The 115,343-nt window shown below is 29.9% G+C and carries 103 protein-coding genes and 4 tRNA genes (1 of these 107 running past the window's edge); 24 read left to right on the top strand and 83 right to left on the bottom strand.

The window, feature by feature from the left end:
* The 9 genes from trxB to QPK10_RS04105 all read right to left on the bottom strand — a co-directional run.
* Window positions 1-320, bottom strand: the 5' end (the start) of a protein-coding gene (gene trxB / locus QPK10_RS04145) for a thioredoxin-disulfide reductase (protein WP_368486760.1). 628 nt of this gene lie to the left of the window's left edge; only the first 320 of its 948 coding nucleotides appear in the window; the start codon lies at window positions 318-320; the stop codon falls past the left edge of the window.
* A complete protein-coding gene (locus tag QPK10_RS04140; protein WP_368486759.1) occupies window positions 304-1,515 on the bottom strand; it encodes a prolipoprotein diacylglyceryl transferase in 1,212 nt (403 codons plus the stop codon). Before QPK10_RS04140 ends, trxB begins: the two co-directional genes overlap by 17 nt.
* Window positions 1,516-1,535: 20 nt before the next feature.
* Entirely contained in the window at window positions 1,536-2,462 is a 927-nt protein-coding gene (hprK, locus tag QPK10_RS04135; protein WP_368486758.1) for an HPr(Ser) kinase/phosphatase, read from the bottom strand.
* Between the two features lie 106 nt (window positions 2,463-2,568).
* On the bottom strand, window positions 2,569-4,533 hold the full coding sequence (gene uvrB / locus QPK10_RS04130; protein ID WP_368486757.1) for an excinuclease ABC subunit UvrB: 1,965 nt from the start codon (window positions 4,531-4,533) through the stop codon (window positions 2,569-2,571).
* A gap of 98 nt (window positions 4,534-4,631) precedes the next feature.
* Window positions 4,632-5,309 carry a hypothetical protein gene (locus QPK10_RS04125; RefSeq protein WP_368486756.1) on the bottom strand — a complete coding sequence of 226 codons (678 nt, stop codon included), beginning with the start codon at window positions 5,307-5,309 and terminating at the stop codon, window positions 4,632-4,634.
* Window positions 5,310-5,322: 13 nt separating this feature from the next.
* Window positions 5,323-7,521 (bottom strand): ABC transporter permease, encoded by a 2,199-nt coding sequence (locus tag QPK10_RS04120; RefSeq protein WP_368486755.1) that lies wholly within the window; start codon window positions 7,519-7,521, stop codon window positions 5,323-5,325.
* A 20-nt stretch (window positions 7,522-7,541) separates the two neighbouring features.
* A complete protein-coding gene (locus QPK10_RS04115; RefSeq protein WP_368486754.1) occupies window positions 7,542-10,613 on the bottom strand; it encodes an ABC transporter in 3,072 nt (1,023 codons plus the stop codon).
* A 272-nt stretch (window positions 10,614-10,885) separates the two neighbouring features.
* Window positions 10,886-12,121, bottom strand: coding sequence for a BMP family ABC transporter substrate-binding protein (locus tag QPK10_RS04110; protein ID WP_368486753.1), 1,236 nt, complete (start codon window positions 12,119-12,121; stop codon window positions 10,886-10,888).
* 102 nt (window positions 12,122-12,223) lie between these two features.
* Entirely contained in the window at window positions 12,224-13,036 is an 813-nt protein-coding gene (locus QPK10_RS04105; protein WP_368486752.1) for an SPE_1075/MLC_0560 family membrane protein, read from the bottom strand.
* Window positions 13,037-13,373: 337 nt separating this feature from the next.
* On the opposite strand from QPK10_RS04105, the gene QPK10_RS04100 reads away from it, so the two are divergent.
* A complete protein-coding gene (locus QPK10_RS04100; protein WP_368486751.1) occupies window positions 13,374-14,117 on the top strand; it encodes a hypothetical protein in 744 nt (247 codons plus the stop codon).
* A 35-nt stretch (window positions 14,118-14,152) separates the two neighbouring features.
* On the opposite strand, the gene QPK10_RS04095 is transcribed toward QPK10_RS04100, so the two are convergent.
* The gene (locus tag QPK10_RS04095; RefSeq protein ID WP_368486750.1) at window positions 14,153-15,175 is read right to left on the bottom strand and encodes a ribose-phosphate diphosphokinase; all 1,023 of its coding nucleotides are present in this window, start codon (window positions 15,173-15,175) and stop codon (window positions 14,153-14,155) included.
* A gap of 142 nt (window positions 15,176-15,317) precedes the next feature.
* Between QPK10_RS04095 and QPK10_RS04090 the strand changes: the two genes are divergently transcribed.
* Complete coding sequence (locus QPK10_RS04090) at window positions 15,318-15,545, top strand: NifU family protein (RefSeq protein WP_368486826.1); 228 nt, start codon at window positions 15,318-15,320, stop codon at window positions 15,543-15,545.
* Window positions 15,546-15,560: 15 nt separating this feature from the next.
* On the opposite strand, the gene QPK10_RS04085 is transcribed toward QPK10_RS04090, so the two are convergent.
* From QPK10_RS04085 to QPK10_RS04055, 7 genes are all read right to left on the bottom strand, one after another.
* Complete coding sequence (locus tag QPK10_RS04085) at window positions 15,561-17,051, bottom strand: hypothetical protein (protein ID WP_368486749.1); 1,491 nt, start codon at window positions 17,049-17,051, stop codon at window positions 15,561-15,563.
* 63 nt (window positions 17,052-17,114) lie between these two features.
* A complete protein-coding gene (rpiB, locus tag QPK10_RS04080) occupies window positions 17,115-17,546 on the bottom strand; it encodes a ribose 5-phosphate isomerase B (protein ID WP_368486748.1) in 432 nt (143 codons plus the stop codon).
* A gap of 68 nt (window positions 17,547-17,614) precedes the next feature.
* Window positions 17,615-18,466, bottom strand: coding sequence for a hypothetical protein (locus QPK10_RS04075; RefSeq protein ID WP_368486747.1), 852 nt, complete (start codon window positions 18,464-18,466; stop codon window positions 17,615-17,617).
* 75 nt (window positions 18,467-18,541) lie between these two features.
* Window positions 18,542-18,829, bottom strand: coding sequence for a hypothetical protein (locus QPK10_RS04070; RefSeq protein WP_368486746.1), 288 nt, complete (start codon window positions 18,827-18,829; stop codon window positions 18,542-18,544).
* Window positions 18,830-18,927: 98 nt separating this feature from the next.
* Window positions 18,928-20,250, bottom strand: coding sequence for a hypothetical protein (locus QPK10_RS04065; RefSeq protein ID WP_368486745.1), 1,323 nt, complete (start codon window positions 20,248-20,250; stop codon window positions 18,928-18,930).
* Between the two features lie 155 nt (window positions 20,251-20,405).
* Complete coding sequence (locus QPK10_RS04060) at window positions 20,406-22,169, bottom strand: PTS transporter subunit EIIC (RefSeq protein WP_368486744.1); 1,764 nt, start codon at window positions 22,167-22,169, stop codon at window positions 20,406-20,408.
* Between the two features lie 2 nt (window positions 22,170-22,171).
* A complete protein-coding gene (locus QPK10_RS04055; RefSeq protein WP_368486825.1) occupies window positions 22,172-22,873 on the bottom strand; it encodes an N-acetylmannosamine-6-phosphate 2-epimerase in 702 nt (233 codons plus the stop codon).
* 117 nt (window positions 22,874-22,990) lie between these two features.
* On the opposite strand from QPK10_RS04055, the gene QPK10_RS04050 reads away from it, so the two are divergent.
* Window positions 22,991-23,827 (top strand): MurR/RpiR family transcriptional regulator, encoded by an 837-nt coding sequence (locus tag QPK10_RS04050; RefSeq protein ID WP_368486743.1) that lies wholly within the window; start codon window positions 22,991-22,993, stop codon window positions 23,825-23,827.
* A gap of 48 nt (window positions 23,828-23,875) precedes the next feature.
* Here QPK10_RS04050 and mgtA (QPK10_RS04045) read toward each other — a convergent pair whose 3' ends face one another.
* The 4 genes from mgtA (QPK10_RS04045) to QPK10_RS04030 form a co-directional block, all read right to left on the bottom strand.
* Window positions 23,876-26,575, bottom strand: a complete 2,700-nt coding sequence (mgtA, locus tag QPK10_RS04045; RefSeq protein ID WP_368486742.1) for a magnesium-translocating P-type ATPase — start codon at window positions 26,573-26,575, stop codon at window positions 23,876-23,878.
* A gap of 246 nt (window positions 26,576-26,821) precedes the next feature.
* Complete coding sequence (locus QPK10_RS04040) at window positions 26,822-28,000, bottom strand: hypothetical protein (protein ID WP_368486741.1); 1,179 nt, start codon at window positions 27,998-28,000, stop codon at window positions 26,822-26,824.
* The gene (locus tag QPK10_RS04035; RefSeq protein WP_368486740.1) at window positions 27,984-29,072 is read right to left on the bottom strand and encodes an alkaline phosphatase; all 1,089 of its coding nucleotides are present in this window, start codon (window positions 29,070-29,072) and stop codon (window positions 27,984-27,986) included. The genes QPK10_RS04040 and QPK10_RS04035 overlap by 17 nt, the downstream gene beginning before the upstream one ends.
* A gap of 143 nt (window positions 29,073-29,215) precedes the next feature.
* Window positions 29,216-29,512: a PTS sugar transporter subunit IIB gene (locus QPK10_RS04030; RefSeq protein WP_368486739.1), complete on the bottom strand. Its 297-nt coding sequence runs from the start codon at window positions 29,510-29,512 to the stop codon at window positions 29,216-29,218.
* Window positions 29,513-29,703: 191 nt separating this feature from the next.
* On the opposite strand from QPK10_RS04030, the gene QPK10_RS04025 reads away from it, so the two are divergent.
* Window positions 29,704-30,045, top strand: coding sequence for a hypothetical protein (locus QPK10_RS04025; protein WP_025317780.1), 342 nt, complete (start codon window positions 29,704-29,706; stop codon window positions 30,043-30,045).
* Between the two features lie 61 nt (window positions 30,046-30,106).
* Here QPK10_RS04025 and tyrS read toward each other — a convergent pair whose 3' ends face one another.
* The 8 genes from tyrS to QPK10_RS03985 form a co-directional block, all read right to left on the bottom strand.
* A complete protein-coding gene (gene tyrS / locus QPK10_RS04020; RefSeq protein ID WP_368486738.1) occupies window positions 30,107-31,345 on the bottom strand; it encodes a tyrosine--tRNA ligase in 1,239 nt (412 codons plus the stop codon).
* Window positions 31,346-31,399: 54 nt separating this feature from the next.
* Window positions 31,400-31,906: a YtxH domain-containing protein gene (locus QPK10_RS04015; protein WP_368486737.1), complete on the bottom strand. Its 507-nt coding sequence runs from the start codon at window positions 31,904-31,906 to the stop codon at window positions 31,400-31,402.
* 2 nt (window positions 31,907-31,908) lie between these two features.
* Window positions 31,909-32,262, bottom strand: a complete 354-nt coding sequence (locus QPK10_RS04010; protein ID WP_047791830.1) for a hypothetical protein — start codon at window positions 32,260-32,262, stop codon at window positions 31,909-31,911.
* Between the two features lie 75 nt (window positions 32,263-32,337).
* The gene (locus tag QPK10_RS04005; RefSeq protein WP_368486736.1) at window positions 32,338-32,916 is read right to left on the bottom strand and encodes a hypothetical protein; all 579 of its coding nucleotides are present in this window, start codon (window positions 32,914-32,916) and stop codon (window positions 32,338-32,340) included.
* A complete protein-coding gene (locus tag QPK10_RS04000; protein WP_368486735.1) occupies window positions 32,903-33,919 on the bottom strand; it encodes a hypothetical protein in 1,017 nt (338 codons plus the stop codon). The genes QPK10_RS04005 and QPK10_RS04000 overlap by 14 nt, the downstream gene beginning before the upstream one ends.
* A 54-nt stretch (window positions 33,920-33,973) precedes the next feature.
* Entirely contained in the window at window positions 33,974-34,996 is a 1,023-nt protein-coding gene (locus tag QPK10_RS03995) for a nicotinate phosphoribosyltransferase (protein WP_368486734.1), read from the bottom strand.
* The gene (gene ytpR, locus QPK10_RS03990; RefSeq protein ID WP_368486733.1) at window positions 34,989-35,615 is read right to left on the bottom strand and encodes a YtpR family tRNA-binding protein; all 627 of its coding nucleotides are present in this window, start codon (window positions 35,613-35,615) and stop codon (window positions 34,989-34,991) included. Before ytpR ends, QPK10_RS03995 begins: the two co-directional genes overlap by 8 nt.
* Window positions 35,605-36,711, bottom strand: a complete 1,107-nt coding sequence (locus QPK10_RS03985) for a M42 family metallopeptidase (RefSeq protein WP_368486732.1) — start codon at window positions 36,709-36,711, stop codon at window positions 35,605-35,607. Before QPK10_RS03985 ends, ytpR begins: the two co-directional genes overlap by 11 nt.
* Window positions 36,712-36,818: 107 nt before the next feature.
* On the opposite strand from QPK10_RS03985, the gene QPK10_RS03980 reads away from it, so the two are divergent.
* A complete protein-coding gene (locus QPK10_RS03980; protein WP_368486731.1) occupies window positions 36,819-37,661 on the top strand; it encodes a DegV family protein in 843 nt (280 codons plus the stop codon).
* 12 nt (window positions 37,662-37,673) lie between these two features.
* Window positions 37,674-38,534 carry a DegV family protein gene (locus QPK10_RS03975; protein WP_368486730.1) on the top strand — a complete coding sequence of 287 codons (861 nt, stop codon included), beginning with the start codon at window positions 37,674-37,676 and terminating at the stop codon, window positions 38,532-38,534.
* A 59-nt stretch (window positions 38,535-38,593) separates the two neighbouring features.
* Here QPK10_RS03975 and QPK10_RS03970 read toward each other — a convergent pair.
* From QPK10_RS03970 to QPK10_RS03900, 15 genes are all read right to left on the bottom strand, one after another.
* A tRNA-Ser gene (locus tag QPK10_RS03970) sits at window positions 38,594-38,686 on the bottom strand.
* Between the two features lie 18 nt (window positions 38,687-38,704).
* Window positions 38,705-38,779 (bottom strand) — tRNA-Trp (locus QPK10_RS03965).
* 83 nt (window positions 38,780-38,862) lie between these two features.
* Window positions 38,863-38,938, bottom strand: a tRNA-Trp gene (locus QPK10_RS03960).
* Between the two features lie 106 nt (window positions 38,939-39,044).
* Entirely contained in the window at window positions 39,045-39,521 is a 477-nt protein-coding gene (locus QPK10_RS03955) for a Fur family transcriptional regulator (protein WP_368486729.1), read from the bottom strand.
* A gap of 10 nt (window positions 39,522-39,531) precedes the next feature.
* Window positions 39,532-39,756 (bottom strand): acyl carrier protein, encoded by a 225-nt coding sequence (locus QPK10_RS03950; RefSeq protein WP_368486728.1) that lies wholly within the window; start codon window positions 39,754-39,756, stop codon window positions 39,532-39,534.
* 89 nt (window positions 39,757-39,845) lie between these two features.
* Window positions 39,846-40,319, bottom strand: a complete 474-nt coding sequence (locus QPK10_RS03945; RefSeq protein WP_368486727.1) for a hypothetical protein — start codon at window positions 40,317-40,319, stop codon at window positions 39,846-39,848.
* 31 nt (window positions 40,320-40,350) lie between these two features.
* Entirely contained in the window at window positions 40,351-41,643 is a 1,293-nt protein-coding gene (locus tag QPK10_RS03940) for a hypothetical protein (protein ID WP_368486726.1), read from the bottom strand.
* 55 nt (window positions 41,644-41,698) lie between these two features.
* Window positions 41,699-43,123: a proline--tRNA ligase gene (proS, locus tag QPK10_RS03935; protein WP_368486725.1), complete on the bottom strand. Its 1,425-nt coding sequence runs from the start codon at window positions 43,121-43,123 to the stop codon at window positions 41,699-41,701.
* A gap of 3 nt (window positions 43,124-43,126) precedes the next feature.
* A complete protein-coding gene (locus tag QPK10_RS03930; protein ID WP_368486724.1) occupies window positions 43,127-43,819 on the bottom strand; it encodes an acetyltransferase in 693 nt (230 codons plus the stop codon).
* A 61-nt stretch (window positions 43,820-43,880) separates the two neighbouring features.
* Window positions 43,881-45,419, bottom strand: coding sequence for a cardiolipin synthase (gene cls, locus QPK10_RS03925; RefSeq protein WP_368486723.1), 1,539 nt, complete (start codon window positions 45,417-45,419; stop codon window positions 43,881-43,883).
* Between the two features lie 93 nt (window positions 45,420-45,512).
* A tRNA-Ser gene (locus QPK10_RS03920) sits at window positions 45,513-45,603 on the bottom strand.
* 95 nt (window positions 45,604-45,698) lie between these two features.
* On the bottom strand, window positions 45,699-46,970 hold the full coding sequence (locus tag QPK10_RS03915) for a hypothetical protein (protein ID WP_368486722.1): 1,272 nt from the start codon (window positions 46,968-46,970) through the stop codon (window positions 45,699-45,701).
* 297 nt (window positions 46,971-47,267) lie between these two features.
* Window positions 47,268-47,477, bottom strand: a complete 210-nt coding sequence (locus QPK10_RS03910; RefSeq protein ID WP_368486721.1) for a hypothetical protein — start codon at window positions 47,475-47,477, stop codon at window positions 47,268-47,270.
* Window positions 47,478-47,815: 338 nt separating this feature from the next.
* On the bottom strand, window positions 47,816-48,436 hold the full coding sequence (locus tag QPK10_RS03905) for an aminotransferase class I/II-fold pyridoxal phosphate-dependent enzyme (RefSeq protein WP_368486720.1): 621 nt from the start codon (window positions 48,434-48,436) through the stop codon (window positions 47,816-47,818).
* A gap of 211 nt (window positions 48,437-48,647) precedes the next feature.
* Window positions 48,648-50,252, bottom strand: coding sequence for a TrkH family potassium uptake protein (locus QPK10_RS03900; protein ID WP_047791844.1), 1,605 nt, complete (start codon window positions 50,250-50,252; stop codon window positions 48,648-48,650).
* 118 nt (window positions 50,253-50,370) lie between these two features.
* Here QPK10_RS03900 and QPK10_RS03895 point away from each other — a divergent pair, with 118 nt between their 5' ends.
* Window positions 50,371-51,069 (top strand): TrkA family potassium uptake protein, encoded by a 699-nt coding sequence (locus QPK10_RS03895; RefSeq protein WP_368486719.1) that lies wholly within the window; start codon window positions 50,371-50,373, stop codon window positions 51,067-51,069.
* A 33-nt stretch (window positions 51,070-51,102) separates the two neighbouring features.
* On the opposite strand, the gene QPK10_RS03890 is transcribed toward QPK10_RS03895, so the two are convergent.
* From QPK10_RS03890 to QPK10_RS03855, 8 genes are all read right to left on the bottom strand, one after another.
* Window positions 51,103-52,032 (bottom strand): hypothetical protein, encoded by a 930-nt coding sequence (locus QPK10_RS03890; RefSeq protein WP_368486718.1) that lies wholly within the window; start codon window positions 52,030-52,032, stop codon window positions 51,103-51,105.
* A gap of 196 nt (window positions 52,033-52,228) precedes the next feature.
* Window positions 52,229-53,677, bottom strand: a complete 1,449-nt coding sequence (locus QPK10_RS03885) for a hypothetical protein (protein ID WP_368486717.1) — start codon at window positions 53,675-53,677, stop codon at window positions 52,229-52,231.
* A 304-nt stretch (window positions 53,678-53,981) separates the two neighbouring features.
* Window positions 53,982-55,424, bottom strand: a complete 1,443-nt coding sequence (gene gatB / locus QPK10_RS03880; protein ID WP_368486716.1) for an Asp-tRNA(Asn)/Glu-tRNA(Gln) amidotransferase subunit GatB — start codon at window positions 55,422-55,424, stop codon at window positions 53,982-53,984.
* Window positions 55,424-56,896 (bottom strand): amidase family protein, encoded by a 1,473-nt coding sequence (locus tag QPK10_RS03875; protein WP_368486715.1) that lies wholly within the window; start codon window positions 56,894-56,896, stop codon window positions 55,424-55,426. The genes gatB and QPK10_RS03875 overlap by 1 nt, the downstream gene beginning before the upstream one ends.
* Window positions 56,897-56,899: 3 nt before the next feature.
* Complete coding sequence (gatC, locus tag QPK10_RS03870; RefSeq protein WP_368486714.1) at window positions 56,900-57,193, bottom strand: Asp-tRNA(Asn)/Glu-tRNA(Gln) amidotransferase subunit GatC; 294 nt, start codon at window positions 57,191-57,193, stop codon at window positions 56,900-56,902.
* A 17-nt stretch (window positions 57,194-57,210) separates the two neighbouring features.
* Window positions 57,211-59,208: an NAD-dependent DNA ligase LigA gene (gene ligA, locus QPK10_RS03865; protein WP_368486713.1), complete on the bottom strand. Its 1,998-nt coding sequence runs from the start codon at window positions 59,206-59,208 to the stop codon at window positions 57,211-57,213.
* 9 nt (window positions 59,209-59,217) lie between these two features.
* Window positions 59,218-60,852: a hypothetical protein gene (locus QPK10_RS03860; RefSeq protein WP_368486712.1), complete on the bottom strand. Its 1,635-nt coding sequence runs from the start codon at window positions 60,850-60,852 to the stop codon at window positions 59,218-59,220.
* Window positions 60,853-60,945: 93 nt separating this feature from the next.
* Window positions 60,946-61,425 carry a PTS glucose transporter subunit IIA gene (locus QPK10_RS03855; RefSeq protein ID WP_368486711.1) on the bottom strand — a complete coding sequence of 160 codons (480 nt, stop codon included), beginning with the start codon at window positions 61,423-61,425 and terminating at the stop codon, window positions 60,946-60,948.
* 355 nt (window positions 61,426-61,780) lie between these two features.
* Between QPK10_RS03855 and QPK10_RS03850 the strand changes: the two genes are divergently transcribed.
* The 7 genes from QPK10_RS03850 to QPK10_RS03820 all read left to right on the top strand — a co-directional run bounded on the left by QPK10_RS03850 (window position 61,781) and on the right by QPK10_RS03820 (window position 69,240).
* Entirely contained in the window at window positions 61,781-62,008 is a 228-nt protein-coding gene (locus QPK10_RS03850) for a hypothetical protein (RefSeq protein WP_047791855.1), read from the top strand.
* 60 nt (window positions 62,009-62,068) lie between these two features.
* On the top strand, window positions 62,069-63,343 hold the full coding sequence (locus tag QPK10_RS03845) for a hypothetical protein (protein WP_368486710.1): 1,275 nt from the start codon (window positions 62,069-62,071) through the stop codon (window positions 63,341-63,343).
* Window positions 63,344-63,497: 154 nt separating this feature from the next.
* Window positions 63,498-64,682, top strand: coding sequence for a hypothetical protein (locus QPK10_RS03840; RefSeq protein ID WP_368486709.1), 1,185 nt, complete (start codon window positions 63,498-63,500; stop codon window positions 64,680-64,682).
* Window positions 64,683-64,693: 11 nt separating this feature from the next.
* Window positions 64,694-66,709, top strand: a complete 2,016-nt coding sequence (locus QPK10_RS03835; protein WP_368486708.1) for a hypothetical protein — start codon at window positions 64,694-64,696, stop codon at window positions 66,707-66,709.
* Between the two features lie 39 nt (window positions 66,710-66,748).
* Window positions 66,749-67,021 (top strand): hypothetical protein, encoded by a 273-nt coding sequence (locus QPK10_RS03830; RefSeq protein WP_368486707.1) that lies wholly within the window; start codon window positions 66,749-66,751, stop codon window positions 67,019-67,021.
* A gap of 536 nt (window positions 67,022-67,557) precedes the next feature.
* Window positions 67,558-67,740, top strand: a complete 183-nt coding sequence (locus tag QPK10_RS03825) for a hypothetical protein (protein ID WP_368486706.1) — start codon at window positions 67,558-67,560, stop codon at window positions 67,738-67,740.
* Between the two features lie 216 nt (window positions 67,741-67,956).
* Window positions 67,957-69,240: a hypothetical protein gene (locus tag QPK10_RS03820; RefSeq protein ID WP_368486705.1), complete on the top strand. Its 1,284-nt coding sequence runs from the start codon at window positions 67,957-67,959 to the stop codon at window positions 69,238-69,240.
* 225 nt (window positions 69,241-69,465) lie between these two features.
* Here the strand turns inward: QPK10_RS03820 and QPK10_RS03815 are convergent, their stop codons facing one another.
* The 11 genes from QPK10_RS03815 to QPK10_RS03765 form a co-directional block, all read right to left on the bottom strand.
* The gene (locus QPK10_RS03815; protein ID WP_368486704.1) at window positions 69,466-69,762 is read right to left on the bottom strand and encodes a hypothetical protein; all 297 of its coding nucleotides are present in this window, start codon (window positions 69,760-69,762) and stop codon (window positions 69,466-69,468) included.
* A 78-nt stretch (window positions 69,763-69,840) separates the two neighbouring features.
* On the bottom strand, window positions 69,841-71,571 hold the full coding sequence (gene ptsP, locus QPK10_RS03810; RefSeq protein ID WP_368486703.1) for a phosphoenolpyruvate--protein phosphotransferase: 1,731 nt from the start codon (window positions 71,569-71,571) through the stop codon (window positions 69,841-69,843).
* Between the two features lie 96 nt (window positions 71,572-71,667).
* Window positions 71,668-72,534, bottom strand: a complete 867-nt coding sequence (locus QPK10_RS03805; protein WP_368486702.1) for a hypothetical protein — start codon at window positions 72,532-72,534, stop codon at window positions 71,668-71,670.
* A 203-nt stretch (window positions 72,535-72,737) separates the two neighbouring features.
* Window positions 72,738-73,583, bottom strand: coding sequence for a cation-transporting P-type ATPase (locus QPK10_RS03800; protein WP_368486701.1), 846 nt, complete (start codon window positions 73,581-73,583; stop codon window positions 72,738-72,740).
* Window positions 73,584-73,745: 162 nt separating this feature from the next.
* Complete coding sequence (locus QPK10_RS03795; RefSeq protein WP_368486700.1) at window positions 73,746-74,705, bottom strand: ABC transporter ATP-binding protein; 960 nt, start codon at window positions 74,703-74,705, stop codon at window positions 73,746-73,748.
* Between the two features lie 12 nt (window positions 74,706-74,717).
* Window positions 74,718-76,472 carry an ABC transporter permease gene (locus QPK10_RS03790; protein ID WP_368486699.1) on the bottom strand — a complete coding sequence of 585 codons (1,755 nt, stop codon included), beginning with the start codon at window positions 76,470-76,472 and terminating at the stop codon, window positions 74,718-74,720.
* 92 nt (window positions 76,473-76,564) lie between these two features.
* Window positions 76,565-78,334, bottom strand: a complete 1,770-nt coding sequence (locus QPK10_RS03785; protein WP_368486698.1) for a lipoprotein — start codon at window positions 78,332-78,334, stop codon at window positions 76,565-76,567.
* Between the two features lie 1,185 nt (window positions 78,335-79,519).
* Window positions 79,520-80,527, bottom strand: a complete 1,008-nt coding sequence (locus tag QPK10_RS03780) for an NAD(P)-dependent oxidoreductase (RefSeq protein ID WP_368486697.1) — start codon at window positions 80,525-80,527, stop codon at window positions 79,520-79,522.
* A gap of 17 nt (window positions 80,528-80,544) precedes the next feature.
* A complete protein-coding gene (locus QPK10_RS03775) occupies window positions 80,545-81,747 on the bottom strand; it encodes an AEC family transporter (protein WP_368486696.1) in 1,203 nt (400 codons plus the stop codon).
* Between the two features lie 167 nt (window positions 81,748-81,914).
* The gene (locus QPK10_RS03770) at window positions 81,915-83,888 is read right to left on the bottom strand and encodes a heavy metal translocating P-type ATPase (protein WP_368486695.1); all 1,974 of its coding nucleotides are present in this window, start codon (window positions 83,886-83,888) and stop codon (window positions 81,915-81,917) included.
* Window positions 83,889-83,909: 21 nt separating this feature from the next.
* Window positions 83,910-84,125, bottom strand: a complete 216-nt coding sequence (locus QPK10_RS03765; RefSeq protein ID WP_047791875.1) for a cation transporter — start codon at window positions 84,123-84,125, stop codon at window positions 83,910-83,912.
* A 215-nt stretch (window positions 84,126-84,340) separates the two neighbouring features.
* Between QPK10_RS03765 and QPK10_RS03760 the strand changes: the two genes are divergently transcribed.
* The 4 genes from QPK10_RS03760 to aguA all read left to right on the top strand — a co-directional run bounded on the left by QPK10_RS03760 (window position 84,341) and on the right by aguA (window position 88,685).
* Window positions 84,341-84,820: an Lrp/AsnC family transcriptional regulator gene (locus QPK10_RS03760; protein ID WP_368486694.1), complete on the top strand. Its 480-nt coding sequence runs from the start codon at window positions 84,341-84,343 to the stop codon at window positions 84,818-84,820.
* A gap of 231 nt (window positions 84,821-85,051) precedes the next feature.
* Window positions 85,052-86,143, top strand: a complete 1,092-nt coding sequence (gene ptcA, locus QPK10_RS03755) for a putrescine carbamoyltransferase (RefSeq protein WP_368486693.1) — start codon at window positions 85,052-85,054, stop codon at window positions 86,141-86,143.
* Window positions 86,144-86,161: 18 nt separating this feature from the next.
* Window positions 86,162-87,616, top strand: coding sequence for an APC family permease (locus tag QPK10_RS03750; protein ID WP_368486692.1), 1,455 nt, complete (start codon window positions 86,162-86,164; stop codon window positions 87,614-87,616).
* Complete coding sequence (gene aguA, locus QPK10_RS03745; RefSeq protein WP_368486691.1) at window positions 87,588-88,685, top strand: agmatine deiminase; 1,098 nt, start codon at window positions 87,588-87,590, stop codon at window positions 88,683-88,685. Before QPK10_RS03750 ends, aguA begins: the two co-directional genes overlap by 29 nt.
* 31 nt (window positions 88,686-88,716) lie before the next feature.
* Here aguA and rplA read toward each other — a convergent pair whose 3' ends face one another.
* From rplA to QPK10_RS03725, 4 genes are all read right to left on the bottom strand, one after another.
* A complete protein-coding gene (rplA, locus tag QPK10_RS03740) occupies window positions 88,717-89,403 on the bottom strand; it encodes a 50S ribosomal protein L1 (protein ID WP_368486690.1) in 687 nt (228 codons plus the stop codon).
* Window positions 89,403-89,840 (bottom strand): 50S ribosomal protein L11, encoded by a 438-nt coding sequence (rplK, locus tag QPK10_RS03735; RefSeq protein ID WP_047791881.1) that lies wholly within the window; start codon window positions 89,838-89,840, stop codon window positions 89,403-89,405. Before rplK ends, rplA begins: the two co-directional genes overlap by 1 nt.
* Window positions 89,841-90,063: 223 nt before the next feature.
* A complete protein-coding gene (locus QPK10_RS03730) occupies window positions 90,064-90,942 on the bottom strand; it encodes an ETX/MTX2 family pore-forming toxin (RefSeq protein WP_368486689.1) in 879 nt (292 codons plus the stop codon).
* 18 nt (window positions 90,943-90,960) lie between these two features.
* Complete coding sequence (locus tag QPK10_RS03725) at window positions 90,961-91,818, bottom strand: ETX/MTX2 family pore-forming toxin (protein ID WP_368486688.1); 858 nt, start codon at window positions 91,816-91,818, stop codon at window positions 90,961-90,963.
* Window positions 91,819-92,020: 202 nt separating this feature from the next.
* Between QPK10_RS03725 and QPK10_RS03720 the strand changes: the two genes are divergently transcribed.
* Window positions 92,021-92,308: a hypothetical protein gene (locus QPK10_RS03720; protein ID WP_368486687.1), complete on the top strand. Its 288-nt coding sequence runs from the start codon at window positions 92,021-92,023 to the stop codon at window positions 92,306-92,308.
* A 57-nt stretch (window positions 92,309-92,365) separates the two neighbouring features.
* Here QPK10_RS03720 and QPK10_RS03715 read toward each other — a convergent pair whose 3' ends face one another.
* Together QPK10_RS03715 and mgtA (QPK10_RS03710) are read right to left on the bottom strand one after the other, a co-directional pair.
* Entirely contained in the window at window positions 92,366-93,292 is a 927-nt protein-coding gene (locus QPK10_RS03715; protein ID WP_368486686.1) for an alpha/beta fold hydrolase, read from the bottom strand.
* An 82-nt stretch (window positions 93,293-93,374) separates the two neighbouring features.
* Entirely contained in the window at window positions 93,375-96,089 is a 2,715-nt protein-coding gene (gene mgtA / locus QPK10_RS03710; protein WP_368486685.1) for a magnesium-translocating P-type ATPase, read from the bottom strand.
* A gap of 360 nt (window positions 96,090-96,449) precedes the next feature.
* Here mgtA (QPK10_RS03710) and QPK10_RS03705 point away from each other — a divergent pair, with 360 nt between their 5' ends.
* Window positions 96,450-97,127 (top strand): hypothetical protein, encoded by a 678-nt coding sequence (locus tag QPK10_RS03705; RefSeq protein ID WP_368486684.1) that lies wholly within the window; start codon window positions 96,450-96,452, stop codon window positions 97,125-97,127.
* Window positions 97,128-97,153: 26 nt separating this feature from the next.
* Window positions 97,154-97,591, top strand: coding sequence for a hypothetical protein (locus QPK10_RS03700; protein WP_368486683.1), 438 nt, complete (start codon window positions 97,154-97,156; stop codon window positions 97,589-97,591).
* Window positions 97,592-97,635: 44 nt separating this feature from the next.
* Here QPK10_RS03700 and QPK10_RS03695 read toward each other — a convergent pair whose 3' ends face one another.
* From QPK10_RS03695 to sufC, 7 genes are all read right to left on the bottom strand, one after another.
* Entirely contained in the window at window positions 97,636-97,920 is a 285-nt protein-coding gene (locus QPK10_RS03695; RefSeq protein ID WP_368486682.1) for a hypothetical protein, read from the bottom strand.
* 114 nt (window positions 97,921-98,034) lie between these two features.
* The gene (locus tag QPK10_RS03690) at window positions 98,035-98,580 is read right to left on the bottom strand and encodes a 5-formyltetrahydrofolate cyclo-ligase (protein WP_368486681.1); all 546 of its coding nucleotides are present in this window, start codon (window positions 98,578-98,580) and stop codon (window positions 98,035-98,037) included.
* Between the two features lie 3 nt (window positions 98,581-98,583).
* On the bottom strand, window positions 98,584-99,996 hold the full coding sequence (sufB, locus tag QPK10_RS03685) for a Fe-S cluster assembly protein SufB (protein WP_368486680.1): 1,413 nt from the start codon (window positions 99,994-99,996) through the stop codon (window positions 98,584-98,586).
* Window positions 99,997-100,010: 14 nt separating this feature from the next.
* Window positions 100,011-100,460, bottom strand: coding sequence for a Fe-S cluster assembly sulfur transfer protein SufU (sufU, locus tag QPK10_RS03680; protein ID WP_368486679.1), 450 nt, complete (start codon window positions 100,458-100,460; stop codon window positions 100,011-100,013).
* A complete protein-coding gene (locus QPK10_RS03675) occupies window positions 100,461-101,690 on the bottom strand; it encodes an aminotransferase class V-fold PLP-dependent enzyme (RefSeq protein ID WP_368486678.1) in 1,230 nt (409 codons plus the stop codon).
* 4 nt (window positions 101,691-101,694) lie between these two features.
* The gene (locus tag QPK10_RS03670; RefSeq protein ID WP_368486677.1) at window positions 101,695-102,528 is read right to left on the bottom strand and encodes a SufD family Fe-S cluster assembly protein; all 834 of its coding nucleotides are present in this window, start codon (window positions 102,526-102,528) and stop codon (window positions 101,695-101,697) included.
* Window positions 102,528-103,343, bottom strand: a complete 816-nt coding sequence (gene sufC / locus QPK10_RS03665) for a Fe-S cluster assembly ATPase SufC (RefSeq protein ID WP_368486675.1) — start codon at window positions 103,341-103,343, stop codon at window positions 102,528-102,530. The genes QPK10_RS03670 and sufC overlap by 1 nt, the downstream gene beginning before the upstream one ends.
* A gap of 186 nt (window positions 103,344-103,529) precedes the next feature.
* Between sufC and QPK10_RS03660 the strand changes: the two genes are divergently transcribed.
* The 3 genes from QPK10_RS03660 (at window position 103,530) to QPK10_RS03650 (ending at window position 107,923) form a co-directional block, all read left to right on the top strand.
* A complete protein-coding gene (locus QPK10_RS03660; RefSeq protein ID WP_368486674.1) occupies window positions 103,530-105,695 on the top strand; it encodes a Vmc-like lipoprotein signal peptide domain-containing protein in 2,166 nt (721 codons plus the stop codon).
* Window positions 105,696-105,713: 18 nt separating this feature from the next.
* Entirely contained in the window at window positions 105,714-107,426 is a 1,713-nt protein-coding gene (locus tag QPK10_RS03655) for a lipoprotein (protein ID WP_368486673.1), read from the top strand.
* 83 nt (window positions 107,427-107,509) lie between these two features.
* Complete coding sequence (locus QPK10_RS03650; RefSeq protein ID WP_047791896.1) at window positions 107,510-107,923, top strand: HIT family protein; 414 nt, start codon at window positions 107,510-107,512, stop codon at window positions 107,921-107,923.
* Between the two features lie 31 nt (window positions 107,924-107,954).
* Here QPK10_RS03650 and QPK10_RS03645 read toward each other — a convergent pair whose 3' ends face one another.
* The 7 genes from QPK10_RS03645 to QPK10_RS03615 all read right to left on the bottom strand — a co-directional run bounded on the left by QPK10_RS03645 (window position 107,955) and on the right by QPK10_RS03615 (window position 115,143).
* Entirely contained in the window at window positions 107,955-108,446 is a 492-nt protein-coding gene (locus QPK10_RS03645) for a hypothetical protein (RefSeq protein WP_368486672.1), read from the bottom strand.
* Between the two features lie 410 nt (window positions 108,447-108,856).
* Entirely contained in the window at window positions 108,857-109,357 is a 501-nt protein-coding gene (gene tpx / locus QPK10_RS03640; RefSeq protein ID WP_368486671.1) for a thiol peroxidase, read from the bottom strand.
* A 3-nt stretch (window positions 109,358-109,360) separates the two neighbouring features.
* Window positions 109,361-109,870, bottom strand: a complete 510-nt coding sequence (locus QPK10_RS03635) for a 4Fe-4S single cluster domain-containing protein (protein WP_236682187.1) — start codon at window positions 109,868-109,870, stop codon at window positions 109,361-109,363.
* Window positions 109,871-109,950: 80 nt separating this feature from the next.
* Window positions 109,951-111,777 (bottom strand): AAA family ATPase, encoded by a 1,827-nt coding sequence (locus tag QPK10_RS03630; protein WP_368486670.1) that lies wholly within the window; start codon window positions 111,775-111,777, stop codon window positions 109,951-109,953.
* Window positions 111,778-111,939: 162 nt separating this feature from the next.
* Complete coding sequence (locus QPK10_RS03625) at window positions 111,940-113,061, bottom strand: spiralin repeat-containing protein (protein ID WP_368486669.1); 1,122 nt, start codon at window positions 113,059-113,061, stop codon at window positions 111,940-111,942.
* A gap of 164 nt (window positions 113,062-113,225) precedes the next feature.
* On the bottom strand, window positions 113,226-114,371 hold the full coding sequence (gene nagA / locus QPK10_RS03620; RefSeq protein WP_368486668.1) for an N-acetylglucosamine-6-phosphate deacetylase: 1,146 nt from the start codon (window positions 114,369-114,371) through the stop codon (window positions 113,226-113,228).
* Between the two features lie 19 nt (window positions 114,372-114,390).
* Window positions 114,391-115,143 carry a DeoR/GlpR family DNA-binding transcription regulator gene (locus tag QPK10_RS03615; protein WP_368486667.1) on the bottom strand — a complete coding sequence of 251 codons (753 nt, stop codon included), beginning with the start codon at window positions 115,141-115,143 and terminating at the stop codon, window positions 114,391-114,393.
* Between the last annotated feature and the right edge of the window lie 200 nt (window positions 115,144-115,343).

Here is a 115,343-nt window from a genome sequence, read left to right as displayed (position 1 = left end):
ATTTTGCCTGAAAATAATTTTAATTCAAATAAGTCAGTGTCAGTTTGTTTAGTTATGTTTACAACCCGGTCCCCAAGATAAGGAATATTTAAGTTTTGGGTTTGCATAAACATTTTCATTGATAACTCTGGTCCTTGAATACTATCAAACCCGGGATAATTCTCAATTTCACTTGTTTTGGTCATTTTTCCCCCGGGAGCCCCTTTTTCAATCATGGCAATTTTAGCCATTGCGCGGGCTCCATAAATGGCAGCTGTCATTCCTCCCGGTCCGGCACCTATAATTAGAATATCATAAATATCATTAGTATTGTTTTTCATACAATCATCCTCCTTGTCGTCATTTATAAACAGAAATATATTGAGCAAAAATAATTAATAAAATTCCAAATAGAATAAAAAATCCAATTACAATAAAGTCTAACACTGGCATATTAGTTAGAAAAAGATCATCACCAGTTCGTTGGGTTTCAAGAATAATCCGAATTAAATTATAACCCGCCACATATAAACCAGCTTGAACACCACACCGTAAAATAATTAACCGGTGTGGATTTTCAACTTTTTCTAACTCCCGATGGTCAGCTTTAATAATTTGCTGCAATCGTGCTCACTTATATTTAAAATAATTAATGACAAGTTCTTTTTTTGTCATTCGACTTTTATTTTTAAAATAAATTTTTTTTAAGTTAACTTCGTTACTTAAATTTTTAACAACCATGGGGTCAATCTTAAGGTCATAATATCATTTATCCCAAACACCCTTATATGATAATGTTGCAAATGCTGGTTCTTCATTTTTAAATTTTTGATAATAACTATATTTAAAAATTAATGGCACCACGACTACAATAATTAATCATAAAATAACATTGGCAAATGATTCATACAAGAAAATTGGTTGAAAATATTGCACATGGGCAAAATCGGTTGGGTCTACTCCCATATCAAATCCTGGAATCCCAACAGCCTTCGTTGGATAAAACGGGTCTGGAATTGGGTTTGGAACATACCACTTAAACATATTATCACGAATAAAGGCTGGTAGCCACATTAAACTTTCGCGCGAAGTTGGAGCACCCATTACTTCGTGATTAAAAAAATTTCCTCATCTTCCTAAGGCTTGGGCTAATAAAATATGGGGAATAATTAAGTCAGCATAAACTCAAATTGAGATATTTGTGCGTCGTGACTCATAATAAAACCAACCTCAACCAGCAAAGAGACCAAATAATAGTCCCCCATGAATGCTCATTCCGGGCAATCAAAATTCTAATAACTCATAAAACGGCACTGGATGGTCCGGATCTAATTTCCCAAAAATACTAGCGCCAAATAAGGATAAGGGAACTAAAATAAAAATTCCAATATATAACCCCTGAGTTGGGATTTTCCGTTGGCGAAATTTTCACCAGGTTATTAAAATCACAATTACAAAACCACAGAATATTAAAAATCAGTATGGTCGAAATCAATTAGCATATGTATCGCGAGCAATTCATGTGCCTAAATTCAAAAGTTAACTCCTCCTTAAATTTATTTTGTGAGATTATCGTGTAAACGATTCTGCAAGATTTTAGTCGAAGAAATTCCGGCTTCTTCTAATTTTAACTTGGCAACAGCTGTTTCCACCAGTTCACTAACATTCCGTCCATAAGTAACGGGAATCGTGATGGTTGGCACCAAACTATCAAAAATTTTAACAAATTGATATTCAGAACCTAAGCGATCAATTGATTTATATTCTTCATCATCAAGATGTATTAGTTCAACAATTAGGTCAATTCTGGTTTCTTCTAATAAAACTTGAAGTCCATAAATTTTACTTAAATCAATAATTCCTAATCCTCGTACTTCAATTAAATTTTTTAATATTTCATGGGAACGGCCATAAATCTTATTATTCTTTTGCATTAACAAAATCCGATCATCACCAACAAATAAGTGGTTTTTCTTAACAAGTTCTAAGGTCATCTCTGACTTTCCAATCCCCGACTTTCCTTTTAGTAAGACACCCTTCCCAAAAACATTTACTAAAGAAGCATGTTCTTCAGTAACCGGGGCAAAATACTCATCAAAAAATTCTAATAATAATTGATAAATTCGACTAGTTGGCATGTTTGGAGCTCTTACAACAGGACATTGATGTTCATTGGCAATTTTAATTAATAAATCATCATTAAATTTATCAGTTAAAATAATCATCGGGATATGTTCATTTAAAATAAACTCATAACGTTGGATTCTTGTTGGCTGGTCTAATGTGGAAATATATAAATATTCTTTATGCGATAATAAAATTACGCGACGATTAGTATTGTCCTTTTCAGGGTCAAAACCAGAAAGTTCTAAACCAGCCCGGTTAATTCCATACACTTTAATTTCCCGTTCTAAGCTATTTTCCCCAGCTAAAACTTGATAATTAAAATTCTTGATAATATCTTTAACCACTAATTTACGCATTTTTAATTCCTCCGATGTCCTTTAATTAATAATAACATATTCAATATTAATAATTTTGCTTTTTAAAAATAGTTTTCAAGAAAAAAAATAAGTTATTAAACTTATTTTATTGGGCTTCAATTTCAATAATAATATCCCGTAATTCAGCAGCTTTTTCAAAATCTAATTTTTCACTAGCCTGGTACATTTCTTTTCGTAAATCATTCAGCAAGGCTTCTTTTGCTGTTTTGTATTCTTTGGAATTTTTATTTTTAATTTTATGTAATTTATCATCGCGAATTTTAATATTAGTATAATCACGAATTGGTTTAATAATAGTTTGTGGTTTAATTTCATTCATAATATTGTAGTCATTTTGAATGCTCCGGCGACGAAGAGTTTCTCGCATTGCTTTTTCCATCGCATCCGAAATCCGATCAGCATATAAAATAACATGGCCATTAGCATTCCGCGCCGCCCGTCCAATTGTTTGAATTAAACTTCGTTCATTTCTTAAAAAACCTTGTTTATCAGCATCTAAAATACAAATTAACGAAACTTCCGGAATATCAATTCCTTCCCGAATTAAGTTAACTCCAACAATACAATCATAAACTCCCTTCCGAAGTTCTAGTAAAATTTGACTACGTTCTAATGTCTTTAATTCACTATGTAGATAAGCTACTTTAATATTTTGTTCTTGTAAATAACTGGTTAAATCTTCTGACATCCGAATTGTTAATGTTGTAATAAATACCCGCTCATTTTTCTCTCTGCGTAATTTAATTTGGGCAATAATATCATCAATTTGACCAACAGTTGGTTTAACTTCAACAGTGGGGTCTAATAAACCAGTCGGACGAATAATTTGTTGGGTTACTTGGTTATTTACTAATGCTAATTCATAATCACCGGGAGTCGCTGAAATATAAACAATATTTTTTAACTTTTGGTTAAACTCATCAAAGTTTAACGGACGATTATCCAAAGCACTTGGTAAACGAAAACCATAATTAACTAAGGTTTCTTTCCGACTACGATCAGTATTATACATTGCTCTGATTTGGGGAAGCGTCATGTGGGATTCATCAATAATTGTTAAAAAATCCGGACCAAAATAATCAATTAAAGTATATGGTGGTTCACCTGGTTGGCGTAAATCTAAGTGCCGTGAATAGTTTTCAATTCCTGAACAAATTCCGGTTTCACGTAAAGCATCTAAATCATATTCCGTACGTTGTTCTAGTCTAGTGGCTTCCAATATTTTTCCCTCGCTCCGTAACTCTGCTAATCGTTCGTGAAGTTCTTTTTCAATATTTTCAATAGCAATTTTCATCCGTTCGGGACTAGTAATATAATCTTGCGCGGGAAAAATTGTTAAGTTTGTCAATTTTTGAATAACATCTCCAGTTAACCCATCAACAACTGAAATATCATCAATTTCATCACCAAACAAATCTAATCGAATAAAATTTTTCATATTTCATCCCGGCACAATCTTAATAACATCTCCTTTAGCACTAAACGTTCCGGGAATTAATTCAATATCATTTCGTGTATAGCCAGAACCGACTAAATAAGCTGCTAATTCTTTTTTACTTAAAACTTGGTTCCGTTTTAATTCAAAGAATGATTTACGATACTCACGAGGATCTTGGGCCCCATAAATTGCCGCGACTGAAGCAACCACAATAACATCTTTCGTTGTTGAAAGGGCATTTAAGGCGCTTAAGCGCATCATATCTAATTCCATATTTTGTTTAGCATCTTTATCGATATACAAATCCTTACTAGGAACATAAGCTTCTGGTTGGTAAAAATCAAAGTTACTAACAAAATACTCCACTCGGTTATCAGGAAACAACTCTTTTAGTTCAACATATAGCTGCATCGCTAATGTTTTATTATGGGCCATTACTAATGTTGGTTTATTAACTTGGCTAATAACATTGGCCATTGTAAAAGTTTTCCCCGTTCCGGTAGCTCCTAGTAAAACTTGATCGCGTTTATTGGCAAGCACTCCCGCGGTAATTTCCTTAATTGCAACTGGTTGATCACCAGATGGTTTATAATCTGATACTAATTTAAACATTTTTTCTCACCTGTTTCTTAATATTATTTTATACCAATTATAAAAAATTATCTCTTCTTTAAAAAGATAAAAAGATGTTTGTAAAAACATCTTTAAACTTATAAAATATTTGAATTAATATTACTGATTGGTAAAATTGCGGCTGACCAAAAGAAATTGGCATAGTCATCCGGGTTCGCTTTATCCCCCCCTTTGACTAAAATTGGGGCTTTACTTGTTACTAAGTAATAACCTTGCAAAATCTTTTTCATATCGGCGTTTGCTTTGGCTTTGGCAATCATACTTTCGTTCATAAATTCATTAGTTGGTAAACTTGCTTGTTTTAATTGTAATAGTTCACCCTCTGGGTTAGGCATAATCCGAGCAAAGCACCCTTGTACTCCAGCCTCTTCATGTTTAGTATTACCAATTGTGGTTGCGGCATATACTGCGACAGCAATTGTATTAGCCGCTGTAGTTCCAAAGTCATCGTTGCCTCATGGATTTAATTGTTCCATTGAATCATACTTTGGCCATTGGTTTGGTTTTGGTTGATCCGGAGCGGTTGGATTATCTTGATAACTATATTCAAAGGTAAACTTCCCATCTTTTTCGGTATAGACAAAACTATATTGTAAAAAATTATTTACTTTGGCTATGACAACGGGAGAAGCTGTTTTTGCAAATTGGTTATTACCAGGAAAATCAAATTGTTCTGTTTGTTTACAAGCAACTAAACTAGTGGCACTAGTAGCAACAATACTTAAACTCATTAATGATAATAAAATTCTTTTCATTGACACTCCTCCTTTAATCCTCAATTGCATTTCGTTCCAATTTTCGTAGTTGTCGTTTTGATAATTTTGTGTATGAATATTTTTCATTATGGGTTTTATTTAAAATTTCTTTTACCTTAGCTTTAATTTGCTGTTTTTGTTCTTCTTTTAAAATTAATAGCACACTTCGTTTGCGAGCATATTCTTGTGTTGACTCGACTTGCCCCATTGCATCAAAGATAATTCCGATTCTTCTTGTTCCATAACGAGCATGTAAGAACCGCACATGTAAAACGGTCAGGGCTAAAATAATAAAGAAGACCGCAATTGCTAATAAAATTACACAATTAATAATAATATCAATCTGGTAGTAATGAATTTGGCCAACTCCAGCGGCAATTCCATAAATAATTTCACCCATACTATGCATTCCGTAAGTAAATGGCATAATATTTGATAGACCATTATAGAAGTCATTAGCCATAAAGGCGGGAAATAAGATTCATCCACAAGCAAAGTTAAGCATTAAGAAGACTAAGTTAGCAACCCGGGAACCAACCTCATCGGGAATTGCAAACCAAATTCCGGTGACAATAAAGGTTAGAATAAAGCCCATAAAGAGTACAAATAAATATAATAATCAGTATGCGGAACCCAACGTTGTGAAGCCGACCGCTAATAACATTAACATTAGGATAGTAACTTGGATAAAAGTATTAACTTGAAAAATTAATATTTTTGACAAGTAATATTGATAAAATCTAGTATTTGGTGTACGCGACCGGCGATTATAAATAACAGTCGAGGCGAATATTCCAATATAAGTAGCAATTAAAATAAATGCTTGACCTAATCCAATCCCATATTCGCTATATTGTTTCCCGACTAGTTCAAATGGCATATCAAAGATGCCACCAAGGGTTTTCCCATTATCAATAAAGTTACCCATGGCATTAACAAAATCATTATAATTCATTGTCGCAGTAGTGTAATCAATGCTTGTTATTTTTTGACTTACCACATTAATTTTTCAGACATATGGGGGTGGTATTTTAGCTCCGGGCAAACTATTTGAATGAAATAAATTATTAATAATTGGCGGAATTGAAATCGGAAAAATTCCGGTAAATAAACGATAAATTTCATCAGAAATAGTTGGACTAATTAATCCATCCGATACTGTTAAATCTAAAATTCTTTTTAAAGCTTCCGCACGCGGAAAGACTGTTTGTAATTGAACACTAGTTCCAGAATAAGTTACCGGAGGAATTAGTCTTGAATCTAAAAATTCTAAAAAGAAACGGTTAATATCAGATTCTTCCACAGTTCTGGTTCAACTTCCATCAAAGTTTTGTTCATAATAACTAAATAAAGTAAATAAGGTTGTTGATAAAAGTTGGGGGGCAATCGCCGCTGCTAAGGACGAAGAAATGTTCTGATAAAAATCAGTAATCATTCCACTCGCAAAATTATGACGGAAAGTTCCCCATAAACTAATTTTATTAGTTTTATATCATTTTAATTCTTGAATAATTTTTCCCGATAATAATTTGGGATCTAACGTATGTTCTGGATCTTTATCATTACATACACCATTACTATCAAAACCATCAAAACAAGTAAAGTTTGCTTTATTCATATTAATTAATAATGAAGTTAAGTGTTGGGTAAATCCGCGGGGAATTCGAATTTGTACTCAATATTTGTTATCTAATTCTTCAGGATTCCCTCGATAACGAACATAATCACCTTCCACTTGTCCAACTTTTAAATCATATTTAAAACGATTAGTATTTGGATTATAAAAGTTTAGCTTTGTAATTGCTTCATCGGTAACACTTGTATAATAACCATTTTTTCCAACCATTTGCGCTGATGCGCGGCAATCTTCTTGCGTATAGGCAGTATAATCATAGTCAATACTTTGGGCATTTAACAATGATGTTGTATGTGGTCCTGTGGCAGTAGGATCATTATCATTTTTATAAATCATACAGACATTATCATCCTGGTTAATAATTGCCATCGGAATACGCTGTAAATTTGAATATGGATCAAAGAAGGCTCAAATATAGAAGAACCCATAAATAAAGGTAATGAAACATCCAATAATCGCAATTACCCGGTTAAAAGGTTTTTCCACAAAAAAGGCGCGGAGTTCATCTTTTAAAATTGTTCGAAATTTCGGTTTTCCTTCACTTCGGAGTTTAGTTTTATATTCTTCATTTTTCATAACTAAGTTCTGCTCCCTTTCTATGCAATACCTTCACGGCTATCATCATAAACATAATTACTTTTAATTCGGGTTAAATTCATTAAATACTTATTATATTTGTATTTATTTTTAATGCGATCTTTTTGATGTTCAACAATTGATTTTAGTTCTTCTTCTAAAACTTGAATTTCATTTACAATCTCCCCAATTTTATGGTTTGCTTTTTTAACTTTAATGTTATAGTTATCATCTTTCATTAACGAAGCTAATTTTTGGTTTTTTGCTTTTTCAATATTTATTGTTTCTAATTGTTTATTTAATTTAATGATTTTTTCTTCAATAAAGCGGTTAATAATTAAACTTGAGTCTTTTAATGCTGTTACTTGGTTTTTTATTTTCAATAATTTATTTTCATATTTTTTAGTAAGGTGTTCAGTTGCTTTATTATTTTGTTGTAAATCATTTAATTGTTCTTTTACAATATTGTATTCAATAATTAACTTATTAATTTTTACTTCATTGGGACTATCAAATAAAGTTTTGGTTGTTGCGGCCGTTAAGTCAGTGATTTTCTTTTTCGTATAAATTAATTCTTGTTTTAACTTAATACCTTTGACCTTAACTTTTCAGTCACTTGTATTCCCACTGGCTAAAGTATCATACTCTGTTTTCATCGTATTATATTTAGCAGTTAAACTACGAATTCGTTCTATATTAGGGTTTGCTTTTAACTCCATAATTTCTTGGCGATCTTTTTTAATTTTTTCAACTAACTTATTAATTTTTCGTTTTAATTTTGTTACTTTTTTCTGATCATGACTAGAATTAGTAATCTCTACTTTTTGACTTAAAATATTATAGCGTTGATTAATAATTTCAAAACGATCACGAAGAGTCACTAAGTTTGATTCTAACTTTTTAATCCGCACAACCGCTGGATCTTTATATAAATTGCTAATCTTATCTTCTAATAATTTAATTTTTTTATTGCGGTTAATTTTATCAATATATTCTTTAATTAAGGTTGTGTACTTAATATCTAAGTTATTAATAACACGCCGACTTTGCGCAAAATTTTCCGTTTCATTAATATTGTTCATTGCTAAATAAATTTCTTTTAACTTAAAGGTTCCATAAATATCAATCCGGCGATAAATATATGATGTTGCTAAACCTAATGCTAAGAAAAAGGCAAAGAATAAACAAATAATTCCAAACGATGAAAGAATTTGCTCATTATAATTACTCATAATTCCCTCATTTGAAGCAACTCCATACACAATATTACTCAAACCACGAATTGTATAGGTAAATGGCACAATATAACTAATTCCTTCAAAGAATTTATTTTGTAAAATCGCTGGGAAACTACCCCCCCCGGCCGCTAAATTAAAGACAGTATACATAATACATAAAAATCGGCCACTATTAACATCGGGTAAACAATACCAGAGCGCCTGGGTAATTGTGGTTAGAACGGTGGCGGTAATTACCATCCACATTAGCATGTAAAGAATTGGTGAACCTAAATTACCATAACCTACTGCTAATAAACCAATAAACAGTAGCAAGACCTGGGCATACGAAGTCATAATCATTGTTACTCATTTTGCTAAGTAATATTGGTGCCATTTTGCATTCTTAGTGTAACTTTTTTTACTATAAATAAAAGTTTGCAACATTGCTCCAACCCATAAAGAAATTGAGATAAAATACAAACCTAATCCATACCCATAAGTTCCGAATTCTTTTCCTTGAATATGCGTATTAATTTTTTGTGAGGCTTGGGCATCAGAAATAAAATAATTAGTTACTGATAATAGTTTTGATTTATAATCTGATCAGTATACTTTTTTCCCTCATAAACTTTTTTCAACATCTTTTTTGTCAGGAATTGGTCCTAAATTTGGCAGCATAATTTCAAATGCTTTTGGTAATAATTCAGCAAAAGTCATACTTTTTTTAACTAGCACGGCATCAAATTTAACAAATTCATCGTATTTAATATGATGGAACATTAATACTACTGAGTTATATAATTCTTCATTATCTTTTTTTAATTTTTGCAAGGCCTGGTATAAGTTTGACGAAATTGGATTACCACTCGCATCTTGACAAACTTGCGTATTATTAGTCCCATCACAATCATAGCTATTAATACCATTAACAATATTCATAATAAAATTTTGAATATTATAGGGAATAATATAATACTCCCCAAAGTGTTCGCCTTGATCTTGGCGGGCACTTAATCAAAATAATGCTTCGGGCGAAATTGTGGTTAACACACTCGTGGCAATTCCTCCAAACGTGCTTTTTAACATGTTCATAATATTTCCAATCATAAAACTATGTTCATATGTAGCTCATAAATTTATCTTATTATCTTTAAAGAAATCCATTGCCTTATAAAGATTATCTTCTTCATTGGCAGAAAAATTTGTCGTACCAATTAAACTTAAACCACGCATTAATTTATAAGTATTTAATGTATAGTTTTGTGGAATGTTTAATTGTACTCAGTATTTTGATTGTGGTGAAAAATAAGCCTCATCACCACTTAAATAATTAATATTAGTATTAATATCCCCAACACTTTTATTAATTTGTTTAGTCGCTGGATTATAAGCAGAACCATTGGTCATAATATCATCAATTAAAGAAGCATAACGATAATTTAATTCATAAACAGTTTTATCAAAACCACCTGTTTCAAATCATTGCTTAGCTAAACCACCACATTCCGAAGAATTTTTGGCATTATCAAAATATGATACTTCTTTAGCATCATCAATAAATTCATTACCACCCTTAATCGTACTGATATATGCAAAACAACTAGGGGCATCCCGATTAACAATGGCCACTGGCACCTGATCAATCCGAGAAATTGGATCTCATACTCCCGTAATACAAATAATTCCATAAATAAAAGACATAAAACAAATTAAGAAAAATCTTAACAAGTGTTTTTTACTTTTAGCAATCGAATTAAATAATTCCGTCTTTAAAACAGTCCCGAAGGTTAGCCGGGTATATTTTTGGACTTCAGTGTTAGTTGCCTTATCCTCATTGGGCACACTAAAGTCATCTTTATTTTTGTTGTCCATATTTTAATTAACTCCCATCAAAAATGCTACTTTTAAATTATATCATATATAAAATTTAGATTAAATATTTTACATTAAAAAATATAAAAAGCAATAAAATTAAAATTATTTTTTAAAAAAAGAGACAAATTTTTGAAATAAAATGCAAAAAAAGGAAATAAAAAATCATAGTAAATACTATGATTTTGATGACTTAATTCCTAATAAATTGTTAACAACATCTTCTAACCCAGCATAACTACTAGCAAACTTAGTTGCTGCACCGTCTTGCTTTAATAATTCACGATATTGAGATTGAATTTGAGCTTTTTGCTTTTAAAATCTTCCATTAAACGAGCGGCAAAATTTAAGGGTGTTGCATTAATAATACTAATTCCAGCCCAGTCTTTATGATATGGAGTATCATCCGATGTTCCCCATGTCTTTCCTAACGCGTAGGTTGGATTATTACGAATCATATTTAAAATTTCAAAGGCTGCTTTGCGAATATTTTTTAAAGCACTCGTAATAAAACGATTCTGATATTTTTCATATAATTTTGCTTGGTCAACATCAACTCCCACTACCAAAGATTTAGTATTTTCTAAAACATCCAATGTTTGGGGTCCGGCCACCGGGAAAATAACATCCGCTTTACTGGCTAAACTTTTTGCTAAGGTAACCCCATCCCCCTTACTAAAACTACTTGTAAATCAAGTACTATCATCTTTCCCATTTGTTCCCACCGCAGGGGGTGTTGTTTGTGCCAATTCAATTTTTTCTAATGTTTGATCTTGTCCAGTGATAATTTTCATATAATTCTCAATATTATATAGTGATGGTTTTACTAATTGTAAGTCTTTATTAGCCGGATCTACAATTTTATTAAAAGTCTTTAGCCCCCCTAAAAACCCTCACATATAATTAGTAACTGAACCAGCAAAATCAAAACCACCAAAAGTAGCGGCCGATAATTTTCCATCGCCATTAACATCACCTTGTTTTTTAAAAGCATTTAAATAAATGCCAACTGCTAAGCCAGCATAAAATCCCGAGTTTTGACTATCAAAAGTTGTCCCGGCAATTTTACTATAACCGCCATCTTCATTTTTAACTGCTTCAGCAGCACTGTCTAAGAAAACAATTCCTTTAAAATTAGCATAATTTTGGGCCTGATGGTTTAATCATCCTGCTGTTGCAGCATGTTTAAATCCGGCAATGGCAATATATTCAGCCCCAGAATTTAAAGCTACTTGATATGCTTGTTTAAAATCATCCGCCGAAGGGTCGCTACCACCACTCGTATTTTTTGTTTCAATAAAAGATGCTTTACGATTAAAACCATTTTGGGCAAAATCATCCGCTCCCTCTAGCGCTGATTGGTTGAAGGAATGGTCATTAACTGTTCCTCCATCAGTTACAACCCAGACTTTTGAAGTTTTTTGGTTGCTATTGTCACAAGCAACGGTTGTTGCAACTGGTAAACTTGCTAAATTTAGTACACAAAAAAAACTGATTAATTTCCTCATCTATATGTTCCACCTTGTTCAAATTAATTTTTAATACAGTCCAAAAAATTATATCATATTTTTAAGTTTCTTATTACCAAAAAATAACTCTATTATTATCCTTTATTTTAACCATTTTTGAAATTTTAGTCCTAATTTATCTAACGAAGTGCCTAGTAAATGAACAATCGGACCAAAGGCAAAAATAAATGCCACTGTTCCTAAGTTAATATAGTTCAAGAAAAACTTTTCTTTTAAATCCCAACTAATAGTTGTTGTTGTTAAGGTAATGATAACCCCAGGAATTAAAATACAAAAGTCTAAGAAAATTCGGGCATTTATATATTTTCATTTACTCATTTTTTGAAAATTAAAGCAAATTGAATTATAAGGACCTAAAAAAATATTTGATTTTAATCAAATAGCATCGCCAAGGGCATTTAATAAAAATCCCCCAAAGAAAATTCACATTCGGATTGTATAATCACTATTTTTAATTTTATTAGCAAGCTCAGGAGTAATATATAATTCATGCAGTTGCAACATAAATGGTTCTAACAAGACAATCACCAGATCCATCATTAATACCCACCATAAAATATTAAATTCATATTTATTTTTAGTAACTTGATATTTACGATAAGCACTAACACTAGCAAATCCGATTGAAAATAACATTAGGATAAAAAAATAACATCCTAACACAATTCAATGGACTGTTCCATTAGAAACTGTTGTATCCAAGGTTCCATCCGCGTAAATTCCTTTTCAAACCATTAAAACTGAATAAATGGTAAAATCAAGGTGCATTACCCCAACCGCGGTTGGTAAATATATACTTAACCCAATTGTGAACAGATATAATCCAATTAGGAATAGGAAAATTTTAATACTAATTTTTTTTCAACTTATTTGTGGTTTTAAATTAACTAACATAATATCTCACCTCTCCATTGTTTTTTGAAAATAGTTAACCTTTTGATTCAAAAACAAAAAAGACAAATATTAAATATTTGCTAAAAAAATATCAAAAAGTAGAATTAAAAAATTATTTTAATAATTGTGAAAAATAAGAAATTGCAACAGTCGCAAAAAGAAAAATAAAATGAAAATAATGCATAATATTTTTATGCTCTTTACTAACGATAATGGTCATTTTCTCCCTGCTTTCTAAACCTAATCTTTATATTATATCAACAATTTTAAAAAAATAATAAAAAATATGATAAAACTATATAAAGAATATTAAATATGGAGTAAAAGGATAAACTATATGACAAAAATCGAAGAATGAAGTAATGAAAAACTAGTAAGTTTAGCAAAAAATATCACAGATGAAAAAACCCAAAAAATTCTTAATGAATTGATTACCCTAAAATTAAACTTTGCCACAATTGAACGGTTACTAAGATTTAAAAAGGGCTTATCATGGGAACAAAAAAAATTAATCTTACATATTACTAAAGAATACAGTAATTCCCCAACAAAAGAATTACCGTTAATTCTTACAGAGCAGGAAAGTGTACCACCAAAAAAAGAGGTAATAAAACCAGCACCCAAAAAACCAATACGTAAGGGTAGTTCAAAACCTCCTTTGCAACAAAAAATACCAATAAACAAGCAAAAGTCAGAACCAATCATTAAAGCAAAAAATATTACAAAGCCAACAATCTCTTTAACTAAAAAACCAAAAACTACTAATGTCAATCAGAAAGTAGTTCCTAGTCGGTGAGATAAGCCAGAAGCGACACCAAATAATTCAGAAACAAAAATCCTTAAAATTAAAACACCCACAGTGACTCATAAAACAATTAATATCTATCATTTAGATGAAAATGAACCTAAATTAAAATTGCGAGAAATTAAAAACTATAACCAAGACACAATTGCTGTTGTCGACAAAAGCGAACCTTTAATTAACCCTGCTAGTTTTTTGCCTTCTTTTTCAAAAGAAAATCGTTTTAGTTTTAACTGGTTTGTGAGAACTAATTATAAAACATGAAATAAAATAAAATAAAAGTCAATTTATCATAAATTGACTTTTTCTTAATATTATTTACTAATTTTTTTAATTAAAGTTTTAATTTTTTCATTAAAAGCTTGGTAGACATCCGATAAACTTTTTTTAGCGACCATGGCTCCAATCATTGATGAAATTAATTCGGCAATTGTAATAATTTCTAAGCCCTCAAAACGGTGCTCTTCGGGAATATCAATAGTATTAGTTACAATAACTTTTTTGGCATATCCTTCTTTAATTAATTCTGTTAAGCGATCACGCGCCGGGTTTGAAAAAACCCCATGGCAAGCCAATAAATAAACATCTTTGGCACCATGTTGTTTTAATGCCTTCGCAGCATTACAAATTGTGCCCGCCGTATCAATCATATCATCAACAATAAAACAAACCTTTTCCTTAACATCCCCTAACACAAACTGTACTTCACTAACATTTGGTTTTGGTCTTCGCTTATCAATAACCGCAATATTGGTTGCTAAGTTACCAAGACGATCAGCAATTTCGCGAGCACGGACTAATCCCCCATGGTCAGGTGATACAATTGTAATTTCTTCTTTAATATTATCTTCTTGAATTTTACGAATAATGGTACGCGCCATTTCTTGGGTTGTCCGCAAATCATCAACTGGGACATCAAAGAACCCCATTGATTGGGGAGAATGTAAATCAACCGTCATTACCCGGTTGGCACCAGCTGTTGTAATTAAGTTAGCTACTAATTTACAAGTGATTGGTTGGCGACCACGGGCTTTGCGGTCTTGGCGCGCATAACCAAAATATGGAATAATAACATTGATAGTTTGGGCACTTCCTCTTTTTAACGCATCAATCGCAATTAATAACTCCATTAAGTTTTCATTAACAGGATTAGATGTTGACTGAATAATATAAACATCTTTCCCCCGCACTGAATTAACAGCTCTTGTTAAAATTTCCCCATCCGCAAAGCGGTTAATTTCCATTTCTTCTTTTTTAACACCTAATAACTTACAAATTTCATCGGCTAGTTTATCCCCGGCTGTTAATCCATAAATGCTATAGTTTTTTTCTTCCATTATCATTTCTTCTTTCTATTCCTTATTATATCCATCTAACATAATGTGTTTTATAATTATATTATAAATAATATTCCTAAATAGTAAACAATGTTTTTTAAATACTTAAATAATGTTATAATTAAAAAAATGGGGTGGTATGATGGATCTAAATGAAAAAGCAAAAGAAATAATTCAAAACCTTCGTCCTTATATTAATCAAGATGGTGGGGATATTGAATTTGTTGAAGTAAAAGATAATATTGTCTATGTTCGCCTTGCTGGGGCATGTATTGGTTGTGGTTTAATTGACAGCACTATTAAAGATGGCGTTGAACAAATTGTTAAAGAAGAACTTAAAGAAATTGAAGCCGTAGAAGTTATTATGTAACTTCTTTTTCTTTTCCTAAGTAGCATCTTTTCGTAATCATTCAGTTAAACTAACATCCTGATCATATTCTTGTTCAGTTAAGTTTGCTGCTAAAACTTGGCGAGCAAAATTATAGTTTTGCCGGCTAAAGTATTCCCCGCTAATATGTTTAATGGTAAAGAAGACAAAAACCATTAATAATAAACAAATCCCAGCACAAAAAACAAAAATAATCATCACTAAATTATGGAGATGACTAAGATTATAAGAATTATTTGCTACCACTGGTAAATTTCAATTAAGCATAATATTTTTAAAGGGTCCTACCTGAGCATTACTAATTGCCCGTTGGACAAATTGGGCACCAAAAGTAGTTAACGCATTTAAAGCGGAAAAACAACCGGTGACCGGACGGCGACTAACCCGGTAATTTCAAACCATTGATAAGGAAAATAAAATTACAAAAATAATACCAAATGCCAAACCACTTAATAATTGACAAGTAATCCATAATTCAGGAATTTTCGTAAAAGCCACCACTAGAAAATATATTACTCAAATCGCAAAAGCCCCTAAAATCGTCGGGCGAATTCCCCACTTTTTAACAACTACTGGGTACAAGAGAATTCCCACAATAATTTGGGGAATTCACCAAAATTCCTGGGTTAAATGTAAATATTTATTTACAGAGGCTAGGTTTTGATAAGTTTCTCAAGTTTGCTGAGCTAATAAGAAATTATAAAAATCACCTTGGGCAAATTCACGCATTATCCCCACAAAAAATAAAATTACCAAAATACCACTAACTTTTCACCAGGAAAATTTACTAGCTAATTTTAATTGTTGGCTATCAAACGCGCCAATATATTCTTTCCGTTCTTTTAGTTTAAAACAACAAGCAAAAGAAATTAGAATAAATCCCAAAATTAAACCAAACAAAATATAATAATCTACTTCATAATTTTTGTTAATACTCTTTAAAAAGTTCAAAATATTCAACCCACTCAAATTAGCAATGATTACCACTGGAAATAATAATGAGACTGTTAAAAAGGAATTAGTACGGTATAAATAAACCTCATTAAAACATAAGTATCAAATTGAATTTGAGGCAATAGCAATCCCAAAACATAATGCACAAATAATGAAAATAATTTGGTTATGAGGAATTGCCAACGCTAAAATAATCCCCAGGATAATTGTGGCATAGGATAGCCAAAATCAAAAGCGACGGGTTAATAAACCAGTAATTCATGAAGCAGGAATAAAAAAGATTGTAGCATAGAAACTAGCGCTCACCCCGACTAAAATTCCTAAGTTTTTTCAATTAACATTAGCAGTAAATAAAATGAAATTATAATTTAAATTTAAAATTGCGGATATTGTTAATCAAAAAAAGAAATGTTGAATAATAAAAAACCATTGTTTTTTAGTTTTAAAATGTCTTTTGACTAATAAGAGGACATATAAAACAATCACAACAATAGTTAGTAATGGATATAAAATCAAACTATCTCAATCTTGCATAATTACCCCACTTTATAATTCTTTAATAATTATATGATAATTATTCCAAAATTAACGGGGATTTTAATAATTATCTAATTTAGCAACGCGGTTGGCATGACGACCAGCATCAAATTGAGCATCCAAAAACTCTTGGACAATTCATAATGCTTTATGGTTTGCAAGTAAACGGGCTCCTAAAGCTAGCACATTCGCATTATTGTGTTCACGCACTAGTTTTGCAACGGTTGTTTCATTACATAATGCTGCCCGAATTCCTTTAACTTTATTAGCAGCAATTGAAATACCAACTCCTGTCCCACAAATAACAATTCCTAAATCAGCAGCTTTCTTAACTACTAGTTCCCCAACTTTAAAACCATAATCTGGATAGTCAACTGATTCAGGAGTATCAGTTCCAATGTTAATTACTTCATAACCATTATCTTCTAAATATTCAACAATTGCATTTTTCATTTCGACCCCAGTATGGTCATTTCCAATGGCAATTTTCATGTTCCTTCACCTTCCTTATGTTTTAACTATAACATACTTTCTTTTTAAAATTAAAAACTGGCCCTTAATTAATCACAAAAATTATTTAAAATAAGGGTGGCATATTCAACACGAGTTAACTTTTGATCAGCATACTGTAATAATAAATCCGCACACTGATTATAAATTTGGTGTTCATTCATTTTAAAATGAATATATTGTTCATTTTTAATATATCATAATTTTAAACACTGAATAATAAAATTAAATTTCACGATTAGTTTTAAATTACTTAGCGCCCGGTTTTTTTGGGCATCATACATATATGAAATTAAACGATCATAAACATTCTTTTTATCTTGTGCTTTTAAATTAAATTCCACAATAATCGGATTTCCAATATACTGGTTAAAAATCGTTTTAATAACTTCCTGATCTTGTAAATTAATAAATTCAATCGGAATTTCTGTTTTTTCCACAAATTGTAAATAGGTTTTAATATTATTAATTAACATATCATCATCAATTGATTTTGGTAACACTCACCGGTGGGTATTATGTAAAATAATTGTTAAATAATGTTTTAACTTGTTGATAATTAATTGTCGTAAAACCTTGGCAAAATTTAATAGAGTTTGATCATCACGATAAACTTCATTATTACAACTAATTTGCAACGCAAAATCAAAGTCAAAATATTTCATTTGCTTATTAATGATTCAGGCATCGGAATATAAACTACCCTTGACCTTAGGAACTGTTAATATTCTAAATAATTTCATATATCTTGATAATTCCGGATATTGGTGGATCTCTTCTAAAAACCGGTCAATAATATTTTTGCGAATAAAAGTTTTATAAGTGTGCTTAATTTTGATCACAATTGGCTTTCAATTTTTTGTCATTGCTAAAATTGCATCAATAATTTTTTTCTTTTCCATTTTCTTAACTCCATTAAAATATCTGTCTTATTTTCATAAATTTCTCATTTATATTATTCTTAGAAATAAAAAATATTACTTTTCATTTAATATCTCTAGTAATTTTTGAGGACTCATTGGTGTTACAGTTACAATTAAATTATTATACTTATTAATAACTACATATAGATTATTTTTAAAGTCATCTAATTTAATATAAAAATTTCGTGTGGTTTCAATTCGATCAGTCGAATTATCAATCATTTTAATAATCTTTTCCTTAATAATTCATTCATCCATTGTTTTAAAATCAGCAATGCGTTCTTTAATTCGTTGCAAACCATGATATGAAAAATTAAAGTTATGTTGATAATAATAGCCCATGTTAAAAACCTCACTTACTCTTTATATCCATTGTAATTATATATTAACAAATAAAAAAATAATTTTTATCTTTTTTAGAATTTTTTTGGTTATTATCACTATTTTTTTTGTTTTTTAACTACAACCGACATAAAACTACCAGTAATTCAGTTAATAATTCAGTAAATAAACAAGATAATCGTAATATAACCGGTAATTGTATTGTTTAACTGGGCACTAATCTGATGGTGATTACTTAAACTATTGGTTGTAAACTTCGCAATTGTTACCCCCAGTCACAATGCAAACGGAACTACTAACCCTTCGATAATTAACTCTAAAGATAAGCCATCTGCTTTAAAACTATCCATTAAAGTAGCAATTACATATAATAATAGCGCTGTTGACAAGACTAAATAAGCTAGCGATAGTAAGTATGGTAACGGACCAACTGCTAAAATACTTTCCCCAACATTCGGAACCGGATCAGTAATACTTGGCATGATACTAATTGTCAAACAAATGTTTAAAACAATTAAAGCAATTAATGAGTAGTAAACAAGAGCGGGAATGATCAAGTAATTCTTATTATTAAGATTTTTATTTTGTAAGGTTTTTATTAAATGAACAATTAAGGCAATTGTCACACAACAAATAACAAAAATAATAGCGCCCCATTTTTCTAAATTAACATTACTATAAGTGTTAAGAATAGGAAAAACAACAATTGCCAAAATGGTTGTAATTCCTAACCCATATCCTAATAAATAAAAGTAAAAGCGAAACATACTTAACGAAAAGATCTTTCATCCTAAGGCAACACGGTTTTTTACATTGTTATATAAAGTTTGGTAATAGTCAACATTATATTTTGAACCTTGTGAAGCCATTTCATAACCTCTTTTAAAATCAAAGAACGCTTCTTTTTTATTGGCAGTTAAAATAACCTGACGCTCTTTTTGGTAAATTTCTGTTAAAGCACCAAGAACCTTATCAATAACTTCTTTATAACGGGTAAAATCACCTTCAATCAATGCGGTTTTTCGCAAATCGCGCACCAGAGTGTTAACAAATTCTGGTTTAACCGGAGATTTTTCGTATAATAATAAATCCTTTTTAATTCCGGACATGTTATTTTTTAAAATGTTAATTTTCATATTTTCTAAAATAGTGTGTAACTTATCATAATTATACAATAAAAAATCTGATTTTGTTTTTTTATACTGACGCATTCCAATGATTGTCGACATAAAAATTGATTTAAAAGTCGGAATAATCATTGCAAATAACATCCCTAAGATAATTAACTTAAACGGACTTAAAATTTGTACTAAGTTACTGTTCCCTTGGTTGTCAGTTAATCAATTTACCCAACTTGAATAGGCAAAATAAGCTAACACAATAAAAACTAAGGTAACTAAATTTCTGGTAATTAAACGCATTATCCACCTGCCACTTTCTAACTAATTTTCCACAGCATAGTTTATTCATTTCTTAATTTTATTGTATCCTAAAAAATGAGAAGAAAAAACATGTTTAGGTTATTTTTAGTCACTAAACATGCTCCATTTTAATCTGAATCCCTTAGTTAATATTCTTATAATAATTTATTAATTTGAGCACTTAAAACAACAACTTCCCCACCAAAGACAACTTGAATGTTATCACCTTTGATAATTGAACCAGCCGCTCCTTCGTTACGAAATACTTGAGGATCTATTTTTGTTGCGTCTTTGACTGTTACTCGGAGTCTGGTTGCACAGGATGTGACAGAAATAATATTTTCTTTCCCACCAAACCCTTTAATAATATTAAGAATTCGCTGGTCCGAATCACTAGTTGTGGGGGGTGTTTTTTTTAAACTAAAATCTTTTTTACTTAGTAATCTTACTTCATTGTTTCCACGGCCAGGAGTCGGTAAATCTCAATGTTTGATTGCAAAGTAGAAGGTACAAAAAGCAATGATTCCCTCCCCGATGGCAAATGGAAAGGCATAATAGAACTTAGTTCCCTTCATCACTGGTAAGGCCCCATAGATCATTAAATCAATAAAACCACGGGCAAACCCGACCCCAACATGGGCACCTACTAATTGCATAAACATATAAGAAAAACCTGATAACGGTACATAAATTAAATAGTATAAATAGGGGGCAATAAATAAGAAGGTAAATTCTAATGGTTCAGTAATTCCGGTTAGAAAAGCAACTACCATTGCTGAACCAATTACTGAAATAGTATTCCGGCGATTTGATTTATTAGCGGTTAAAATAAAGGCAATTCCAATTCCCATACATACCCCTAAATAAGTTGGGTAATCTTGGGTAAATCTTCCCGCATGAATGTGGGCATACTTGGTAAATCATTCAAAAATTGGAACTTGACTTGCCCCACCATTAATTGGTAAACTATTATAAGGCAATCCATTAATAAAGTTTCAAATTGATTGGTCACCATTAATTGGATTATCTTTTAAAAGGTCTAAAATATGCTTAATCTGTTCATTTGTAACATCAACATTTGCTTGTTGAATGGCATTCATAAAGATTTCAGTTGATAAGACTCCGCCAAACGGAGTAGTAAAGGCAACCGCAATCACAATTTGGTGTAAACCAAATGGCATTAATGCTCTGGTAAAAATCCCATATGCCAACCCATCCACCCCAGCTGGTGCTTTGGCGATATTCTCACCAATAATATTAATTGCTTGCCCAACCCATGGTCAAAAAATTAAAAAGATAATGGCAATGACAAAGCTTAACGGAATCATTACAAATGGTAAGAACCGAACGCCACTAAAAAAACTAATTGCTGATGGTAATTTTAAGAGGTGCAAACGATTATAAACATAGGCAGTAACCGCCCCGATAATAATTCCACCAAAAATCGATGTTTGTAAGGACCTAATTCCTAAATTACTCGTAATTAGGCTGTTTAAACCCGCACCGCTATGAAACCACATAATGTCTTTTAAAGTGTTTCCTTCAAAATGAATGAATGGAATTTGGGAAGAAGAAAAAACTAAATAAGAAATTATTGCAATAAAAGCAGCGGCACCTGACTCGCTAGTAAAAGTAATTGCCACAGCAACACAAAACATAATAGCGAAGTTAGCAAAAATAATTTCACTCATTCCTTTAAAAATGTTTGCGGCAATAACTCCACTGGCACTATGATCATTTGCCCCAATTGCGCCACCAATTCCTAATAATAGTCCGGCAAAGGGCAAGACGGAAATTGGTAACATTAATCCACGGGCAAATTTTTGCAAATTAGCTGATCATTTATTTCTACGTTGTTTCCACCATTCTTTGACAAAGGAAAAACTATTTTTATTATCTGCTTGATACTCTTTGCTCAATATTATTCACCTTCATTCTTTGGTAATATTTTCATAAAATGTTCGGTAATTACTTGCGGTCGTGTAATCGCACTTCCCACGACTACTGCTCAAACATGATCAAAATTTAATAAATCTTTAACTTGTTCTGGATATCAAATACCACCTTCAATAATTAGATGGCTTTTATTAATAACTGGCTTTAATTCTTTAACAAATTGATAATTATTGTCTAAATTTCCTAATCCTCTTGTTTGGAAAGTATAGCCACGTAAAGTTGTCCCGATAAAATCAAATCCTAATCGTTCAGCATTCTCAATATCACTAATTTCCGAACAATCAGCCATAATTAGCTGGTGGGGATAATTTGTTCGTAAATATTTAACAATTTCTTCTAAACTTTCGCGGGGACGATTACGAAAAGTGGCATCTAAGGCAATAACATCCACTTCTAACGCAATTAATTGTTTGACTTCTGCTAAAGTCGGGGTAATAAATACTTCACTATTGTCATAATGTTTTTTAATTAGTCCAATAATTGGAACCTTAACTACTTCTTTGATTGCTTTAATGTGCTCAACTTGGCTTAACCGGAGCACTTCCGCCCCGCCTTGGACACATGCCAAAGCAATTTTTTGCAATACATAACTATCATTTAAAATTTCATCGTCAACTGCTTGACATGATACTATAAGTTTTTTCCTAATTTTACTTGTAAAACTAATATTATCTCCTCCCCTTTGATAAATATATTGTAATCTTTATTTTTTTACAAATAAATTTTATAATTATGAAAATTTTTTACATAAAAAGAGTTATAATAATTTGCAAGAGGTGACAAGATGGGACAATTTAAAATTTTAGAAATTAATAATCCCCAAAATACTCATAGTGATCTCACAATCATTGATTTTATTAATAATGAGACCGAGTATTTTATTAATAATAATATCCAGAAGATTGCCCAAAAATGCTATGTTTCCACAGCTTCAATTAGCCGCTTTGCTAATAAAAATGGGTTCCAAACTTTCCGAAAACTCCAGCAATATGTCTATGAAAAAAACGAATGGCAAAAAAAACATTATCGTTTATCAACCGGAATTGAACTCCAAGATAGCATCAATAACATTACTACCTATAATATCTATGCAATTAATGAAACAGTTCAAAATATTCAACACCAACAATTAGAAATTCTTGTGAATGATATTATGCAAGCCAACCGCATTCTTATCTTTGGTGTTGGTTCATCTTGAATTGCTTGTGAAGAATTAGCAAATAATTTGCAAAAAATTGGGGTTAATATCGCTTGTAATAAAGATTTTCACACCCAATTGCTAACAATTCCCGGTTTAAGAGCTAATGACCAAATTATTTTATTTTCAAATTCTGGTCGTACGAGAGAAATCTTAGAGATTCTTAAAATAGCTTTTAATTATAAAATTCCTGTTACTTTAATTACTTCAAATGTAAATTGTGGATATGAAAAATATTTACATAATAAAATTCTGTTCCGAACCCTTAAACAAATTTCACGCTATTCTGCTGTTTCTTCGAAAATTATCCAGTTACTATTTGTAGATATTGTATTTAACCAGATTATTGAAAAAAATAGTAATTATAAAAATTACATTATAAATGGGACTAAAATTGTTAAAAGTTGAAATAATACTAAATAGCTAAAAAGTAATAAAACTCAGATTCTAATAATCTGAGTTTTATTACTTTTATAGTCACCGGTGATAAATTTTGATGTAAATAAACTTTGCCAACTGACTCAGTAAGCAATAGGAGATAATAATCATCACCAAGAACGCAAAATAAATTCCTGGTAACGGGCGCATTCCCAATTCGGTGCCAATAATTGTAAAGGGAATCACAATTCCAATTGTACTAACTGCTAAGGTAGCAACATTTAGTTGCCAAGCAGCACGCGATTGGATAAATGGAATCCGACGAGTACGGTACATTTGCACCACTAAGGTTTGGGTTAGCAATCCTTCAACAAATCAGCCCGTATGGAACAAACTAATTTGTTCAGGAGTTGGGTTTCCTTGTAATAACACCCCAAAATAATAGCCCATTATTGCAAAGGTAATAATATCAAAAATTGAGGAGACTGGTCCGTTAATAAAAACAAACGGAATGATATCTTTGGTTGTCCATGTTTGTGGTTTTGCTAAAAAATCAGCATCTACTTTATCAAAAGCCACCGCAAATTGCGACATGTCATATAATAAATTTTGAAATAGTAATTGAATTGGGGCTAATGGCACAAAAGGCAACCATGCCGAAGCAATTAAAACACTTAAAACATTCCCAAAATTTGAGGAAACTGTAATTTTAATATATTTTAAAATATTCCCAAAAATATTCCGACCCTGTATAATTCCTTTTTCTAAAACTAGTAAGGACTTCTCTAATAAAATAATATCAGAAGCTTCTTTGGCAATATCAGTGGCATTATCAACTGAAATTGCAACATCACTTTGGCGTAACACGGGAGCATCATTGATTCCATCACCCATAAAACCAACCGCATGGTCATTAGCTTTTAACGCATCAATAATTTTAGCTTTTTGGAGCGGATTTAATTTTACAAAGATGTTATTTCGTTCCACCACATCCCGCAATTCATACTCACTTAATTTTTCTAAATCTTCACCACTTACCAAGCCCTTAACATTAAGATTTACCCGGTCACAAATTGCTCTGGTCACTTGTTCATTATCCCCAGTTAAGATTTTTAATTCAACCCCATTTTGTTTTAATAACTTAATCATTTTGGCAGCAGAGGGCTTAGGTTTATCTAAAAAGGAAATAAACCCTAAAAAAATTAAATCATTTTCATCACTTGTTGTGTAGTAATCATTTTTTTCATGACCCTGAGAGTAAGCGACACCAATTACGCGTAATCCTTCAGTGTTTAAACGGTTAGTTGTTGCATTAATCATTCTTAAATGATCATCACCAAGCGGAACTATTTTTCCATCATATTCAATACGATTACAATTTTTAACAATTTCTTCAATCGCCCCTTTACAAATTAAGGTATGATGGTTATCTTCGCCTTTAACAACAACTGTTAATTTTCGGCGGTTAAAGTCAAAGGGAATTTCATCAATTTTAACATAATCATTTGTCATTAATTTTAAATTATGTTGTTCAACATATTTAATAATTGCCTTATCCATCGGATTTTTTAAACCAGTCTGGTAAAGGCTATTTAAATAAACATAATTCAATAATTTTTCATCTTGTTGATTATTTAACAATGTATAGTCAATTAGCTCAATATTATCATTTGTTAGTGTCCCGGTTTTATCCGTACATAATACATCAATGGCTCCTAAATTTTGAATTGCTTCTAATTTCTTAACAACAACTTTGGCTTTACTCATTTTGCTAGCCCCCCGGGCTAAGTTAGAAGTAACAATCATTGGTAGCATTTCGGGGGTTAGACCAACTGCAACAGAAATTGCAAATAAAAGCGCCCCAATTCAATCATTTTTGGTAACACCATTAATCACAAAAACAATTGGTACCATCACAAACATAAAGCATAATAACAACCAAGTTGTTCTTTTAATTCCCTTGTTAAAACTATTTTGTGGTCTTTTTTCAGTAATTGTTTTGGAAATTGTGGCATAGTAAGTATTTTCTCCAACCCCAATTACAATTGCAATCGCACTTCCGGATACCACACTTGTTCCCGTATAACAAATATTTTGTAATTCTAATAAATTTGATTTTTCCTTATTATAACTAGCATGTTTTTCAACTGGTAATGACTCGCCCGTTAATGAGGACTGATTAATAAATAAATCATTACTTCAAAGAATCCGCACATCAGCAGGAACCATATCCCCACTTGATAAATAAATTAAATCACCCTGTACTAATTCATGAATTTCTAATTCTTTAGCTTCTTTTATTAATTCAGTATTATTACTTGCAACAACTTCATCAACTTTTTCATCCTCTGTTAGTCGAATCACCGTAATAGTGTTGCTAACTAAATTAGTTAATTTTTTCGTCACTAAATAACTACGGACTTCTTGAATATAAGACACCGTGGTACTAATAAAAATCATTACTAAAACAATAACTGTTCCGACTAGTTCAAAACTATCACCGTTCATAAAAAAATAACTTAGCAGATTATAGAGGGCAATACATCCCAACACAATATTAAATGGATTTAAAAATACTTTTAATAATTCTAAAAATCAATGAAACTTAACTTCTTTTAAAGTATTATCACCATATTCTTTGGCAATTTCTTTTGCTTGGTCAAAATCTAATCCAAATTTTGGAAGATGAAAATGATCTAAAATCCCCACCTGTCCAAGTTGAGCAATTCTTTTAATTTCATCAGTTTTAGCAAACCCAATTTCTTTTTTACCTTTTCTTTTTTTTACCTGCATTCATTAGCCTCCTCTTAATTTAATATTAATTAAGAACAAAATTTTGAAACCAGGCAAACATTATTAAAATTAATTTTTAACTAAAATTGCTGGCTAAAATATTCATTCTGTTAACTAGATTGTTCAGTTGGCACATCTGCTCGGACACTTTAACCACTCCTTTTATTTTTTAATTAATCTCATTTATTTAAATAATATCGTATAACAAGCGCTAACACAAGCATAACAAAAAAAAGTTAATAACTTTTAGTTATTAACCGGTTTTGCTACTGGTTCAGTGAGAACTTGGGGATCAACTGTAGGTAAATCTAGCATTAGTTTAAATTGTTTTTTCCATAGTTTATTATAACTAACTGCAATTCCAAAACAAGTAAAGTAAATTGCAAGATATTTAAGAAGGGAATAAACTAGCGCCACTCAAATGTTAGCTGTTACAAAGTTTAAAATATTTCAATATGTTGTTATCCCATTTGTTCATCACCCAAAGATTAGGCGGAAGAACATTCCCAAAATAAATTCAACTCCATATAGTTTATTAAACGAATTATGGAAAATTAATAATACTAAACTAGCATAATACCATTTTACCCATTTATCATTAAATTTAATGTGCATTGTTACAAATGGTACACAGAATAAAAAGGCACTTATGATAACTAGAATATCTCAATGAAACATTGATAAATGAGTAAATAATCGGAGAATTGTTAAACTAAAATACCCAATGATAGCAATTGCTAATCATCCTCATAAATTGGTAATTTTATTAATTAGTCAATCATAATTAAAACTGGTTCCTAATAAGAACGCTAAAATTGCCAGGATATCTTGCGAAAAATTGGGAACCCGAAAGGTTACAGAGATCAGCGCATAATTAAAATTAACATAATCTTGCTTATTTAATAAAACATTAAAAGTAATTGTTACAGCAAAGACAAAACTAAAAAACAATGCGGTGAGAACGATTCAAATAATCAACTGGTTTTTTTCTTGTTGAAACCATGGCCAATATAATAAACATTTATAAAGAACAACTAGGACAATTGTGGTGGTAATTATTCATCGTCCTTCATACCAAAAGAACGACTTAATAAAATCAGTAATTAATAATTTAATATCAAAACCATATTCCTTAACATTAAAAAAATCAACGGCAAATAATCCGGATAAAAAGAATAACGGAATTAAATATAAAATAAACTTCCCTAAGAACTTCCAGCTGTATTGTTCGCTAATGGCTAAATAACCTAAGCAAATTGCCACCACAAACGGCAGCGGACTGCATAAATAACTAACAATTTCATTAAAAATGGGAGTATTAATTAGAGTAAAAATTTGAGTGTTATAAAATGACAATAAAATAACACTAATAATTAATAATCACTTAAAATTTTTATTAATTTGGTCCTTAGATATTTTTACCATCAATTGGATAACCTTCTTTCTCTGGTTTTGGGAAAAATGGTGATGCGATTGGTTTTCCTTGTCATTTTTTATCACCACTTGTTGTGCGTGCTCAATAATCTTTAAGATCCATTAAATAAGCAATTGTTGGCGCACTATCATATACTTTAATTCCATCCGGGATAACACCCGATTGCAAAATATCTTTTTTACTATAAACAATTCAAGGAACCGTCATTTCCGGGATGTTTGGTCGCCCATGATATTGGGATAGCCCACCATGGTCACTATTAATAATAAACAGGGTATCATCATACATTTGTTTAGCTTTTAACTTATTAATAATCATCCCAATTTGTTGATCAGTTTTTGTTAAAGCTTGGTAATATTCTTCGGAATTATATTCACGAGAATGCCCAGTATCATCAGGATCTAAAAAATACATCCACGAGAAACTAGGTTTAGCAGGATCAATTTGGTGTTCTAACACATCTAAATAACGTTCAATTGAATCTTCCTTGGTATTTGTTTGATAGTAATAATCAATAAAATTCTGACCATATGCTTTAAAATCAGGACTTAAAGCAGTTGATTGCACACCTAATAAAGAAACAAATGCTGTTTGAATTTTTTCGTGGGTTGCTAATCATCCTGTATCAAGATTACTTTGGTGAATTAACCCAAAAATTGAAGTTTGTTTCGCTAATTTTGCCTCATCAATATAAACAGAATGGTGAATATTAGTTAATGGTTGATCAACAATCCCGTGGTTTTCCGGACCAGTTCCTAATAAAATTGTGGCCCAGTTTCCCGCAGAAGAATTTGGCAGCTCACTACGGACATCTAATTTATAAGCCCCGTGGTTCATCATATAACGAATATTTGGAATGGTTGCTTTTTGTAGCGCATACGCTGCTAACCCATCAATTGCTAACATAACCACATGTTTAGGATGATGAGTAAGTTTATTTTCATAAGAAACATATTCAATGTATTTTTGTTGATACGATTGGTATCCAGCAATTGCTGCAAGTTCCAAAACAGCAATCGAAACTGCTCCAGTTAATAAAAAACTAGCATGTAATTTTCGCATCTTAAACCCTCATTTTCTTTCTTCTAAGTTTACTTACAAATTATAGTGTATGTTAAAAAGCCTTAAAAGTCAAAAAAATTTATCCAGAAATAGATAAATTTTTAAAATTTTTCAATTAATTTTTTGTTGCCTTTATTAATTAATTAAATATTTGTAGTAAAATCGATGATTGCCTTGGCATCATTCTTAACATACAAGTCTGATGGCAGTACTTCCACTTTAATATCTTTATTTTCTGGTAGCATGCCAATAATTTTATTTTTTAAGTATTCAACTTGTGGTGTTAATAACACAATATCATAATCATTGGTGTTTAAATTATTTACTGTTATAGCTTCAAATTTTCATTCTTTATTGTCTTGGGCCAAAACATTATTAATTTTTTCAACGATTGTTTTTGCGCTAATTCCTGCAGAACATACTAAACAAATTTTTTTCATTTTTTTCCTCCATTGGTCATATCGAAATATGTAGGTATAAATTATACTAATAAAATAGTAATAACGCAATAATTTCGCAGGATTATTTTAGCATAATTTTGCAATAAATGATATAATTATAAAAGAATTTGTCCAATTATTTTTCAGATAGTTCGACAAATTACATATAACTTAAATTTAGGAGGATAAGCATGTTACCAGAAAAAATTGATTCTTTTATTGAGGACCATGTCGATAAACCATTGTCAGAATATATTAAAGAAAATCCAAGATTTATTCTAGAATTTATTAATACATTATCATGAGAAGAAAAATTTGAGTTAATAAATGACTATGTAGCACAAGATGATGAAATTGAACACGCAATTAATACAATTAATAAGAAAATTTCATTATTCATTGAAGATGAAATCAAAGAGCGCGTAATTCAAAACATTTCCGAAGAAGAATACTTAAGACATAAGGCAATTGTGGAAGTATACGAAAAAGCAAAAGCTGAGTATGAGCAAAATAAAAAATCAAATATCAATTAATTAAGGCCAATGATAGGTAAAAAGGGTTTGAATAAAACATTATTCAAACCCTTTTTCTTTATTATAAGTAAATAATATGGTATTTTCGCTTACCACGGCGAATAATTAAAAATTTGTTGTGTAAAAAATCCGCTGGGGCTAAAACTTTAGTTTCGTCATTAACAACCTGACCATTAATGGTAATTGCGTTTTGACTTAAAAATTCGCGTCCCTCACGTTTTGAACTAACAACTTCACTAGCAACTAACAGATCTAACAAATTATGACTTGGTGATTCTAATTGATAGTGGGGAAGACTATGCTGAATACTTTCCAATTCTGATAATGACAATTCATGTAAATTCCCGTTGAATAAAGCAGTCGAAATTTTAATTGCGCGAGCTAACTCATCTTTCCCGTGGACAAATAATGTTAATTCTTCCGCTAGTTTTTTTTGCCCTAGTCTTTTAAACGGTTCTTTTAAATGATCTTGTTCTAATTGTTTAATTTCTGCTTCCGATAAAAAAGTTAAGAATTTTAATAGTTTAAAAGTTTCAATATCTTCTTGATTATAAAAGAATTGATAAAACTCATATGGGGAAGTTTTCTCAGGATCTAACCAAACAGCCCCCGATTCAGTTTTTCCAAATTTAGTTCCATCAGCTTTAGTTAATAAATTCATCGTCAACCCACAAGCTAAATTATCTTCACCCAGTTGCTTACGAATATAATCTGTCCCCGAAGTAATGTTTCCTCATTGATCACTACCTCCGGTTTGCACTGTACAATCATATTTTTCATATAACTGGTAAAAATCATAAGCTTGTAATAAGGTATATGAAAACTCAGTGTATGATAACCCACTTTCAATTCGTGAGGCGATATTTTCTTTATTTAATAAATAACTAATATTAAAATCTTTTCCAACATCACGTAAAAAATCAATTAATGAAATGTTATTTAATCATTCACCATTATTAACAATTTGAACATTCGGGATTAGTTTTTCAACTTGTTGTTTAATACTTTCAACATTGTGTAATACTGTTGCATTATTTAACAATACTCGCTCTGCTTTCTTTCCACTCGGATCACCGATCATTCCAGTTCCCCCACCAATAATTGCAATTGGTTTAAAACCACATTTGGCAAAACGTTCCAACAGAATAATTTGAATTAAGTGACCAACATGTAAAGAATCTCCTGTCGGGTCAAAACCACAATATACTCCTTTTTGTAATTCTTGTGATTTTAATAGTTTTTCTTCGTTTGTTACCTGTTTTAATAGTCCTCTTCAAGTCAATTCTTTAATAATATTCATTGTAACTTCCTTTCTATTAATTATATTATTGAAAAAACTCTAAATAAATAGAGTTTATTTTTTATTTTGATGTGAGATTTTTTTCGTGGGTGTGGGATGCCCTTCCTCAATGATTTTTTCGGAAATTGAAGCAGAGGTTTTTTTCAAATCATCACTAACTTTAATTCCAGCGTCAATAGCAGAAACAGTAATTTTTGCTAAATCCTTAGCCACTGCCCGAACATTGGGAGATTTTGCCGCTGCTTTGATTAGTTTAACAGCACCTTGGTCAATTTTTTTCAAGGCTTTATAAGCCATTTCTTTGGTTGAAGCAGAATCTAAAATATCAACTGCTCCTTTTACATTTTTAATTTTAACTTCAATATCAGCAGCAATTTCATCAGATTCAATTCCTTGTGATTTCTCCCAAACAATTTCTATTTTATTAACCATCTCTTTTAACTGCGGGTTATATTTTTTAACCATTTTAACAAAATCAGCGCGTAATTCCGAACCTTTTTTAGGGGCAATTAACATTCCAGCAACCATAATTGCTACTGTTTTTAATAATTTAAAAGCCATAATTAATCATCCTCAGAATTAGCAAAATCTTTTAGTTTATCAACTAATCGATAAGCAACATCCTTGTTTCTTGAAATCACTTTAATTCAGGCTTTAACATTTCGTTTTGTAAATGCTTCAAAAACATCAACATAGTTTGATATTTTTACTACTGTATCAACTGTTGAGTTTAGCATTTCTGATTTATATGTTAAGTCTTCAATAAAATAATCAAATTTTTTTGCCGCAATCGCAACTTTTCGCGCCGCAATAATTCCATATGAACAAAAAATAATTGCTAAACATAATAAAATAATAATTAAAATTGTTTCTGAGATTAAAAGATTATTGTCACTAGCTAATAAGTATAAATTCATTTTTTCACCCACTTAACTCAATTTTTTATACTACTCTCATATTATAACTTATCTCTTAAATATATTAATGATATTTTAGATATTTAAAAGATCTTTTATAAAATATTGGTAAAAATTAACTGGTAGTAATTTTTTCATCCCCTGATATCTTAGCAAACTAACAAAAACTAATAAATAACTAATTAATTTTTGGGCTGAAATTAAATATTTTTGATATTTAATTTGATAAGATTCTATTTTATTATAATATTTTTTCCTAAATTTTAATGTTAATAATTTACCTTTTTCACTAAAAAAATCATTGTTAATTGTAACTTCGACTGAACTAAACTGTTCTTTTAAAGAATGAGTTTTAAAATTATTAATTAAATTAGCAAAAGAACGGTTTTCATGCAAACCAACCATAATTATTGCTTGGAAATCCGAAAAAATTAGTACTAACTCATCAAAACTAAGATCATAACGTTCAACAGTTGGGGGTGTCGTTGCCGTTGCCAAAAAATGGGTTAGGAATAATTGCTGATTATAGAAATTAATTGTAGAAGTTAATTTTGTCAATGTCGGATGAGTTGCTGACAACCTTAATAATAAATTATCTTCTAAAGCAAAAATATCATCTTTGATAAACGAACCTGGTATCTTATTTTTCTTCATTATTATTTAATTCATTTTTAATTCGTTCACGGCGATTTTCATCTGCTTCTTTAAGATTTTCTTCTTCAAGATTTAATTTCCGCATATAATAAGGATTTCGACTCGTATAAAAATCAACAACTTGTTTTTTGGCTGGATCATCGTTGGCATTTTTTAAATTTTCCATCATTTGTTGATGTTCCGAAGAACCTTGAATAATTGGTTTTGGTCTGCGAAGAAATTGTCGATCAAGATTATTTTCTTTTAATTCGCGAGCGATTTTATAACGTGTTGAACCAGCGGCAATTGAATTATGCATAATTTGTTTTTTCCGATCAAGTAGCGACATATCATTTGGAAAATCTGTATTGATTTGATAAGTCTTACGAATAATATTCCGGAATTTACTATTAATTTCTTTTTGCTCTTCAATTCCTTCAAACATTGTTGTTTGTTCATAAATATCATATAAATTTTTGCGCGGATCAGTTTTTTTAATTTTTTCTTTTAATTGTTCTAACTCGACTGTTAATTCTTCGGTACGATCACCAAAAATATTCTCACCATTTTTACGCGGTTTGAATAAAAAGGCTTGCGTTTTTTCAGCTTGTTCAGATAATTTCGCTGGTTTTTTAACCATTGATTTAATCATTTGTTCATCTTGCTGGGGATCATATTTTTTATAAATTGGTTGATAAGGTTCTGGTGTTGATGCTAGTTTTTCTTCACCGCCATTATCTCCAATCTTTTGTTTAATTTCTGCTTCCACTATTTCAGCAATCGGAGAATTATCATCACTAGTATAATTAATTGTTGTTTGAGAATGGGCAGAATTAAGATCTTTTCCAAATAATGGTGAAATTACTTCTGTTAATTTTACAACTTGTTTCTCAGAACTTGTTGGGGTAGCAGGAGCAACTGGCTCATTTTTTTCAGAAGTATTTTGTTTTGAATTATTATTTTCAAAAAAAGTGCCTTGGTGATTATAATAAGACGGGATTTTTTGATTATCTTTGCTATCCATAACTAATTCTCCTCCAAATATATCTTAATTATACCTAAATTATTTGTTGTTAACTTATTTTTTTTGTAATCGGGTTGACTCGATATTATGGCGTCCATATTTAGCTTGTGGCTGGCCGTTGATTAAAACCGCATCCCCGGTAAAACCAATTGTTAACTTTGCTAAACTTTGACCAACCCCATAAAAATCAACGGGAATATGTTCTTTTTCAAAATCTTCAATAATTTTTGCTGTAAAACCAGAAGAAACAATAATCTTAACATTGGTAAAATGATGGCGATCTAGTTCTTGTCGTAAGGCTTTGATTAAATGTTTATTAACCCCATGGATGTCTTCACCTTTAAACTTTTCTTCTTTTCCAATAAAATACTTATCAACTAAGGCTTTTGAAGTGTCAATCCGCACGGCAAATAAATCAGGAAATTCCTTAGCAACTTTTAAAGTGTCATTAATAACATCATTATTATAATCAACTAGCGCAACTAATTTTTCTGTTGGAAAATGTTTTTTGTAAGCATGTAACGCCGCAATTAAATCACCATTAAAGGCTTGAATTAACGCATGGGGAACAGTTCCAATAGGCTCCGCATCGGGGTTAACTTTCGCTAACTGTGCTTGCGTTACAAAATTACTAATCCCCCCCACGCTAGCAGCATAACCATCATTTTCCTGGGTATAATAATAATCATTGCGATCATTCATATAAATAATGGGCTTATTATTTGCAACTTGGATTAAACGATAGCAATTAGTTGCAATGCTTGTTTGACGAGCAAGAATTCCATCAATAATACTTTCTAAATAACCAAATTGATAATAATGACCAGTAATTTTGAGAACTGGTTCAAAAGCATTAATAAGATCGCCATCTGTTAGGGCATAAATTTCCAAGCTTGCCGCATCAATCGCTTCCGCTTTAATTAATTCAACACATTCGTTAACCCCTGCTAACTTGACATTATTTTCTCTTTGAAAAAATTGAATGGTAATGACATCATCTGGCCGCTCATTTTTTAAAATGGCGGCTGTTTTTAAGAAATAAATTGCACTATAGTAGCCTTCTTTTATTTTATTCATCTTTATAGTATTCCTTTCAAAAGCTATCTCCAATTTGATATTTATTATCCGTTAACACCATAATTACTTTGCCCGCTTGAGTAATTGGTAACCCTAGCTCACGTTCAGAGCAAATCATTCCATCTGATTTTTCACCGCGTAATTCTGAGGGAACAATTTGCAATAAGTTGGGCATTCAAGCACCTATATTAGCAACAACAACCCGTTGGTGATGGTCAACATTTGTGGCCCCACAAATTATTTGTCGTTGTTCAACACCAAGATTAACTTCACAAATGTTTAACTTATCGGAATTTGGGTGTTTTTTAACAGTTACGACTTCTCCTACGATAAATTGGATTGTTGAATTAATATCGGTCAAATCATAGCCATACTGGTGGAATAAAGTGATTATTTCTACAATTAAATCTTTATTATCACTATTAATGCCCCTAGTTAACTTATTTTTAAGCATCGTTTTCGCATTTAAAATATTAAAACCAACTAGTTGTTGTTTCTCATTATGGAAAAAAACTAAGTTATCGTGAGTTATCGGTGTGGGATTATTAATAACTTGTAAATAGCCAAATAATGTATCAAAATTTTCATTATAAAATAAGCCCATTGTATTATTTTTCATTCTTATTCTCCTTATTAATAAAATTAAACTGGCGGATTTTTTCATCATTTAAATCCTTAATGATCGTTGTCACTAGTTTAATAGTTTCATTGAAATCATCTAAATCAATCACTCCACTGGTTGTGTGGAGATTGCGAGCAATCAAACAAGCCTGAATGGTAGGTACTCCATAATTATGTAAATGGACCGCACCGGCATCGGTTCCCCCTGGTGAAATATAAAACTGATTTTTAATGTTATATTTTTTCATTAATGCAATTTGATATTGAATCAAATCATACCTTGTAATATATTCTCGGTCCATTCCTCTTAACATTACACCATTTCCAAGCTGACCAAATTCACTATTTGAATAATAATCTTGGCCAGGAGAAACATCAGTAACAATCGCAAAATCAGGTTTAATTAAATTAGTTGCTGTAACAGCCCCGCGGGTTCCAACTTCTTCTTGAACACTAAAACCAATATACAAATCAAAGTCTAAAACTAAATCTTTAATGTTCTCTAAAACTTCTAATCCTAAAATAACTCCCATTCGGTTATCAATTGCCTTTGATAATAGCCGTTTTTCATTTAACAAGACCGTTTCTCCCTCACAAACTAAAAAATTACCCGGGCGGATTCCATTAGCATAGGCATCTGCTTCAGAAGTAAATCCAAAATCAACTAACATTGTGTCAATTTGGGCTGGTTTATTACGAGCTTCTGGTGATAATAAGTGCGGTGAAATCGCTGAAATTGTTCCTTTAAGAAAGGTCCCATCATCTTTTAAGAGTTTCACCCGGTTTGCCAATAAAGTTTGCTCTCAAATTCCACCGAGAGGATTTATTTTAACCAACCCCTTTGGATTAATTTGACGGACCATAAAACCAACTTCGTCGCCATGGGCCATTAGCATTACTTTTTGAGGGTTAGCAATATTTTTTTTATTTCTAATAACAGCAAAACAACTACCTAAATTATCTTGAATAATTTCATTAGTATATTGCTGATAATATTTCTTCATTAGATCAATAACTCGAAACTCACAACCGCTTGGTCCAAACTCTTGCAAAATTGATTCATACATTTTAAATTTTTCTGGATTAATTTTCATAATAACACCTACTCGTTCTTGAAAATATTATATCAAAGTTTATAATTAATTTATTGTTAACAAATTAACAATTTTATTAAATTTGTAGAATTAAACGAGGGATAAATATGAAAAAAGTAGCAATAATAGTTGACTCCTCATCAGGAATCAAAAGAAAAGACTTAGAAAAATATGATGATATGTATTGAATGCCATTACTATTGACTTTCCCTGATGGTAGTGAAGTTGATGACGATGATGATATTATTTCATTCGACGAATTTTATGATATTTTAGCTCAGCAAGTTATTAAGACGAGCCAAATCCCAATGGGAAAAATGATTAACAAGTGAGATGAACTGTTAAAAACTTACGAAAAAATTGTTTTCGTTGGTTTATCAAAAGGTTTATCGGGTCAACATGAAAATATTTACATGCTTTCACAGCAAGATGAATATAAAGATCGTGTTTTTGTTATCGATACTGATGGTGTTAGCGAAGTATTAAAACATATGATTGACCATATTTATCAGTGATTAAAAGAAGGAGTGGCACCAGAAGAAATACAAACAAAAGTTGATGAATTAAAAAAGCAATTTTCTGCTTTTATTATTCCCAAAAGTTTGGAAACTTTAAAGCGGGGTGGAAGAATTACCCCCGCAGCGGCGGCTCTCGCTTCGCTTTTAAAGATCACACCGATTTTAAGATATGATGGAAAAATTGATAAATTTGAAAAAACAAGAACTTTTAAAAAAGCAATTGAATTAACATTACATCAAATTAAGAAAGAACGTAAAAATTGAAAAGAAATTATTTTAATTCATTCGAAAACAGATGAAGAAACATTAAATGATGTCAAAAAAATCATTACTGACTATGGTTGTGAAATTAAAAAAACAGTAATTTTAGCCAATGTCATAGCAGCCCATACCGGACCTAATACTGTTGTCCTAGTATGTTGAGAAAAATAAGAGGTGAAAAAAATGAGCAAAAAAATTGCAATCTTAACTGATTCATCAGCAGGATTTACAGAGGAAGAAATTAAAAAATATCAAATTCATGTTTTACCATTGCACATTATTTTAAATGGTGAAACAGATATTTTAGATAATGAACAAGAAGTTGCGGCTAATAATTTCTATGAAGTTGTTAGAACTGGGATTACAAAAACTAGTCAAGCGTCAACCGGAGAAGTTATTAATATGTATCAAGAATTACTAAAAACTCATGATGAAATAATTCATTATCCAATTGCTGAAAAACTATCTAGTCAATATTCAACAGCTTATATGATTGCTCAAGATGATGAATTTAAGGAAAAAGTTACTGTTGTTCGAAACCATACAGCAGCTTATTCTTTAAAACAACTAGTAATTTTGGCAAAAGATTTAGCCGATAAAGGAATGGATCGCAAAGATATCATTGCGGAAACAACAAAATTTGAAAACTCAACCTTAATGGCTATGATTCCTGGGAGTCTTGACCGTTTATCAAGCGGGGGGCGAGTTAAAAAAGTTTTACTTTCCTTAATTAATTTATTAAAAATTAAAATCTTATTGCAATGAGGGGAAAATCCTAAAAAAGTTGCCTCATCACGAACAATAAACTCATTAGTAGAAAGCTTTATTGATCTATTAAAAAACTTTACTAAAAAAGTTAAGTTAAAATATGAATTATTTGTTTTAAAAACTTCAGAATGTTCAGCAAAAGTTTGAGATGCAATTGTTGGTGTTCTTAATGAACATAAAATTAACTATCATGTTGAAAAATTACCAAATGTATTTGTTGCTCATGCGGGATTAGATACAGTTGCTTTTGTAACAATTCCGGAATTTGATAAATAAAATAAAAATCCATTCTTAATAGAATGGATTTTCTTTTTTTGATGTAAAACTTAAAAATATGGCGGAAGTAAAGAGATTCGAACTCTTGCGTGACTTTCATCACCTAACGGTTTTCGAGACCGCCCCCTTCAACCAGACTTGGGTATACTTCCTTATTTTTTATTTTGTTATGGCAGGGGTGACAGGACTTGAACCCACAGCATACGGTTTTGGAGACCGTTGTTCTACCATTGAACTACACCCCTAGTTTCTTTAAAATAATAACATAAAAAAATAAAATCTTGGGTAAAAATAAAAAAGTATTTTTCAAAATACTACTTTTAAAATATGGCAGGGGTGACAGGACTTGAACCCACAACACTCGGATTTGAAGTCCGATGTTCTACCACTTGAACTACACCCCTAATTTTATTGTGCTAAATTAACACTTATTTATTTTAACAAATAAATTCTTAAAATTAAATAATTAAATCTTAAATTTATATTTTTTAAAGCACAAAAAATCTTAAACTAATCTAAGTCATCATCAAAATGGGTATGTTCGGTACGATTTAAGCTTTGACATTCTTCACACAAACCATGTCCTTCAATTTTAAAATGAATTGGTTTTCAGTGAATTTTTTCTAAAACTTTCCCTAAGCTAACAATATCAATCGCTTTTAAAACTGCTTCATCTTTAATATGAAGAACTTTTTTACATGAGTCACAAATGGCGTGAAACGAAGGATTCTCAGCAAGGTCGTATCAAATTTGTTTACCATCAAAAGTATTACTAAAAAGGATATGTTCTTTTAAGAGCATATCAATAGTGTTATATACTGACATTAAATTGACATTTTGGTATTCTTTTTCTAAATCTTCAACAATTGCGGACAAAATTAAGTGCTTTTTATCAGTTAAAATTTTAATAATTGATAAACGAATATCTGTTAACCGATAATTTTTATCTTTTAAAATCTGAACAATTTTATCGTACGATAAAGCCATAAAAAATCCCTTATTTCTTTAGATCATCAATAATTTTAACTAAGTCATTTACTGTTTTAATTTCTGTTAACTTATCATCTGGAATCCGAATTGATAATTTTTCTTCCGCTAAAATAACCAAATCCATTAAATCTAAGGAATCAAGACCAAGATCTTTAAAATTAGTATTCAAATCAACTGTTTTATTAATCCCCCGTTGCTTTAAAACTTTCTGTAGTTCTTCCATAATATTCATAATGCAATTTCACCTCTATTTATTACTATATTTATAATTATAACAAATAAAATTAAAAATAAATCTTTTCCACTTTTTTAAATGCAATCTTAAATTTTAATACGCCACGAATTAATTATTATATTAGCTAAGGTATAATGAGCAATGGTAATTACTTTTGATAACTCATAATATTCATTGCTGCAATCAAAAACTAAATAACTATCCTCATTATTAATAGTGGGAAAAGCATTAATTCATTGTGTTAAAAAGATTTTTTTAACGCGTAAATTTAAGAAAAAATAGTCATTATATTGAAAAACAATAGCATCATTGAACTGATAACTAGCTAAAGTTAGGGCATACGAATTATCATTTGGTGGTGGTTGCGGTGAAGGTGGTGAGTCTTTAATAACTTGGCCTGATGGTTGGTGCTGCTTAATAATAACATTTTGGTAAATTAAAACGCCAAGGCAGGTTAGAAACGCTAAAATAACAATAATAAAAAAACCGATAATAATTTGGCGCTTAAATTTTCATTGTTTAAATTTAGAAACACTTTTCTTGTCATAAGTAACTTCCATTTGCTTATTATCTTTTGGTTTCAAAAAGGATTTAATTTTGGAAATAAAAATCTTGAACAAAGTTAGCATATTGGTTATCATCAAAAGGCTGGTTATAATAATAAGCAAGGCGATCATTATTAATTAAAAATATAGTTGCTTGGGGATTAATAAAATTATTAAAAAAAGATTTTTTCTGAAACGGAATGCTAATAGTAACTGACCGATGAAAATTATGGTGATCAAAAACTATTTTTTGATTAATAATAATTCCTAAGGTTGGAATAACTGTTTGTAAAACTAATTCGTCATGAGCTAAAAAGGGATCAATTAATAATCTATTGTTAGTTCCGACATTATCTGTAATTTCAACTCGTTGTTTTTGGGGATTATACATTGTGTTATTACTAAAATAGTGGTAAAAATGGTGATCACGATATTTTAAATAGCCAGTTATTTTATCAAAATTATATTTAGTGGTACTACTTAAAATATAAGTTGTCACTGGTAAGATTAAATTTGGGTTTGGTAATTTGGTACGGAGTTTATCAATTTTTGTAATAATATCATGAGGGTATTTTTTGTAATCTTCTAAGTTATAGTTAAAATTATTATCAAATGAAAAGAGGCTGGGAATACTAGGGTCATTAATTTTATTATAATAAGTAAACGTTAACTCATCTTTTAGTAAACTTTTTTGATAATCAAATTGGTGATTATTTTCGTTATAATTCTTATATTCAAAAAGAGCATTAATGACTAGCTGCGAAGCAGCAACGGGCTGTGGGCGAAAATTTCAGTAAATTTCTTGGTAAGAGTTTTTGGCAACTAATGCATTATTATCATTATAATCCAAACTCACCACAACCGTGATTTGGTTTCAATTATCATTATTTAAACAAATTGTTGGAATAACCTCTTTGGCTCAATTACCATAATTTAATTGGTGATTTTTGGCAGCTAAGAGGGTTTCAGAACTAGTTGCTAATAAATCACTATTAAACAAGCAGCCTTTTTTATTATTAAAATTAAAACTTACAGTCAGGCGACTAAAATTGAAATTTAAATTAGGGTACTCATCAAATAACCAATCATAATCAAAATGCGGATGGTGATTATGAATACTATAATATTTATCGGTAGGATTACCACTTTCATCAAACCAAGCGGCTAAATTACCAATGTTAGGTCGAAAATAAAATGGGATGGCAAATTTATTGTCCCCGTTGGCAAAGGGATAAACAGAGCTGGCAAAATCAAGGGCTAAATTAATTTTATTAGTGGTTAAAAATTCACGAGAATTTTCAACATATAATGAATCCGTAAATAAATTAGTGCTCAACATAAAAAACCTCCTTCAATTAAGATTTACCTAATTAAAGTAAGGTTTCCTTTATTTTTTAATAAGCCCGGGCAAAATATACTAAATACTGGGCAGGATTATCACAACGGAAACACTGTCCCGAAACCTCGCGGGAAATATCAAACGGAATACAACGCGAAACGGTTTGGGTTTCTTCTTTAATAATATTTTCACAAGCAATCGCCCCACAAAATGGTACTAAAAATAGGGCATTTTTTTGTTTTAAAATTTCTTTATATTCTTCATAAGTATTAACTTTAATAGTTCGTTGTTGGCGGTTAGTTAGGGCCCGGTTAAAAAGATTAGCACTAATTTCCGCAAATAATTTATTAATTGTTGGCAAAATTTGCGGGATTTTGACTTGAATTTTTTCAAAAGTGTCACGGCGAGTAATTGTTACACTTTCTTGTTCTAAATCGCGCGGACCAATTTCAACCCGCACAGGAATCCCTTTAATTTCTGCATTGGCTAATTTATAACCAAATGACTTTTCCGATTCATCAATAGCCACGCGGAAATCTCCTAACTGTTCTTTAATTTGTTCTGCAACTGTTAATAAAGCCTCATCATTTTTAACCGGAACAATCATTACTTGGGTTGGCGCAATCATGGGTGGTAATACTAACCCATGATCATCACCATGGGTCATAATGATGGCCCCAATTGTGCGAGTTGATACTCCTCATGATGTTGAATAAGCATATTCTAACTGGTTATCCTGGTTTGAAAATTTAATGTCAAAAGGTTTGGCAAAGTTTTGACCAAAATAATGACTTGTTCCACATTGCAGCGCTTGGCCATCATACATTAAAGACTCAATGGTATATGTTTCTAATGCTCCCGCAAATTTTTCGCGTTCTGTTTTTTGCCCACGAATAACTGGTAATAATAAGGCTTCTTCGGCAAATTTACTATACACATCAAGAATTTTTAAGGTAAAATCTTTTGCTTCTTGGGCTTTGGCATGAATAGTGTGTCCTTCTTGTCATAAAAATTCACTGGTACGTAAAAACGGACGGGTTGTTTTTTCTCATCGTAAAACATTTACCCATTGGTTATATAACAGTGGTAAGTCGCGATAACCTTGAATTTCTTTCGCAAAAAAAGTTCCAAATAGTACTTCCGAAGTGGGACGAATATATAATTCTTCTTCTAATTTTTTGTCTCCGACTTTAGTAACCGTCGCAATTTCGGGCGAAAATCCTTCAATATGTTCTTTTTCTTTATCAAATAATGATTTTGGAATTAATAAGGGAAAGTAAACATTCGTTACTTTTAATTCCTTAAATTTTTGGTCTAAATATTTTTGAATATTTTCTCAAATCGCATAACCATACGGTTTAAAAATCATTGTGCCCTTCACTGGACCATAACTAATTAAATCAGCATTAACTACAATATCAGTATATCATTGGGCAAAATCCTCATCGCGAGGAGTAATCTTCTCTAATTTTCTACTCATAACTTACTTCTTTCTATTTTTATTAGCAACTTCTTCAATATTTCCTTTTTCGCCTTGGAAAACTTTAATTTTTAAATTAGTGCTTTTAACATAATTCTGAATCCGATTTAAATATTCATTATTTTTCATTAAAATTCATTTAATACACTCTGGTTTCACATCTTCAAATAAATGAACACGACGAGTTGTTTCTTCATAATATCAATCAGTTTTTGAATTTTCAAATAATTTTTTAATATCAATTGCAATCACGGCAATTTGGTTTGGATCAACTTTTTGATCAGCAATCCAACTTCAAAAATAGTGTCGAGTTGAATTATCTAATTCAAATTCAATGTGGTCAGGTTTTTCCAGGTATGTTCATACAATATATTCGCTATCTTTAGCAAGGTGAATATTTTTAATCGGTTGGATCCCAAACTCTAACTGGCGTAGGACATTACTAACATCCGTATAAAATAATAACGTACGAATTTTTTGGGCATTTAAATTCTTAATAATTTTATGGGTTTTTCGTCTTTTAAAACTAAAACCAGTTTTAATGTCCTTGCTGTCTTCTTCATCATCAAAAAAATTCCGTGGTTCTGGTTCTTGTGGTGTTGTCTTTTTTTCATCTTGTAATAAATTATGTTTGCCTAGTTTTTGTTTTTTGTCTTCTTCTGTCGGAGTTTTGTTTTTTAATTTATTAAATAACATTCCTTCACCTCATCTTTTACCACTTAAATATACCATTATTATACTTGATTTTTAAAAGATATTATAAAATTGGACTAACTAATTTTAGACATTGTAGCCCAGCCCGGTATTTTAATGGTTTATACTTAATTGGTCATTCACGTCATAAAATCGCATGGTTATAATCTCATTCTCAGCGAGTTAAAAATGTTTTCACAACTTCCTTATCATAAATAATGGCTGTTGTTTGGTGGTCGGAGAAAAAACTACGGTAATCTAAATTACAGGTCCCAACAATCGCAATTTCGTCATCAAAAATAGCTATTTTATTATGACAAAAAACATTATTCATTTCGTAAATCTTAACCCCCGCTGCTAGTAATTCTTTACAATAAGTTTTAGTAATATCTAGCACAAAAATTTTATCAGTTAATCCTGGGATTGTTAAGCGCACATCGATTCCCGCTTGGGCTGCTGTTTTCAATGCTAAAATCAATTCCCCAGGGGCAATGAAATAAGGTGTTGATAATCAAATTCTTTTTTTTGCATTATTAATTAATGAAATATAAACATCGCGATTTAATGATTCTGAAAAACTGGGATAGTCATTAAAAATTTGGACTAAGGTATTATTTGTTTGGTGATGATCTTTTTTAGTAAAAATATCATTTTCTAACTCACTAATCCGCTCACGTTGTTTGCTAGCAAAATACCAATCATCAGCAAAAATAACTTCCAAAGCGCGGACCCCATCACCTTCAATTCGTAATTGGACATCATGAAAAAGGCCAAATTTTGCCGATTGGTTAACATATAAATCGGATAAATTAATTCCACCAGTATAGCCAATTTTCCCATCAATAATAACATCTTTGCGATGATTACGATAGTTAGCATTCCCATTTAAAAATGGAGTAATAATTGGTAAAAATTTATACATTTTAACCCCAATTTTTTTTAATTTGCGTAAACTCTTTTCACTAATTTTAAAATAACTTCCGACATGATCATAAATTAAATAAACCTTTACGCCAGCTTTTAACCGCTCTTTAATAATTTCGGCAAATGCTTCAAATAACTCACCATCGGCAATAATAAAATAAGTTAACAGAATATATTTTTTGGCTTTTTGTAAATCAGAAAGAATATGGTAAAAAGCAATTGTCCCGTTTGGCAAAATTTCAACAGCACTATTACCATAGACTGGTTTTTCTGCTTTATGATTAAGGAGTTCAAAAGTTCTTGTAAAATGCGGGCTTAAGATATTAATCTTTGTTAAGTTTGCCAGATTATCTTCTTGAAACTGTTGGTATTCATTTTTATTAATTGCTTCGTAGTAAATTGTTCTTTTATTGGAAAAATGATATTTTCGACCAAAAAAAATGTACGCACACAAACCAATAAAGGGAATAAAAATAACGAAAATTATTCATGATAGCTTAACCTCGTATCTTCTTTTTGAAAAAAATATTCAAAATGCCATTAAGAAGTCAATAATCAAGATTGAAACAAAAATTCAAATAAAAGCAATATTAAAAATGATTGCCACAACTACGACTGCTGCTACTGCTAGCCCGAATAAAAACATCATTGATAAAATTATTTTTAATCAATTTTTCATTAATTTTCCCTTTCGTTGTTTTAACTATAATATTATTTTACCAATAAAAAAAGTTATATTACTACATATAACTAAGTTTTTCTTTTAAATTAATGGCGGAACAGGAGAGACTCGAACTCTCGCGCCGGTTGCCCGACCTAACACCTTAGCAGGGTGCCCTCTTCACCAACTTGAGTACTGTTCCAATTGGTATTTTCCACTCCTATATTATATACAAAATCACCTTAATATAACAAGTATTTTTAATAATTAATTTAAAAAACGAATTTAAAATTCGTTTTATTTTATACTATGAACTTCGACTAAATCATCATTAACTGAAGTATTTTCTGGTGATAATTGGGCTTGTTGGGCAAGGTTTTGTTGCTGTCTTTGAAGATTTTGCTTACGATGATTAGCAAGTAGTCTTTGTTGGTTGTTGGATGGTACAGAGTCATTATTTAAAAGTGGAGTATTTTCATTAATTTCTTGGGGGCGATTTCAATACGCGGTTATTAAATTGGTAATTTTTTTAACAATACTAAAAGCACCGCGGGTGCTATCAACAATTGAAGAAAATGCTGCTGGTAATACAGCTTCTAGAATTGTTTTCAAAGAATTTGTTAATCCTTGGTTCGTAATCAAATTTCTTGTTAAAACACCATAAGTCATTAAATTTAAACCTGGTGATAGGACTCCCGTAATGTTATTAATAACTTGCACCCCCAAACTTTCTTTTTCTGCACAAATTGTGGCAATCAAGTTGACCATTTCCATTCCCTGGGCCATTGTTGATCAGAAGTTAGTTCCCTTGAAATAAATTTCTTTAAATAGTTCAAAACCACCATCATGTTCATAAGTTTCATAAGTAGTTTCATAAGTGTGAACTAATTGCATTAAAATGTTGCAACCCACTGATAAGTAAATACTAGTGGCCAGAACTTTTTGGGCATATTTAGTCAAGTTGTGCTTTTCATTATCAAGATATTTTTCAACTAATGGTTTCATTGATAAATAAACAATATCATAGTAATAAAAATATAATCCCTCCGGTTTTCATAAATTAAAATTAGGCATTGTGTATTTTGCCACACAAATACTTGTTGATTCTAAAAAATTTAGAAAGGTATCTAAAAGTTCTTCTTTTTTAAACCCGTTTTGAGCAATTGCTTTGACATGCATAAAAAATGATCGAACATCTGGTTCAGAAATGTGCTCGTTAAGAATTTCATCAATTTCGACAATAAAATCAGCAGTTTCCGCATTTAATGAATGATTAGGTTCAACACCAACTTCTAAGATAGTGCTACTTCCTGCTGAGGAAATAGGTGACTCTGGTGGGTTACTTTCTGTGGGTTCATTTCTTTCTGAAGAATTTATTAGTTCAGATGGGTCTGAGACTGGTGGTAAAGGAGATTCCTCACGGAAAAGGAACTCGGGGATAATAACTTCGTCTGCTTCAGAAATTTCATTCGATGCTGAAAAAGTTTTGCTATCTAAATCAGAATCATTTTTAGACAGATCATTAGGGGTTGATAAATTTTCAATTGAATTATTTTGTGATTTTGGCATAGTTGTTTTCCTTTCATATAATAAATTAAGTATAAAAAAGCATTTTAAGCTTTCAAACTTAAAATTAGATATTAAAAATATTTTAGTTGCATCACTAAAAAATAATAAAAAATAATTTTAAACAAAAAACACCTAATAAAATAAACTTTATTAGGTGTTCTTGACACTCGTTAAAATTGATAATTATTAACTTTTCGTTTTAGAAAAGTACGTTATCATTTTATCACTATAAAAACAGAAAACAATAATTATTTAATAAAATAAATTCTTATTAAATAAATTTTAAAAAATAGATTTTTATTTAAAGATTCGTTTTAATCGAATTAAAAATTCATTAATTGTTTTATTTGAACAACTCAGAACTAACCAAAACCATTTATTTTTTAAATCATAAAAATCATAATTAAATTTTACTAAAAGTTTCTCTTGAAAAAAGCGTTTTTTATAAAATGCTAATGTTTTTTTATCATCATTAATTAAAATAACAGTGGCAAAACTGCTTGGCATTGCCATTATTGTTAGTGGTAAATGGTTTTCCCGAATAAAACATTCAATAATTTTATAGTTTTCTTGAAAGATTAAATGTAATTTATCAATTCATTTTGCCCCTTTTGCTGAATAAACAGCTTTTGTAACTTCGGTTCCAAAAATATCACCTTTGTATAACCAATTTTTTTGATAATACTGATAAATTTTTTGCCGTAGTTCTTGGTTAGGGCAAATAAAATAGCCAGTTGCTAACCCCCCGATGTTAAAACCCTTGCTGGGAGTGGTACATACAATTACATTATTAAATAATTTTTGATCACTAAGATTAAGAACTGAATTAAAACCTTGGGCATTAGTTAATAAATCCCCCCCCCACTTTCATCAGATATTAAAATAACATTATTTTGATAACAGATATTAGCAATTTTTGTTAACTCCTCAACTGTCCATAACTTTCCCCAGGGATTCATCGGGTTACAAAGCAAAAATGCTTTTACCATCGGATCACGCAACTGTTCATTCAAAGCATTAAAATCAAATTCAAATTTATTATTTTTAATTTGTAATTCATTAAAAATAACTTCTCGATAATTAAAAGTACAAATTTTTGGCAGTGCTGAGCGCACTGGACTTGTAATTACAAACTTAGCTCCCACATGACTAATCTGGCGAATAATAGCTACAATCCCCAACAATTCACCATAACAATAATTAATCCACTCTTGTTTTAATTCCACATTTTTTCGAATTTTATATCATTTAATAATACTCTGGTAATATTCATCATCTAGAACAATATAACTAAGTGACTTAAACCGGCATCGTCTAATGATTTGGCGAAAGATAAAATTCGGTGTTGGAAAATCTAAATCAGTAAGTTGACTGGCAATAAAACTTTCATCACTTCCATATTTTTCTTTTAAATATTTTAAGTTCCATCGCCGGTCATTTGAATTTTTTCTATTTATTTCTTTCATTTATAAATAAACCTCCCGCCTTAATTTTAATTTTTCTGTAAAATTATTACAACTTTATTGTGTTAATATAAAAAAATATCTAATTTTAGACTGGCATCTTAAAACAAAAAAGAAGCGCTAAAAGCGCTTCTGTTGATAAATTTCTGTTGAATATCCTTTATATAATTAAAATGTTCAACACTTATTTTTAAAAATTATTATCCCCGCAGGGTTATCCAATTGTAACATCTTCTTCAACATAACTGTATTCTTTGTCCCCTGTTCCTTTAATTGAAACTAATAAGGTTGAAGAAATTCCTAACTGTCCAATAAACATGTTGGCAATTAATAATAATAAACTAAAGGCGCCCAAGCCATAGGTTTGTAAAAAATTAAAGGTATTTAGACCCGTTGTCCCAAAAGCACTACATACCACAAATAAAATATTTAAATAATCTAAGGTTGGGTTTTCAATACTAATTCCTAAAACTGTTCCACCGACCAGCATTACGGAAATAATGGTTACTACTAAGGCTCGCTTAACAGTTTCATTCGGAATTTTCCGTTTGAACGCATTGACACTATTATTATTCCGCATAATGGACCAAATGGTAATTAGGACAATTGCAAAGGTAGTTGTCCGAATTCCCCCAGCTGTTGAAGAAGGCGCTGATCCAATAAACATCATAATTGACATAATTGCTCGTGACCCTGGTAATAATTTAGTACAATCAATTGTTGAAAAACCAGCATTCCGTGTTGACATGGTATTGAATAAAATATTCATAAACCCGTTCCATTTAGTTGGTGCATCCCGTAAAATTGTTTCAATATAAACAGTATTTCCAAAAGCATCCATTGTTGTCATATTTAAATTAACATATTCCACTAACCAAACTAAGAATACTCCGACAATGGATACTAACGAATAAGATATAAAGTTAATTTTGGTGAATAAACTAAATTTTACTTTTTCTTTTCGTTTTCAAGCCGCAATTTTTCTTTTAATATCATAAAAGGTTGGAAAACCAATTCCTCCCATTACAAATTCAATCATAAAAATAAATTGTAAAAAGTAATTAGTATTATAAGGCATTAAAGAAGAATTTCCAACAATATCAAACCCCGCATTGTTAATGGCCGAAATTGAATGGAAAACACCACTTCATAAACTGGCTCAAAACCGGTGGTATGTGACATTATCAATCATAAATTTTCCCGCCGTACTTCCGGGTGAAAAGTAAAAGTTAAAAAACAGTAAAATGGCCGCAATTACTTCAACAATAATTAGAAAGTAAAAACTACTTTTAATTAAATCTAAGGTGTGACCAAAACTATTATTTCCCCGCTCACCTTGTACTAACATCCGGTCTTTAATTGAAATTTTACGACCTAATAAAACTAAGATCATAATTTTAAAGGTTAAAACCCCAAAACCACCAAACTGAATTAAAATAATAATAATTAATTGGCCAAAAAAGGTATAATCAGCAGCAGTAACTGGAATTGTTAGTCCAGTGTCAGAAAAAGCACTCGAGGCAGTAAACAATCCAATTAAGAAATTTCAGCGAAAATCATATTGCCCTAGGGGAGTTCCACTCCCATCGGTAATGTCCCGGGCACCATTATAGACAACCCCCGGAATACATAATAAGAATCCGGAAATTAAAACTACTAAAACATAAATTAAAAATAGTTTCCCTGCTACTTTTGAAAAGGGAATAAAATGAATTCTCCTTTTTTTAATTGGTGCAGCGATATCGTCTTCATTGCGTTGATTTAAAAGTTCTTTTCTTTTTTTAAAGATATTTTTAAAAAAAGGCTGATAAACTCTCATAGACTATACCTCTATTCAAATATAATATTAATATTATACCAACATTCTCTATAAAGTACCAAAGATTGCTTATAATTTTAAAAATAGTATAATTAAGCGTGATAAGGAGAGTGATAGGATGGCTCGTAAAAAAAGTTTTGCAATAATTGGATTAAGTAACTTCGGAAAAGCGGTTATTGATACCTTAGTTGCTAAAAAACAACATGTCATGGTGTTTGACGCTGACCAAGCAAAAGTTAATAACATGATTGCCAGTTATGAACAAATTGATGGGGTAGCCTTAGACTCAACCATTAAAGCCAATTTAATTGAACAAGGCCTAGACCAATACGATACTGTTATTGTAACAATGGCTACCAATATTGAAGCTAGTGTTTTAACAATTATTAGTTTACAAGACATTGGGGTTAATAACATCATTGCTAAGTCAAAAGATTCGCGTCATGCCCGAATTTTAAAAGCCTTAGGAATTACTAATATTGTCCAACCTGATCTTATTGCCGGAAACATTATTGCTGCGAAAGCAATGTTTGATGTTGCAATTGAAATGCAAACAGTTGATGAAAACTATGCTTCAGTTGTGATTAAAGTAACCGAACCATCAATTGATGGTAGTTCATTGTTAGACTTACGGTTAATTAATAACAAAGATTACAACATTGTCCATATTAAAAGAAAAGGAAAAGTTATCTTGCCGGGGGATGTTGACAGTTTAAAACTTGGGGATGAATTATTATTTATTGCTAAAATTAATGCAATTAATGATTTAACAACCAAATTACAAGCTGTTGAAGAACCAACCGAAGCAGATAAATAATTATCTTAAAAAAATAACCACCAATAAGTTATCTTACTGGTGGTTAATTTTTTTATAATGGACTAAAGCATCACGAAGCATTTTAGACTTATTTTCCACAATTAATAAATGGGGATTTTCATCATCAACCGCAGTTTGCGCCCCATATTTAATAATTAAACCCTTAATAATATCTTGGACACCCCCGGCGTTTTCAGCAAAATCAATATATAAATACTTGTTAGATTTGCCTACTCATGCTGTATGTTTAACTGAATTTAAAGTATTATAAATCCGCTCTAAGAGATCTAATTCCTGGTCTGAAATTTTAGCAGGTTGATGGGAATTATCACTAGCAAGATTAACTTCTTCTGGCGTTGCTAATGTTGGTTCTTTCGGAACATTTGGTAGTTTTTTTAAGGTTGCTAGTTCTATACTAATAGGTACTAGTAAAATTAAATATGTTCCCAAACAAATCCACAATAAAATATCATAAACTTCTAATTTTGTTGTTCATTCTAAAAAATTAAAGCCTGGTTTAGCCAAAATTTCAGAATTACTAGCACCCAAGGGAATAATTGCAGTTGCCCCCGCCATGTCTGTTTGATGGTTAATTAAACTTGTGAATAAAATAAAGAATGAATAAAAACCTAACACAATCGTAAAACTAAATAGTCATTTCAAATCATTGGGACTTGGTTCACCATTCTGGTTTAATTTTGCCCATAATTTAAAACTCCGAAAAATTATGATTAATCCTAAAATAGCAGGAATGATAAAAATAAAAGCAACTTTTGCTTGCACTGGTTGATATAAGAGTACAAATAATTTGTCTTTTTCTTCTGCTGGTAAGTTTGGATTAATCATTGTATTGTCAATAATGTAACCAATCGCCGCCGCAAAAACAGCAAAAGTACTAATTGAAAATAACGCAAAGAAAATAATTGCGCAGATTACTTTTTTATAATATGTTTCACTTCTCATTTCTAAAGTTTCCTATGGTCTTTCTATTTTTCAGTATTTTTACATATTAAATATAGCACTTTATATCAGCGATTAGAATAAGATTTTAATAAAAATCATATTTTTAATTAATTTCGTGAAAATAAAAAGGGAAATCAATATTCATTAGTTAAACAACTATTGAGGTAATAGTTATAAAACTAACTAAGTTAATATTTTAGCGAGAAGAACTGCCAGGAAGATTTTGATCAAGATTAATTGTAGTATCTATTAATTCTAATTTATGTTTATTGATTTGTTCTTGAATCATCCTTTTTTTCTTTTCATTTAAAGTTTTTAATTTTGGTTCTCGCTTACCTGTTTGCTCCAAAATTTGGGCTTCTAGAAGTTTATAAATTATAATTTTTTGAAATCTTTCTACACAAGTATTCTTAGGGTGATAACCAAAAATTTGTCTTAAATCATATAAAATACTAAATTCAGGGCAGCAATTAATACTTAAAAATTTTTTTATTTTTGCGTGTGCAAAGCAACTTTTTAAACTTTCTAAATTTCATTTTTCTAATGTGGAGTTTGAGGAAACCTTAAATAATTCAATAGGATCAATACTAATTGGAAGAGACTTACTTAAAAAATTAACTGTATTTTGCAATGTTGTCCGCATATCTGGTGTATCAGCATAAGTTCAAAGCAATCATTTTTCTCATTCTATAGAAGTTACTTCTCCTATAAGAAAAGATGGTTGTACAGCATTATAATCTAATTCATTAAATTTGATATAATTATTAATAATATTTTCTCAATCTTGAAATAATTCTGGTATTTTTTCATTAATATTGTTATTAAAAATATTAAAGTTATTGAGAAGAGTTTGATGGTCTGGTGTTAATAATCCTTGCATTTCATTTCATTCATTATCTGACACTAGAATTTCAAAGCCATTACGTTGATTAAGATCTACTAAGATTCCTCTATAAAAATTTCAAAATATGCCACTAATAAACCTTGCCATTATTGAAGCAGGATTTTGTGAATAATCTAAACTTTTAAAATAAATTATAAATTGTGCTTGAATATTTAAGAGTAAATCATTTTTTTCTCCTATTGGAGTTTCCTTTCTTATAATTAAATTAATCTTATCAATGAAATCCTTATTAAAATCATAAAATTTTTCAAAAATTATGAATAAATTATTAAAATTTTTAAGAATTAGTTCTTGTCGGTCAGCTATTTCCTTTGCTGCAAAGTTAAAAGATGGCACCATTCCTAAAAAAAGAGGATGGTTTTTTAAAGTAGCTAGAGTCACTTGATTTCAAGAAAAATCATTTAATTTTTTTTGATAGTCATCATTAGCCGATTTATCAACATTGGAACTGCCAACAATCTTGTAATTCTTAATTCTTTTGAAAAGAGAATTTAATTTAGTAAGGCATTTTTCATAAATAAATAATAAATTCAATAGATCATTTCAGTTATCATTATTAAGTGTTGAAATAATATAAGCTTCTAAATTAAATGTATAATATTTTAAAATTTTATTTAAATATTTTTCAAAAAGATAAAAATAAGCTTCTTTTTCAGATTTTAATTCTTGTTCTGTTTTTATCTTCTTTCCAAATTTTTTATTTCTATATTTAAAAAAAATGTCAATTTGCTCAATATTCATAAGTTATCCGCTCCTTTATAACGATAGTTTTTCAAAAAAACCTGATTATTATTAACTATAAATGGATAGTTAAGAATTAAATCAGGCATTATGTATACTCTATTGAGATATTTAATTAAATAGTGAATAATTTTATTATTCATTTTAATTATAGTTATTTAAATAAATTTAAAATAAAAAAATAAATTTATTTTTGGACATTTAATTAGTTTACAATCATTAATTAAGATTATGTTCAGAATTAAAAAATTGAATCTTTCTTAAAAATGATTCAATTCTTTCCTTGTAGTTATCATTAAATTAGCTATGTGTTTTTTTTCTTCGTAATTAACTCAAGAACAACTTGTTGACCAATTTCAGGTGCTACTTGTCCTTTGGTTAATTTCATTAACTCACCCATAAAAAATTTAATCACCCGTTCAGGACGTTCATCATATTGTGTTAACATTGCTAGGTTGTTTTCAATTACTGGAGTAATAATATTAATAATTTCTTGGGGATCAGTAATTTGTTTTAATCCTAATTTAGCAACTAAAATTTCTGGTTTAACATCCGTCGTTAAAATATGGGTTAACACGGTTTTTGCTTGTTTAGTCGAAATGATATTTTTAACAATTAAATCAATCATTTCACTTAAATTAGCGGGGGTTAATTTTGTTTCCTTAATAGTAATATTTTTGGCATTTAAATAGGCCGAAATATCACCAATTAAATAATTTGCAACCATTTCATAATTAGAATTATTTTTGACACTTGCTTCAAAAAAGTTCATTAAATCATAATCCTGTAAGAGCACTTCAATGTCGCTCTCTTTTAAATGGTATTCTTCCCGATAGCGCTGACGTTTTTGATTAGGTAATTCTGGAGCCGAGGCCAAAATTTTGGTAATTCACGTTTCATCTAGTTTGATCGGAAAAATATTAGGTTCAGAAAAATATTTATAATCTGTGGCATCTGTTTTTTTTCGCATTAAAACTGTTTCTTTAGTTTTTTCATCAAATCGACGGGTTTCTTGTTCCACAACCCCACCACTCAGAATAATTTGGCTTTGGCGTTTAATTTCAAATTCAATTGCTTTTTCAACATTATTAATTGAATTTAAGTTTTTAATTTCCACTTTGTTCCCTAATTGATTACTTCCCAATGGGCGTAAAGAAATATTAACATCACAGCGTAAAGAACCCTCATTCATTTTGGCATCACTAACATTTAAATATAATAGAATTTCTCGTAAGGCTTCTACATATTTTTTTGCTTGATAAGCACTACGTAAAACCGGGCGAGTTACAATCTCAATTAATCCAATTCCTGCGCGGTTATAGTCTAATAATGTTTTATCAGCTAAATGTAATTGTTTTGCCGTATCTTCTTCAATATGTAACCGTTCAATTTCTATATTTAAAGGTTGATTATTTTCATCTAATATAGTTAAAAAACCATTTTTCCCAATTGGAAAATATTGTTGGGTAATTTGAAAACCCTTGGCTAAATCCGGATAGTAATAGTTCTTACGGTCAAACTGAACAATTGGATCAATTTCTAAATTTAATGCCTGACAAGCTAATAAGGCCAAGGCCACACCTTGTTTATTAACTGTTGGCATTGCTCCTGGATAACCCATATCCATGATATTTACCATTGTGTTAGCAGGAGCATCATAACTAACTGGTCCTTTTGAAAACATTTTTGTTTTGGTTTTTAATTCCACATGGTTTTCAATACCAATAACAACTTCAAAATTATGCATTATTTAATGCCCCCTTTCTTGCTCGGCACCACAAGATTTTTTAACCCAATAATATCTTCTAATAAATAACCTGCATTTAAAACTGCTTGGTCATTAAATGGTCTGGCATTAATATTAATCCCGATCGGCAATTCATTAATTAAAGCAAGCGGAATTGTTAAAGAGGGGTTCCCCATAAAGTTAGCTAGCACTAAGACATCATCAATATAATGTTCAACATCTTCTTCTTTTAATACTTGCTGCTTAATATCAGCAATTTTAGGAGCAACATCACTAGCTGAAGGTAACAATAAAATGTCATACTGACGAAAGATTTTTTCAAGTTCGTTAACTATTAACCGGCGAACTCTTTTTGCTTTTAAAAATAATAATGTTTGGTTTTTTCGCGTTAAAGCATAGGAACCGATAACATATCTTCTTTTAACAACATCACCAAAACCTTTTCCCCGCGAATTCATCATTACTTCTTCATAACTATCGCCTTCTTGGCGGACTCCAAAATTAATTCCATCTAAATTTGAATGACTACTTACTGCTTCAGCAAAGGAAATAATCATGTAAACTGGTAATAATGCTTTCAAGAGATCTTCAGGAAAATCAATTGCTGTTAAACTAATATTATGAGCAGTTAACTTCTGATATAAATCTTCATAAATTGCTTTAATCGGGGCAGGTAACTGCTGATGAATTTGTTTAATATATGCAAATTGATAGTGCTTAATATCACTTGTTAAGTTTTGATAATAATTTTGCTGATCACTTGGTAATGAAGTCGCATCCTTATCATCTTGTTTTGCTAAATAATCTAAAACAATTGCACAGTCTTCAACTGTTCTGGTAAAATACCCTACCGTATCTAGCGACGGCGCATAAGGAAATAAACCAAAGCGCGATAAAATCCCATAAGTTGGTTTTAAACCAACAATCCCTGTATAACTAGCTGGTTTTCGAATTGAATCACCAGTATCAGAACCCAGGGCAAAGGGAACAACCCCCGCGGCAACTAATGCAGCAGACCCTGAAGAAGATCCCCCCGTAATTCTAGTTTTATCCCATGGGTTTAAAACTTCCCCAGTATGAGCATATAACCCATGACCTCCCATGCCTAATTCATCAAGAGCTGTCTTTCCTAACAAGATGGCATTGTTATCAGCCAAAATTTTAACAACTTCGGCATCATAAGGAGGGATAAAATTATCTAAAATGTCGGAACTAGCTGTGGTACGGATATTTTTTGTTGCAAAATTATCTTTGGCAAAATACGGAATTGCAAAAAGATAATCATCACCTTTAATTTCTAGTGCTTCTAATTCTTTGGCAACTTTTAGAGCCTCAGATTTTAGAATTGTTACTGTTGCATTTAAATCCTGATGACTTTCTAACGCTTGAAAAGCAGTTGTAATAATTTCGGTGGGAGTTATTTTTCCTTGCAATAATAATTCATGTAATTCTTTAATTGTATAATAATTCATTTTTTACTTAACCACCTTATTAATCACAATATATTCATCTTCAACAACTGGGGCATTTGCTAATAATTCTGCTTGGGAAACTTGTTCAATTTCCTCATCATCGCGTAGACCTGTTACTGTAATTTCAAAAGGAAAGTGCATTGAATGAACATTTGTTGTATCAATTTTTTGCACTAAATCCATTTGTTTTAAAATAACATCAAATTCATTGCTTAACTTTTCTAATTCTTGTTCTGATAAATCAAGCATAATATTATGCGCTAACTGGCGCAACTTTTCTTTATCAATTCTTGCCATTTTAAATTTCCTTTCTGCTATGAATTTAATAATTTATTAAAATCCTCTTCACTTATTATTTTAACATTTAATTTCGCTGCTTTGGTAATTTTACTTCCCGGATCAGTTCCGGCTAACACAAAAGTTGTTTTACTACTTACACTATCCGAAGTTGCCCCCCCCATACTTTCAATCAAATCTTTGAAATATTCGCGCGGTTTTGATAAAGTACCAGTAATTACAAAACGGTAATTTCCAAATTTATGAGAATTATTATTAGTACTTGGCTGATATGTCATATTAATTCCTAACTGCCCGAGTTTTTTTACTTCGTTAATATTTTCGGCAATTTTAAAATAATCAACCACACTAGTTGCCACAATCGGACCAACATCATTAATAGTTGCCAACTCTTCAAAAGTAGCGGCGGCAATTGCTTCCATTGTTAAAAATTTCCGTGCAATTAATTTGGCGGTTTTTTGCCCGACATGGCGAATCCCTAACCCAAATAATAATTTTTCTAAGGAATTAGTTTTTGAATTATTAATTGAATTAATCATGTTTTGATATGATTTTTCACCAAAATTCTCTAATTCCACTATTTCTTGGTGGTATTTTTCTAATTCATACAAGTTACTAAAACTTTTTAAATAATTTAAATTAAATAATTTTTCAATAATTTTTTCACTAATTCCTTCAATATTCATCGCATTGCGTGAACAAAAATGTTCTAATGATCTTGTAATTTTTTTACTACATAAAGAATTAATACAGTATTGATCAACTTCTCCTGCTGTTCGTTCTAATAGTGAATGGCACACCGGACAATGGGTGGCTTCTTGCCATTTTTTCGCATTTTTACTTCTTTTTTCTGGTAAATAACTGATTACCTCTGGAATAATATCACCCGCTTTTTTAACTTTAACATCATCACCAATCCGAATATCTTTATCAATAATAAAAGAAGCATTATGTAATGTTGCGGCTTTCACAATGGTTCCGGCAATGCGAACGGGTTCTAACTGAGCATTATAAGTGATCCGCCCCGTTCTGCCAACAGATGGAAAGATATTTAGAATTTTGGTGATAACAATTTCAGCGGGAAATTTATAGGCAATTGCTCATTTAGGATTTTTAGCGGTATATCCAATGCGGTTATATAAACTTAAATCATTCACTTTAATGACAATTCCATCAATTTCATATTCTAAATTTTCACGTTTGGCCTGGTATGTTTGAACATAGTCTCACACTTCGCCAATATTTTTACAAACACGAAACTCCTTATTAATTTTAAACTTTAAAGCAGCCAAGCGTTGTAAAGCTTCACTTTGGGTTTTAATCCCATCATTAGTAGCATTAACATAATAATATAAAAAAGCACTTAAATTTCGTTTTGCAATAATACTTGAATCTAACTGGCGCAGCGTTCCCGCGGCAGCATTACGAGGATTAGCAAATAAGGGTTCTTCATTTGCTTCGCGTTCTTTATTAATTTTCTCAAAATCATTTTTTGATAAATAAACTTCGCCCCGAACAGTTAAATTTTTCTGGTCAATTTTTAACGGAATTGATCTAATTTTTTTAATATTAACAGTGACATCTTCTCCCGTGGTACCATCCCCGCGAGTAGCTCCAATTTTTAATAAATGATTTTCATAAATTAGCGATATTGATAACCCATCAATCTTTAACTCACAAGTGTATTCAATTTCACTTAATCCTGTTAGTTCCTTAATTTGATCATCAAAATGTTGGAGATCTTCCAAGTTAAAAGCATTCCCCAAACTTAGCATTGGACTTTGGTGCTCATATTTATTAAATTTATCGCTTACTTCTCCTGATACGCGCTGGGTTGGTGAATCAAAAGTAATTAATTCTTGATGTTCAGTTTCCAACGCCATTAATTCTTGCATAGCTCGGTCATATTCCTGGTCGCTAACACTCGGATTATTTAACACATAATATTCATAATTTCATTTGTTAATTTGTTCTTTTAAAAATTCTACTCGTTTTTGTGCTTCATTAAAATTCATAGAGACCTCCTATTTTCTAGTTATCTTTGTTTTATGTTTAAAAGTTAGTTTCTTAGGGGGTGGGAAAAACCGACTTCACTTAAAATTAAATGGTTTTGTTTTAATTGCATACACTGTTGTATTAACAGCAACTAGCAAGGCAACAATAAAAACCGTCGCATTATTTAATAACGCTTGACTATTGAAAATCCAAATTAAGAATCTCCCCACTAACGGATTGAAAAAAGAAACTGTTAAAATTGATAGCATCGTAATTTGGGTTTTGGCAACAAAGTTAGGAATTCTTTCCATAAATAAAATCCAAATTAAAGCGAATCCTAAGAAGAAGAAAGAAATTGAAATAAAAACAGTATCTGTAATTTCACGTCATCTCCCTAATTCTAACTGAACAAATAATGGTTGGGCAATTTTTTCAAGGGTTCAAAAATCTAAGTTAATCTGGTTTGTTGCTAAGACAATTACCACCGAAATAATGGTAAAAATAATCGGAATCACAAAAATAAATCCTCTCCGGCGCTCATAAATTGCAAACTCAATTTCACGAATTCTTGTGTAATTTCGGTACAATAAAAAAGCAATAAATAACATTAATAATAGCAAGGCTAAAAAAATAAAGATTAATAATAAGTTTTTTAATCGGGCATTATAAACAATAAAACAAACACTTGATACAGCACTGAATTTTACAAAATCCTTTAAGAAATTTGTCCGGAATCGCAAAATACTAATTCAAGTTGTGACATAAATAGTAAATAAAATAATATAGCTAGCATCTCAATCAAATGTTATGTAACTGGCAAAAATAAATCCAATAATTCAGGGCATATTACGGCTACGATATTCCCGGTTGGTGTAAATACTAATAAGAATAAACAACACAAAAAATAAATTAGTTAACATATTTTCGGGGTGTCAGGCATCATAACCAAAATAATAAATTAATAGTTTCGAAGCTAATAAAGTAACCAGGGATAAGGAACCAATAATAATTTTATTACTATTTTTTTTCGAAAAGTTATTTAGTAAGGTAATAAAAATCGAAGCAAATAATAACGCATCAAAAATATCTAATAAATTAGTTGTAATATCAATTGGATTTAATTTTGTCATTGCAAACCACATTGAAACATTGGTAAACCATGGTAAAGCTGACAAGGTAGAATTTGCACTTAAGGTAACCTCCGAATTTAAATTAAAAATAACCTTCCCATTGTTAAAATTAAAATTATAGAAGGTCAACACAAAACTATTACTCAAGTTTTGTCCAGAAGGTGTAATAAATAAATTTTTTAAGTAGTATAAAAATATAAACATTGTAAAAACCAACACAAACAATAAGTGGTTTCAGTCTAATAAGCGATAATTAAATCAAAAGCGAACAAATAATAATAAAATAACGGCATATAAAATATTAATTGCTAATAAATAATAAACTAAAACAATATATTTTAAATTGCCAATAAACTCCAGGGGAATTAATAGGAAAGCAATGGTGGCAAAATAAAAGAAAAAACCCATAATCATACTTAAATAAATATTACGAGTTCTAATTTTTAACAAGTCAGCTAAAATTGTTCCCGTTGAAGAGAAAACTCAATAATAATATAAGAAAAATACAATTGCAATTAAAATTAGCTTTGTCATTAATTTCTCACCTTTCTCTTAGATTATAACAAAAAAAAGAATGATAATTTTTATCATTCTTGTGAATTGGCATTAAATTATCTTTGACAAGTCTTATTTAATAATCGCAATTACATCTCCTTGACTAACTTTTCCTTTTTTAACAACTTCAATTGTTTTCCCGTTCATTGAATCAGGGGTAAAAACCATTGGTGTATCTAAACTAGGAACTTTGTCTTTAATTTTGTCTAAATCAACATTACATAATAAGTCCCCTTGACTAACAGTTTGATCTTGTTTAACTTTAATATCAAAGCCTTCACCATTTAATGAAACAGTGTCCATCCCAACATGTAATAACATTTCAACTCCCGACTTATGTTTAATTCCATAAGCATGACCAGTTGGGAAAACTGTCATTAGTTTACCTTCCATCGGAGCCACAAAATTTCCTTTCGCTGGTTTAATTCCTAAACCATCTCCTAACATTTTTTGTGAAAAAATTTCATCTGTTACTTCATCAATTGCAATAACTTCACCATCAACTGGTGCGATAATTTGAATTTCTTTATTTTTATGTCCGAATAATCCCATAAAAATTCCCTCCTCTAATGTACTTTTTTAATATATAACTACATTAAGTATACTACCAAATAAAAGAAAAATGCTAAACTTTCCCACTAAAAATGGCAAAATTGTATATTTTATGCTATTTTTGGAAAATTAATATTTTTTTAATTGATAACTTTGTAATTATTTTTAAATAAAATATAAATCCGCTTTCCTTCTGGAAAAAAATTCAAAATATCCAAAATAATTTTTATTATTCTAATCATTTTAAAATTACGTCAATTAGAATGAAACTGTCCGTATTTATTTAATTACTTTGATAACTCTTACATGAATTCTATGATTTATCTGTATCAAAATATAATTGAGGTGATAGAACATGGCAAGAAAATCAAACTTCTTTTATGCTATTTATACTGTCAATGATGAATTTGTTAATGTTTATGAAAGTGTGGAAGATTTAATTGCTGAACAATTTGGCATCACAAAAGAACATCCCAAGTTCAAAAATAACTGCCAAGTAATTTTTAACTATATCTTTCGTCATAATAACCTCTACAACCAAACTAGTCATTATAAATGAAAAATATATAAATATAAAAAATAACATCCATTATTCATATGTGAACATTTTTAATAAATTACCCTGACAAAGGAAGTGCTAACAATGCCAATTGGAACCCGTAATACTGCTTTACTTTTTGATGTTAAACACCTTCCCGTTACAAGATTACCCCGGGAAGAAAAACAAAAAAGTAATGATTTATTTGGCCTAATCTTTGGTGCAATTATTACTACTATTTTAGGAATCATCTTAGCTCCGATCGGTGGCGCGGCTTTGGGCGCGCTCGGAACTAGTTTAGCATTGTCAACAACAACTACCGAGGTATTAACTGTAATTGGAGAAGTTGGAACTGATTTTTTAATCAATGAATTATATAATGTGATTAATAATGATGTAAGTGCTAGTAATTCATTGCTAAATTTATTATTACCTTTGGGTGAAAGTAAAGTTGCCAAAGCAATCAAAAAAAATGGTCTTTGAAAAGGTCTTTCTAAAACAACCATTAAGAAACGCCAGTTATGATCAAAAATTATTACCGAAGGAAAACTTAGTTATGATTTAACAAAAATGATTAAGGATTATCTAAACCAACATGCTAAGCAAAATAATCCCATCCCTTATCATTTTACTAATCCTATTAATTTACAAAAAAATATTAACCAAAAATTAGGTTATCAAACAAAACAACTTAGTCAATTAGATTATTTTAATTATCAACAAATTACTTTAATTAAAAGAAAAGCTGCTAACTTAATTACTAATCAACAATGAAAACAAGCTCCTAATAATTTTAAAATTAGGATGGATGATATCAATTATGTTAATAATATTTTAAATCCTCTTAACAAGTCTTGGTCACAAATTATTAGCCTTGATTTTGCATCCTGGTTAACAATAATCAATGAATTAATTCAAAATAATGTTAAACCACAAGATATTGCCAACATTAGTTTACTAAGAACACGTTATCTAACCCAGGAAAAATTAACATTAGGGTTAACTAGTAAATTTAACTTTTCAAAAAGACTATTAAATAATTCAGTCGAAATTAAAAACCTGTTTACGGAATTAAATAATGAAACTGAAAAATTAAGTTTAATAATTGATCAATTAGGATGAGAATTAAAAACTGATCAAACTAAATTATTAACTTTAATTAATAGTTTTTTAAATAAAAATAATAATGATTTAACTTTAGTAAATCAAAAAGTACATTCTTTAGTTAAACCTATTAAATTCAAAAAGATTCTTAATTTACAAAAAACTACTGAAACTAATTTATCTTCATTAAAATATTTTAATAATTTCCCCTTATTCAGCAAATTCCTAATTTACCAATTAATAATGTTAATAAGATTACAAAACCTTACCAATTAAAACAGCAATTACAAAAATTAATTAAGACTTATGATTGAAAGTCACAGCAAGAAATTAAAAAGATTATTAGTAATTACCAACTAATTCTTTGAAAATTAAATAAATATTATGCTTGCCAAGAATATTACACTTTACAAAGAAAGGATGAGAAACAATGGCAAAATTTCTTTCGCATACCCAAAAGCAAAACCTTTTAAAAAATAAATTAACCACATCCAAAACTATTTTACAAAATTATGATATTAATAATTTTGATCATCTTCAAATGCTAACTAACTATGTTAGTGATCAACAAGCTAATAAATTTAATCCTACGGACTTAAATTTAACAATTGATTCTCAAGATGAATTAGTTACTAAAATTAAAAATTATTTAACAGCAAATAACTTTTATCAACAAAATTGGTTAAATGAAAAAAGACTGTCGCAATGTGGCCGTGCTGCTTACTTAGTATATCAACATAATGATAGTTTACATTTTAAAACTGTTCAAGTTATTAATAGTACTGAAAATATCATTAACCAATTAACTACCTGCACAATTTTATTTCACCAATGGCAAGATGAAAATAACACTACACTAATAATGCATGCCACTTATCAATTAGTAACTGACCATGTCGAAGTTACTAGAAAAATTTATCAACTTGATGAAGAAGGAAGTTTATCATCAACCCCATTAGATTATGATCAACATAACTTTGACCAAAGTTTTGGGAAAACTGAAACTTTAAAAATTAATTATTTACCAATTATTATTTTTAAAAATACTCCTAATGGAACAAAAGATTGCGAATACCAAATTGAAAAAATTAAAACATTAGATTTAATTTATGAACAAATTATTTTAGGAACAATTTTAAACAGTACCAAGTTCTTATTAAACACTAATGGTATTATTGGAAATACCCAAGAACAAGTAAATAATATCATTCATAAATTTATTAAAAATAATATCTTAGTAATGGAAAATGACCCTGATCATAATCCTGATCCAATTAGTGCTATTATGGGAACTTTTAACCCAGAACCATTGACTAATTTATATTTAAAAACACAAAACCAATTATTAACCAATTCTAATTTAGAATTACCCGAAGAAAAAATAATTAAAGATCATACCATCACAATTACTAATCATAATGGTTTAGTAAATTTAACTAACCAAACTAAATTAGCATTACGTGCCCAAGGATTAGCGGCCTTCATTAGTTTGTTATTAACTTTTGATAAAGATATTCTAAAAGCAAAAACATTTGCTCTTAAAGATAACACTGATAGTCTAAAAATCTTGGTGCAACTAAAAATTAATTCGGTTGGTTCATCACCATTATCTTAATAACTACCACAATGAAAAATATTAACGATAAAAATAATAAAGAACCACTCGGAAAAGATTTTTATATCGACCAAACCCCATTAGACTTTGCTAATCTCGCAGAAAGTAAAAGTGATGCTGACTTATCATTAATTTATGGTCCAGACCGGAAACATAAATTATATATTTATTCTTTAAAACGTCTATTTGATAATAGTGAAAAACCAAGTTTAGAATTTGGTCCTAACATTGTTCAAATTAGATTTATTAACCCCGATGATGTTATTATTACTGATGCTTATGAAATTAATGACTTTCAAATTGATTTAAAAGCAATCCCCATTAATAATCCCCAAAAACAAGCAACTAAATATAGTGAAATTGATACTAAAGTAATGGTCTTCCAAAACCCCGCTGCAATTAGTACTTATGACATTCGAGTAGTTTCCATTGATGAACCGGTTAATAACAACAATCTTGACAAATTATACATTATTGACCAATATAACCAGCCATGAAGTAACGGAGCAACAATTACCAAATTAGCTAATTTAACCTTGTTAAAAGACTTTAAAACAATTGATGGAAATGCAGTTATTGTTAAAATTCAAAAACCATTACCCCCTGATACGGAAATCACTGGAATTAAAATTAAAGCACCCAAAGCAATTAAATGAGGAAATATTAAATTATGAGGTAATGTAAATAATATATATGGTTATCCTGAACTTATCATTAAAAATAAACTTCCCTTTCCTTTGTTATCAATGCCAATTCAAACAGAGCCTAAATTAAAAATACTACAGCAATGATTTTCCAGTCAAATTTTGCCTTGAAATTTAGCGAAAAAATTTTTAAATGTAAATTCTTGTTTAGATTTAATTAAATTTGGTCAAACAATTGGAACAACTACCAAAAAAGTGCTAAAATCATCAAGAATTACTAAAGCAGATATGAAAATAATTAATCAACAACAAAAATGAAATGTTGAAAATAATGTCTGCTATCCAGTTGACGATGTAATTACAACAGAAAATATTGTTGATTTTTCAGTAGCTTTTGCTGATCAAAATAGTTGTTTACAAAGTTATAGTTTTAAAACTCCTGATAATTATTCAGATGTTGAGTTAGAATTAAAAGACGCTCCAGAAATAACATCTCTACAACATGTTTTATTAAATATGTTATCTTATACATATAATTATCAACGAAATTTTGATGGAGCCGATTATGAACCTAGCGGAAAACCAAAAAATAAAGTAGCAAAAATAAAAGAAAAATTTAATGGCCAAAAACCTGAAATTGTAATTTCAAATCTTTTAGAACAATGAAAACTTGAAAATCCAAACTATGTAAATAGCACCGAAGCAAAGATTTTGCATCAAATCATTTTCTTGCTATCAAATTATATTTATTCAACACAATCTGTTAATAAAGGCTTTAATGATGATATTAAATTATTAAGTCCCTATTATTTAGAACTAGTTTCTAAACCTGAATTAGTAGAGCCCAATTATTATGAATTTAAAGATTGTGAAGTGCTTTTAAAAAGTGAATATTTTGATTTTAAAGATGACAAAAATATTAGAATGAAAAATTACAATATATCACACAATAATCTTTTTTCATTAGAATATAATCAATTTAGTTGAATTGATCTTTCAAATAACCTAGATCCAAATGATATTCCTTCTTTAATACCAGCAGATATGTCATTAAGTTCTGGAGAATATGGAAAATATTTAAGTCACATTATTATACCAAATGAAAAATTAGATATCGCACTTTCATTATATGGTAATCATAGCGAATTATTTACAAAAATAAACTGAGAAGAAAAAATTAAAGATCTATCAACTAATGAAATAATAGAATTCTTTTTAAAAGATTCTATTACAAAATTTAATTATTTTAGTATCTCAGCAATTGATGGTTATGGTAATTATGATATAGAATTTTTGACAAAAAATGGAACCATTAGTTTATCAACTATTGAATTATTTAATCAAACTGATGAAACAATATCATTAGTAAATATTTATATATAAAATTTGTTATAATTTTAAAAAGAAAAGAAGGGAAAAATAATGAATAAAAAATATATTTTGTTTGGATTATTAATAAGCTTACTTTCACTTATTGCAATAATTACTTCTAGTGTTGCCATTTCTAAAATTAATAATTCTAAAATTAGTGATTATAAATCATATCTGGAAAGAGATGGCGAAGTTGTATTTTGCAATTCCACAATTTGGGCTTATTATTCTGATTCTCATATGACCCTAAGTTGTAGAAATAGTCCACAATCAGGAGATGTTAGATGGGATGGAAAATATCCAGAGGGTTATTTTGATGTTTAAAAACATCATTTATTAAATTAATATAATTTATATAATTATATTAATTTTTTCATTTAGTTAAAATTCTATAAAAAATCTAATAATTATAATCATTTTTTATTAATATCCGTTAAAATTAAAATGTTCACATATGAGTAAAAAATTAGTATTCAAGTAAGGGTCCCCATGATTAAAATAAATACGGACATTTTTATTTTAAAATTAAGGAGATGAAACAATGACTACTATTTTTAAGCGACTATTATGGAACAAGAGGATTCTGCAAGTAAATAACCAACAACTTGCAGAATATTTCTTATAAAACTACCATTTTTAATTGATTGTCATGCCTTGATGAGCAGAAATACTTATTATAATATTGAATATTTTATTAGGTATTAGTAGTGGTTATGGTAGTGCAAAAATAGTTAATAAAAAGAAGGATAGTAAAACCTTAATAATTCCTAAAGAAATTAAAAAAATTAAAAAACAATTATATAAACTAAATAATAAGATAGAATTTCTTATTGATAATTTGACCCATTCTAAAGGTAACAATGAATAAAACTAAGTTAAAATTATTAACTTTAAAACTGCTTTATTATTTTTTAAATATCATTATGATAGGATTACCAAAAATAGTTAATTTATTACTTAAACAAATTAATAAATTACAAACAAAAATTAAAACAGCTGGTGATCTCTTAGATGATCGTATAATAAATGATTCATTTGTTTAAATTATCATTGGTTTTAATTGTTATTTAATTTCTTTTCCTAAATGATGTAAAATATTACTTACATCATTTTTTTATTTTAAATTTTTATCCTAATCATTTAAAATATTGCTCTTTTAAAATTAAAGTGTTCACATATGAACAAAATCTTGTTATATATTAATATTTTTTAAATAAATCCGGACAAATTTATTTAAGAAGATAAGGAGATGAAACTATATGTCAATAATTAAACCTGAATTATGAGAAGGAGTAAATTTACAAGAATATAATGAGTCTAATCGTTTAACTGGTCCAATTAATGAAGTACCATTAAAATACAATAAATTATATTCAAATGTTGAAGAATGATTTACCACTTTTGCGATCCAAGCACAAGATGATATCAATGCTTATTTAAATTTTATTTTTTATAAATTCCCCTATCATACTTTTAGAGACCAAAGAATTAAAGAAATCATTCGAAAAATGATTTACATTATGATTGAACATTGGTGTTTTAACAGAATTCCCATTGAATTTATTGTTACTGCTAACAATAGATCTAAAAATGGGAATAATTTTGAAGCTAGTTCAAATAATATTCTAAACTTACAAGGATTACATCCTAGTCGCATGAAAATTTATGGAGAATTAACTTCGCTGAAAAAATTATTTGAAACATATAATGAAAACCCAAACGAAATTGATTTATCACAAATTGATTTAGAATTTTATTACACTAAGAGTGAAACAGATCAATTAATAAGTTTAGAAAAAAACGAAAGAAAAGAAAATGAAGAAAAATTAACAACAACTATTTTACAAAAACAATTAAAACTTTATGATGATGTAATATCATCAGAAGATTCAGAAGTAAAAAATTACAAAGGGCCTATCACAAATTTAGTAATTAAGGGGCCTGTCGCTACTGGATATGATTCCAATACAGAAACAGCGGTATTTGACATCTTTAATGAAATAGGACACATTGATGGCGACATTGATCAACAAGGACAAACTTCCAATGAAGGTGGAGGAACACATGCTATTTCTGCTTTATGAGCTAAAAATCGCGAGCAAGATATTAACTTATTAAATAATAACGTTACTAATTTATCCAATAATTTAAAAGTCATTAATAATAATTTAATACATTTAGAAAATAGACTATTATTTAATAATGAATTATGGGAAGAAGTTAAAAATGAAGCGGGTATCCCATGAGTTGAAGATTTAGTTCCCATTTATTTAAAATTTATTGTTGTCCCAACAGGTCTTGAAAACTGAGATGTTAAATGAATTTTTAATGTACATTTTATAAAAACCAAACTTAATTGAGCATCAATATATTCATCATCAGTTTTAAAAATGCTCCTTCCTTTTCAAACAAAAAGTTATGAAGCAAGTATTAAATGAGATGATTCTGATAAAGTATTTAGAATTGACATAGAAGACTCACAATGAGATTTAATTAAGATTAAATCTGTATATAAATATAAAGGAAACGATATTCCTTTTTAGGTAACTACTATACCATAATCAGCTGAAATTATTATGAGAAACATTATATTTTCTGCTATTTAGTAGCTATGGTTGAATAACATTACATAATTCAGAAACGAAAAATTCAAAAACTAATTATAAAAATAAAATTTAATATATACTATTTAACTATGTGACTTAGATTTTTAATATACTTTTAACTAAATTAATTAATATTATTCTAAGATATATAAATTTTATTTCTTACAACAATGGGCTCTCCACCACATTATGTAACAATACTAGCAACGAGGCAATAAAACAAACTGTTACAATTGCAAATATAATAAAATATTTATTATTTTTAAAAGCTTCCCAGACAGTTGGTTTATGTGTTTGTTGTTCAAAAGCATTATGTTGACGGTGGTTTTTCCGGGGTTGGTATTCTAACTTTCAGTATAAGATTCCAAAAACAATTGCTAACACACCAAAAATAACCACTAGGCTAATGGCAACTGGTAAGGATAATGTCCCAATATTAGTTAAGAAGTTAATCATCATTAAACCAACCTTTCGTAATAGCAGCAAAATAAAAATAACACTATTTTATTTAATAGTGTTATTTTAAATGAAAATCAATTATTTTAAAACATTTCCGGTTGCTTTTTCAACTAAATTAATAACTTCTTCACTAGTTTCACAACTTAAAACTGTTTCTGCTAATTTGGCCATTTCATTAGTATCCAATTTACTAATAATACTACGTGCACGTAAAATACTTGTGGCCGACATTGAGAAGTAATCTAATTTCATTCCCATTAAAATTGGAATCGCTAATGGTTCGCCGGCCATTTCCCCACACATTCCTACTCATTTGCCTTCTTTATGAGCACCATCAATAATAGTTTTTAATAAACGAAGAATTGATGGGTTGTATGGTTGGTACAGATATGAAACAAATTGACTCATTCGATCAGCAGCCATGGTATATTGAATTAAATCATTAGTTCCAATTGAGAAGAAATCAGCATGTTTAGCAAATTGGTCTGCTAAAACAGCGGCCGCAGGAACTTCCATCATCATTCCAATTTCGACATTATCGGCAACTTTATGTCCCTCTTTTAATAAATTAGCTTTTTCTTCTAAGGTAATTGCTTTTGCCTTTTTAAATTCATCAATAGTGGCAATCATTGGGAACATAATTCCTAATTTTCCAAAGGCACTTGCTCTTAATAACGCTCTTAACTGAGTACGGAAAACATCTTCGCGATCTAAACATAAACGAATGGCACGGTACCCTAAGAACGGATTCATTTCTTCTGGAAATTCAAAATATGATAATTTTTTGTCTCCCCCAATATCTAATGTTCTAATAATAACCGGGCGTCCTTGCATCCCTTCTAAGGCTGCTTTATATGCAACAAATTGTTCATCTTCAGTTGGGAAGTGATCATTATCCATGTATAAAAATTCACTTCGGAATAAACCTACTCCTTCTCCACCATTGTCTAATACTCCTTGAACATCTTTTGGTGAACCAATATTTCCTTCTAGGGTAAAACCCTTAAAGCCATCTTTAGAAACTGTTGGTTTATCTTTAAAGGCTAATAATTCTTGTTGTTTTTTAATGAAAGCAGCTTTTTTATCAGTTCATTCTTTAATTTCATTAGGTTCTGGTTTTAGAATAACTTCCCCAGTTGTTCCATCAATAATAATGTCATCACCATGGTGAGCTAAGGTTGTAATATTTTTTAGTCCTAATACTGCCGGAATTTCTAAACTACGGGCCATAATCGCAGCGTGACTAGTTCGCCCCCCCATATCACAAGCAAATCCTTTCGCATATTGCGGATCCAATTGGGCTGTTTGTGATGGCGTTAAGTCATTAGCAACTATAATAACTTCTTCATTAATAGTTGCTAAATCCAACACTGGCACATCTAAAATATATTTAACTAACCGATCAGTAACATCTTTAATATCACTAGCTCTTTCTTTAAAATAGGGATCATCCATTTCCGAAAACATCGCAATATATTTTTTAGCCACACTATCAATGGCATAAGCAGCATTTAATTTTTCATTATTAATTATTCCTTTGGCTTCATCTAACATTACTGGGTCTTGTAAGATTTGACCATGTGCTTCAAAAATTGCCGCTTTTTCAGCCCCTAATTTTTCTAAGGCAATTTTTTGTAATTTTTCAATATCCCCTTTTGCTTTGCTAATCGCTTGGTCCAATAATTTGATTTCATCATCAACATTATCAATTGTTGTCTTTTCAATATTCAATCGTGGTTCTTCTAATTTAAAAACTTTTGCAATCGCAATTCCATTACTAGAACCAATTCCTTTAATTTTATTTGACATCTTTATATCTCCTTTTTCTATCTATCCAAACTATTTTAATTATATACCAATTAAAATATTGTGATAAGATAAAACAAAAAAATATTAGATAATTAGTTATCTAATATATTCTTCATCATCTTCAAATTTTAATGATTTATCTATTAAATCTAAATCTTCTTTAAAAATTTTCATTTTTTCATTAATAAACTCACTATTTTCTTCACAGAATTGCTGAATTAATTTATTAATTTCTTCCATAACTTGGAGAAGGTCTTGCGCAATATTCCGATTAATTACTTGCGGGTTAAAATTTTCAAGATAGTGATTAGCGACTATTTCAAAGTGTGTTCTTAAATTAGCTAGCAGTAAATTTCTTTTTTCAAAACACATTGCTGCATACTCAACAAATAAAGTTGAAAAAGACAAAAAGTTATTTGCTAAATTAGTTTTTAAATAATTTTTTAATGTTGCAAACCTAGTATTAAAAAATTCTTTATACTTTACAACTAAACTATTGTCACTAAGCTGTTTATTATTAGATAATGCTTTTGCAAAATCAAGAAACTTTCTTTTAATTGGCCCCTGAATTAAATTTAATTTTGTTCCAATGACTGGTAATATTTTAATTTTAATTAAATTTTTAATCTCTTCTAATTCAAAAATACCTAAAAAACTATTTTCACTTAATAATTCCTGAAATTGTTGTTCAGATTCGTTTTGGCCCATCAATTGTTCATTAGTTTCAAATGTGAATAAAAATGGCACCCCATCAGATTTTGTGAATTCAACAATGTCTTCCTTAAAATTTAAAAAGCAATTATTTATATAATAATTAAAACAAAAATTTAAAAAGTAAAGAGAAAAATCATCGACTTTTTCTCGGTTTCTAATAAAATAGTCTTGAAAAAAATCATTATATTTTGTTTTAAATTGTTCTTCGGTTGTCGCTGAATCTAAGCGACCAAAAATATGTCCTGGCATATGGTTTTTTTCCTTTCGTTGTTAGTTAAAAATAAAAAAACCTAAAAAATAATTTAATATTTTTTAGGTACTTTTCGTACTCGTTTTTTATTTTTCAATAGGATTATAACATATTTTTATTTAAATTTTGTTAAATAAAAAACTATATTGCTAACAATATAGTTTTTTCATTTTAAAATTACTTGAAAATTATACGGGTTTTTTTAATTAAAAGAATGTTTTTCAATAATACTATTAGTAATTGCTGCTAAATAAGTATTGCATCCGGTTGCTGTAACAATCCCAATGGCAAACCCTGATACCACCGTTGAACCCATTAAACAAATGTTGGGTAGTTTTAATAAACTACTCTCAATATTATCATTATTATAATACTCTTTTTTAACTGGTCAGTTATTACCAGTAATATTAGCTTGGTTAACATATAAGTCGTGACTAATTAAAATTCGTAAATCTGAGGGAACAAAATCTCCTGTTTCTAAGAAAACTAAATCCCCTGGCACAATATCAGTTAAATTAATGACTGTCATTTTTGGGATTAATTCAGGAATGTCAATTTCGTTAATTTGCAAAATTTGATTGTTGGCGTTACGAATTACTTTGGCAGTACTTTGCGGAAGCTGACCAATTTTTTTAGTAATCAAATTTCTACGAATTACTTTGGTAAAACTGATCATTCCACTAATAATTAAAATCATACTAAATAAAATTGGTCCTACCAAAAAATATGGGGAAAGAGTACGATTAGTAAAATAAACAACTAAATTACCAATAATTATTGCTCAAAAAATTAGTTTAAAAGGACCACAGAATGCATTTAAAAATTCTCATCCTCAGTGCATTTTATTGTTTGTTAAAATATTTTCCCCAAACTCAATTTTACGTTTCTGATATTCTTCTTTTGTTAATCCAAAACTAGCTAATTCTAGTTTATTTAATAAGTTTGGTTGGTCTAGTTTCGCGTATTCAATTAACTTTGTTTTATTTTCATTAAAAAACTTTTCTTTTAAATAAATATTAATTCTTTCATGACGAAAAACTCTTGTCATAATATCCTTCCTTTCTTGTTGATTTCTTAACACAGTAAGGAAGTTATTAATGAGAATTCCCGCTATGATATTAAAATTCGGGGGAAAGTAATAACACCCTTACCAGTTAGAAACATTATGTTAAATTGTTGATGTTGTTTTTTAAGTTTAGAGGAATAACTACTAGGTTCTGGTGCCATTATTCTCACCCCCTTTCTGAGAAACTAATTGGTCATTAGTTTTCTGCAACTCTCCTAATTTTAACCGCAATTGCGAAATATCATTTTTCATTTCTTTAAAATAGTAGATGTGCACATTATTTTGTAGTGTATATTTAAAAATTTGGTCCATATTAATCGGATAAGAAATTGTAATAATTAACTCATTGAATTTTTTTACAAACCGGTAGGGAATGTTTCGAATTTTTAAATATTCAATGACTTTTAAATTATTGTCTGATCTTAACCGGTAGTTCATTTTTGCTTTAAAGGGTGCATAACTACCACTATAAAGCATCTTTCCATTTAATAAAATGGTACAATCATCGATTAATGGTTCAATCTCATCAATCATGTGGGTTGTTAATAAAACTGTTTTCCCCTCTTTTTTGTACTTCATTAAAATACGATAGAAATTTACCCGACTGGGATAGTCCAAGTTCGCCCCCGGTTCATCTAAGATAATTAAATCAGGATCATTCATTAACGAATGGATTAACATTAAGCGGTTTTTCATCCCGGACGAATAAGATGAAATTACTTTATCTTTATGTTGATATAAATTAAACATTTTTAATAAATTATCAATATTATTAACTAAGGTCTTTTTCTTCAGGGGCGTTAAATTACCAACTAATTTTAAGAAGTTATAGCCAGTTATTCCTAACGGAAATTCTTCAAGATTAGTGGCATACCCCATTTTTAATTTTGACTGGTATTTTTTGGGTGCATAACCATTGACTTTAATTATACCCCGATAGCGAGTTAGCGCACCAATAATTGATTTTAACATTACTGATTTGCCACTCCCGCTCTCACCAATCAACGCGTGTAAACTGCCCTTTTTAACTTTAAAGGATATATTTTCAATTTTAAAATTTTGGAGTTTCTTTGTAAATTTATTAACAATAATGATATTTTCCATCTTAGCATCCTCCTACTGGGCAATTCTGCGATTTTTTCAAACAAACGCTGCACTAATAAATAAGACAATTGCTAAGGTTAGATAACCAATCAGGACATCCTGACTATTTTGGATATTTTTACTATTTTTTAAATCAATCGTATTGTCATTATTTAATTGTAAAAATAAATTTGGATAACTAAAGAATTCATTTTGTTCACCATCTAGTTTAATTTCAGAAATAACAAATGGATTAAATCAAAAATTACCATAACTACCAAGCATTGACGTTCAAAGCTGATTAAAGTGCTCAAAGATATTAAATTTATTAATTCATCAATATTTATTAACAAAATTATTATACTTATCCCATTGTGGGTTTTGGAGACTATCAATTACTTTTGCATTAGCAATTACTTTATTTTGATAAACAATATTTTCAATTTCATTTTCCACAATTCGCAAAGCAAAGTAAACCGGATTATTAAAGATTTTAGTATAAGCATCAGCCGGATCAAAATTATAAGTTGATTCTGTATTTTTATAGGCACCAACAATATCTTTCGATGTTAATGAATATTTTTGCTGAGTACTTTTGACTAAAATATAAGAAGCTTCTGGATTTGTCTTAGGGTCTCCTTCCACAAAAGACAATAGATTGGGAAAGTCATTTTCTCAATAACTAATTAATGCATCCCTGCTACCATATATTTTAATATAATCATTAATAAAATTTAATAAATCAACTTTAAACAAATAAGTTTGTTGATCATTCGCTTTTGTTTCTACATCGGCTTGCAATTGGTCATAACTAATAATATTATGCAAAAAATTAATTGAGATAATAACTTCTTGGTTCGTAAAAATTCCTTTTTCATCATCAGCTCAGGTTCTAATTTTCATTGAGGTATCAACCCGACCATCATTTTCTAAACGAAGCTGGTCGTAAAAGTCATATCTTTTTGCTAAAGTTGTATCAATTGTGGGATCGTTACTAGTTCCAAAATTAACTAAATCATTCTGATCAAATTTATCAAAAAATTGGTAGAGTGTTGTCGTTAAGTTTTGATAACGAAGTAAACCCTGGTTTAAATATTTTTTGAATAATAGATCGGTCTTAATGTCACTCATATTAATTGGTGCTCCACCATTGTCAAAACTGATTGCAATATTATTAAGTTCTAAATCTAAAATTTGACTGGGTAAGCCCCCCAAAATAAATAAACTACATAGCACCGCAAAAATTAGAAAGATGACATGGGAATTAAAAAACATTGATAAAAATATGATCCCAGATAATAAGGTAAAAGAAAAAATAAAAGTAAAGATAATTAACTTGAGAATCATCTGGACATAAAAATGATAATATGGGTAATCATTAAAAGAATTCAGCACTATCCCTACAATAAATAAAATTAAAATATTACTAATAATAAACATAATAATTGATAAAAACGAAACAATTGTTTGGGAAATAAAAATTTGCATCCGACTAACTGGTTTCGTGATAATTAGCAATAGGGAATTATCCTCGATTTGCTGACTAAACAACTTAACAATAATTATTAAAATATATAAAAATAATAAAATACAATAGAAAATTAAAACATAAAATTGAAAATTTTTAACAAAAGCAGTTCCATCATTCTTAAAATATAAGAATAAGATTAGCGAAAAAAGGAGACTAAGCAATAATGATAAAAGAAATATAATTCCAATAGCATAGGAACGAAAAATTTTGGCAAAAATATACTTATTTAATTTTAAGATTATTAGCCCTCTTTTCAAACCATTTCCTCCTTTTGTTTATTACTAATGCAGTCAAGCAGTTGTGATATAAACTTACCTGTCGACATAGTTAGTTAAACTATTATGAATTACTAACTAGTCGGTGGAGTTGCTCCAGCAATGAAGCTAAGACTAGCCTCGCTAGTATTTCAAAAACTAATTTTAGTACCTAGAATTTCAAAATAAGGAGTTGCTGCAGGGTGTAAATAATTAGCAAATGCTCCGGTTAAATCAGGCCATTTTTCAAAATCACCTTTATCAAATGTTTTTAATAACTGATAAGCATACAAAAAATAATTTAAGAAATTTGTCATTGAATCACCACGGAAACTATATTGCTGATTATTATTAGTTTTAAATCCAATAATATTATTTAATGCTTCTTTAGTAACGGCACTGTCTTTTTTTGCAAGATCAATTGCATCACTAGTTAATAAATCAAACGTGTCAGTAAAAGGTACCCCTGAATAATGATTTAAAACATTCTGACTTTTATAAACAACTGCAAAGATATTACACTTAATAATAGAATTAAAATTTCTTAAAGTTAAAATTTTGTTATTTCCGATATTATCGTTAAAGAGTGTTGAACTAGTTGAAAAAATATTAGCAATAACTGGGGTAACTTGATCAACATAAGTATCAAGACGGTTTAGAGTTCCATCATGGGTAATAAAATATGGTACACTAATTGGAGCTAAATTTAATCCATCGATTGTTCAATTGCTTAAAGTAATTGCACCATAGTTAAAAATCTTATTATGATCAGGAATCGGATTATTAGGATCAGTAAAAGTCCAGCCGTCTTTTTCTCAAAAATCAATTTGTTTATCTAATGCCGAACTAAATTCTTGGTCACTTTTTTTATAGTCAGCAGTTAAATTTTTTTTCATCTCCTCAGTTGAAAATTTTGGTTGAAAGGTAACTACGTTTCCTGACTCATATTTATCTAGAAAACTCTGCTGACTGCCATTAATTCCTCAGCTAGCAAAGTCATTTGTTTGATTAGAATTACTTTCAAACTCATTAATTTGAATTTTTGAACTAGGGAATTTTTTATTTAAATAATCTTCTAAATAAGATTTTGCTAATGTTTTAAATTGGGCAAACTGTTGGACATCATCGGCTGAAAAATTATTTAATCTAGCGACAATATCGGTTTTTTTCAATTCTCCAGCAATTTTTTTACCTGATTCAGAAATTAAGTTTGCAATATCAGCCCCTTGATTTGCTAATAAAAAGTTGGTATTGGTATCACTTGTATGTTGAATAATTTTCCCAGTTCGTAAATCTTTAATATTCAAACTAAAAGAAACATTTGTTCATATTTTGTCTAAACTTGTAATATTAGAATCTTGTAAAATTTTTTGATACTGATCTTTGGGGATCCCAAAAGTTTCATCTCCCCCCGGTTTTCATAATAAAGGTTCTTGTTTGTATACTGTTTTCGCGGGATTAAAAACTAAAATTTTATCAACAGGAATACTTGTAAAATATGATTTAAAAATACTATCTTTTAATAAGTTTTGGCTAATTGCTCTTAAAACATTTTGAACAACAGTATTAAAAGCAGTAGTAATTTTCTGGTCTGTTAACAAAATTTCTTGTTTTTTACCATAATTTCGGTCTAGTAATTGTAAAATACTATCTCCCTCTTTAATATCACCAGCGTTTAAATACTTATTTTGACCTCCAATTAGAAATTCACCACGAACTTTTTTAATAACATCATTAATAACTTGGTCAATGGTATCAGGCTCGGGGGGAATATTTGAATGATGATTACCCGCACAGCTAGCTAACGCCGGGGTTGAAGAACCAATTAACGTAATTGATCCTAAAATACTTAATAATTTTTTCATTATTAACCTCCTTTGAAAAATATTAATAAATAATCACAATAACACAAAAATGACATTAAACTTATTATTTTTTTAAATAAATTTAATGAAAGTTATCTAACAATAAATTAATTGTGATCTTAATAATTATTAATTTGCATGAAAAAGGAATAGCAAATTCCGTGTTCCAACAGCCATATGATTATGCAATAAAAGTACTTTAATATCAGCATTTAAACATTCGTAACACAAATTTGATGGTGATTAATATTATGAATTTATTAGAAATATAAAATAAGAGAGATTAATTATTAAAATTTATTAAATTTATAAGGAACAGCAAAATATGATAATCACCATAAATTCATTAGGTTTAAAATGGTTAATATTAAATTGTAAATTATAGTAAAAATTTGAATGTATATATGGGGTAGTTAGTAACATGAACAGCTATTAAAACACTAAAAATATTGCCATCCTTTTATGCAAATATCTATAATTTTTTAATAACAACTAATTACAATTAGTAATTTTAGTAATCCTGCCAATTATTAAGATGGTACTTAAGTAAACTTATGATAAACAAGATAGTTAGATTTGGAAATTTATAGCCATATCATAAGTTAAATATTAAATATTCTTAAATGAATGGGGTTACTTTTTGTCATACCCGATTTTTTCCTTAACAAATATAACTAAGATTGTAGACATAATAAATTTGGATAAGATTAAATGCACTTAATTATTTTGTTGAATTATAAAACAAAACTTAGTTAATTTGTTTTTCTTATTTTTCCTTATTTTCTTCTTTCCCAAAATCAATTCCTCTTCTCAAGAAATGATCTGCCTGAATTGGACCTTAAATATGTGGCATTTTAATTTATGGGGTTAAAATACGCACACTAAAAATTAATTATTATTAGTTAAATAACTTTTAAGCTTATTAAATTATTTTGAATATTATCTCACCAAAAATTTTACTGGGAGGTTATATCCAAGAATAGTTTTGTCAAAGCCATTGTTGTTCAATATTCAGTTTTCACATAGTTTTTTTCGAGAATTGGAGATCGTTTCGGACATAACATCACCACCTTTTTTATAATAATTATAATTTATCATAAATTGCCAAATAGTCAAGATAAAAATAACTACGGAATTTCAAAGTAAAAAAAACATTTGGAAATTTTTGCCAAATGTGACCTTTTTTTAAATTCGGTTTTTTAATTCTTGTCCTGTTAAAATGATTTTTAAATTTTCATAAGTAGTTTCAATCATATTTTTAACCGCTTCATCAGTATATGAACCAACATGGGGGGTAATAATTACACGGGGATATAATTCTAATAATTTATTTGTCATATCATCCCCAGTTTTATCACCATTAAAATCTTTAAAGAAAACTGATCCTTCATTTTCTAAGACATCCAGACCAACCCCTTTTAAATGGTTTGTTTTAACAGCTTCATAAACTGCCGCGCTATCCATTAATGGTCCCCGCGCGGCATTAATTAACACGGCCCCTTTTTTCATTTTACTAATAAATTCTTTGTTGATCATATGATGATTTTGTTCTTTAATATATGGACAATGGAATGAAATTAAATCTGATTCCTTAACTAAGGTATCTAAATCAACATATTCTAAGGTTTCGCTAACTTTATCATTTGGATATAAGTCATATCCTAAGACACGAGCGCCCATTCCTTTTCAAGCCTTCGCTGCTTCAAAACCAATCCGTCCGGTTCCCACAATCCCAATTGTTGAATTACGAATTTCTTTGGCAAACATAAAGTCATCTACTTTAAAGTTAGTTTGGCGTTCACGGTCAGCCATATAAAATAAATTTCTTAGCAAGGCATTCCCCATGCTAACTGCTAGTTCACTAACAGCATTTGGTGAATAACTTGGCACATTTGCCATTTCAAAACCTAACTCGTGGGCTTTTGGTAAATCAATATGATTATAACCTACTGTTCTAGTTAGTAAGTATTTCACTCCATATTCTTTCATTTTTAATAAATTTTCGGCTCCACAATCACAATTTGCCCGAACCATTACAGCATTATGACCTTTTACAGTATCAATGTTGTCCTTTGTTAAATATTCTTCAATTAATGTTAGTTGATATCCATAATCTTTATTTAAGTTTTCAAAGAAAACTCGTTCAGTTTTCCGAACCCCATAACAAACCATTTTAATATTTTGTAAATTCATATTGTTTTCCCTCACTTTTAGTTAAATAATGGTGTGGCCCCAATTGCCGTTGTAATAATTACTCAGAATGGTAATGAAATAACTGAGAACAAGGTTGACACCAATGTTAAGTTACTTGTTAATAATGGTTGTTTTTTGTAACCAATTGAATAAGCAACGATTACTGAGGCGGGGGGGGCGGCTAACATAATCACAATTACTCCTAAACCAGTTGTGTCAAGTGTTCATGCTCCTGAAGCTTTTCCAATTTCCGCAAAAATCACAGCTAAAATCAACCCGACAATTGGCGCAGCAACAACTTTCATCACCATTCCATACCATACTTTTTTGTCTTGACTAGCAGTTTTAAAGTCTCCTTTGGCTAATGTCATCCCAATTGCTAATCACGCTAATGGTGTACATACCGCTGCTAAAGTGGAAGTAACTTTAAAGAATGGTGGGAACGTGTTATCTAATCGGAGTGGTGAATATTTTAACCCACTGTTATTTTTCATTTGATCGGGAACAACTTCAATTCCTGGAATTAACTGGGTTACTCAGAAAATAAACCCAACAATTGTGGCAATTAAGATTGGATTTAAAAAGATTGTTTTTAAATTTTTCTTAATTGTTGCCATTCTTTTAGCTCGCATCTCAGTTTTAATTTGGGCATAACCGTTGGGATCGGTTTTAATATCAACAACTTTTTCACTCACTGTTTGTTCGGTGGTTGCTAAAGTTGTCACTGGTTTACTCATCACAATAAACCCTAATGAGTATAAGAAAATTCGATATGGGATGTTAAAGATATTAGCTGGCAATGTTGCATTATCGTATAATGCGGTAACTACTGGAATTCCAAAGAAAGTAGTTGATGCAAAAACTGTACACATTGCTAAGGTATCTTGGACATCTTTTTCATACTTAATATAAAAGTACTTTGCTACAATCCCCATAATAATATAGAATAAAAATCCAACTAATAAAATTGCTAACTGTGTTTTTAAGTTATCAATCGTAATATTAGCCATAAATCCATTAAAAGCTAATGATGGTAACCCAACAACCATCACCACTTTAATTAAAACTCCTTCTCAATCTTTTTTAAAGGTCCCTTTTTTAGTTAAGGCCCATCCTAAAAAGATTACAAAGATTGTTGCCAAGATGGCACTTCAAAACTTTCAAGCTTTTAAAGTAGCAACGACTGCTTGGCCAACATCTGCTTGTAAATATAAACTCATTTTTTCCCCTTTCTGTCAAAAAAACTAATAATAAGTTAATTTATTAATTTATTAACACCCTTAAATTAATACTAGTTTTTTAGTTTTACTAATTAATATTACTATTATAAAGATAAGTTGTAAATAATAATTTCTGATAAAAAAATATCCTCACTCAGCAGGATATTTTACTTATTAAAATTAACTTTACGAAGATAAAAAATTAAGGAATTTGTTAAAACAGTAATATCACTAACTCCCATCACAATCGCTCCGACAATCGGGGGAATAAATCCAACAATTGCTAAGGGAATCGTTACTAAATTATAACCAAAGGCTCAAAAGAAATTTCACCAAATAATTTTTCTGGTTAATTTCGTTGCTACTAATGCTTTATAAATATTGAAAATATCTGGTTTAATAATAGTAATATCGCTAGCCTGGATCGCAACCTCACTACCTTGGCCCATTGAAATTCCAAAATCTGATTGTTCAAGCGCCACAATGTCATTAATACCATCACCCACATAACCAACTGTTTTATTATTACTTTGAATTTCTTTAATAATATTGGCTTTATCAATCGGACTAACATTTGCATAGTAATTAGTAATTCCGACTTCCTTGGCAATTCGGGCAGTGGTTGCTAAATTATCCCCACTAATCATATACACACCAATCCCATGTTTTTTAAAATTAGCAATTGTTTGTTTAGCATCTTCGCGGATAGTATCCGCTAAAAATAATACATTGCTAATAGTATTATTAACAACTAAGACAATTAAGATTGGACTATCGGTTGCTAACCGCTCAACTTCAGCTTTTAATGACGGATCAATATAATATGTTGTTAAGGCTTTTTTATAAGAAGTTAATAAATACTCTTGGTTATCATATTGACCACTAATTCCTAACCCAGCGGTTTCAGAAACATTACTAAATTTAATTTCTGGTAAGGGTGTGCTAAAATAACGAATAATACTTTTGGCAATTGGATGCGAAGATAATTTTTCTAGATTATAAATATACGGATAATTATCAACCGGACCCAAAATTCTTTTGATGGTTAATTCCCCAGTGGTAATAGTTCCTGTTTTATCAAAAGCAATGGCATCTAATTTAGTAATTTTTTCAAAAACTTCCGCATTGTTAAAAAGGACTCCCTCCTTAACCGCTTTATTAGTACCAATCGCCACTGCTAAAGGCGTAGCAATTCCTAGCGCACACGGACAAGCAATCACAATGACAGCAATAGCAATATTAATCGCATGGGATAAATCATTTGGATAAAAATGAAAATACTGAACCACAAAGGCAATAATTGCTACTAATAAAATAAAGGGGGTAAATCATTTTGCAATCCGATCGGCAATCCGTTGTAATTTTGGCTTTTGACTTTGAATTTCCTGTACTTTCTTTAATATATTAGCGAGGACTGTTTCACTACCAACTTTTTTCGCTTCCATATAAAATGCTTCTCCGGCATTAACTGTCCCACCAATTATTTCATCACCAAGTTGTTTTTCAATTAATTTTGTTTCACCAGTTAGCATGGCCTCATTTAAATAACCAATTCCTTCAATAATAACTCCATCGACTGGAATTTTTTCACCCTTGCGAACTAATAAGTGATCATTAACTTGAACATCATTGGTGTTAATTACCTTAATATTTTTATTTTTATCAACTAAATTTGCTTCATCTGCTTTTAAGGTAACAATTTGCTCAATTCCTTGGCTAACCTTCTTTTGAATTCGGTTACTAACAAAATTACCAATTAGTAAAATTGTAATAATTGTTGCTGCGGTTTCAAAAAATAAATGATAATGTTGGGGAGTAATAATTAAATAAATACTATAACCATAAGCTAATAAAGTTCCCAAGCCAATCAGAGTATTCATTCCTAATTGGTGTCAACGAAAAATTTCGTTATACATATTTTTATAATATCCCCGCCCAGGGTAAACTATTACAATAGTAGCTAAAACTAATTGTAATCATGGGTTTGTTAAATAGGTAAAAGGAAAAACTGGGATCATTGATAATAGCAAGGGAATTGTTAAAATTATTGCAATAATCATTTCTCCTAGTTGTCGTTTTTCACGTTTTGTTAATTTTGATTTTACTAAGTTAATCTTAAACTGTTGCTGACTCCTTTGCATTTTCTCTCTCCTTACTTCAAATTAAGCAGGAACTTCGTCGTATTCAAAACCAGCTTTCTTAATTTGTTTTAGCATTTCTTTTTTAGTAATTTTTGTTGGATCATAATCAATTGTAATTGATTTCCCCACTAAATTTGTTTGATATTTAATGTCGTTAATTGTGTTTAATTTTTTTTCAATTGAACTTAAACAACTACTACAACTTAATTCTGGAAAATATAATTTTACGGTTTCCATTTTAAACACCTCTTTTCTTAATTTCATTGTAAAACAAATTAAAAATAAAAAAAGAAGTTACTTTAATGTAACTACCCATATTAACTGAATTATAATTTTTTGATGATAATATTTTTCTTAAAATTATAAAATTTTAACTTTAAAAATAATTAAAATTATTATTTTTAACTATAAAATTTAACTATATAGCATATAAAAATGAAAGGAGATAATTTATGAAACAAAAAGTTCTTACCAAAATCGACTATCAAATTATTAAACATCTTAATAAAAATGCTTTAACAAGTAATAACCAAATTGCAAAAGAACTAAATGTCAGCCAAAAAACAATTAAAGCGCATGTTGATTGACTAATTAAAAATAAAGTTATTCGTCCCGTGGCCATTGTCAACTCTGAATTCTTTGGTTACAACATTATTGTCGATGTTTTTATTTGAACGAAGAAACAAGTTATTAATGATGAAATCAAAGAACTTTGTACTAATTCTTCCAATGTGGTTTACTTTTCAAAACACTGGTCAAATGAAACAATTAGTTTACAAGCAAAATTTAAAACCTTTAATGAACTAACAATTTTCTTAGAAGAAATTAGAGCTCTTGAAAATGTTGAAAGAATTAAATATAGTATCATTCCAAAAGTTTTTTTTGATAATGACTCTTGGATTCCCAGTGAGAATGATTTTAGTAATAAATAATTAAAAAAAATTGTCGTTAATAAATGAACTAATAACTTCCAAAAATAGAAGTTTACTATCGTAAAATATAATATTATCTGTTTGTCTTTTAACTTTTGAGTTATTAATTTAGTCTTTACAAGTAAATAAATAGTATGTTAATTACCCTTTTTAGTAATTTAAAATTAAATTTTCGGATTTGAATTAATATTTTAGAAAATTATAATCAAATTATAGAAAGGAAGATAACATATGAATAAAGTTAGACATTTTATAGATACCCAAGAATTAAGTCAAAAAGAAATTTTTGAGATATTTAAACTGATGAAAATGTTAAAGGAAGCACGCTACAATGGTGCCGTTCCTGAACTATTAAAAAATAAAACTTTAGCAATGATTTTTGAAGAACCCTCAACAAGAACCCGTGTTTCTTTTGAAGCAGCAATGACCTTATTAGGAGGACATGCCCAATATTTAAAACCCGGAGAAATTCATCTAGGTGCTCGGGAAAGTTTATATGACACAACAAAAGTCTTATCACATATGTGTGATGGCATTATGTGTCGTGCGTTAAAACATCAAACAGTTTTAAATTTAGCAAAATATGCGGATGTTCCTGTTTTTAATGGGTTAACAGATTATAACCATCCTACCCAAGCAATTTGTGATGTTTTTACAATGTTAGAACATTTACCAACTACCAAAAATCTTGATTATGAAAATATTAATTTTAACGAAATTAAAGTTGTCTTTATTGGTGATCGTACAAATGTTTGTTCATCACTAATGCATATTACGACAAAATTAGGAATGAATTTTGTCCACATTTCTCCGACAAAATATCAAAGTCCACCGGAATGGGTTACTATTGCCCAAGAAAATATAGCACAAATTAAAAGTGGATCAGTATTAATAACCGATGATTTGGCAGAAGTAAAAAATGCTAATATTATCTATACTGATTTATGGTGATGAGTTGACCAAGAAGATGAGGCAGCAGAAAGAGTCCAGGCTTTTAAACCAAATTACCAAGTTTCACCAGAATTAATGAAACAAGCAGGAGACCAAGCCTTCTTTATGCATTGTTTACCTGCTTCGCGAAATGTGGAAGTATATGATGAGGTAATTGATTCTTCCCAATCAATTGTTTTCGACCAAGCAGAAAATCGGTTAACAGCCCAAATGGCTTTGTTAGTGTGTTATATGTACCCACAAATTGATAAATCATCAAATGCTGTTAAAGATTATTATCAAGGTAAACTTGAAAGTTTTATGGAACACCAAGATCGTTCTTGAAAACAACGTTATACCTATAATAATGATTATGCTGAAACAAAAAAATAACATTCCGCAAGAATAACCATGGCTAAAGCAAAAAAAGGGTTAAAGTTATTTAATATTATTGCTTTTACCTTTAGCGCTGTCTTTGTCTTAGATTCCTTTGCTTCAGCAGCAGCAATTGGTTGACAATCAATTATCTATTGAATTATTTTATCAATCTTTTATTTTTTACCATATGGTTTAATAACAGCTGAATTAGGAGCTGCTTATAGTGATGATGGTGGAATTTACACCTGAGTTAAAAAAGCCTGTGGTAACCGGTGAGCAGCCCGAACAAACTGATTTTATTGATTAAATGTCGGTTTATGAATGTCATCAGTTTACATCGCCTTCTCATCAAGTTTGTCAAAAATATTTTTTCCAACTCACCCCTTATCCTTATGAGTTCAAATTGGCATTGCAATTGCTATTACTTGACTAACGGTGCTAGTTGGTTTACTTAATTTTAATTATATTAAATGATTACCAAATTTTTCAACTATTTCAAAATTAGTTGTAACCGTGGGGTTAATCGCAGCAGCAATTACTTGATTGGCAACTGGTAATCCAATTGCGACAAAAGTTAATGATCCTCAGTATGGAATTGTTCCATCCTGAACCCAAGGGATTGTCTTTCTTCCGGTGATTATTTATAATCTGTCCGGTTTTGAATTAGGGTCAAATACTACTAGTAGTATGAAAAACCCGAAACGCGATATTCCCTTATCCACTATTTTAGCAGGGGTAACAATCGTAATTTGTTATCTAATTGGAACAATTGCTGTTAATATTGTGACTGATATTAAAACACTAGATATCTCCAATGGAATTATTCAAACAATCGGGAAAGTCTTCCCGGAATGGTTAACAAAAATTTTAGGGGTGTTTTTATTATTTACTTTTTTTGGAAATATGATTACCTGAAGTACCGGTGCTAATAAAGCAATTCAAGAAGCAGCCGGTGACGGAGAATTTCCAAAGACCTTTGCCACAGTTCTAAAAAATAATTCACCCTTTTGATCAACCATTATCACCGGAATTATCTGTACAATTTTATTAATTATTGCGGGTGTAATGTCCCCTTCGGGAGAGATTTCGGATATTTTTTGACAACTATATGCCTTTTCGTCAATTATTTTCTTACTCCCCTATTTATTAATCTTTCCAAGTTTTCTTATTATCCGTTATAAGTATCCAAATTTAAAACGGCCATTTAAAATTCCCGGACCACAATGATTCCAATGAATTGTGGTTATTATTCCAATGCTCATTTTATGTTTAAGTATTATTTTATTCTTATTTGGTAAAATTATTATCCACCAACAAACTTGGGCATGAAATGATGGTGGGCAGTTTATTGCCTTTGCCTTAATCGGAACTATGATTTGTATTATTATTGGTGAACTTTTAATATGATGAGCACATCATCAAACTAAAAAAATTAATTTAATGAAAGGAGATAACAATTATGAGCAAACAACTAACATCAACTCCTAAAAACGATGGTTTTTGAATGCCTGCAGAATGAGAACCACATGACCAATGCTGAATGATTTGACCAGAACGAACAGATAATTGACGACAAGGAGGAAAGCCAGCCCAACGAGCTTATGCCACTGTTGCTAATACAATTGCTAAATATGAAAAAGTAACAATGCTCGTTTCTTATCAACAATTTGAACATGCTCGTAACCTCCTGGGTGAAAATGTTCGGGTGATTGAATGTTCAAATGATGATGCTTGAATGCGAGATGTCGGTCCAACAATTGTCAAAAATAAGAATGGCCAAATTCGGGGAGTTGACTGAATTTTTAACGCCTGAGGAGGATTACTAGGCGGGCTTTACTTTCCGTGGGATAAAGATGATGCAATTGCCCAAAAAACTTGTGAGATTCTTAATATTGATTATTACCGCCCTGATTTTGTTCTTGAAGGTGGTAGTATCCATACTGATGGGGAGGGAACATTATTCACAACAGAAGAATGTCTCTTAAATAAAAACCGCAATCCTCATCTTACGAAAGAACAAATTGAAGAAAATTTAAAATCTTTTTGTGGGGTTGATAAAGTAATTTGGTTGCCCTTTGGAGTATATAATGATGAAACTAATGGCCATGTTGATAACATGTTACATGTCGTTGCTCCGGGTCATGTCTTATTAACATGAACCGAAGATAAAGATGATCCTCAGTATGAACGTTCGCAAGCAGCTTATCAAATTTTAACAACTACTTTGGATGCTAAAGGGCGGGAAATTAAAGTTACAAAATTGCACCAACCAGGGCCATTATTTATTGAACCAGTTGAAGCTGACGATATTGACCTTTCCAACACAATGGCAAGAGCAGAAGGATTACGAATGCCAACTAGTTATGCTAACTTTTATATTGCTAATCAAGCGATTATTCTCCCAATTTTTGGTGATAAATATGATGATTTGGCGATTACAACATTACAAACAGTTTTCCCAAACCATAAAATTGAACCAATTATGGCCCGTGAGATTCTCCTTGGTGGGGGTAATATTCATTGTATTACTCAACAACAACCAACTAGTAGTAAATAAAAAGTTATCTTAATTAAGATAACTTTTTATTTTATAATTCAATTAAAACTTTAATTCCCGGACCCATTGTTGTTGTGACAGCAATATTTTTAATATATGCTCCCTTAACAGCGGATGGTTTTGCTTTACGAATTGTGTCAAAGATAACATCATAATTAGCTTTTAAGTCTTCGGCTTTAAATGATGCTTTTCCTAAGATTGCATGAATATTACCATTTTTATCAACACGGTACTCAACTTTTCCTTTTTTAACTTCTTCAACGGCTTTTTTTACATCCGGAGTTACTGTTCCTGTTTTTGGGTTTGGCATTAAACCTTTTGGTCCTAGTAACTTCCCAATTTTTCCTAATTCTGCCATAATATCAGGAGTTGCAATAATAACATCAAATCCAAATCAATTTTCTTTTTGGATTTTTTCAATCATATCTTTTCCGCCCACAAAATCAGCGCCCGCTTCTTTGGCCTCAGTTTCTTTGGTATTAGTTAACACTAAGATTTTTTGTGTTTTTCCAGTTCCTTTTGGTAAAACAACTGCCCCTCTAATTTGTTGGTCAGCATGACGAGGATCAACATTTAAGTTAAAAGCAACTTCAACTGTTGAATCAAATTTTGTGGTTGTAGTTTTTTTGGCTAATTCAATTGCTTCTGAAATGGGGTAAAATTTATTTTTATCAACTAATTCGACAACTTTATTATATTTTTTTCCAAATTTAGCCATTAGTTTTTACCTTCCTTCGAAGATTCCATTCCTTCAATAACGATTCCCATATTCTTAGCAGTTCCGGCAATAATTCGCATTGCTGCTTCAACATCATTAGCATTTAAATCTGGTAATTTATATTCAGCAATTTTACGAACTTGATCGACACTAATTGTCGCTACTTTTTGTTCTTTTGCTTTTGGTGAACCTTTTTGAATATTAGCCGCTTTTTTTAATAAAATAGCAGCCGGTGTTGTTTTTAATTCAAATTTAAATGACTTGTCATCAAAAGCAGTAATAACAACTGGAACAATATCTCCCATTCGGTCTTTGGTTGCTTCATTAAATTGTGTAGTAAATTGGGGCATATTAATCCCTAATGATGCTAACTCTGGCCCTGGTTTTGCTTGTCCAGCTGGAAATTCTAATTTAGCAATTCTTGTAATTTTTGCCACGAGCAATTCCTCCTTATATATATTAATTCTCGCTGTGGTCCAAACGAAATAATTTTATTTCTACCACATTTAAGCACATTTTATTCAGTAATTTTACTTATCTAAAATAAGTGCCTATATAAATATAGCATAAATTATTTAAAAAACAATAGAATTCTCAATCTGATCTTAACTTTTAAAAAATAGCTAAATAATTAGCTATTTTAAACAAATTACCTTAAAATTAGATCCTTGTTTCATTATATGAAATAGTAAATGCCCCACCTTGTGATGTTCATGAAATTGGTAAATTTAAAGATACATGTTTAGGGTTAGCAATGTCATCAACTGTTAGTGCAGAATCCCCATTGTAATCTTCTTGTAAATATTTACCATAGCCATCTTCATAAGCTAATATGTGGGCTAGATTTTTTATATTATAACCATGGGTATATCCATCACTCATTAATGAACCATAAAAAATTGTATCTAATGGTAAATAGAATTTAATTCTACCATTAGCTCCGTACGATCCCTGCTCAATGATATAAGTAACGTCCAAATTAGAATGGGGATTAACAGTAACCGTTTGACTAGGTGCTGTTACTTTTTCGGTTGTGGTTGTGGTATGGCTATATTTACCTGATAAATCAACTTCCACATCTACCGAAGTGGTTGTTCAAAATACTGAAAAATTAAAAGAACCACTAATTTTTACTCCAACTTCAATATAATATGAAATGGTATTTGTAACAGATTTTGAATAGGACTGGGTTTTAAATGTCTGTGACAAATCAGAAGTATTAGAAAAACTACTGCTAAAAGTTTCAACAACATTTGAATTAATTGGATGAAAATCATAAACGGAAACAATCCCTGTTTTGTTAGCAATAAAACGATTAGCTAAATCGGCTGTAGCATCAGATAACGATTCGGTTGGATAAACACCAGGATTAACTCGTAAACACTTTTCATTAATATCTTGCATTAAGTTTTCTAAAGTAGTTGGTGGTAATGTTTCATTATTTTTAAGATTAAAAAATTTATTAGTTTCTAACAAAGAAGAAGTGCAAGATGAACCTATTATAATACCACTTGCAAATAACGATAATAATTTTTTCATTAATAATTTTCCTTTCTATTATTTAACCTTATACTCTACACTAATTTTTTCACCTTTTGAAACTCATGAAATTGGTAAATTTAACGAAATTTTTTGAGGGTTGTCAAGATTATCGACAGTAATTACAGAATCACCTTGGTAATTATTTAAAAAATATTTACCATAACCATGTGATTTAAAATATTCAACTAATCCTCGAAGATTAAAAGGCGCTGAATGCTGCCCCCCAGCTGAGTCTTCTCATGTTGATGTTCAAATTAAAGTATCAGGAGAAACAAAAAATCTTATTCGCCCATCACTTTGATAAGTTCCCTCTTCAATGATGTAAGTAACCACCCCTGTTTTATTAGCTGGCAAAATAAATTCTTGTTCGGGAGCTTCAACTGTTTCCGTTTCTGTTGTTGTATTAGTATAGCCTCCTGAAATATCTAATTCTGCACTAATTTTTCCTTCAAAAAAAATGAAATTAACTTTTTCAGTAATTTTAGTTTTCGTACCCCCTGTAATACTTCATGAAGTAGTATTAGTTATTGTTTTTGAATATGATTGGGTTTTTATTTTTTGATTATTATTTGTATTGTTAGTATATGTGTCATCAAATGTTTCAATAACATTTGAATTTAATGCTTTTGTGTAGTAAGCTTCCGCATAACCTGTTGTGCTTTGCAAAAGTGAAGCAATGTATTTGGCACTAGTTAAATTGTTATTAATGAAATGATCAACCGAGTAATATTGCCTCGCAAGATTGTCAACATCGGTGGCAAGATTTTCAATATTACTTGGAGGTAGCACATCATTAGCACTGGAACCCAAAATTGAGAAGCAAGGGGTTGTTGATAAAATCCCCACATTAAAAATTGAAATTAACTTTTTCATATTTCATGTCCTTTCTATTAAATTATTTTATTATGTCTAAACAAGTAAAATATTCTAGTATATCTTATCCATAATATATTATATTACTTTTATTAATCTTTATTTAAATAGATTTACTTTTTTATTTTTTTCGTTAAGATAAACGTAAGGAATAGCATGAATTATAAAAATATATAAATAATTGATAAAAAGGATAGGTTTAATGAAAAAAGCAACTTTAATTTTAATAATCATAACCTTAATTTTTATGGTTCTTGGTTTAATTTTAATCAGTAGCCAAAAAATAGTTTTCTTAGGAAATGAGGTTAATGGTTTTGAATTTTTAAAATTTACGACTCCTCGTCAAATTTTAAAGAGCTCAGAATTGCCTTTGTTAAAAACGGGGATTATTTTTACTGTTATTCTAGCCCCAATTATGGGAGGAATAAGTATTCTTTTCTTTATGTGATCATTACTTAAAAATAAAAAGCAAATTAATTACGAAGATTAACATAGAAAAGAAAAAATGTGAATTTTAAACAACTTAAAATTCACATTTTTTAATCTACTAAATATTACTATTATAAAACGCTAAAATGTCCTGATAAACTTCACCTTTGTTTTTTTCATTTAAAATTTCATGGCGCATTTCATTATATAATTTAATATCTGCTCGATAACCATATTTTAAATAATTTTTATGTGTTTTAATAACCATCTTTCCAAATTTTCCAACTGGGTCATTTTTACCCGATAAAAATAAAATTGGTAACTGCTTTGGAGTTTTTTGAATATTATCCCTGTTTTCAATATACATTAAGCCACTAAATAAATCTTTATAACCACTTGTTGTAAATACTGGAAAAGTTAATGGATCTTTTAAAAATCCTTGTTGGACATCTTTATCACTTGAAATTCATTCGGCACCGGTGTTGCCCTCTTTTCTAAATTTTTTATTTAAGGGAGCATAAGAATGTTTATGAATAAACTTGTCTAATACTTTTGGCCCATATTTTTTTTGATGACGAGCAGCAACTCGACGGGCAAATTTTAAAGTTGAAGTTCCATAATGAGCAGTCCCACAAAAAACAACAGCTTTTAACGTATCACCATGTTCAATTGCATAATGGCGAGCCAAAAAAGAGCCCATACTATGTCCAAACATCACAATTGGTAAGTGCGGATACTTTTCTTGAATATATTTATTTACTTCATATAAATCATCCACTAAAATTTGTCAGCCATTATCATCGGCAAAATAACCAAAATCCTCTTTATTTTTAACAGTTTTTCCATGACCACGATGATCATTGGCAATTACTAGATAACCATTTTTATTTAAAAAATTAGCAAAGTCTTGGTAACGTAAGGCATGCTCACATGACCCATGTACTAATTGTAAAACTCCTTTTGGGTTTTCGACGTTTAGTCATTCATACATATGTAAATCTTTACCATCGCGTAGTTTTAATTCAAACTCTTTTACTTTTTCCATAGTTAATCTCACTCTCCATAAATTATCTCTACATTTATATTATAGTATAAAAAACGTTTAATTAAATAAACGTTTTTGGTTATTAAAGTCAATTTTTGGCAACTCGAATATAAGCAACTTTTGAAAACTGGGCAACCAAACAGTAACCGGCAATTACCGCAAGGGCAATTGGAATATAGATTACTGGTGGGGGTGTCATACTAAACACATTATTGAAGGCATAAGGAATTAAGAATCCTAAACAGATCACAATTGTTGTTGTCATATTAACAGGTCATGTTGCATATGATTGGAAGAAGGGAATTTTTTTAGTACGAAACATTTGCATAACAACAGTTTGGGTAATTAATCCTTCAATAAATCATCCTGATTGGAACATTGCCACATGATGAGCAGCATTGGCTGAAGTTGGGTCAGCATGATATGCTGCTAAAACACCAAATCCATAGCCAAAGATGGCAAAAGTAATTACATCAAAGACACTACTAATTGGACCATTAACTAGCGCAAATGGTAAGAACCCTTTGGTTTTCCAGCGCTGTGGGGTTAATAAGAAATCGGGGTCAACACGATCAAATGCGATTGCAAATTGTGAGAAATCATAAATTAAATTTTGTAATAACATTTGTACGGGCATCATTGGTTCAAAAGGGATTCAAGCAGCAACAATAAGTAAAGTGAAAACATTTCCAAATTGCGAAGCAATTGTTATTTTAATATATTTTAGAATATTTCCAAAAGTTAATCTTCCTTGTTCAATTCCACTTTCTAAAACATCTAATGATTTTTCTAACAAAATAATATCTGAAGCTTCTTTAGCAATATCAGTGGCATTATCAACTGAAATGGCAATGTCACTTTGGCGTAACACGGGAGCATCATTGATTCCATCACCCATAAAGCCAACGACATGATCATTTAATTTTAAAATATTAATGATCCGTGCTTTTTCAAGGGGATTCAATTTTACAAAAACATTATTTTTTTCAACTACTCGTTTTAATTCATAGTCAGCTAGACCATCTAATTCTTCCCCCGAGATAATTCCTTTAATATTCATTCCTACTCGTTCACAAATTGAACGTGTAACAGCTTCATTATCTCCTGTTAAAATTTTTAATTCTACTCCCCGTGAAGCTAAAATTTTAACCATTTTATGAGCAGAAGGTTTTGGAATATCTAAGAAACTAGCATAACCATAGAAGATTAGTTCATTTTCATCTTCAATATTAAATGCTTTTTTATCAGCACTAACATTTTTATATGCTAGTCCTAACGCACGAAAACCACGGTTGTTTAAGCGTTCAAGTTGCGCTTTAATTTGTCTTCGTAAATTATCATCTAAGTCAACAATTTTATCTTGGTAGTAAATTTTAGTACTAATTTTTAAAACTTCTTCAATGGCTCCCTTAGTAATTAATTTAGTCCCATTATCATTATTGACAACTATTGTTAAACGGCGACGTTCAAAATCAAAGGGAATTTCATCAACTTTATGAAAATTATTAATATTGAATCGATATTCATTTTCTTTTACAAAACTAAGCACTGCATTATCTAGCGGATTTTTAATTCCAGTTTGAAAATAACTATTCAAATATAATAATTTTAATAATTCTGGTTCTTTTTTATTATCCAAGGTTAAGAAATCAATTAGTTCAATTTTATCATTGGTTAGGGTTCCCGTTTTATCAGTACATAAAACATCAATGGCTCCCAGATCTTGAATTGAACCTAAATTTTTGATTACCACTTTATTCTTACTTAATTTATAAGCTCCCCGTGCTAGGTTAGAAGTAACAATCATTGGTAGCATTTCAGGAATAATTCCGACAACAGCAGCAGCTGACCATGCAACTCCTCCCACCCAGTCACTTTTTGTTCCTGAATAAATTAAGTAAATAATTGGGGCCATAATTAAAATAAACATAATTAATAAGAATGTCACACGTTTAACTCCGCTTTGGAAACTTGTTAATGGTCGGCGTTCTTTTAAGACATCTGAAATTGATGAGAAATATGTTTGTTTACCAGTACGAACAACTAAGCAAATCGCACTACCTGAAATTACACTTGTTCCAGCTAAACAGATATTTTCTAATTCTAATAAATTAGTATTAGTAGTTGTCGCATGTTTTTCAGCTGGCACTGATTCACCTGTTAAGGCAGCTTGGTTAATAAATAAGTCTTTACTAACTAAAACACGAACATCAGCCGGAACCATATCCCCACTTGATAAATAAATTAAATCACCGGGAACTAATTCCTTTACATCAAGATCGTGTGCTTTTTTTACTAATTCAAACATATTATCTTGATTGATTGTTTGATAATTTTCTAAATTACGAATGACCGTTGCTTTATTACTAACAATGCCAATTAGTTTTTTAGTTACAAAATGTGCTTTAATAGTTTGGACATATACCACAGTCCCACTAGCTAGAATCATTAAAGCGACGATACAAGGTGATAAAATATCTCCTAAACTACGATCACTAACAGCGGTACTAAAGTAGTTATAAAAGTTATAAATACAAATTGCCAGCAAAGCTAAGTTGAAAGGTCCAAAAAAAGATTTTAGGAAATTCAACCCTCAATTAAATTTTGATGGATCAACTGCATTATAACCATGTTCTTTTTGTAATTCTTCCACTTGGTGATCTTTAATTCCAAACTCGTCTTGTTTCATTTCTTTTAATAATTCCGGTTGGTCTAAAGATGCACAAAGTTTTAATTTTCTATCATTAAAATTTAGCTTCTTTTTAAGAGCTAATTTTTCTCTATATTTTCTGAACATTTTTGGGCTTCCTTTCTTTTTCTAAACACAACAAAATAAGATAAGAAGCAACCAAAAAAATGAAAAATTATTTATTATTATTGATCATCATTGCTGCAGTTATCCATTTGTGGTTTAGAAATATTACAAAATAATGTATTAAATTTAAAACTAATACCCTGTAGATTATGTAATTTAATGCCGGATATCGGACATTCCAGTCTGGATTCCATGGATAACCACCGCCTTTCTTAACATTAAATATAATACATTTATATTTTAACATAAAATATTTTATTGCCTATTTTATCTTTTTATTTTGTCACTGAAGGGTGTTGGCAAGATATGTTATAATTTATTCAAAAATAAGGAGATCATCAGATGAAGAAAATTTTGTTATCAAGACCATTATCAATATTTTTCTTGTTTGTAAGCTTTGGTTTGCTTTCTCCTTTTGCCTTACCATTTTTTATAATAAGTAATATCACTATGCTAATTATTATTACTTGGTTTGCTGTTTTTTGAATTGTTAAATTTTTAAAAAGAACTATTGAAATTTCTAAAAATTTACAAACTTACAAATGATATAAAAATAAAAACAATGTTACAGAACTGCAACCACTCTTCTATAATCTTTTGCCAATTTTATTATTATGACAAGGAATCAATGTGGTTTTAAATGCTAACTTTAATTTAAATAATAGAATACTATTAATTCCTTATTCATTAATAATTGCCAGTTTAATTAGTTTTGGTTTAATTATTTTAATTGTTTTTACTTGCTTAGTTTTTTGGTTTAAATTTAAAGTTAAATATATTTTTAGCCAAGTTAAGCATGTTACTAAATTGGGAATTAATAATCTTATTAAGTTTTTATATTTTCATTTTCAACTAATTAAAAGTAAAATATATTATCCTTGGTTAAAAAGAATGTTTGTAATTTTTCTAAAAATTCGAATAATTATTAATTATGTTGTTAATTTTAAAAAATCTCTATATTTAAAAAGACTGAAAATAATTTTGGAGGTTAAAAATAATGTTATCTTTCTAAATTTATAAGATTAAATTTAGAAAGGAGTTTCATAATGGCAATTGATAAAAAAATCAATTATTATTTTAGTAGCATCATTTTTATTGCAATCTTAGATGCCGCCTTAACAATTTCAATTTTTACAAGAGCAATAATTTCGTTAATTCATGGCCAGTGAATCCCACCTGTCATTCAAATAATACCGCTAATCTTTTTTGGGACACTATTATATTTTGAAGTAAGTTTTCTTTGCAAATACTACCAAGAAAAAAAGAAGCATTCGCACAGTTCATTTCAGAATACTACAGCGTTATTAGCAATTCAAACTAAAAATCCACAGCGATTTAAAATAAAAATAATTTTTAATTATATTGCTTGTGGTTTTGTTGTGCTAATGGGCTTTATTGGAATTATTCAGTTGTGTTTAATGATCAAAGGTCAACAAGCTTATCAAAAATCAGTGCAAGAAAATATTAATAATAAGAAAATGTAGGTCATCTACATTTTTTTTCAATAAAAAAATAGGTTAACCCTATTTTATTCGGCACTCCCTCCACACAGTAATAAAATTCCCCCAATAAAACTAACAAATAAAAAGGTAAAAATACCTAAGCAGATTGCAGATTCATTTAAATTGTTGATTTTCTTTTTAGCGGCCCTTGTCATTGGAATACATCAGATCATTGGAATAATTGCAAAAGCTAAAAAGACAGTGTTAATAACCATAAAGATATAACCTGCTTGACGAAGTCCTTTTTTATTAGATGAATTATTATGTGTTGAAGAAGGAACATGTTTTGCCGTCGCTGCGTGCTGTGCCATTAGCATTCTCCTCTTCTTTTAACTAAATCTTAATGTAATAATTTAATACTAAAAAGATTATATCAAGAGAAGCTCTGAACCGAGCGGCAAACTTTTTTCTAATTTATTAAAGTACTAATTAGTAACAATTATATCAAGGGGAATATCGTGGGGTTCACAAGGCAATTTTTCAACAAATTGAAAGTGATAACCTAAACCAATCTTAGTTCCCCTGAAGTCTTTTAAATAACGGTCATAAAAACCTTTCCCATATCCTAAACGATGATGGTCAAGATCATAGGATAATAAGGGAATAATCATTACATCAATCAGCTGGGGAGCATAAATTGGCAATTTATTATCTGGTTCATATAGTTTATACTTTGCATTATAGCTTAAATCAGTTTGTAAATTATTAATTTGGTGAAATTGCAAAGCAGCACCAACTATTCGTGGTAACACAACATTATATTTATGTTTTAATAAATATTTAATAATTTTTAGCGTGTCAACTTCTTTATTAACTGAATAATAAATCCCGATTGTTTTTGCCAATTGGAAAGCGGGCACCTTTAATAGTTTTTTCCGAATAATTCGGTTACTTTTTTGATAGTATTTCTTATCAAGGTTTTGCCGGTAAAATAATTTTTCGGCACGAATTTCATCTTTTGATTTCGCCATTGCTTAACCAACGCTACCTTCCATATCCATTTTAATTAATTGGTTTAATTCAATGGCATACTCCATTGGAATTTCTTTGGTAAATGGTTCTAAAAAACCCATTACAATCATTTCTAATGCTTGCTGCTCAGTTAAACCCCGACTCATTAAATAAAATAATTGTTCTTCTGAAACTTTGCTTACGGTTGCTTCGTGTTCAATTTGCGATTCATTATTAAAAACTTTATTTTGAGGAATGGTATCGGAATGTGACTTCCCATCTAAAATTAAAGTATCACATTCTACCCTGGCTTTTGAATATTGAGCATTCGGACCAATTTGTACTAAACCCCGGTAATTTGCTGAACCACCATTAAAGGTCATTGATTTTGAAATAATTTTAGAAGAAGTATTTTTTCCTAAGTGAATCATTTTTGCTCCAGCATCTTGAATAACACCTTCTTTAGCAACCGCAATTGAGATACATTGACCCTTGGCATTTCGGCCTTTTAAAATGCAACTAGGATATTTCATATTAATTTTTGAACCAATATTTCCATCAATTCATTCCATTTGACCATTTTCTTCAACAATTGCTCTTTTAGTTACTAGATTTAAGACATTATCACTTCAATTTTGAATTGTAGTATAACGCATTTTAGCATTTTTCCCAACAAAAATTTCAACCACTGCCGCATGTAATGAATCCTCGGAATAAATTGGTGCCGTACATCCTTCAATATAATGGAGTTCGGCATCATCATCAACAATTATCAAAGTTCGCTCAAATTGGCCACTATTTTGATAATTAATCCGGAAATATGCTTGCAATGGTTTATCTAATTTAACACCCTTTGGCACATAAATGAAGGAACCTCCAGACCATACTGCACCGTTTAGTGCTGCATATTTATTATCACTATTAGGAACTAAAGTACCAAAATATTTTTTAAATAATTCTGGTTGTTCTTTTAACGCGGTATCACAGTCTAAAAAAATAACACCCTTTTCAGCAACTTCTTTTAACATGCTACCATAAACTGGTTCACTATCATATTGTGCTTTGACTCCAGCTAAAAATTCTTTTTCAGCTTCGGGGATTCCTAAGCGGTCAAAAGTATTTTTGATTTTTTCAGGAACATCATCCCAAGTTTTGGCAATTTTATCAGTTGATTTTGAATAATAAACATATTCATCAAAATTAATAAAAGATAAATCAGGACCCCATTTGGGATTATTAATTTTCATAAAATTATGGTATGACTTTAAGCGATACTCTAACATTCATGCAGGTTCATTTTTATAATTTGAAATTTTTCGAATTACTTCTTCATTAATTCCCTGGTCAGTATGAAAATAAGAAATATCACCATCACTAAAGCCATATTTATATGTTGAAAGATCTTTAATTTCTTTTTCTTGTTTTAACTTTGGCATTTAATCCACCACCTTTATTTTTGTGTTTTTTCATATTCTTGCAATAACTTTAAGAAACCATTAACCCCAATACTTGCGCATTTGATTCTGTTGGGTTGTTTGGGAACATTAATGAAAGCAATTAATTCATTTAACATTGTTTCATCGTATGTTCTTTCAAATAACATATTTAAATAATTATCAATAATTTTAATTGCCATTGCAACTGGTTTCTCAACAATTTCACCAGCCATAATATCTGTGGCAGCGGTAGAAATTGCACACCCAATCCCATCAAATTTTGCACTCGTAATTTTATTATCAGCAATTTCCAGTTCAAGGTGCATATCATCAATACAAGAATCCGAAGCTTGATGAACATAGAGACTATTTGGTTTTTTTAAAAGACCCTTTTGGGTAGGGTTTGCATAGTGTTCCATAATTATTTGCCGTAAAAATATCGGATCTTTATTTTCCATTCTCATTTACACCAACCTTCCTAAAAAATCTTGTTCATTAACTAATGCTAGCACTAACTTATCGATTTCTTCTTTATTATTATATATTGAAAAACTAACTCGCACCGTATTGCTTTCTCCAATAACTTGGTTAATTAATTTTGAACAATGTTCTCCGCTCCGCACGGTAATGTGATTAATTGTTCCTAAGTGGGTTGCAACATCTTGGGCAAATTTATCTTTAACATTAAATACTAATAACCCCGTTTTGGCATCAGGATTATAAACAACTATCTTATCTTTTAATTTTAAATTAAATTGTTCAACAGCATATTGTTTTAATTGTTGTTCATAAGCAATAATATTATCTAAACCTATTTCGTTAATAAAATCAATTGCTTTCGCAAGCCCCAAAATACCAGCAATATTCTGGGTTCCTCCTTCAAAACAAAAGGGAACTTCTTTTAAAAGATATGACAACTCATCGCTACTAATGCGAGCATTCATATCTCCACCAACGATCAAGGGGGGCAATGCTTTTAAATGGTTAATTTTACCTCATAAAACCCCAACCCCAGTTGGTCCAAACATCTTATGTGCTGAAAAACAAATAAAATCCACATCCCATTTTTGGACATCCGTTTTAGTATGTAAAATTCCTTGGGCACAATCAACTACTATTATAATATTAGGATTTAAAGCCCGAATTTTTTGACTTACCGCAACAACATCAATTTCATAACCTAAAATATTAGAAATGTTCGCAAAGCTAATTACCTTTGTTTTCTCGCTAATCATTTTGCTTAAAGCCACTAAATCAAGGGTATGATTTTTTAACGGAATAAAATTAACAGTTGCTGCTTTATTTTTTGCCAAACGATATCATGGTAAAATGTTAGACCCATGTTCTTGGTAAGTAATTAGGATTTCATCTCCCGGTTGAATAGTATCTTCCAGACCAAAAGCAATTTGATTTAATGCAAAAGTTGTTCCGGGTGTAAAAACAATTTCGTTACTATCCTTTGCATTAATAAATTTCTGCACTTTTGTCCGCACCTGGTTGAATTTTTGGTATGTTTCATATGCTAAGTCACTATCAGTATTATGGGGATTAGTCCCATATTTACTATAATATTCAATAATACCATCAATTACAACTTGCGGTTTTAAAGTAGTTGCCGCAGAATCAAAATAAATTTCATTGGGATTATTTGCAAAAAAAGGAAACAACTTTTTAATATTCTTTTCATCAACCATCTTCTTACTCTCCAATTTCCCGATCAATTTCGTTAATAATTTCAGTTTGAATTTTTTCATCATCAATTGCTTCAACTACATGTTTAAAATATCCCATACAAATTAATTTACGTGCTTGGTTGACTGTTAGTCCCCGGGCTTGCAAATAAAAAACTTGTTCAGGGTCTAGCATCCCTAATGCATTGGCATGGCTAGCTTTAATATCATTTTCATCAATTAGTAAAATCGGATCGGAAATTGCCCGCGAAGTTTTATCAAAGACTAATAAGCGTAATTCTTGATGCGCTTCTGATTTAACCATCGTTTTTTCAATATGACTAGTACACTTAACTGTTTGTAATGAAGCATCTTTTGCAATTGAATAAGTTTTAATTTCACTAAACGTTTGCGGTGCTTGATGATGGGCATAAATAATTTCATTTTTTTGTTTATCACTAGTTGATAAACTTGCTAAATAATAAATTACTTTACTTCTTTTTTCTAATAAATTAAAAGTAACATTTTCGTTGATATTACTATCTACAATATTTAAATGGTATAAATTTAAAGTACTATTTGCCAAAACATTATATTCTAAATTAATATTTTGGTGGTTATCTTTATTTTTGTAAATATTAACAATATTAACATTAGTATTATTAGCAATATTGAATTTAAGATTGACAGTATTATTTAGATGAAGAAAAACTAATAAGGTTAAGTTTTTAATATTATCAGTAATATTAAATTCAAAATTTTCCCCATCTTTAGTATTCTCAATCTTTACTGTTTGATGCTGCGAATTATCAATAATATTAAACTGATTATTAACAACCGTGTTATTTAATAAAACACTCATTATTTTGCATTTTTAGCGGCACAACCAACCGCAGTGTTCATTCGCTTTTGATCTTCATTTTTAACATTATCAATTTTTAATTCGCGCATCAATCATTCATAACCTTCCTGGTTAATTTTTTCTACTAATTGATAATCACCACTTTTAACAATCTTTCCCTTGATAATTACATGGGCATGTGTTGGTTTTACCAAGTTGAAAAAACGATCATAATGAGAAACAATTAAAGCTGCAAAATCTTTCCCAATTCTTTTATTAAGTTCTCCACTCACAACATTCAAAGCATCCACATCTAGTCCCGAATCAATTTCATCAATTAAAGCAAAACTAGGATTTAAAAGATTTAACTGTAAAATCTCGTTTTTCTTTTTTTCTCCCCCTGAAAAACCACTATTTAAATATCTTTGGATCATTGATTCTTCAATTTTTAAACTTTTAGTATTTTCATTAATTGTTTTATATAAATCTGGTAATTTAATTGGGGTTTCGCGATGAGCATTAATAATTATTTTTAAAAAATCTAAGTTTAAAACACCAGGGATTTCAACTGGTGATTGCATCGCAAAAAAGATGCCTAATTTGCTTCTTTCATCAACTGTTTTGTCCAAAATAGATTCACCATCAAATAAAATGTCACCTTGTTCAACCTTATAATTGGGATGACCCATAATAGTCGATAATAAAGTTGATTTTCCATTACCATTAGGTCCCATTAGCGCATGAATTTCGTTTTGTTTAATAACTAAATCCAACCCTTTTAAAATCATCTCACCATCAGCTGAAACATGTAAATTTTTAATTTCAATTTGCTGCATTTTTCCACCTCATTTTCCTATAATTATCAGGCTTTTTATATTAAAAATATCTCAATTTTTTTATAATAAAGTCTACTTTTATTGTACAATAAAAGTAGACTTTGTATAAAAATTAAATGTAATTCTTTACATTTTAATAAGGAAAAGTTCAGCCAAGTTAATAACTCAAGGAAGGATGGAATATTAATGAAGAAACTTTTGTCATTACTAGCTAGTTTCGTAATCACTGGGGGCCCAGTTGGAACGTTAGCAGCATGTAGTAATAAAGACAATACAAAGGATCAGCATAAAAACAGCGCCGGAAATAGTGTGTGAGCATGATTACCCGGAATTGGGGGTGGAAAAAATGTTACTTCCGCTGATGTTTGAAATGAACTAAAAGATCCGTTTACCAATATTGGGGGAGATAAATGAAGTAATGACCCTAATGAATGGGATGGAACAACTAGAATTAAAATGGCCGTACAATTAATGCAAATTCTAAGTGTTTCAATCTTAGCTAATAGTAATAAATTAGTTGATAGTGGACAGAGTGAAAAAATGCCTGATGTTGCTGACTACCAAGATTTACAAGTAATTTTAAGTCAACAATGAAAATTATTAGTTTCTAACACCAATCAACAAGTTGAAAATAAAAAACAATCATTTAAAAACGACTACCAAAAAAAATGAGAAGATGAATATCATAAATGGTTAGATAAAAACTATCCAGATATTACTGGTGCTTCTGGTTCAAAGAAATATGAAATTGAAGAAAACAATTATAAAGCAGCAATTATGGCAACTGGGGCTGATAACGGTACAAGTGCTACAACAATGTTAACTAACGTATTATTAAACAATAATATGCGTAGTTACCAATCAAGTAGTAACCAAATCTTAACTAATTATTTATATAATTTTTATGATTTTACCATAGTTCAAAAAAAATCACCTGATGATTGAAATAAAGATAATATTAGTGCCCGCCGTGATTTAGCAGTAGCATTCCAATGAAATTATACAACCAATGCATGAAAATTTAATTACCCAGATTTTGATATTTCAGCAACCTTAAAAAATATTGCCACCGATTTGGAAAGCAAAACACCTGAACAATATCTTAATGACCATCGAATGGTAGACGCCCCTATTTTTGATGGAACAACCAATGATAAGTTAGGATCTTTAATGTTAAACTCAAACATTTACCAAGCTGGACAATTATCATTATTCCAAAAATATTCTTTAGAACGTTGATTTACTAATCAAAAACCATTAGCAATTTCACAAGTTACTTATGCTTTTAAAGATGCAGCCAATGCCTTTAAAGATGGTATTACTAGTGATGATTTTGATAAGGGTGTGTTAGCAAACATTACTACTGATCTTGGCAAATTAGCTGGAAGTTCTCCTGAGGATTGAGAAACTTTCTACCGTAATAATAACGGGACTGCTGCTAGTTCAAAAAGTTTATTAACCCTAAATAATGGTGATGATATTTTTAAATCAAATGTTGTAAAAGCAAATATTTACGGTAATGTTGGTAATACTACATATGATGCTCTTCCAGCAGATGCTGATGCTGCAATTAAAACATTAAGCCGTAATTCTAGTGATACTGCAACTCATATGAGCCAAGTTTGAAAAATTGGTCAAGTTAGTGATGGTTCAGGGCTAAAAGATGATTCAGTAATTGCCTTCATTGATACTGATGGTTTACATATTGTTCACATTGATGGTGGCCAATACTTAGATCCAACCACAACAGATGATTACAATAACTATACTAATAATTGACAATTTGACTCATTAAGTTATGCCCACAATACTTTTGAAGCAGCTAGTCATAACAAAACAGATGATGTTAGTGTTAATAGTAAAATGAACACTCAATTTAAAAATGCTAAATATTTACAATATTTAGTTAACCAAAGTAATGCTAATACCATTGCTGGTAGTCGTACAACATTTAATGTCTTAGATGAAGTTAAAAAATATGCCAAATTAGATTCTTCAACGGATGGAACAACAAGTAATTTATGATGATTCTGAATCTTTGATTTCTTTAATAATGTTGAAAAAAATATTGTTAAGATTGCAACCCCTGATGATTGGTATAAACGTTTCTTAACTTTTAAAACACAATCAGGTAGTGAAGCAGATACCACATGGTTTACAAACGTTATTAATTCTGCGGCAAGTAATTTAACAGGATCAGCAATTGGAACCTTTATTTCAAAAGTTCAAACTGAAAATACTACAATTCAAGGATATGCAGTTGGTTGACCAGATTTAACATTTGATGTTAGTGCTATTTTAGCTAACATTACAACAACAAATGGTAAATTCTGGACAATTGCTGAATACTAAAAAGGAGGACGAAGATAAATGAAACGATTATTAAGTATCTTAGGAACAATTTCAATTTTAGCTTCAACCTCTTCTGCAGTTGTTGCTTGTAAAAGTGATAAGTTTGAACGATTTGATACCCCCGCAATTGCCGATGAAATTAAAAAATGAATTATTGCTGAAATTAATGGTAACGCTGACTATGTCCAATATTCTTTCAACCAAATTTTTAACAGTGCTGACTTAAAAACATTAGCAATTCGCTTATTAGATTCTAATATTTCAAAATTCTATTACTCAGCAGAAGAGGCAACTCGTGCGCGTTATACCGGCGTTACAATCGATACTTCGCAACCAGATAACATTATTGCTCGTCAAATTGTTAACTTTGTTAAACAAGTTGCCCTTGATAAACTCTATACTGAATATTTAGCTGGAATTAGTAATAACTCACCTTTAGAATATAAAATGGCTAGTCAAGGGTATGCCCCTGATTACCAAACTGATAATTGATTTGTTTTAGGAGTTAAATCATACTTCTATGACAAAGCTGGTAGTGGTGGAGGTGATTTTCTCCTTGCCGATTATGCTAAATCACGAACTGAGTTAGAAAAAAATGCTGGTTATAAATTTAAGATTGACCAAAAATTAGACCAATCTAGCTATGATGATTTTAATAAATTAAGTGAAGATGCTAAAAAAGTGGCCTTAAAAGTTCGTTTTAATGACTATTATAACCATGTTGAAATTCCAAGCGTTGTTGACCAAATTTTAGCTACAACCTATTTACACCAAAACCAAATTCGTAAATACGGAGCCGGAAATGATTCCCATTTATATATTAATAAAAACGGGGCCCTATTCAATAATATCCAATCATGAGAAGATAATCCTTCTTCCCGTACGACATGAAAATCTTACATTAAGATGGTGTGAGAAGTTAAAATGTCCAAAACTGAATTAGAGAAAAAATTCCCTTATTCAACAATTAAAGCTATTAATGATGCCGCAAACGGAACTAACAAAAAAGCAATTATTGATTTATTGCAAAAAGACTTTGCAGTTGATCCGGCCGCTCCTGATACTACTAACCAAATTAAAGACGGAATTGACCCAATCTTTAATGTTCCGGGCTTTAAAGGATTTGTTGGATTCAAGAAAAGTGATAATTCAATTTTTACAACTATTAACAATGCTGACTTATATAAAAACAATTTAGGAAATGTCCTGACCGCTGGAATTATGCGAGCTAATAACGGACCAACTGACCAAGTTTCAACATATGAATTTGTTGATGCCAACAAACGGAATGCTTCATTAGTCTTTGTATTACCAATTTATACAATTGATTTAATGAATAATATGACTTTAAATTATCAAGATAAACCAATTACTGATGCTAATAAATTAGAAATGAAATTTTACGGTTCTGGCGGACAGCCAACCGACTTAAATGCTAATTGGTTAGTCCAAGGATTATCAGTTAAATGGTTATATAATAGTGATGGTTATCTAGGTTCATATGATAACACCGGAGCTCCTTTATATAATCCTGATGGTTCCCCAACAAGTGTTGATAATTATAAAGGTAATATTCTGAAATGAATTGAATATACCATGGCCCAAAATACTGATTTACAAAAATCAGGGAAAACAAGATTATATTCATTAGCCTTTAATTATGATCCTAAAAACATCTATTCACAAACTTTATATGATGCGATTGGAACATACATTATTAGTCGTGATTAAGAAAGAAAAAGTCATCCGAAAAGATGGCTTTTTGCTTTTTTTGTTATAATATAATTATGGAGTAAGCAAGGAGGCACATAAAAATGTTAAAAAAAGATTGTTTGTTCTGCCGAATTATTAACGGGGAGGTACCTAGTAGTAAAGTTTATGAAAATGAATATGTTTATGCATTTTTAGACATTTTTCCCAATAGCGATGGTCATACTTTGGTAATCCCCAAATCACATTCAGATTACTTTAGCGACACCGAAGATTTGTATTTAGCCGAAGTTGCCAAGGCTTCAAAATTAATTGCTAATCGTATTTATGACACTTTAAAACCAAAAGGAATTAACTATATTATTAATGAAAAAGAAGAAGCTTTTCAACAAGTTTTCCATTATCATATGCATGTGATTCCCAAGTATCATCGCCAGGAAGGATATAATTTCAATATTAATCCTAATGATGATTTAACTAGTTTAGATGAAATTAAAAATAAAATTGCTATTAAATAAAAAAAACAATTCAGGGGAGGAATTGTTTTTTTTATTTTTCATTAACTATTAATTTATTATTATACAAGTAGTTTAGTTTATATTTTTTAATACCAGTTCTTAAATTTTCTAACTCTAATTTTAATTGTTTTCACATCAGAAAACTACCTAAAAAATTATGAAGATAATGTAATTTAATATTGTTATTAATAAGGTTAAATTGTTTTGAAATCTTAATATTTAAATCATCGCAAACTGCTTGGGGAGAACGTTTTTGTTGATAATGTTTTAAAGATAAGTAACAATATTCATCAATCAAAGTTATAATACTATTATTTAAAGATTCTTCTCGTTTGTTAAGAACAGTTAAATAACGATCAACAAGGGTATTTTTAATTTTAGTGGGTTTTATTTTTTTTAGGGAATACAATTCAATTTTTAAGGACATTAAAGGGTTAATATGATTATAAGCGGATTCAATTTCAATAACTTGATTGATTTCAGTTATTATTTGATAAAATAAATTGTTATCTGGGTGTATCACTAGTTCTTATTCGCTCCATTCTTATTAGGCTTAAAATTAGATAATTGATAAAAACTCAAAATTAAAAATTATTTATTAAAAAAATAAACAACTTAATAATTTAGATTACACAAATGCACCTCAATAGAAATATAAAATATTTCGTGTTGACTTACTGGCGTGTATTTTTATAATACTTAATATATTTATAATTTTTCACGGGTAAACATTAGTGGATATTCGTAATAGTTAATATTTAATAATAGTTTTTTCGTTTCATTAAAATTATAATAAGGTAATAATTTATTCTCTTCTCCACATAATATTTTACTAAAATTATAAATTCTTACAATTGTCAAAACCCAAATTAAATTATTAATTACAAACAAAAAAAATGTTAAAAATAAAAAGTATTATTATAAATAATACTTTTAGGCATGGTTTTTTAAGAATTCATATACTTTGTTATAATCTGGCTCGTTACCAACCGGGTTAACAACCTCAATGTATTGAACAATATTATCTTTATCTAAAATTAATACTGCTCGGGGTAAGATTTGCGTTGCATTAAAGACTAACCCTGTTTTGTTCCCAAAATCACGATAATTATAATCTGATACTAAACAGTGATCTTTATCACGGAATGATTCACAACTTCTTTCTTGAGCAAATGGTAAGTCCCGTGAAATTGTAATTAATCGGGCGTGGGGATAATCTTTGATATCCTTATTAAATTTTACTGTTTGCGTATAACAAACACTTGTGTCAATACTTGGAATAACAGAAATTACTTTGTAGTCACTTTTTACATCGTTAATATTAAAATCTGTCATATCACCATTTGTTGCTTTGAATTCTAATTTGTCACCAACTTTAATAATATCTTGTTTAATGTGGTCAAACACATTACCTTCTAATTTGAATGCTCCCATTGGCTATTCCTCCTCTATATTATCATTTACTAAGTGCGCGCCATCACCATTAATAATTAAACTATTTTCCTGAACAGTGAATTCGGCTTCAATAATATTTTGTTCAAAATAATTATCATCTGCATAAACCGGCGATAATTTTAACACCCGTTGGTTAGTTGAACCAATTAATCTTCTTTTTTTATCTAGTTTATTAATTAAAAATGGTCCATCAATTAAAATATCCACAAATTCCAAAATCGCCGGGTATTTTTTTTGTAAAACTTCATAGACATAACCAGAAAAAATAATTACTGTTAAGTTATGAGCTTTACACAATTGCACTAATTCTAATAAGGCACGGGGTTGAATAAATGGTTCACCACCAAGAATGGTAATTCCTTCAATATTGAATCTAATTTTAGCATCAAGAACTGCTTTAAACAATTCCTTTACTTCCATTACATTTTTATTAATCAAGGGAATCATTTCTTGATTGCTACACCCCTTACAATTAAGAATGCATCCTTGCATTCATAATGCAAATCTGTTGCCGGGACCTTCAATGGTAGTGAATGAAACAAAGCGATTAAAATTAATAAGATTTTTAGGCATTAATTTTTAATTGTGTAGTTAATTACTGATCCTTGGGGTTCAGCAATAATTGTTTGGTTTACTCGAAAATTCGCTTGGTTAGTAAAAATAAATTCACTCAAACCATCAACAATATGTTTTTCAATACTGTTTAATAAATCCCGGCCACCTTTTTTATCATCAGCATCACTCATAATAATGGTTAAGATTTTTTCTAATTCTCCAAATTCTAAATTAACTTTATATTTTTCTTTAACAGCTAACTGTATTGGTTTTAATTTGTGGGCAATTAATTTTGCTTTGAAAGCAGTATCTTTAATAAAGTTAAACGGAACAATGTTATTTCCAATTCTTCCTAATAATTCTGGCCGTTTCAATTCGGTGCGAAAATGATCAGAAACCTTTTGAATAAACTCTTTTTGAATCTGATCAAATGGTTGGTGGTCATCAACTTCACTAGCTCCAATATTAGAAGTAAAAATTATAAACGAATCAGAAAAACTAACAGTTTGCCCTTTATTATCCGTTAACCGCCCATCTTCTAAAATTTGTAAAAATTTATCTAAAATCCGGGGGTGGGCTTTTTCAATTTCATCAAATAAAAGAACACTAAATGGTTTTTCTTTGATGGCATTTGTTAATTGCCCTCCTTCTTCATAACCAACATAACCGGGAGGAGCTCCAATTAGTTTTTGGTCACTGGCCTCCTGGTTATATTCTGACATGTCGAAACGAATACAATTTTTTTCATCCCCAAAGAGAAATTTTGCTAACGCTTTGGCTAATTCTGTTTTCCCAACTCCGGTTGGCCCAACAAAGAATAATGTTCCCTTCGGTTTAGTTCGCTTCGCTGAATACTGCACACCCGATAAACCGGTAAATGCTTTATAAACAACTTTTTTAACTTTTTCAATGGCGTGGTCCTGACCAATAACTCTTTTCCGTAGTTCATCTTCAATGGTTGCTAACTTTTGATAATTCATTTCTTCTCATGGTGAAACTTTATCCCCATATTGATAAGAATTTAATAACTTTTCAAATGGCAACCGCTCATTGATATTATTTGAGTATTTAATCAGTTGGTAAACTTCTTTCAGAGTTCACCCTTCCATTGTATCGTAAATATCTTGTAATTTTAAGATATCCTGGTTTAAATCTTCACTAATTTTAAAGAAATTTTTATTAGTTAAAATAAACTTTTCCCGTTCTTCACGATTTGGTTTCGCTAATGTAATAGTGCTCACATCCGGATTATGAAGATAAAACGATGTTGGTAGTTTCCCAATATTATTTGTAATAAAAATTAATGAAGTATCAAAATCAATAATTTCTGATTGGTCAAACTTCTTATCTTTAAAAGCTTTACTTAGGGAAATTAAGTTAACCCGTTCATCTTCACTTAAACTTTGCTCATTAGAGAATAAATAATCCGAACTGTCGGCAATAAAAGCAACTTTTTTAGGATTATTCCCGAGCATATTTTTCCGCACAATTGCAAAAAATTCTGCTAAAGAAGTAAATTGTCCTGTTTGTTGATTTGTTTGTTCATTTTGATTATTAATTAATTCTTTACCAAACTCATAGGCTTCACCTTCTTGCGAATGGTCCTTTTTCTCATCTTCAACTAATGTTAAACTTTTCACATTACCCCCGGTTAACCCATCAATGCGATCCCAAGTAAAAATATCATGAAAACCTTTTTCTTTTAGCAATGTTTTAATCCGTTCTTTTAAACTAACATAGCCATTATTATTTTCATAAATGTCATTGATATTTCCTTCGACAATAATACAACGCTTGATTCCAATTTGGTTTTTTAATTTATCCAAGTTATTTTTAACACTCATATTGTTCCCCCTTCATATGCTTGTTACTAATGATCACTATTAATTATAAATGTTTTTAACAGAGAATACTATTAAATCTGATTTAGTTTTCTGATTATTATAATCTTTCCAAAAATAAAAAATAAACTCTGTTTAACAGAGTTCATTTTTCTTTTTAAATTCCTAGTTAGTACTTTTAATGATGACACTAACTTTAGCTGTTCCCACCGCGGCGTTATGTCCAGTTAATGTTAAATTTAAAGTAACTGTTTTCCCATTTGTTAAATCAACATAGGGAAGATCTGATCAACCTGAATGGTGAAAATAGGTATTGCCAGTTTTAACTGTCTCAAAATTAGTTATTACATAACTAACATCATAGCTTGTTAAGGTTGAATCAAGATTTTGCACAGCTTTTAAAACAAGACTATCTAAACTTGTTAGAATATCTGATTCAAAAATATATTCAAAATTACCCCCACTTTGAACTGCCGCAACCGCCACTGGATTATCGCTAATTTTATTAATTGAACTAATATCAACTGCTTGTTTAATTCCCATTATTTTAATTCTAAATTGAAAACTACCTTCAATAATTTTTGAATTAGGTTGGGCCTGGACTGTTACGGTAATATCCTGAGCAGTCTGAAAATCACCAGTTGGACCATCATTAGTTAAAATAAAATCCTTAACTTTAAAACCTGTTCTCTTTGCTTCTGGAAGTTGGGTGCGAATAAAACCTCAAATTTGAGCTTTGAATGTTAGATTATTATTAATTGTATTTAATTCATCTTGTGTTACACTGGCAGGATTTTTAACTTGAATGTTTAATACTGGATTTTTGGGTTGAAAAGTTAGCACGGAAATATTAATTCTTCCGGCAATTGCAATAATTTGAATTGTTACAGTTGTTTTACCCATAATAATTTTAGATTGGGATTGGGCATTAATGGTAATGGCAATTGGGTGAGCTTGTTCATAATTCCCCGCTTTGGCATTATTAGTAATATTAAAGTCAGATTTAGTTATTTTATTACCGCCTTTAAGATTATTATTAATTTGGGTTGTAACATATTCTAATAAGGTATCATTAAAATTAATGGCGTTTAATTCATCGGATGTAACATTTTTTTCATCATTAACAGTAATTGCTAACGAATTGGCCATGCTTGGAATTTTAATTTCACTAAGATTAGTTTTGGTATTATCATTTGGTTGGCTACTTTTGTTATGACAGGCAACAACAGAACTTGCACCGGTTGCTGTTAAACTAATGGCCCCTAAGATACTTAAAAGTTTTTTCATTACTTAATTTCCTTCTTTCTTTGGTAAGTAAATTTAGTTAATCAATTTTAATAATTTTTATCTTATATTCTGTCCCTTATTTTTAATTTTAACATATTAATTTCCTGAAGATAGTAAAATTACAAATTAAAAACTATCTTTGGTAGATAGTTTCTAAGAAGTTATTAAAGATTATTATAAGCAATTTCACCTTCGGAAATGGTCATCTTAACATTTAAATCATTATCGACCACCACCAGGTCTGCCAATTTATTTGGCTGAATTGACCCTGTTTGGTCATAAATTCCTAATTGTTTTGCCACATTAATACTTGTCATTTTAATTAAATCAATTAATGAACATTTAGTAAATTGATACATATTACGAACATTAAAATCATAAGTTGCTCCCGCACCGGCTAACGTTCCATTTAATAAGGTCACAGTTTGACCTTTTTTAATAACATCCAAATCCCCTAATTTATATGGGCCATCAGCTAATCCTTTGGCAATCATTGCATCTGTAATAATACACAAATGATCAGGTCCCTTAATTTTGTATGCTTCGCGGACAGTATCAGGATGATTATGAATTCCATCTGTAATTAGTTCACATAAAATCTCATCATAGAATAACCCGGCGTTTACCATCCCTGGTTTACGATGTTCATAACGACTCATACCATTATGAAGATGGGTAAAATGGTTAGCTCCCCGGCCAACTTCAGTTGTTACTTGCTCAAAACTAGCAGCGGAATGGCCCATTGAAGGAATAATTTTATTTTTAAGAAGAAAAGTTGTGAATGATCCATCTTGTAATTCAGGAGCATAAGTAACAATCCGAATGTTATTTTTTGAAGCATCAATAAATTGTTGCATTACTTTAATATCTGGTTTAATTAATAATGCTTCTTCATGCGCACCTTTAAATTCGTGTGAAATAAAAGGTCCTTCCAAGTGCGCACCAATTTGTAACGCTTTTGCCCCTTTATTATGGTTAGTCATATATTCACCGTAGACTTCCATTAATTTAGTTACTTTTTCGACCGAACCGGTAACTGTTCCTTGACAAAACTTAGTTACCCCTTCTTGAGCAATTTTTTTGGCAAACTCATCAAATCCAGTAATTGTCCCTTCTTCGAAATCATGACCATAACCACCATGAACATGACATTCAATAAATCCAGGCATAATAATTAGTCCCTGTAAGTCATAGCCCTCTTGGTTAGTTACTCCTTTATTAACTGATTTAATTAAGTTACCCTCAACGTCAATTCACCCTTTTTCAATAATTTCATTAATTAATACTATTTTTGCATTTTTTAAAATCATGTTGTAACTTCCTCTTTCCCTAATTAATTATTTTTGCTAAATACTCTGATTTAATTTCCACAACCCGATCAGTAATAATTCCATCAATATCTTTAATATTGCAGAAATGTTCATAACCCATTGAATTAAATTTTGAACTATCAGCCAGAATATATTTATATTTGGCCTTTGCTAAAATAATTGCTTCCAGGTGTGACTCACCCTCATTACTATTATAGAGATTACCATCATAATCAATATTCGTAACTGAAACAAATGTTTTATAGAATGGTTCAATTTCTAATGCCTTTTCTGCAAACGAACCAATAAAGACCCCTGAAGGTTCACGATATTTGCCACCAACAAGAATTGGTTCAATAATATAAGAATTTTTTAAAAGAATTTGGTAAACAAATCAAGAATTAGTTATCACCTTAACTTCAGTTTTAATTTGTTTAGCAAATTCCTCACAGGTTGTTCCAGCCCCTAAATAAAGAACATCCCCCTGGTTAATTAATTTCTGAGCTAGTTTAGCAATTTGTTGTTTAGCTGTGAGATTTAAATTTAACTGATTCAAATGTTTAATTGTACTATTATCCGATTTTTCATTAGTTTTAACCCCACCATAAGATAGACTAACTAAACCTTCATTCTGCAATTCTTTTAAATCTCGACGGACAGTAACATATGCGATACCTAATGATTCAACATACTCATTAATTTCCGCCATATTGTGAAATGGTTTTGCTTGTAAAAAATCTAATAACATATTTTTTCTTTCTAACTTATGCATTTTTTTACCTCTATCCTCTCTCAAACTACTTCCATCATTTTAATTATATATCAAGAAAAATTAGAAAATCAAAAAATTAGAATGATTATAAGGTTTTTTTATAAAAAATAGTGTTATGATTAATGAATATGTCAAGAAAAGTAGACATATTAAAAATAAGTTATAGGAATGATTTTCTGTATTCAACAGGACTCATTCCT

This window comes from Spiroplasma sp. DGKH1, from assembly GCF_040940205.1.
Classification (GTDB): domain Bacteria; phylum Bacillota_I; class Bacilli_A; order Mycoplasmatales; family Mycoplasmataceae; genus Spiroplasma.
This window is presented reverse-complemented; position numbering and strand designations above follow the sequence as displayed.